Origin of the sequence: Halopseudomonas oceani (genome assembly GCF_002903165.1) — a bacterium.
In the GTDB taxonomy this organism is placed as follows: Bacteria; Pseudomonadota; Gammaproteobacteria; order Pseudomonadales; family Pseudomonadaceae; genus Halopseudomonas; species Halopseudomonas oceani.
The window spans coordinates 1-114,850 of record NZ_PPSK01000008.1 but is presented as its reverse complement, the minus strand read 5'-3'; the positions used below and the strand labels follow the sequence as shown (position 1 = coordinate 114,850).

General features: G+C 59.0%; 105 protein-coding genes and 2 pseudogenes (1 of these 107 cut by a window edge). 51 read left to right on the top strand and 56 right to left on the bottom strand.

Annotated features, from left to right (window positions below):
- Positions 1 to 1,494, top strand: partial view of a circularly permuted type 2 ATP-grasp protein gene (locus C1949_RS10305; protein WP_104738398.1) — the 3' portion only. It extends 1,095 nt beyond the left edge of the window; only the last 1,494 of its 2,589 coding nucleotides appear in the window; the start codon falls outside the window, past its left edge; its stop codon occupies positions 1,492 to 1,494.
- Positions 1,495 to 1,521: 27 nt separating this feature from the next.
- Positions 1,522 to 2,427, top strand: a complete 906-nt coding sequence (locus C1949_RS10300; protein ID WP_211287115.1) for a transglutaminase family protein — start codon at positions 1,522 to 1,524, stop codon at positions 2,425 to 2,427.
- A 115-nt stretch (positions 2,428 to 2,542) separates the two neighbouring features.
- Here C1949_RS10300 and C1949_RS10295 read toward each other — a convergent pair whose 3' ends face one another.
- Entirely contained in the window at positions 2,543 to 4,207 is a 1,665-nt protein-coding gene (locus C1949_RS10295; protein WP_104738396.1) for an electron transfer flavoprotein-ubiquinone oxidoreductase, read from the bottom strand.
- A 293-nt stretch (positions 4,208 to 4,500) separates the two neighbouring features.
- Between C1949_RS10295 and C1949_RS10290 the strand changes: the two genes are divergently transcribed.
- Positions 4,501 to 5,250 carry an electron transfer flavoprotein subunit beta/FixA family protein gene (locus C1949_RS10290; protein ID WP_104738395.1) on the top strand — a complete coding sequence of 250 codons (750 nt, stop codon included), beginning with the start codon at positions 4,501 to 4,503 and terminating at the stop codon, positions 5,248 to 5,250.
- 2 nt (positions 5,251 to 5,252) lie between these two features.
- On the top strand, positions 5,253 to 6,197 hold the full coding sequence (locus C1949_RS10285) for an electron transfer flavoprotein subunit alpha/FixB family protein (protein ID WP_104738394.1): 945 nt from the start codon (positions 5,253 to 5,255) through the stop codon (positions 6,195 to 6,197).
- Positions 6,198 to 6,372: 175 nt separating this feature from the next.
- On the opposite strand, the gene C1949_RS10280 is transcribed toward C1949_RS10285, so the two are convergent.
- Positions 6,373 to 7,098, bottom strand: coding sequence for a UDP-2,3-diacylglucosamine diphosphatase (locus C1949_RS10280; protein ID WP_104738393.1), 726 nt, complete (start codon positions 7,096 to 7,098; stop codon positions 6,373 to 6,375).
- Positions 7,099 to 7,111: 13 nt separating this feature from the next.
- Positions 7,112 to 7,606: a peptidylprolyl isomerase gene (locus C1949_RS10275; RefSeq protein ID WP_104738392.1), complete on the bottom strand. Its 495-nt coding sequence runs from the start codon at positions 7,604 to 7,606 to the stop codon at positions 7,112 to 7,114.
- A 192-nt stretch (positions 7,607 to 7,798) separates the two neighbouring features.
- On the opposite strand from C1949_RS10275, the gene C1949_RS10270 reads away from it, so the two are divergent.
- From C1949_RS10270 to C1949_RS10260, 3 genes are read left to right on the top strand one after another with little or no spacing between them, the layout of a single operon-like run.
- Positions 7,799 to 9,466, top strand: coding sequence for a glutamine--tRNA ligase/YqeY domain fusion protein (locus C1949_RS10270; protein WP_104738391.1), 1,668 nt, complete (start codon positions 7,799 to 7,801; stop codon positions 9,464 to 9,466).
- Entirely contained in the window at positions 9,466 to 10,851 is a 1,386-nt protein-coding gene (cysS, locus tag C1949_RS10265; RefSeq protein WP_104738390.1) for a cysteine--tRNA ligase, read from the top strand. The genes C1949_RS10270 and cysS overlap by 1 nt, the downstream gene beginning before the upstream one ends.
- An 11-nt stretch (positions 10,852 to 10,862) precedes the next feature.
- Positions 10,863 to 11,636, top strand: a complete 774-nt coding sequence (locus tag C1949_RS10260) for an SDR family NAD(P)-dependent oxidoreductase (protein ID WP_104738433.1) — start codon at positions 10,863 to 10,865, stop codon at positions 11,634 to 11,636.
- Positions 11,637 to 11,675: 39 nt separating this feature from the next.
- Here C1949_RS10260 and C1949_RS10255 read toward each other — a convergent pair whose 3' ends face one another.
- Positions 11,676 to 13,088 carry an alanine/glycine:cation symporter family protein gene (locus tag C1949_RS10255; RefSeq protein WP_104738389.1) on the bottom strand — a complete coding sequence of 471 codons (1,413 nt, stop codon included), beginning with the start codon at positions 13,086 to 13,088 and terminating at the stop codon, positions 11,676 to 11,678.
- 198 nt (positions 13,089 to 13,286) lie between these two features.
- On the opposite strand from C1949_RS10255, the gene C1949_RS10250 reads away from it, so the two are divergent.
- The 8 genes from C1949_RS10250 (at position 13,287) to C1949_RS10215 (ending at position 22,277) form a co-directional block, all read left to right on the top strand.
- Positions 13,287 to 14,129, top strand: a complete 843-nt coding sequence (locus tag C1949_RS10250) for a metal-dependent hydrolase (protein WP_104738388.1) — start codon at positions 13,287 to 13,289, stop codon at positions 14,127 to 14,129.
- A gap of 73 nt (positions 14,130 to 14,202) precedes the next feature.
- Positions 14,203 to 15,327, top strand: coding sequence for an NAD(P) transhydrogenase subunit alpha (locus tag C1949_RS10245; protein ID WP_104738387.1), 1,125 nt, complete (start codon positions 14,203 to 14,205; stop codon positions 15,325 to 15,327).
- Positions 15,328 to 15,337: 10 nt separating this feature from the next.
- Positions 15,338 to 15,658: an NAD(P) transhydrogenase subunit alpha part 2 gene (locus C1949_RS10240; protein WP_172409641.1), complete on the top strand. Its 321-nt coding sequence runs from the start codon at positions 15,338 to 15,340 to the stop codon at positions 15,656 to 15,658.
- Between the two features lie 7 nt (positions 15,659 to 15,665).
- Positions 15,666 to 17,093: an NAD(P)(+) transhydrogenase (Re/Si-specific) subunit beta gene (locus C1949_RS10235; protein ID WP_104738386.1), complete on the top strand. Its 1,428-nt coding sequence runs from the start codon at positions 15,666 to 15,668 to the stop codon at positions 17,091 to 17,093.
- A gap of 487 nt (positions 17,094 to 17,580) precedes the next feature.
- Positions 17,581 to 18,360: a dienelactone hydrolase family protein gene (locus C1949_RS10230; protein ID WP_104738385.1), complete on the top strand. Its 780-nt coding sequence runs from the start codon at positions 17,581 to 17,583 to the stop codon at positions 18,358 to 18,360.
- 183 nt (positions 18,361 to 18,543) lie between these two features.
- Positions 18,544 to 19,893 (top strand): hypothetical protein, encoded by a 1,350-nt coding sequence (locus C1949_RS10225; protein WP_104738384.1) that lies wholly within the window; start codon positions 18,544 to 18,546, stop codon positions 19,891 to 19,893.
- A gap of 104 nt (positions 19,894 to 19,997) precedes the next feature.
- Complete coding sequence (locus C1949_RS10220; RefSeq protein WP_104738383.1) at positions 19,998 to 21,794, top strand: ABCB family ABC transporter ATP-binding protein/permease; 1,797 nt, start codon at positions 19,998 to 20,000, stop codon at positions 21,792 to 21,794.
- An 81-nt stretch (positions 21,795 to 21,875) separates the two neighbouring features.
- Positions 21,876 to 22,277, top strand: coding sequence for a nuclear transport factor 2 family protein (locus tag C1949_RS10215; protein WP_104738382.1), 402 nt, complete (start codon positions 21,876 to 21,878; stop codon positions 22,275 to 22,277).
- Positions 22,278 to 22,280: 3 nt separating this feature from the next.
- On the opposite strand, the gene cobA is transcribed toward C1949_RS10215, so the two are convergent.
- The 9 genes and pseudogenes from cobA to pyrC all read right to left on the bottom strand — a co-directional run bounded on the left by cobA (position 22,281) and on the right by pyrC (position 34,865).
- Positions 22,281 to 23,027, bottom strand: coding sequence for a uroporphyrinogen-III C-methyltransferase (gene cobA, locus C1949_RS10210; RefSeq protein WP_104738381.1), 747 nt, complete (start codon positions 23,025 to 23,027; stop codon positions 22,281 to 22,283).
- A gap of 14 nt (positions 23,028 to 23,041) precedes the next feature.
- A complete protein-coding gene (locus tag C1949_RS10205; protein ID WP_104738380.1) occupies positions 23,042 to 25,738 on the bottom strand; it encodes a nitrate reductase in 2,697 nt (898 codons plus the stop codon).
- An 89-nt stretch (positions 25,739 to 25,827) separates the two neighbouring features.
- Positions 25,828 to 27,027, bottom strand: a pseudogene (locus C1949_RS10200) (NAD(P)/FAD-dependent oxidoreductase); the annotation flags it as partial.
- A gap of 294 nt (positions 27,028 to 27,321) precedes the next feature.
- On the bottom strand, positions 27,322 to 28,533 hold the full coding sequence (locus C1949_RS10195) for a nitrate/nitrite transporter (RefSeq protein WP_104738378.1): 1,212 nt from the start codon (positions 28,531 to 28,533) through the stop codon (positions 27,322 to 27,324).
- A 187-nt stretch (positions 28,534 to 28,720) separates the two neighbouring features.
- Positions 28,721 to 29,149, bottom strand: a complete 429-nt coding sequence (locus C1949_RS10190) for a universal stress protein (protein WP_104738377.1) — start codon at positions 29,147 to 29,149, stop codon at positions 28,721 to 28,723.
- Positions 29,150 to 29,159: 10 nt separating this feature from the next.
- On the bottom strand, positions 29,160 to 31,742 hold the full coding sequence (locus tag C1949_RS10185; protein ID WP_104738376.1) for a TRAP transporter permease: 2,583 nt from the start codon (positions 31,740 to 31,742) through the stop codon (positions 29,160 to 29,162).
- Between the two features lie 188 nt (positions 31,743 to 31,930).
- Positions 31,931 to 32,902, bottom strand: a complete 972-nt coding sequence (locus tag C1949_RS10180; protein ID WP_104738375.1) for a TAXI family TRAP transporter solute-binding subunit — start codon at positions 32,900 to 32,902, stop codon at positions 31,931 to 31,933.
- Positions 32,903 to 33,122: 220 nt separating this feature from the next.
- Positions 33,123 to 33,797 carry a ribonuclease T gene (gene rnt, locus C1949_RS10175; RefSeq protein WP_104738374.1) on the bottom strand — a complete coding sequence of 225 codons (675 nt, stop codon included), beginning with the start codon at positions 33,795 to 33,797 and terminating at the stop codon, positions 33,123 to 33,125.
- A 33-nt stretch (positions 33,798 to 33,830) separates the two neighbouring features.
- On the bottom strand, positions 33,831 to 34,865 hold the full coding sequence (gene pyrC, locus C1949_RS10170; protein WP_104738373.1) for a dihydroorotase: 1,035 nt from the start codon (positions 34,863 to 34,865) through the stop codon (positions 33,831 to 33,833).
- 250 nt (positions 34,866 to 35,115) lie between these two features.
- Here pyrC and C1949_RS10165 point away from each other — a divergent pair, with 250 nt between their 5' ends.
- The 4 genes from C1949_RS10165 to C1949_RS10150 all read left to right on the top strand — a co-directional run bounded on the left by C1949_RS10165 (position 35,116) and on the right by C1949_RS10150 (position 38,737).
- A complete protein-coding gene (locus C1949_RS10165) occupies positions 35,116 to 35,964 on the top strand; it encodes a flagellar protein MotY (RefSeq protein WP_146040311.1) in 849 nt (282 codons plus the stop codon).
- A 119-nt stretch (positions 35,965 to 36,083) separates the two neighbouring features.
- Positions 36,084 to 37,334, top strand: a complete 1,251-nt coding sequence (locus C1949_RS10160) for an argininosuccinate synthase (RefSeq protein WP_342352499.1) — start codon at positions 36,084 to 36,086, stop codon at positions 37,332 to 37,334.
- A gap of 127 nt (positions 37,335 to 37,461) precedes the next feature.
- Complete coding sequence (gene gloA / locus C1949_RS10155) at positions 37,462 to 37,848, top strand: lactoylglutathione lyase (protein WP_104738370.1); 387 nt, start codon at positions 37,462 to 37,464, stop codon at positions 37,846 to 37,848.
- A 37-nt stretch (positions 37,849 to 37,885) separates the two neighbouring features.
- Entirely contained in the window at positions 37,886 to 38,737 is an 852-nt protein-coding gene (locus C1949_RS10150; RefSeq protein ID WP_104738369.1) for a nitrate- and nitrite sensing domain-containing protein, read from the top strand.
- Here the strand turns inward: C1949_RS10150 and C1949_RS10145 are convergent.
- Positions 38,724 to 40,052, bottom strand: coding sequence for a deoxyguanosinetriphosphate triphosphohydrolase (locus C1949_RS10145; RefSeq protein ID WP_104738368.1), 1,329 nt, complete (start codon positions 40,050 to 40,052; stop codon positions 38,724 to 38,726). The genes C1949_RS10150 and C1949_RS10145 overlap by 14 nt on opposite strands.
- A gap of 113 nt (positions 40,053 to 40,165) precedes the next feature.
- Between C1949_RS10145 and C1949_RS10140 the strand changes: the two genes are divergently transcribed.
- Both C1949_RS10140 and C1949_RS10135 read left to right on the top strand, forming a co-directional pair.
- Complete coding sequence (locus tag C1949_RS10140; RefSeq protein WP_104738367.1) at positions 40,166 to 40,417, top strand: glutaredoxin family protein; 252 nt, start codon at positions 40,166 to 40,168, stop codon at positions 40,415 to 40,417.
- A gap of 3 nt (positions 40,418 to 40,420) precedes the next feature.
- Complete coding sequence (locus C1949_RS10135; protein ID WP_104738366.1) at positions 40,421 to 40,873, top strand: YcgN family cysteine cluster protein; 453 nt, start codon at positions 40,421 to 40,423, stop codon at positions 40,871 to 40,873.
- On the opposite strand, the gene C1949_RS10130 is transcribed toward C1949_RS10135, so the two are convergent.
- The 12 genes from C1949_RS10130 to metG form a co-directional block, all read right to left on the bottom strand.
- Positions 40,870 to 41,613 carry an MlaA family lipoprotein gene (locus C1949_RS10130; RefSeq protein WP_104738432.1) on the bottom strand — a complete coding sequence of 248 codons (744 nt, stop codon included), beginning with the start codon at positions 41,611 to 41,613 and terminating at the stop codon, positions 40,870 to 40,872. The genes C1949_RS10135 and C1949_RS10130 overlap by 4 nt on opposite strands.
- A 32-nt stretch (positions 41,614 to 41,645) precedes the next feature.
- On the bottom strand, positions 41,646 to 42,896 hold the full coding sequence (locus C1949_RS10125) for a serine/threonine protein kinase (RefSeq protein WP_104738365.1): 1,251 nt from the start codon (positions 42,894 to 42,896) through the stop codon (positions 41,646 to 41,648).
- A 136-nt stretch (positions 42,897 to 43,032) separates the two neighbouring features.
- On the bottom strand, positions 43,033 to 43,248 hold the full coding sequence (locus tag C1949_RS10120; protein ID WP_104738364.1) for a DUF2061 domain-containing protein: 216 nt from the start codon (positions 43,246 to 43,248) through the stop codon (positions 43,033 to 43,035).
- A 160-nt stretch (positions 43,249 to 43,408) separates the two neighbouring features.
- Positions 43,409 to 43,588 carry a PA3496 family putative envelope integrity protein gene (locus C1949_RS10115; protein ID WP_088274291.1) on the bottom strand — a complete coding sequence of 60 codons (180 nt, stop codon included), beginning with the start codon at positions 43,586 to 43,588 and terminating at the stop codon, positions 43,409 to 43,411.
- 144 nt (positions 43,589 to 43,732) lie between these two features.
- Entirely contained in the window at positions 43,733 to 44,368 is a 636-nt protein-coding gene (gene nth / locus C1949_RS10110; protein WP_104738363.1) for an endonuclease III, read from the bottom strand.
- Between the two features lie 17 nt (positions 44,369 to 44,385).
- Positions 44,386 to 45,102, bottom strand: coding sequence for an electron transport complex subunit E (locus C1949_RS10105; RefSeq protein WP_104738362.1), 717 nt, complete (start codon positions 45,100 to 45,102; stop codon positions 44,386 to 44,388).
- A gap of 3 nt (positions 45,103 to 45,105) precedes the next feature.
- Positions 45,106 to 45,744 (bottom strand): electron transport complex subunit RsxG, encoded by a 639-nt coding sequence (gene rsxG, locus C1949_RS10100; protein WP_104738361.1) that lies wholly within the window; start codon positions 45,742 to 45,744, stop codon positions 45,106 to 45,108.
- A 3-nt stretch (positions 45,745 to 45,747) separates the two neighbouring features.
- Positions 45,748 to 46,815 (bottom strand): electron transport complex subunit RsxD, encoded by a 1,068-nt coding sequence (gene rsxD, locus C1949_RS10095; RefSeq protein WP_104738360.1) that lies wholly within the window; start codon positions 46,813 to 46,815, stop codon positions 45,748 to 45,750.
- Complete coding sequence (gene rsxC, locus C1949_RS10090) at positions 46,815 to 49,184, bottom strand: electron transport complex subunit RsxC (protein WP_104738359.1); 2,370 nt, start codon at positions 49,182 to 49,184, stop codon at positions 46,815 to 46,817. Before rsxC ends, rsxD begins: the two co-directional genes overlap by 1 nt.
- Positions 49,184 to 49,765 carry an electron transport complex subunit RsxB gene (gene rsxB, locus C1949_RS10085; RefSeq protein WP_104738358.1) on the bottom strand — a complete coding sequence of 194 codons (582 nt, stop codon included), beginning with the start codon at positions 49,763 to 49,765 and terminating at the stop codon, positions 49,184 to 49,186. Before rsxB ends, rsxC begins: the two co-directional genes overlap by 1 nt.
- Before the next feature lie 2 nt (positions 49,766 to 49,767).
- Entirely contained in the window at positions 49,768 to 50,352 is a 585-nt protein-coding gene (gene rsxA / locus C1949_RS10080; protein ID WP_092288309.1) for an electron transport complex subunit RsxA, read from the bottom strand.
- Between the two features lie 105 nt (positions 50,353 to 50,457).
- Positions 50,458 to 52,506, bottom strand: coding sequence for a methionine--tRNA ligase (gene metG, locus C1949_RS10075; RefSeq protein ID WP_373289804.1), 2,049 nt, complete (start codon positions 52,504 to 52,506; stop codon positions 50,458 to 50,460).
- 178 nt (positions 52,507 to 52,684) lie between these two features.
- Between metG and C1949_RS10070 the strand changes: the two genes are divergently transcribed.
- From C1949_RS10070 to C1949_RS10060, 3 genes are all read left to right on the top strand, one after another.
- On the top strand, positions 52,685 to 54,223 hold the full coding sequence (locus C1949_RS10070) for an MFS transporter (RefSeq protein ID WP_104738357.1): 1,539 nt from the start codon (positions 52,685 to 52,687) through the stop codon (positions 54,221 to 54,223).
- Between the two features lie 204 nt (positions 54,224 to 54,427).
- Complete coding sequence (locus tag C1949_RS10065; protein ID WP_104738356.1) at positions 54,428 to 54,946, top strand: Hcp family type VI secretion system effector; 519 nt, start codon at positions 54,428 to 54,430, stop codon at positions 54,944 to 54,946.
- A gap of 126 nt (positions 54,947 to 55,072) precedes the next feature.
- Positions 55,073 to 56,215 carry a glutathione S-transferase family protein gene (locus C1949_RS10060; protein WP_104738355.1) on the top strand — a complete coding sequence of 381 codons (1,143 nt, stop codon included), beginning with the start codon at positions 55,073 to 55,075 and terminating at the stop codon, positions 56,213 to 56,215.
- Here C1949_RS10060 and C1949_RS10055 read toward each other — a convergent pair.
- A complete protein-coding gene (locus C1949_RS10055; RefSeq protein ID WP_170063051.1) occupies positions 56,209 to 57,003 on the bottom strand; it encodes a transporter substrate-binding domain-containing protein in 795 nt (264 codons plus the stop codon). The two genes, C1949_RS10060 and C1949_RS10055, sit on opposite strands and share 7 nt — an antisense overlap.
- A 161-nt stretch (positions 57,004 to 57,164) precedes the next feature.
- A complete protein-coding gene (locus tag C1949_RS10050; protein ID WP_104738353.1) occupies positions 57,165 to 57,782 on the bottom strand; it encodes a phosphoribosyltransferase in 618 nt (205 codons plus the stop codon).
- Positions 57,783 to 57,844: 62 nt separating this feature from the next.
- On the opposite strand from C1949_RS10050, the gene C1949_RS10045 reads away from it, so the two are divergent.
- On the top strand, positions 57,845 to 58,408 hold the full coding sequence (locus C1949_RS10045; protein ID WP_104738352.1) for a phosphoribosyltransferase: 564 nt from the start codon (positions 57,845 to 57,847) through the stop codon (positions 58,406 to 58,408).
- An 18-nt stretch (positions 58,409 to 58,426) separates the two neighbouring features.
- Here C1949_RS10045 and C1949_RS19765 read toward each other — a convergent pair whose 3' ends face one another.
- From C1949_RS19765 to C1949_RS09975, 14 genes are all read right to left on the bottom strand, one after another.
- Entirely contained in the window at positions 58,427 to 59,776 is a 1,350-nt protein-coding gene (locus tag C1949_RS19765; protein ID WP_280527932.1) for a methyl-accepting chemotaxis protein, read from the bottom strand.
- Positions 59,777 to 60,104: 328 nt separating this feature from the next.
- Positions 60,105 to 61,442: a DUF1329 domain-containing protein gene (locus tag C1949_RS10035; RefSeq protein ID WP_170063050.1), complete on the bottom strand. Its 1,338-nt coding sequence runs from the start codon at positions 61,440 to 61,442 to the stop codon at positions 60,105 to 60,107.
- Positions 61,443 to 61,806: 364 nt separating this feature from the next.
- Positions 61,807 to 63,177 carry an autotransporter outer membrane beta-barrel domain-containing protein gene (locus C1949_RS10030; protein ID WP_104738350.1) on the bottom strand — a complete coding sequence of 457 codons (1,371 nt, stop codon included), beginning with the start codon at positions 63,175 to 63,177 and terminating at the stop codon, positions 61,807 to 61,809.
- 333 nt (positions 63,178 to 63,510) lie between these two features.
- Positions 63,511 to 63,771, bottom strand: coding sequence for a YebG family protein (locus C1949_RS10025; protein WP_104738349.1), 261 nt, complete (start codon positions 63,769 to 63,771; stop codon positions 63,511 to 63,513).
- A gap of 194 nt (positions 63,772 to 63,965) precedes the next feature.
- Positions 63,966 to 64,382: a GFA family protein gene (locus C1949_RS10020; RefSeq protein ID WP_104738348.1), complete on the bottom strand. Its 417-nt coding sequence runs from the start codon at positions 64,380 to 64,382 to the stop codon at positions 63,966 to 63,968.
- A 75-nt stretch (positions 64,383 to 64,457) separates the two neighbouring features.
- Entirely contained in the window at positions 64,458 to 64,766 is a 309-nt protein-coding gene (locus tag C1949_RS10015) for a hypothetical protein (RefSeq protein WP_104738347.1), read from the bottom strand.
- Positions 64,767 to 64,827: 61 nt separating this feature from the next.
- Positions 64,828 to 65,178, bottom strand: a complete 351-nt coding sequence (locus C1949_RS10010; RefSeq protein ID WP_104738346.1) for a DMT family protein — start codon at positions 65,176 to 65,178, stop codon at positions 64,828 to 64,830.
- 100 nt (positions 65,179 to 65,278) lie between these two features.
- Entirely contained in the window at positions 65,279 to 65,950 is a 672-nt protein-coding gene (locus C1949_RS10005) for a LysE family transporter (RefSeq protein ID WP_104738345.1), read from the bottom strand.
- Between the two features lie 105 nt (positions 65,951 to 66,055).
- Complete coding sequence (locus C1949_RS10000; RefSeq protein WP_104738344.1) at positions 66,056 to 66,580, bottom strand: hypothetical protein; 525 nt, start codon at positions 66,578 to 66,580, stop codon at positions 66,056 to 66,058.
- A 183-nt stretch (positions 66,581 to 66,763) separates the two neighbouring features.
- Complete coding sequence (gene panB, locus C1949_RS09995) at positions 66,764 to 67,549, bottom strand: 3-methyl-2-oxobutanoate hydroxymethyltransferase (protein WP_104738343.1); 786 nt, start codon at positions 67,547 to 67,549, stop codon at positions 66,764 to 66,766.
- Between the two features lie 241 nt (positions 67,550 to 67,790).
- Complete coding sequence (locus C1949_RS09990; RefSeq protein ID WP_104738342.1) at positions 67,791 to 68,249, bottom strand: DUF2127 domain-containing protein; 459 nt, start codon at positions 68,247 to 68,249, stop codon at positions 67,791 to 67,793.
- Positions 68,250 to 68,356: 107 nt separating this feature from the next.
- Positions 68,357 to 69,694, bottom strand: coding sequence for a ferredoxin reductase family protein (locus tag C1949_RS09985; RefSeq protein WP_104738341.1), 1,338 nt, complete (start codon positions 69,692 to 69,694; stop codon positions 68,357 to 68,359).
- A 320-nt stretch (positions 69,695 to 70,014) separates the two neighbouring features.
- Complete coding sequence (locus C1949_RS09980) at positions 70,015 to 70,734, bottom strand: DUF4336 domain-containing protein (RefSeq protein WP_104738340.1); 720 nt, start codon at positions 70,732 to 70,734, stop codon at positions 70,015 to 70,017.
- The gene (locus C1949_RS09975) at positions 70,731 to 71,312 is read right to left on the bottom strand and encodes a DUF6151 family protein (RefSeq protein WP_104738339.1); all 582 of its coding nucleotides are present in this window, start codon (positions 71,310 to 71,312) and stop codon (positions 70,731 to 70,733) included. Before C1949_RS09975 ends, C1949_RS09980 begins: the two co-directional genes overlap by 4 nt.
- Before the next feature lie 389 nt (positions 71,313 to 71,701).
- Between C1949_RS09975 and C1949_RS09970 the strand changes: the two genes are divergently transcribed.
- Together C1949_RS09970 and C1949_RS09965 are read left to right on the top strand one after the other, a co-directional pair.
- Complete coding sequence (locus C1949_RS09970) at positions 71,702 to 73,951, top strand: ATPase, T2SS/T4P/T4SS family (protein WP_211287114.1); 2,250 nt, start codon at positions 71,702 to 71,704, stop codon at positions 73,949 to 73,951.
- A gap of 11 nt (positions 73,952 to 73,962) precedes the next feature.
- Entirely contained in the window at positions 73,963 to 75,051 is a 1,089-nt protein-coding gene (locus C1949_RS09965) for an ATP-binding protein (RefSeq protein ID WP_104738338.1), read from the top strand.
- Positions 75,052 to 75,056: 5 nt separating this feature from the next.
- Here the strand turns inward: C1949_RS09965 and C1949_RS09960 are convergent, their stop codons facing one another.
- Positions 75,057 to 76,328, bottom strand: a complete 1,272-nt coding sequence (locus C1949_RS09960; protein WP_104738337.1) for an APC family permease — start codon at positions 76,326 to 76,328, stop codon at positions 75,057 to 75,059.
- A gap of 82 nt (positions 76,329 to 76,410) precedes the next feature.
- Complete coding sequence (gene rimO / locus C1949_RS09955) at positions 76,411 to 77,742, bottom strand: 30S ribosomal protein S12 methylthiotransferase RimO (protein WP_104738336.1); 1,332 nt, start codon at positions 77,740 to 77,742, stop codon at positions 76,411 to 76,413.
- 196 nt (positions 77,743 to 77,938) lie between these two features.
- Between rimO and C1949_RS09950 the strand changes: the two genes are divergently transcribed.
- From C1949_RS09950 to C1949_RS09940, 3 genes are all read left to right on the top strand, one after another.
- Positions 77,939 to 78,448, top strand: a complete 510-nt coding sequence (locus tag C1949_RS09950; RefSeq protein ID WP_229744378.1) for a sigma-70 family RNA polymerase sigma factor — start codon at positions 77,939 to 77,941, stop codon at positions 78,446 to 78,448.
- On the top strand, positions 78,427 to 79,422 hold the full coding sequence (locus C1949_RS09945) for a FecR domain-containing protein (RefSeq protein WP_104738334.1): 996 nt from the start codon (positions 78,427 to 78,429) through the stop codon (positions 79,420 to 79,422). Before C1949_RS09950 ends, C1949_RS09945 begins: the two co-directional genes overlap by 22 nt.
- Before the next feature lie 88 nt (positions 79,423 to 79,510).
- Positions 79,511 to 81,949, top strand: coding sequence for a TonB-dependent siderophore receptor (locus C1949_RS09940; protein WP_104738333.1), 2,439 nt, complete (start codon positions 79,511 to 79,513; stop codon positions 81,947 to 81,949).
- An 81-nt stretch (positions 81,950 to 82,030) separates the two neighbouring features.
- Here the strand turns inward: C1949_RS09940 and C1949_RS09935 are convergent, their stop codons facing one another.
- From C1949_RS09935 to C1949_RS09920, 4 genes are all read right to left on the bottom strand, one after another.
- The gene (locus tag C1949_RS09935; RefSeq protein ID WP_104738332.1) at positions 82,031 to 82,249 is read right to left on the bottom strand and encodes a YgdI/YgdR family lipoprotein; all 219 of its coding nucleotides are present in this window, start codon (positions 82,247 to 82,249) and stop codon (positions 82,031 to 82,033) included.
- Between the two features lie 126 nt (positions 82,250 to 82,375).
- A complete protein-coding gene (locus C1949_RS09930) occupies positions 82,376 to 83,329 on the bottom strand; it encodes an alpha/beta fold hydrolase (protein WP_104738331.1) in 954 nt (317 codons plus the stop codon).
- Between the two features lie 28 nt (positions 83,330 to 83,357).
- On the bottom strand, positions 83,358 to 84,173 hold the full coding sequence (locus C1949_RS09925) for an SDR family NAD(P)-dependent oxidoreductase (protein WP_104738330.1): 816 nt from the start codon (positions 84,171 to 84,173) through the stop codon (positions 83,358 to 83,360).
- 17 nt (positions 84,174 to 84,190) lie between these two features.
- Positions 84,191 to 85,663 (bottom strand): flavin-containing monooxygenase, encoded by a 1,473-nt coding sequence (locus C1949_RS09920; protein WP_104738329.1) that lies wholly within the window; start codon positions 85,661 to 85,663, stop codon positions 84,191 to 84,193.
- Positions 85,664 to 85,746: 83 nt separating this feature from the next.
- On the opposite strand from C1949_RS09920, the gene C1949_RS09915 reads away from it, so the two are divergent.
- Complete coding sequence (locus C1949_RS09915) at positions 85,747 to 86,355, top strand: TetR/AcrR family transcriptional regulator (RefSeq protein WP_104738328.1); 609 nt, start codon at positions 85,747 to 85,749, stop codon at positions 86,353 to 86,355.
- Positions 86,356 to 86,424: 69 nt separating this feature from the next.
- Here C1949_RS09915 and acnB read toward each other — a convergent pair whose 3' ends face one another.
- Complete coding sequence (gene acnB / locus C1949_RS09910) at positions 86,425 to 89,019, bottom strand: bifunctional aconitate hydratase 2/2-methylisocitrate dehydratase (protein ID WP_104738327.1); 2,595 nt, start codon at positions 89,017 to 89,019, stop codon at positions 86,425 to 86,427.
- A gap of 342 nt (positions 89,020 to 89,361) precedes the next feature.
- Between acnB and C1949_RS09905 the strand changes: the two genes are divergently transcribed.
- Positions 89,362 to 89,835, top strand: a complete 474-nt coding sequence (locus C1949_RS09905) for a DUF1289 domain-containing protein (protein WP_104738326.1) — start codon at positions 89,362 to 89,364, stop codon at positions 89,833 to 89,835.
- 11 nt (positions 89,836 to 89,846) lie between these two features.
- Here the strand turns inward: C1949_RS09905 and C1949_RS09900 are convergent, their stop codons facing one another.
- Positions 89,847 to 90,707: a universal stress protein gene (locus C1949_RS09900; RefSeq protein WP_104738325.1), complete on the bottom strand. Its 861-nt coding sequence runs from the start codon at positions 90,705 to 90,707 to the stop codon at positions 89,847 to 89,849.
- A gap of 161 nt (positions 90,708 to 90,868) precedes the next feature.
- Here C1949_RS09900 and C1949_RS09895 point away from each other — a divergent pair, with 161 nt between their 5' ends.
- The 3 genes from C1949_RS09895 to C1949_RS09885 all read left to right on the top strand — a co-directional run bounded on the left by C1949_RS09895 (position 90,869) and on the right by C1949_RS09885 (position 93,999).
- A complete protein-coding gene (locus C1949_RS09895) occupies positions 90,869 to 91,468 on the top strand; it encodes a MiaE family protein (protein WP_104738428.1) in 600 nt (199 codons plus the stop codon).
- A 69-nt stretch (positions 91,469 to 91,537) separates the two neighbouring features.
- Entirely contained in the window at positions 91,538 to 92,401 is an 864-nt protein-coding gene (locus tag C1949_RS09890) for a substrate-binding periplasmic protein (RefSeq protein WP_104738324.1), read from the top strand.
- A 137-nt stretch (positions 92,402 to 92,538) separates the two neighbouring features.
- Positions 92,539 to 93,999: an aminotransferase-like domain-containing protein gene (locus tag C1949_RS09885; protein WP_104738323.1), complete on the top strand. Its 1,461-nt coding sequence runs from the start codon at positions 92,539 to 92,541 to the stop codon at positions 93,997 to 93,999.
- Positions 94,000 to 94,072: 73 nt separating this feature from the next.
- Here C1949_RS09885 and C1949_RS09880 read toward each other — a convergent pair whose 3' ends face one another.
- On the bottom strand, positions 94,073 to 95,020 hold the full coding sequence (locus tag C1949_RS09880) for a LysR family transcriptional regulator (protein WP_104738322.1): 948 nt from the start codon (positions 95,018 to 95,020) through the stop codon (positions 94,073 to 94,075).
- A 169-nt stretch (positions 95,021 to 95,189) separates the two neighbouring features.
- Between C1949_RS09880 and C1949_RS09875 the strand changes: the two genes are divergently transcribed.
- Entirely contained in the window at positions 95,190 to 96,401 is a 1,212-nt protein-coding gene (locus C1949_RS09875) for an acyl-CoA dehydrogenase (RefSeq protein ID WP_104738321.1), read from the top strand.
- Positions 96,402 to 96,567: 166 nt separating this feature from the next.
- Here the strand turns inward: C1949_RS09875 and infA are convergent, their stop codons facing one another.
- From infA to aat, 3 genes are all read right to left on the bottom strand, one after another.
- Positions 96,568 to 96,786: a translation initiation factor IF-1 gene (infA, locus tag C1949_RS09870; protein WP_080050557.1), complete on the bottom strand. Its 219-nt coding sequence runs from the start codon at positions 96,784 to 96,786 to the stop codon at positions 96,568 to 96,570.
- Positions 96,787 to 96,916: 130 nt separating this feature from the next.
- On the bottom strand, positions 96,917 to 97,624 hold the full coding sequence (locus C1949_RS09865; RefSeq protein ID WP_104738320.1) for an arginyltransferase: 708 nt from the start codon (positions 97,622 to 97,624) through the stop codon (positions 96,917 to 96,919).
- Between the two features lie 51 nt (positions 97,625 to 97,675).
- Complete coding sequence (gene aat / locus C1949_RS09860) at positions 97,676 to 98,368, bottom strand: leucyl/phenylalanyl-tRNA--protein transferase (protein WP_104738319.1); 693 nt, start codon at positions 98,366 to 98,368, stop codon at positions 97,676 to 97,678.
- Between the two features lie 204 nt (positions 98,369 to 98,572).
- Here aat and C1949_RS09855 point away from each other — a divergent pair, with 204 nt between their 5' ends.
- From C1949_RS09855 to C1949_RS09825, 7 genes are all read left to right on the top strand, one after another.
- Positions 98,573 to 100,975 (top strand): DNA translocase FtsK, encoded by a 2,403-nt coding sequence (locus tag C1949_RS09855; protein WP_229744377.1) that lies wholly within the window; start codon positions 98,573 to 98,575, stop codon positions 100,973 to 100,975.
- Positions 100,976 to 100,993: 18 nt separating this feature from the next.
- The gene (gene lolA / locus C1949_RS09850; RefSeq protein ID WP_104738317.1) at positions 100,994 to 101,635 is read left to right on the top strand and encodes an outer membrane lipoprotein periplasmic chaperone LolA; all 642 of its coding nucleotides are present in this window, start codon (positions 100,994 to 100,996) and stop codon (positions 101,633 to 101,635) included.
- 49 nt (positions 101,636 to 101,684) lie between these two features.
- Complete coding sequence (locus tag C1949_RS09845) at positions 101,685 to 102,968, top strand: replication-associated recombination protein A (RefSeq protein WP_229744382.1); 1,284 nt, start codon at positions 101,685 to 101,687, stop codon at positions 102,966 to 102,968.
- Entirely contained in the window at positions 102,961 to 103,332 is a 372-nt protein-coding gene (gene crcB / locus C1949_RS09840) for a fluoride efflux transporter CrcB (protein ID WP_104738315.1), read from the top strand. The genes C1949_RS09845 and crcB overlap by 8 nt, the downstream gene beginning before the upstream one ends.
- A gap of 36 nt (positions 103,333 to 103,368) precedes the next feature.
- Positions 103,369 to 104,652: a serine--tRNA ligase gene (gene serS / locus C1949_RS09835; RefSeq protein WP_104738314.1), complete on the top strand. Its 1,284-nt coding sequence runs from the start codon at positions 103,369 to 103,371 to the stop codon at positions 104,650 to 104,652.
- Between the two features lie 81 nt (positions 104,653 to 104,733).
- Positions 104,734 to 106,161: a siroheme synthase CysG gene (gene cysG / locus C1949_RS09830; protein WP_104738313.1), complete on the top strand. Its 1,428-nt coding sequence runs from the start codon at positions 104,734 to 104,736 to the stop codon at positions 106,159 to 106,161.
- A gap of 88 nt (positions 106,162 to 106,249) precedes the next feature.
- A complete protein-coding gene (locus tag C1949_RS09825) occupies positions 106,250 to 106,750 on the top strand; it encodes a thioesterase family protein (RefSeq protein ID WP_104738312.1) in 501 nt (166 codons plus the stop codon).
- A 14-nt stretch (positions 106,751 to 106,764) separates the two neighbouring features.
- On the opposite strand, the gene C1949_RS09820 is transcribed toward C1949_RS09825, so the two are convergent.
- Both C1949_RS09820 and C1949_RS09815 read right to left on the bottom strand, forming a co-directional pair.
- A complete protein-coding gene (locus C1949_RS09820) occupies positions 106,765 to 107,451 on the bottom strand; it encodes a VOC family protein (RefSeq protein WP_104738311.1) in 687 nt (228 codons plus the stop codon).
- Between the two features lie 109 nt (positions 107,452 to 107,560).
- A complete protein-coding gene (locus C1949_RS09815; RefSeq protein ID WP_170063049.1) occupies positions 107,561 to 109,354 on the bottom strand; it encodes an arylsulfatase in 1,794 nt (597 codons plus the stop codon).
- Between the two features lie 457 nt (positions 109,355 to 109,811).
- On the opposite strand from C1949_RS09815, the gene C1949_RS09810 reads away from it, so the two are divergent.
- The 8 genes and pseudogenes from C1949_RS09810 to C1949_RS19530 all read left to right on the top strand — a co-directional run.
- Positions 109,812 to 110,504, top strand: coding sequence for a type 1 glutamine amidotransferase (locus tag C1949_RS09810; RefSeq protein ID WP_104738309.1), 693 nt, complete (start codon positions 109,812 to 109,814; stop codon positions 110,502 to 110,504).
- Entirely contained in the window at positions 110,501 to 111,040 is a 540-nt protein-coding gene (locus tag C1949_RS09805) for a lipocalin family protein (protein ID WP_104738308.1), read from the top strand. The genes C1949_RS09810 and C1949_RS09805 overlap by 4 nt, the downstream gene beginning before the upstream one ends.
- 95 nt (positions 111,041 to 111,135) lie before the next feature.
- Complete coding sequence (locus tag C1949_RS09800; protein WP_104738307.1) at positions 111,136 to 112,308, top strand: GGDEF domain-containing protein; 1,173 nt, start codon at positions 111,136 to 111,138, stop codon at positions 112,306 to 112,308.
- Positions 112,309 to 112,411: 103 nt separating this feature from the next.
- On the top strand, positions 112,412 to 112,960 hold the full coding sequence (locus C1949_RS09795; protein WP_104738306.1) for a hypothetical protein: 549 nt from the start codon (positions 112,412 to 112,414) through the stop codon (positions 112,958 to 112,960).
- Positions 112,960 to 113,265 carry a winged helix-turn-helix domain-containing protein gene (locus C1949_RS09790; RefSeq protein WP_104738305.1) on the top strand — a complete coding sequence of 102 codons (306 nt, stop codon included), beginning with the start codon at positions 112,960 to 112,962 and terminating at the stop codon, positions 113,263 to 113,265. Before C1949_RS09795 ends, C1949_RS09790 begins: the two co-directional genes overlap by 1 nt.
- A gap of 51 nt (positions 113,266 to 113,316) precedes the next feature.
- A complete protein-coding gene (locus C1949_RS09785; RefSeq protein WP_104738304.1) occupies positions 113,317 to 114,228 on the top strand; it encodes a MotA/TolQ/ExbB proton channel family protein in 912 nt (303 codons plus the stop codon).
- A 1-nt stretch (position 114,229) separates the two neighbouring features.
- Positions 114,230 to 114,664 (top strand): TonB system transport protein ExbD, encoded by a 435-nt coding sequence (gene exbD, locus C1949_RS09780; RefSeq protein WP_104738303.1) that lies wholly within the window; start codon positions 114,230 to 114,232, stop codon positions 114,662 to 114,664.
- Positions 114,664 to 114,850: pseudogene (locus tag C1949_RS19530) on the top strand (hypothetical protein); the annotation flags it as partial. The gene exbD and the pseudogene C1949_RS19530, both read left to right, overlap by 1 nt.

Below are 114,850 nucleotides of genomic sequence, written 5' to 3'. Positions count from 1 at the left end.
GGCGAACCTGCTGCGTTGGCGCAGGTGCGTGCCGAGCTGGATGGCTGGGTGCTGCGTGACATCAGCAAACCGGGACGGGTCTATCGTGCCGATCAGATGGGACTGGAAGCGCTGAGGGATCTTCGTGTCAGCATGGATCGCCAGCCGTATCTGTTCACCGCGCAGCGGCATCTCTCACCTGCGGTGGTGCCTGGTTTCAATCCGCAGAGCAAAACGTTTGAGCGTCAGAGCGCAACGCTGCGGTTCTTCAGTCTGGTCGAGCCGGATGATCTTACCAAGCCGGTCAATGAGCGTAATTATCGGGTAATGCCCGGTGGTCTGGCCTGGGTCGGCGAACCCGGCGCACCTCTGATGAAAAGCCGGCTGGTGAAGGATGTCTGGGTGACGGCGCCGGTGCCACAACCGCACATCAGCCTGCTGCGTCAGGCGCTTGGTCCGATTGTCGTCACGCGCGACGGCAAGGACCTGCCGTGCCGCGTGGCGGAAAGCTTGTTCTGGATGGGGCGGTATGGTGAGCGTTTGGATACCCGCGGACGCTTGTTGCGCGAGGCGCTGGCGCGTCTGCTGCAGGATGACCGGCAGGAAACCGGTTCACAGTTGATGCCAGACCTACTGCGGGCGCTGGATGTCGCGTTGGAGCCGGACGCCTTTACCGAGGAGAATGTGCCGAACAATAGCCGATTCCCGCGCGAGTACATCGTGACCCGGGATCGTTTGCTGCAGTTGTTCTCCGACGACCTGCCCGAAGGGTTGCCGGTCATTTTTGGCAACTTCGTGCGTAACAGTCGAGCGGTTCGCGATCATCTGGGTGATGATACCTGGCGCGCGATCAACAGCTTGCGGCAGCACTTTAACAGCATGTCGCGCGCCCGTGGCGTGGTGGTAGGGCAGCGCCACCTCGAAGCCATGGTGCTCGATCTGGCGGCGTTTTTTGGTCTTTGCAACGAAACCATGCCGCATCACTACGGCTGGCGCTTCCTTGATATTGGCCGCTTCATCGAGCGTACGCTGGGCTCGCTGGAACTGCTGAAGCTCGCTCTGCTGGATGCTGATGAGCCTGGTATTCCGCTGTGGGAGGTGGTGCTGGCAACCACGGACAACCTAACGGTATATCGTCGCCGCTACCGCTCGCAGCTGCATCCGCTGGCGATTCTCGATCTGCTGCTGTTCGATGAGACCAACCCGCGTTCGGTGGGCTACATGCTCAAGCGCTTGGGGCGACAAATAGCCAAGCTGCCGTCACCGGGTAGTTCACCCTATCGTAATCTGGAGCAGCGGTTGATCATTCAGGCCACCAGCTGCCTGCATTTGGTCGACATTGAAACCCTGACTGATCTGGAAGGCTCGCCCGCTGCACGGGAGGCCTTGAGTAATCTGCTGGATCAACTGATCGAGCCGATGTCCGAGCTGTCCAACGCACTGTCGCATAGTCACTTCAGTCATGTTGAAGCTCCCCGCCAACTGGTCAGCATGCACTACACTGGCCAGCCCTGAATCGAGGTCTCTACATTGAGATACCTTTTGCGCCATACCACGCATTACCAGTACAGCGGCGCGGTGACCCTGAGTCACAACGAAGCGCGCATCCTGCCGCGGGTGTTGCCTTGGCAGGATTGCAGCAACACCCAACTGGTAATCACCCCGATACCTGATCGCATGCGTGAGCGCACCGATTTTTTCGGTAACCGGGTGGTCTACTTTTCGATCGAGTCGCTGCACGAGAGTCTGGATGTCAGTGTTACCAGCGAGATCGTGACGCGTCCCCGCGCGAGCGCTGATATTTTCTCGAACATCAGCTGGGAACAGGCGGTCGACGAATTGCGCTATGACCCGCGCCAGACCAATCGCGATACGCTTGATGCGCGTTTGTATGCGCTTAGCTCGCCGTTTATTTTCCAGAGTCCGGGGTTGGCCGATTATGCGCGCGGCAGTTTTACGCCAGGGCGCAACCTGGTTGATGCAGTGCTGGATCTCAATCAGCGTATTTTCTCTGAGTTTACCTATGATCCGGAGTTCACCACGCTAGCTACTCCGCTGCATGACGTGCTGGCCAGCAAACGCGGGGTTTGTCAGGACTTTGCGCATCTGGGGATCGGCTGCCTGCGTTCAATGGGGCTGTCTGCGAGGTATGTCAGCGGGTATATGGAGACACTGCCACCGCCGGGCCAGCAAAAGTTGCTGGGTGCCGATGCGACCCACGCCTGGCTCGCAGTATTTGTGCCTGGCTGGGGCTGGCTAGAGTTGGACCCTACCAATGGCTGCGTGCCGGATGAGCGCTACATCATTCTTGGCTGGGGTAGGGACTTCGCCGATGTGACGCCGCTCAAGGGCGTGATGACCGGTGGGGGAGACCACACGCTCAGTGTGGCGGTGGATGTATTGCCGCAACAGGAAGGTACGCAGGGACAGGTGAGAGATCTGGTCTGACGCGCAACCACCGATTTTGATGTCTTGTCTGGCTCTGTCAGATAACAAAAAACCGGCCAACGGCCGGTTTTTTGTTGCTTGCGGCCTTGATGCTTGCCGCTGTAGCGCTTGCGCGTTACATGTTCGGGTAGTTCGGGCCACCCGTGCCTTCCGGCGCGATCCAGTTGATGTTTTGCGCTGGATCCTTGATGTCGCACGTCTTGCAGTGCACGCAGTTCTGCGCGTTGATCTGGAAGCGCTTGCTGCCGTCATCGTTGTTGACGACTTCGTAGACGCCAGCTGGGCAGTAACGCTGCGCGGGCTCGTCGTACAGGGGCAGGTTTTTCTCCAGCGGAATGCTCGGGTCTTTCAGCGTCAGGTGGATCGGCTGGTCTTCTTCATGGTTGGTGTTGGACATGAAGACCGAAGATAGCTTGTCGAAGCTCAGTACGCCATCCGGCTTCGGATAGTCGATCTTGGTCGCTTCGGAGGCTTTCTTCAGGCAGGCGTAATCCGGCTTGGTGTCGTGCAGGGTGACCGGAATCTTGCCACCGAACCAGTTCTGATCGATGTAGTTGAACGCACCACCGAACAGCGGGCCGAACTTGTGGATTGCCGGGCCGAAGTTACGCGCTGCGAACAGCTCTTCGTACAGCCAGCTGGACTTGAAGCTATCAACATAGTTGGTCAGCTCGTCACCGCCTTCGCGGCCAGCCTGCAGGGCCTCGACGATAGCGTCAGCCGCCAGCATGCCCGATTTCATGGCAGTGTGGCTGCCCTTGATCTTGGCGAAGTTCAGGGTCCCGAGGTCACAACCGATCAGAGCACCGCCCGGGAAGACCATCTTCGGCAGCGAGTTGATGCCGCCCTTGCAGATGGCGCGTGCACCGTAGGCAACGCGCTTGCCGCCTTCCAGGTACTGCTTGATGACCGGGTGATGCTTGTAGCGCTGGAATTCGTCGAACGGCGACAGGTGCGGGTTCGAGTAGGACAGATCGATGATCAGGCCAACGACTACCTGGTTGTTTTCCAGGTGATACAGGAAGGAACCACCGGTGTTTTCGGTACCGACGATGTCCAGCGGCCAGCCGGCGGTATGCACAACCAGACCTTGCTGGTGCTTGGCCGGATCGATGTCCCAGATTTCCTTGATGCCGATACCGTAATGCTGGGCGTCGGCTTCGGAATCCAGGTTGAAACGCTTGATCAGTTGCTTGCCGATGTGGCCGCGGCAGCCTTCTGCGAACAGGGTGTACTTGGCGCGCAGTTCCATGCCGGGGGTGTAGAACCCGTCTTTCGGGTTGCCTTCACGGTCAACGCCCAGGTCGCCGGTCAGGATGCCGCGAACAACGCCGTTCTCATCGATCAGGGCTTCCTGGGCAGCAAAGCCCGGATATACCTCTACGCCCAGGCCTTCGGCCTGTTCGGCCAGCCAGCGGCACAGGTTGCCGAGGGAGATAATATAGTTGCCATGGTTGTGCATGGTCTTGGGAACGAGCATGTCAGGCAGCTTGGTTGCCTTCTCTTCGCTGGTGAGCATATAGATGTCATCGCGAACGACGGCGGTGTTCAGCGGAGCGCCAAGCTCTTTCCAATCGGGGAACAGTTCTTCCAGGGCGCGCGGCTCGAATACGGCACCGGAGAGAATGTGGGCGCCGACTTCGGAACCTTTCTCTACGACACAGACGCTGATTTCCTGACCGGCTTCAGCAGCCTGTTTCTTGATTCGACATGCAGCTGCCAGGCCAGAGGGGCCGGCACCTACGATGACAACGTCAAACTCCATGAATTCGCGTTCCACTATCTCTCTCCTAACTCTAGGCCCGTCACATGTATCGATTCTTTGTTGATCTGCCATGATCGATTAAGCCGCGCAGTATAACAGCCCGTTTTTTGTGCTCCAACGCAAAGATGGCGTTTTGGTCGTTTATTAGACCTTTCGTCGAATTGCTCCTATTGACCGCCTGTGCATGGAAAGTCATGATAGAGAGCTTTTGAACGGCGGGCTCTGTTTGGTCTGAACGTGAACGATCTTCATATTATAGTCACGATTATGGCCTGCCCAGTTTTGGCTACACATTGAATGAGGCAATCATGAAGGTACTTGTAGCGGTTAAGCGAGTCGTTGATTACAACGTCAAGGTTCGCGTCAAGGCGGACAACTCCGGTGTTGACCTGGCCAACGTCAAAATGTCGATGAACCCCTTCTGCGAAATCGCCGTGGAAGAAGCAGTACGTCTGAAAGAAAAAGGCGTTGCTACCGAGATCGTCGCTGTCACTGTCGGCCCAACCGCCGCCCAGGAACAACTGCGTACCGCCCTGGCACTGGGTGCTGACCGCGCTGTTCTGGTCGAGTCCGCCGACGAGCTGAACTCGCTGGCCATCGCCAAGGCGCTGAAAGCCGTTGTCGATAAAGAGCAGCCGCAGCTGGTCATCCTCGGCAAGCAGGCCATCGACTCCGACAACAATCAGACTGGCCAGATGCTGGCTGCACTGTCTGGCTACGCTCAGGGTACTTTCGCCTCTGAAGTGGCTGTTGACGGCGACAGCGTCAAGGTCACCCGCGAAATCGACGGCGGTCTGCAGACCGTTGCGCTGAAGCTGCCGGCCATCGTTACCACTGACCTGCGTCTGAACGAGCCGCGCTACGCGTCGCTGCCGAACATCATGAAGGCCAAGAAGAAGCCGCTGGAAGTCGTCAAGCCGGAAGATCTGGGAGTTAGCACCGCATCGACCGTGACCACCCTGAAGGTTGAAGCCCCGGCTGCCCGCAGCGCTGGCATCAAGGTTAAGAGCGTTGACGAGCTGGTCGACAAACTCAAGAACGAAGCCAAGGTGATCTGAACATGAGCATTCTGGTTATTGCTGAACACAACAACGCCGAGCTGAACGCAGCTACCCTGAACACCGTTGCTGCCGCTCAGGCCATCGGTGGCGACATCGATGTTCTGGTTGCCGGCGCAGGCTGTGCTGCCGTTGCTGACGCTGCTGCCAAGGTCGCTGGCGTCAACAAGGTCCTGCTGGCTGACAACGCCGCCTACGCGAACCTGCTGCCGGAAAACGTTTCCCTGCTGATCGCTGAACTGGCACAAGGGACCTCGCCGGCCACTTACAGCCACATCCTGGCTCCGGCCAGCACCAACGGTAAAAACTACCTGCCGCGCGTTGCTGCGCTGCTGGACGTTGATCAGATCTCCGAGATCATTGCCGTTGAGAGCGCTGACACCTTCAAGCGTCCGATCTACGCGGGTAACGCGATTGCCACCGTACAATCCAGCGCTGCGATCAAGGTCATCACCGTTCGTGCCACCGGTTTCGATGCGGTTGCAGCCGAAGGCGGCAGCGCTGCGGTTGAAGCGGTTGCTTCTGCCCATGACGCTGGTATCTCCAGCTTTGTCGGTGAAGAGCTGGCCAAATCCGACCGTCCGGAGCTGGCAGGCGCCAAGATCGTCATTTCCGGTGGTCGCGGCATGCAGAACGGCGACAACTTCGAAATGCTGTACAAGGTTGCCGACAAGCTGGGCGCCGCTGTGGGTGCCTCGCGCGCCGCGGTTGACGCTGGCTTCGTACCGAACGACATGCAGGTTGGTCAGACCGGCAAGATCGTTGCACCGCAGCTGTACGTGGCGGTCGGTATCTCCGGCGCGATCCAGCACCTGGCTGGTATGAAAGACTCCAAGGTGATCGTTGCGATCAACAAGGACGAAGAAGCGCCGATCTTCCAGGTGGCCGACTACGGCCTGGTTGCCGACCTGTTCGAGGCGGTACCGGAGCTGGAAGGTAAGCTCTAAGCCGACGGCCTAGAGGCAGCGGCAAGCTTCAAGCCGCAAGCTGCAAGAAAACCCCGGACTCGCGAGAGCCGGGGTTTTTTATTGTCTGCTCGTTGTGTGTGGGGCATTTTTGCGTAGGGACACAGCATGCTGTGCCCGGTATGGCCCGAGGGGTATTTCGTGGGGGTATCGGTATCTACGACAGTGGAAACGACTCCAGTCGCTTACCGTTCTCGTCCACCTCAAGTGCCCAGCCGGCCTTGTCCCAGTCCCCGAGCACAATGCGCTGCGCGGGCTGGCCGTCGATCATTAGGTCGTGGATTGCTGGGCGGTGTGTGTGGCCGTGGATTAGTGTGTGCACGCCTTTAGCGCGCATTGTGTGGGCAACTGCGCCGAGGTTGACGTCAGTGATCTCGGCGGACTTCATACGGGTTCGCGCCTGGCTTTCGTCGCGTAGCTTACGACCCAGCTTGTGGCGGGTGCTCTGCGGTAGATTTCTCAGTATGAAGCGACTGGCCGGGTTGCGCAGCCAGCGGCGCATGCGCATGTAACCCAGGTCGTCAGTGCACAGACTGTCGCCGTGCATCAGCAGCACACGTTCGCCATTCAGCTCAACAGTGGTGGGATCTCTGAGCAGGGTGCAGCGTGCCGCGCGGCAAAAACGGCGACCGAGCAGGAAGTCCCGGTTGCCGTGCATCAGGTATACCTTGGTGCCATGCTTGGTCAGGCGGGCGAGGGCGGCAGCGACCTCACGACCGAGTTCGTCGATGGTGTCGTCACCCAGCCAGACTTCGAAGAAGTCGCCCAGAATGTACAGTGCATCAAACTGCGGTGCGCGGGTTTCGAGCAGACGCAAAAACGCCCGGGTGATATCCGGGCGTTGCGCTTCCAGATGCAGATCCGAAATAAACAGATAACGCATCGGCGGCTTGATCTCAGTCGACCAGTTCGGCGCGCTCGATGATCACGTCCTCGGCCGGTACATCCTGGTGACCGGCGCGGGAGGTGGTCCGCACGGCCTTGATCTTCTCGACCACGTCCATGCCATCGGTAACCTGACCGAATACCGCGTAACCCCAGCCGTGCATGGTGGGGGCGGAGAAGTTCAGGAAATCGTTGTCGGCAACGTTGATGAAGAACTGCGCGCTGGCGGAGTGCGGGTCCGGAGTACGGGCCATGGCGACGGTGCCGACCTTGTTGGCGACGCTGTTGTCGGCTTCATTCTTGATCGGATCACGGGTGTCTTTTTGCTGCATGCCGGGCTCAAAACCGCCGCCCTGAATCATGAAGTTGCTGATCACGCGGTGGAAAATAGTGCCGTCGTAGTGGCCATCGCGAACATATTGCTTGAAGTTCTCGACAGTCACCGGCGCTTTGTCGGCAAACAGTTCCAGGGTGATAACGCCATAGTTGGTGTGCAGTTTGACCATCGGGCATTCCTCGGGCAGTCGAACAGGTTGGGTGTGATGCTGCCTGCATTGCTGCATTCAGGCACCTGCGAGTTTCGGGTATGATACGGGTTTTGGTCATGATGGCCTAGGGAAGCGCGACTATTGCGATAGTCCGGCTCCCGAGTAATCCCTGATGCCGAGCGCATCACCTGAGCGAGTTTTGCCGACCTTATGAACAAACCCGACGCCACGCCCCCAAGCCACTTTCTGCGCCAGATCGTCCAGGCTGATCTGGACAGCGGCAAGCACAGCAACATCGTTACCCGCTTTCCGCCGGAGCCGAACGGTTACCTGCACATCGGTCACGCCAAGTCGATCTGTCTCAACTTTGGTCTGGCCAGGGAATTTGGCGGCGTTTGCCACCTGCGCTTTGACGACACCAACCCGGCCAAGGAAGAGCAGGAATACATCGATGCGATCAAGACCGACGTTGAATGGCTTGGCTTTCAGTGGGGCGGCGACGTGCGCTATGCCTCCGATTACTTCGATCAACTGCACGCCTGGGCCATCGAACTGATCAAGGCTGGCAAGGCCTATGTCTGTGAGCTGACGCCCGAGCAGGCGCGTGAATACCGCGGTAATCTGACCGAGCCGGGCAAGAACAGCCCGTTCCGTGAGCGCAGCGTTGAAGAAAACCTGGATCAATTCCAGCGCATGACCGCCGGCGAGTTCGCTGACGGCGCCAAGGTACTGCGCGCCAAAATCGACATGGCCGCGCCGAACATGAACCTGCGCGATCCGATTCTGTATCGCATTCGCCACGCCCATCACCACCAGACCGGTGACAAGTGGTGTGTGTATCCAAGTTATGACTTTACCCATGGTCAGTCCGACGCCATCGAGGGCATTACCCACTCGATCTGCACCCTGGAGTTTGAAGATCACCGCCCGCTGTACGAGTGGTTTCTGGACAATCTGCCGGTGCCTGCACATCCGCGCCAGTACGAATTTGCTCGCCTGAACCTGAACTACACTGTCACCAGCAAGCGCAAACTCAAGCAACTGGTAGACGAGAAGCACGTGGATGGTTGGGACGACCCGCGTATGTCTACCCTGAGTGCCTTCCGTCGCCGCGGCTACACGCCGGCAGCCATTCGCGAGTTCTGCGAGCGCATTGGCGTGACCCGCTCTGACGGCGTGGTCGACATGGGCGTTCTGGAGTTCTGTATTCGTGACGACCTGGATGCCAACGCGCCGCGTGCCATGTGCGTGCTCAAGCCGCTGAAAGTGACCATCACCAACTACCCCGAAGGTCAGACCGAAGAGCTGCGTCTGCCGCGTCATCCCAAACAGGATATAGGCGAGCGCGTGCTGCCGTTCGAGCGCGAGATCTATATCGACCGTGAGGACTACATGGTCGATCCGCCCAAGGGCTACAAGCGTCTGGTGCCGGGTGGCGAAGTGCGTCTGCGTGGCAGCTACGTGATTCGCGCTGACGAAGCGGTAACAGATGCTGACGGGAACATCGTCGAGCTGCTGTGCACCTACGATCCGGATACCCTCGGCAAGAACCCGGAAGGTCGCAAGGTCAAAGGCGTTATCCACTGGGTGCCTGCGAGCAGCAGCATTGAGTGCGAAGTGCGCTTGTATGATCGGCTGTTCAACGCGGCAAATCCGGACAAGGGCGAAGAGGGCACCACCTTCCTCGACAATATCAATCCGGATTCCCTGCAGGTCCTGACGGGCTGCCGTGCCGAGCCGTCGTTGGCTGACGCCACGCTGGACGACCGTTTCCAGTTCGAGCGTGAGGGCTACTTCTGCGTCGATTCACGTGATTCCAGACCCGATGCAATGGTCTTCAACCGCACCGTCACCCTGCGTGACTCCTGGGGGGGCTGATGGCGCTCGCACTCTACAACACCCTGACCAAGACCAAGGAGCCATTCAAGCCGCTGGTCGACAATCAGGTGCGCATGTATGTCTGCGGTATGACCGTGTATGACTTCTGCCATATCGGTCATGCGCGCGTGATGGTTGCGTTTGACGTGGTGGCGCGCTGGTTTCGCCACCGCGGCTATGACCTCACCTACGTGCGCAATATCACGGATATCGACGACAAGATCATCAAGCGCGCAAATGAAAACGGTGAGACCTTTCAGCAACTGACCGAGCGCATGATTGCAGCAATGCATGAAGACGAAGCCCGTCTGAACGTGCTGCGCCCGGATCAGGAGCCGCGCGCCAGTCAGCACATCGACGGCATGTTCGCCATGATTCAGACGCTGATCGACAAGGGCTATGCCTACGCACCGGGTAATGGCGACGTTTATTACCGCGTTGGCAAGTTCGAAGGTTACGGCAAGCTGTCGCGCCGCAAGATCGAAGACCTGAAGATCGGCGCGCGCATCGAGGTAGACGAAGCCAAGCAGGACCCGCTCGACTTTGTTCTGTGGAAAGCCGCCAAGCCGGGTGAGCCGAGCTGGAGCTCGCCCTGGGGCGAAGGACGTCCGGGCTGGCACATCGAATGCTCGGTCATGTCGACCTGCTGCCTGGGCAACACCTTTGATATCCACGGCGGTGGCCCGGATCTGGTGTTCCCGCACCACGAGAACGAAATCGCCCAGAGCGAAGCGGCGACCGGCGAGCTGTACGCCGCCGCCTGGATGCACGCGGGCGCGGTGCGTGTCGACGGCGAGAAGATGTCCAAGAGTCTGGGCAACTTTTTCACCATTCGCGAGGTGCTGGAAAAGTATCATCCTGAGGTGGTTCGCTATCTGCTGGTCTCCAGCCACTACCGCAGCGCCATCAACTATTCCGAAGACAACCTCAAGGAAGCCAAGGGCGCACTGGAGCGGTTCTATAACGCACTCAAAGGCCTGCCCGACGCGGTGCCTGCCGGTGGTGACGCCTTCGCTGAGCGTTTTGCTGCGTCGATGGACGACGACTTCAATACCCCGGAAGCCTGCGCAGTACTGTTTGAAATGGTGCGTGAGGTCAACCGCCTGAAAGAATCTGATGCGGAAGCGGCGGCCGCCTTGGCTGCACGTTTGCGTCAGTTGGCCGAAGTGCTGGGCTTGCTGCAGCTGGAGCCTGAAGCCTTCCTGCAGGCTGGCGCTGCCGGTAAGGTTGACGCCGCCGAGGTTGAAGCGCTGATTGCAGCGCGTCTGCAGGCCCGTGCCGACAAGAACTGGGGGGAGTCTGATCGTATCCGCGACCAGTTGACCGCCATGGGCGTCGTACTTGAAGACGGCAAGGGTGGTACCACTTGGCGGCTGGCTGAGTGATGCCGCACGACATGACGGATCTCCGGGGCCGCGTGGCCCTGGTCACCGGCGCTGGCAGTGCCGACGGTATCGGCTTCGCCATCGCAAGAATGTTTCATGCCGCAGGTGCAACGGTTGTATTGACCTCAACGACCAATCGCATTTTTCAGCGGCAGAACGAACTGGACCCGGATCGGTTGCGCAGCTTGGCGGTGGTGGCTGATCTGACCCACCCGGAGCAGGCCGCCGAGCTGGTCGATCAGGTTATCGAGCAATTCGGGCGGATCGATGTGCTGGTCAACAATGCCGGTATGTCCCAATCGGGTATTGAAGCGCCGATTGGCGACCTGTTTCACCGTATGGCGTTTGAGCACTGGCAGCGCGAGATTGACCTCAACCTCAATACCTGCGTGCATGTCAGTCAGCCGGTGCTAACGCACATGCTGGCTGCCGGTTTTGGTCGGGTGATCAATATTGCTTCGGTGACCGGTCCGCTGGTGACCTTCCCGGGCACGGCTGGGTACAGTGCTGCCAAGTCAGCGATGGTCGGGCTGACCCGTTCCATCGCCCACGAAGTGGCTGGGCAGGGGATTACAGTCAATGCCATTGCACCCGGCTGGATTCACACCCCATCGAGTTTGCCTGCAGAACTCGAAGCAGGGCGGCATACGCCGATCGGACGGCCGGGACGGCCAGACGAGGTGGCGCGCGTGGCGCTGTTTCTGGCCAGCGAGGGTTGTAGCTACATGACTGGCCAGATGCTGGTAGTGGACGGCGGTAACTCGCTGCAGGAGATCAAGGGCTGACCTGACCCGGGGGGCATCCCGGGTCAGGTCAGTACGTCGTTACGACCAGATGTCCCGGTCAATCTTGTGTTCCAGTTCCGGATAATCTGTTGCCTTGAAGTGCGGCACTAGGCCTTCCTTGCGCTGGGCAAGGTAATCCTTGGTCAGCTTGGCGACGGTGCCGGACAGCAGCACGATACCAATCAGGTTGATGGTCGCCATCAGCCCCATTGAGGCATCGGCCGCATTGAAGACCGTGCCGACCGCCTGATAGGCACCCCAGACGACCATCGCCAATGCGGCGCAGCGTAGCGACAGCATACCCAGCTTGCCGCCGAGCCCCAGATAGACCATCGCGTTTTCCGCATACGAGTAGTTCGCGACGATAGAGGTGAAGGCGAAGAACAGGATCGCGAACGCGATGAAATAGCGACCGGCATCACCGATATGCGTTTCCAGCGCGAGCTGGGTCAGCTGGGTACCGGTCACGCCGTTGCCCGGCTCAAGTACACCTGAAAGCAGGATCATCACCGCCGTAGCGGTACAGATCACCAGTGTGTCGATAAATACCCCGGTGGCCTGCACAAAGCCCTGGGATGAGGGGTGGTGGGGCGTAGGTGTGGCTGTCGCTGCGACATTAGGCGCGGACCCCATCCCGGCTTCGTTGGAAAACAGGCCGCGCTTGATGCCATTGAGCATGGCGGCGGTTACCGAGCCAGCGACGCCGCCGGCCGCTTCTTCCAGACCAAAGGCGCTTTTGACGATGGTCGCCAGCACCCCCGGCACCTCGGAATAATTCATCGCCAGCACCACCAGTGCCATCAGTACGTAGGCCGCAGCCATAAAAGGAACAACAAACTCGGCAAAGCGAGCAATCGATCGCAAGCCACCGAAGATGACCAGCCCGGCGACTGCGGCAATGGCGACACCGACAACCAGTTTGTTGAACCCAAAGGCACCCTCCATGGCGTCGGCTATGGAGTTGGCCTGAACGGCGTTGAATACCAAACCAAATGAAATGATCAGGCAGATAGAAAAGATACTCCCCGCCCACGGCGCCTTTAGCCCCTTGGCCAGGTAAAAGGCCGGGCCACCGCGGTACTGGCCCTGGCCGTCTCGTACCTTGTAAAGCTGGGCCAGCGTGCTCTCGGCATAGGCGGTTGCCATGCCAACCAAAGCAACCATCCACATCCAGAAGATAGCGCCAGCTCCGCCCAGATACAGCGCGACGGCCACACCGGCGATGTTGCCGGTACCGACACGCGAAGCAAGGCTCGTGCATAGTGCCTGAAAGGGCGAAATACCTGACTTGTCACTTTCCCGCGAGCCCAGCAGCGAGCGAATCATTTCGCCAAAGTGCAGAAATTGCAGCGCGCCCAGGCGGATGGTAAAGAACACGCCCACAGCCAGCAGGCCGTAGATCAGGATGTATCCCCAGAAGACAGTATTTAGAGCGTCTATCACCGCGTTCATAGCGTTCCCCCATGGTTATTGGTATCGGTGTTGAAACAGATTGTTACGGGTAACTGTAGTGGCTCAGCCGCCTGTCGCCAGTCCTGGTCAGTTGAAAATATGCATTGTCAATTCTCCTGAATAGGTCGAAGATGCCTTAATCACATCAATGTCCACGCAAAACAGATAACAACAGCGCAGCGCATTAAGAGGTGAGTCATGACCGCAGCAACCCCAGACGACCTGGCTATCCATCCTCGTCGTATCGACTTCGAGTTGCCGAACCCGTTGCCAAAGCACTGGCACGGCGGTGACCCGTTCAAGAGCCATTTCTTCAATTCAATGTCGATCCTGTTTCCGGACGGTGAGCGCTTTTTCATCGATTCGGTACGTTACTTTCGTGATCGTGTCGAAGACCCGAGGCAGCGTGAGCTGATCAAGGGCTTCATCGGTCAGGAAGGGCATCACAGCCGTGAACACATCGAATACAACCGCCTGCTTGAAGAACAGGGTTACGACGTCAAGGCTTTAACGGAACCCGTTCGTCAACGTATTCGCTTTGCCAACAAACACTTCACGCCAGAGCGCCGTCTGGCAAATACCGTGGCAATGGAACATTTCACCGCGATCATGGCTGATGCGGTGTTGCGCGAAATGCGCTGGTTTGACGGGGCTATCGAACCCATGCGTCAGGTGTGGCGTTGGCACGCACTGGAGGAGACCGAACACAAGGCGGTCGCCTTTGATCTATATATGCAAGTGTGTGGAGACCGTGCGCAGCTACGCAGGGCAATGCGGCTATCGACCTTCTTCTTTCTGCGCGATGTTACCCGCGGCGTCTGGCACATGTTGAAGCGTGACGGTCGGCTCAGTGATGTGGGCACCTGGTACCGAGGCATACGCTGGCTTTGGGGGCGGAATGGCTTCTTTTCGGGGCTTTGGAGCGCCTATCGTGACTTTTATCGTGACGATTTTCATCCCTGGCAGCACGACAATCAAAGGCTGATGCAAGCGGTTCAGCAGGAGTTTGACGCGATCAATATGCTTGGAACAAAGTCCTGAATCGTCTCGGAAGTGATGCGCTTTCTGTTGCAAGTTGTTGTATCCTTCGCGCGTTCTGTTTCCAGGAGTGACCATGGCTATCAGTTTGTATGTTGCAAAAGAGACCCGGCGCCACGAAAAGCGTGTGGCGTTGGTTCCCGCAGTTGTTGCCAAGTTGCAGAAACTCGGCATCGAGCCCTGCGTTGAACCCGGAGCCGGTCTGGCGGCCCGAATTCCCGATAACGATTTCACTCAGGCGGGCGCCGCTGTCGCGCCGGCACCAGCCGAGACCCGACTGTTCTTCCGAGTGCAGGCCCCGTCGTTGGAAGACATTCAGGAAATGCCGGAAGGCTCCATCCTGTGCTGCTTCATTTACGCCCAACGCGAGCCTGAAATCGTAAAAGCGCTGCGTGACAAACGTATCACCTGTTTTGCGATGGAGCTGATTCCCCGTATTACCCGGGCTCAGGCAATGGATGCGCTATCGTCTCAGGCCGCATTGGCTGGCTACTACGCGGCATTGATGGCGGGTACCCACCTGCATCGCATCCTGCCGATGATGACCACCGCTGTGGGTTCCCTGCGTCCGGCCAAGATTCTGGTCATGGGGGCCGGTGTCGCCGGTCTGCAGGCACTGGCGACTGCCAAGCGTCTTGGTGCAATGATCGAAGGCTACGACGTACGTCCTGAAGTACGCGAACAGGTGCAGTCGGTTGGCGGCAAGTTCGTCGATACCGGCGTATCGGCAGTAGGCGAGGGCGGTTATGCCCGCGAGCTGACTGCTGAAGAGCAGAAGCAGGTCAATGATGTGCTGACACGTCATGTGCAGCAAGCTGATGCCATCATCACCACGGCCTCCATCCCGGGCAAGCCGAGCCCCAAGATTCTGACCGAAGAGCAGATCATGGGCATGAAGAGCGGCTCGGTGATCATTGATCTGGCCGCAGAAGGTGGTGGCAATACGCCGCTGACCCAGCCCGGCGATACTGTTGAAGTCGGTCCGGCGACCATCGTTGCGCCGCTGAACATCGCCAGTCACCTGGCTGAGCACGCCTCTGAACTCTATTCCCGCAACCTGTTGGCTCTGGTTGGCCTGATGGTCAAGGAAGGCGAGCTGTCGCTGGATTGGGAAGATGAGGTGCTGGCTCGCTCGGTACTGACCCACGACGGTGAAATTCGCAATGAGGCAGCGCGCACCGCTGTCGAACAGCTGGCCTGAGGACGGTTTGATGGAAATGACAACTACCATTACAGGCTTTGTTGCCCTGTATATCTTTTTGCTGGCCGCATTTACCGGCTATGAAATCATCGGCCGCGTTCCGGCCATTCTGCACACCCCGCTGATGTCGGGCTCTAACTTCATTCACGGTATCGTGGTTGTTGGCGCGATGTGGGCGCTGCTGAATGCCGGTTCCACGCTGGAGCAGGTGATCGGTTTTGTTGGTGTTCTGCTGGGCGCGGGTAACGCTGCCGGTGGTTATGTAGTCACCGAGCGCATGCTTGAAATGTTCAAGCCGACCAACAAAGCATCCGGTGCGGACAAGGAGTAAGTAGACCATGTTCAGTTCTTTTTTGATTGACGCGGCCTACTTTGTCGCAGCATTTCTATTCCTTTATGGCCTCAAGCGCATGGCCAGCCCGGTTACCGCTCGGTCCGGTATTGTTGTTGCCGGTGGTGGTATGGTGCTGGCCGTTGCTGCCGCGTTTCTGTACGGCTTTGATGTCAGCGCACGCGCCGAACCGCACCTGACCACCAACCTGATCCTGCTGGTTATCGCGCTGGCACTGGGTATTGGTTGGGCGTGGATCAGCGGCAAACGCGTCGCCATGACCGACATGCCGCAGATGGTTGCGCTGTATAACGGCATGGGCGGTGGTGCTGCCGCTGCGATCGCTGCCACTGAGTTGCTGTCGGGCAATGCGCTGGCCCATGGCCCCGTGGTAACCATACTGGCGATTCTTGGCGGCCTGATCGGCGCGGTTGCGCTGTCTGGCTCGCTGATCGCATGGGCGAAGCTCGATGGCCGGATGAATAAGGCCTGGCGTTTGTCCAAGCATCAATACGTCAACGCCTCGCTGCTGGGGGCTGCGCTGTTCGTCGGTGCGGTGGTTACCGTGATGGCTATCGTCGGCGCAGAAGAGACTCCGGTTCTGCTGATCCTGGTGTTCTTTGCCGTTGCTCTGGCGTTGGGTGTACTGCTGACTACGCCAATCGGCGGTGCGGATATGCCGGTTGTGATCTCGCTGTACAACGCTTTTACCGGCCTGGCGGTTGCGTTCGAGGGTTTCGTGCTGCAGAACCCGGCGATGATCATCGCGGGTACCGTAGTCGGCTCTGCCGGTACGCTGTTGACGCTGATGATGGCCAAGGCGATGAACCGCCATGTCAGCAACATTATCTTCAGCGACTTCGGTGGTGAGGACGATGGCTCTGATGGCGAAATTCAGGGCACCATGAAGTCGTGTGATGCATCCGATGCGGCGATCTCGATGTTCTACGCCAACAAGGTTGTCATCGTTCCGGGCTATGGTCTGGCGGTCGCTCAGGCGCAGCACAAGCTGTACGAATTCGTCAAACTGCTGCAAAAGCAGGGTGTGGAAGTCAGCTTCGCGATTCACCCGGTTGCCGGTCGTATGCCGGGTCATATGAACGTGCTGTTGGCCGAGGCTGGCGTACCGTACGACATCATTTATGACCTGGAAGACATCAACGAAGAGTTTGCACAGGCCGATGTCGCCATCGTTCTGGGTGCCAACGACGTGGTCAACCCGGCAGCACGTACCCGCAAGTCCAGCCCGATCTACGGTATGCCGATCTTGAATGTCGATCAGGCGCGTCAGGCCTATGTGGTCAAGCGTGGTCAAGGCAAGGGCTACTCCGGTGTCGAGAACGAGCTGTTCTTCCTCGACAACACCTCGATGGTGTACGGCGATGCCCAGAAGGTCATGGTGCAGATGATCGAAGCGGTTAAATCGCTCGGTTAATCGGCCCCTCTGCGGCAAGCAAAGCCCCTGTTCTCATGAACAGGGGCTTTTTTGTGTTTGTTCACGGATTGTGGGGATAACCGCTTCCTTCGGTTCTCTGTCTTATCCATGCGCTGTTGCTAAGTCAGCCTTTCGCCTTCACGGCGAGCCAAGGGGGGCTGCTTGCCCAGCCCCCCTTGGCGATCCCCCCGGGCACCCGGCTACGCGGCCCTTCGGGTTCGCTGCGTTGCTCGATTTATCGGGGAGGCGCAGAACTCGTCGCTTCGCTCCTCAGACATGCTGCGCCTCCTTTTCCCGATAAATCTGTGCTACTCGCCCGCGTAAACGGGACGAACCCCAGTGCACACTCGATCCTCTGTGCATGCGGTTTATTGCGTTGGAAACTCCCTTATCGAATTTACCTTGATAATCCGCAAAGAACCTTTTCTGTGTCTGCGTGCGGAGTATGCTGAGCTACCTTGTTATACCAATGACGCAGGAGGCATGAATGAAACGAACGCTGACAACGCTGGTGTTGAGCGGTCTGGCCGGTATGGTGCAGGCGGATATGACGGTGCAGACAGTGGCCTACGAAATCGACGGCCAGCCCTATGAAGGGCTGCTGGTGTTTGATGATGCCGTGACCACGCCCCGCCCTGGGGTTCTGATGGTGCCGAACTGGATGGGTGTGACCGACGCCGCCGCAGAGAAGGCCGTGGAAGTCGCCGGTTCCGACTATGTGGTTTTTGTTGCCGACATGTATGGTCGTGACATTCGGCCAGCCAATGCAGACGAGGCCGCCGCAGCGGCGACAACCGTGCGTAGCGATCGTCCGATGATGCGAGCGCGGGTCAACGCCGCACTGGATGTGTTGCGCGCGCAGCAGGGGGCAGTTCCGCTGGATGCGGATAATCTTGTGGCCATCGGCTTCTGTTTTGGCGGCGGAACGGTGCTTGAACTTGCACGCTCGGGTACGGATATTCGCGGTGTGGTGTCTTTCCACGGCAACCTGGATACGCCCGATCCGAACGATGCCAAGGCCATCCGCATGCCGGTTCTGGTGTTGCATGGCGCAGATGACCCGTTCGTGCCGGACGATCAGGTAGCAGATTTCACCGCAGAGATGCGTGCGGGCAATGTTGACTGGCAATTGATCAGCTACGGTGGAGCGGTGCATTCGTTTACCGATCCCTACGCGGCGATGCCGGGCAAGGCTGAGTACAACCCGGTGGTAGCCAAGCGTTCGTTCATGGCAATGCGTCAGTTCTTTACCGAGATCATGGATTGAGCGGTGGGCGCTCGCCAACGCCGCAATGAACGATCATCAAATAAGCAGCGGCACTTTCGCGTCATCGACAACAGTGATGGTGACTCCTTAGTCACCCCGCAGCCGCTCTGGCTGGCATAATGCAGACAGGTCACCCGTCGGGTGGGCGTAATAAAAAGAACAATCAACAATATGGAGATGGGTATGTCGCAACCTGAACAACCTGGTTGGCGCTGGGGGCCGTTTACCTTTCGCTTGCCGTTTTATCACTCCAAGCTGTGCTGGCCCGAGTTCTTTCAAGGTCTGCTGATTGCCGCTGCAACCGGCCTTTCACTGGTGCCGCTGATGACCGGCTTCTTCGGTCTGAGCTTCGAAGAGGCCGTCGCTGTCTCCCTGATTCACTCGATTCTGATTACCTCGTCCATCATCGTTTTTGGCGAGCCCTATGCGCCGGGCTGGATTACACCGGCGTTGCCGCTGGTGCTGGCTTTTGTGCTCGGAGGCTACGAGACCCCGGATGAGCGCTTTCAGGCAATGACAGCGCTGTCTCTGGACTTTGCGCTGTTGCTATTCCTGTTGGGGGTGACCGGTCTGGGCAAACGGTTCATGCTTTGGCTGCCAGACACACTGAAAGCCGGGATCATTCTTGGCGCTGCCATTGCCGCGCTAAAGCGCGTGCTGGTCGACGACGCAGACCGTTTCCTGCTACAGCAGCCAGTGGCAACGACCATCGCCTGCGCGGTCTGCCTGATCTTTGCCTTCAGCCTGCCGATGGCCAAGTTGAAAGAGAAATATCGCTTCTTCGCTCTGCTCGGCGCGCTAGGCCTGCTGCCAGGCTTTGTGCTGGCCGGCATCATCGGGCCGATGGTTGGCGAGGTGACCTACGATATTCAGTGGGGCATTCTGATTCCCCCGCTTGGCGACGCCTGGGCCAAGGTCTCGCCCTTTGCTATTGGCTGGCCGAGTATGGATATGTTCATTCAAGGCATGCCTTTGGCGCTTATCACTTACGTGATTCTGTTTGGTGACCTGGTTACCGGTAACGAAGTGATTCGTGAGGGGCTGCAAAGTCGTCAGGACGAGCATATTGATATCAACCCCACGCGCTCACACATCTCGCTGGCGATTCGCAACGCGCTGATGGGCATCAGTGCGCCGTTTTTCCCAACCCAGGGCGCACTCTGGACGGGCGTGCACGTGATCATCATGCAGCGCTGGAAGCAGGGCAAGGAAGCGATGGACAGCCTGCACAGCGGCTTGGCCTCCTATTATCTAATGGGGCTGCCGATTCTGTTCTTTCTGTTGCCGTTGCTGACTGGCCTCAAGCCGCTGCTGGGGATCGCGCTGTCGTTGACCCTCGTGCTGACTGGCTTTGCCTGTGCCTATATCGCCATGGCGATTCCGAAGAACAACACGTCCCGCGGTGCAGTCGTGCTCATCGGTGCGGCGTTGGCCTTTTTCGAACCGTGGATCGGCCTGTTGATCGGTATCGCAACCACGCTGCTGCTGGTCGGCTGGGACCGTAACCCGGACCCGATTCCACACGAGGACTGAGCGCAGCTCAGCCGCCGTACATGCGGTACACTTCGAGGGCCTGAACGCGGTTGCGTTCAGGCCCTTTGTGTTTTCAGCCATTCCTTTTTCTGCCGAGAGTTGCCGTGCGCCCACGCTCCGACAGCCAGTACGCCGGTGGTCCGGTCAACTGGCGTATCATTTTCGATCTGTTGCCGTATCTGCGTGAATACCGCGGACGAGTCGCACTAGCCATGCTCTGCATGCTGGTTGCCAAGCTGGCCGGCGTAGCGGTGCCCTGGTTGCTCAAGTTGATCGTCGATCACTTTGAAAGCGCCGCAGACGCGCTGGTGCTGGTGCCAGCGGCGTTATTGCTGTTCTACGGTGTGCTGCGTTTCTCCTCAGTTTTTTTCGGTGAACTGCGCGATGCGGTCTTTGCCCGGGTCGCCGAGCGGGCGATGCGGCGAATCTCGCTGCAGGTATTTGAGCACCTGCATCGGCTCGACCTTGGCTTTCATCTGTCGCGGCGCACCGGCGGTCTGGCTCGGGACATCGAACGTGGTACTTCCGGCATCAGTTTTTTGCTGCGTTTCATGGTGTTCAACATTCTGCCGACCCTGATCGAGATCGGGCTGATTAGCGTGATTTTGCTCGCCAACTTCAGTGCGGTTTACGCAGCGGCCGTGCTGGTCGCGGTGCTGCTGTACGGTAGTTTTTCCATCTGGTGCACGGAGTGGCGCAACCGCTTCGTGCGTGAAAGCAACCAGATGGATAACCGCTCCAACACCCGCGCCATCGATAGCTTGCTGAATTTCGAGACGGTCAAGTACTTCTGCAACGAGGCGTTTGAGGCCAGCGAGTACGACCGCAACCTGCAGGACTGGGAAGCGGCGCGGATGAAAAATCGGCTGTCGCTGGTGGCGCTCAACTCGGGGCAGGCGTTGATCATCGCCGGGGCCGTGACCCTGATGATGGTGCTGGCGGCGCGTGAGGTAAGTGCCGGCAGCATGACCGTCGGTGAGCTGGTGATGATCAACGCCTATATGATTCAGCTGTTTGTCCCGCTCAACTTTCTTGGCTTCGTCTACCGCGAAATCCGCGAAGCACTGACCAATATCGAGCGCCTGTTCACACTGCTACGCGCGCCGCTGAAAGTGGTTGACGCTGATAATGCCGAGACGCTGCAACTGCAGGGTGCGTCGGTTCGCTTTCACGACATACATTTTCGCTACGATCAGGGGCGAGAAGTGTTACAGGGCATCAGCTTGGAGATTCCCGCTGGGCGGACCCTCGCGATTGTCGGCGCGAGCGGTGCGGGCAAATCAACGCTGGCGCGGCTGCTGTTCCGTTTCTACGACGTAGACAGCGGCAGCATCAGCATCGACGGCCAGGATATTCGCAGCGTCACCCAAGACAGCCTGCGCCGCGCCATTGGCGTGGTGCCGCAGGACACCGTGCTGTTCAACGCCAGCATTGGCTACAACGTCGCCTACGGTGCCCCCGGTGCGAGTGAAGAAGATATCTGGCGGGTACTGGAACTGGCACAGCTGGATACTTTCGTCCGCAGCCTGCCGCAGAAACTGGATACCCCGGTTGGTGAGCGCGGCCTGAAGCTCTCCGGCGGCGAAAAACAGCGCATCGCTATCGCCCGTGTGTTGCTGAAGAACCCACCGATCCTCATTCTTGACGAGGCCACCGCATCGCTCGACACCCACGCCGAACGTCGCATCCTCGACGCCCTCAATCGGGTCGCCGAACGCCGTACTACGCTTGCTATCGCCCACCGCCTCTCGACCATCATCCACGCCGACAACATTGCGGTGATTGATCAGGGCAGGGTGGTAGAGCAGGGCACGCATGCGCAGTTGCTGGCACAGCAGGGTGCGTATGCGCGGCTGTGGGCGGATCAGCAGCGGGAGCGAATTGAGGCGACAGACGACTGATTCATCGGCTGAATCTCCCTTGCCGCCGCGCGCCAAACCGGCGAACAATGGGGTTTACGCGGATAACAACAAGGAGCAGCAATGAGCAGTGTAATCGAGCGGTGGCACAAGGTTGTCAAGGCGCAGGACCCGAGCGGGCTGGCGGATTTGCTGGCTGACGAGGTGGTGTTTCATTCGCCGGTGGTGCATACCCCGCAGGTCGGCAAGCCGATTACTACGCTGTATCTCTCGGCGGCATTCAAGACGCTGAACGAGCCGGGGCACTTCAAGTATCTGCGTGAGCTGGTTGATGGCAACAACGCGGTGCTGGAGTTCCAGACCGTTATTGATGGCATCACCATTAACGGCATCGACATGATCCAGTGGAATGACGAAGGAAAAATCGTCGACTTCAAGGTCATGGTGCGTCCGCTCAAAGCGGTTAACGCGATTCACGCGGCGATGGGCCGCATGCTCGACGCACTCAAGCCCGCCAAGGCCTGAGGCTTAACCTGCACGCTGACTCGGCAGCTCTGCTGCAGCTGCGTTTACTACCTCGCCAATCACCAGTACCGCCGGGCTTTTCAGCTTAAAGGCGGCGGCTGCGCTGCACAGGGCGTCGAGCCGGCAGGCCTGCTGACGCTGCGCGGGGGAGCTGGCGTTCTCGATCATGGCAACCGGCGTGCCCGGTGCCATCCCGCCGGTCAACAGCCCCTGCTGAATCTGCTGCAACCGAGCGACGCCCATATACACCACCAGCGTGGTGCCGCCCTGGGCCAGACCGTGCCAGTTCAGCTCGCTGTCGTCTCGGGTATGGGCGGTGACCAGTGTTACGCCGCGGCTGACGCCGCGCAGGGTCAGCGGGATATCGCATTGGGTGGCACCGGCCAGCCCTGCGGTGATGCCGTTGACGATGCCTGCCTCAACACCACGCTCGCGCAGCCAATGCGCTTCTTCTCCAGCACGTCCAAAGATGCACGGGTCGCCGCCCTTGAGGCGCACCAGACGCTTGCCCTGACGGCCATAGCGCAGCATGAGACGGTTGATGAACGCCTGCGGGGTAGAGCGGCAGCCGCCGCGTTTGCCGACGCTGATGATCCGTGCCTGCGGGCAGTGCTGCAGAATCTCCGGGTTGACCAGATCGTCGACCATCACGATTTCCGCTTGCGCGAGCAGCCGCGCGGCTTTCAGGGTCAGCAGTTCCGGGTCGCCGGGACCTGCACCAACCAGCCAGACAGTAGGTTCGTTGTGCATGGGGTTCTCCTGTTTCAGGCCGGGACGGCCGCGTTGCTGATCATGCGTTTGATTTCCGGTACACAGGACCCGCACTGGGTGCCGCAACCGAATTCCTGTTTCAATTGATCCAGCTGCATACCGCGTTCGATGCCCGCGCAAATGCGGCTTTCACTGACGTTCATGCAGTTGCAGACGGTTTTGTCCGGGCGGCCGACGTCGGCGCCGGGTGGTGCACTGACCGGGGCAAGGAACCAGCGGTGCAGGCTGGCGTCGGTATCGGCGCTTTGCCACAGGCTGCGCAGCCAGTCGCGGGCGAGGGTTTCGCCGCTCAGGCGCAGGGCGGTGATGCGCCCCTCACTGAGTCGGATGCGCTTGGAGACGCCGCTGGCTGGGTCGTCGTAGCGCATGGTGCTGGCGTCATCCAGGCTGCACAGGCTGTCGATCTCGGCCAGCAGTGCTGCGCTGGGTGCCGTGGCTGCGGCGGTGCGCATCACCAGCGCCGGGCGCTCGCGGCCGATCAGCCCCATACCGAGATAGTCGAAGCGTTCACCGAGTCGGCGCAGCGCGGCAAAGTGCCGCTGGACGTCTCCCTCAATCAGCAGAAATGACTCCCACGGCAGTTGTACCGGGGTGACTTGTACGCCGCTCTGCTTCAGTTCGGGCTGCTTGGACAGTGGGTCGTAGCCGTTCTGGGTCAGAACGTTGCAGCCGAGGCCTTTGAGAAAACGGTCGCCCCAATGCATGGGCAAAAACACCTGCCCCGGCCGCTGGGCAGGCTCAGCCAGTACCGGCAGGACCAGCTCGCCGCGGCGGCTGCTGACGCGGATCAGCTGACCGTCCTGCAGGTCACGGGCGGCGAGGTCATCCGGGTGCATCGCGAGCTGTGCCAACTCGACATGGCCGAACAGCTGCGCGGCGGTGCCGGTGCGGCTCATGCCGTGCCACTGGTCACGCAGGCGGCCGGTGTTGAGCAGCAGCGGGTAGTCGCTGTCAGTTGTTTCTTTCAACTCGGTAAGGTGTTCGGCAATGAACTGGGCGCGGCCATTGGCAGTGGCGAAGCGGCCGTCGGTGTAAAGGCGTTCGGTGCCCTGCTCGGTGGAGGCGTTAAAGGGCCATTGCTGGGGGCCGAGGCGGTCAATCAGGGCGTGACTCAAACCGCTGTAGTCCAGATCGCGGCCACGGGTCAGGCCCTTGTACTCATCGAACAGTTCGGCCGGGGAGTAAAAGGCAAACTGGCTGGGGCGGCCCGGCAGCAGCCGGCGTTCCAGGCGGCGGGCGAAGTCGCAGACGATGGACCAGTCAGCCCGCGCCTCGCCGGGCGCACCGATGGCCGGGCGGACATGGCTGATGCGGCGTTCGGAGTTGGTGACCGTGCCTTCCTTCTCGCCCCAGCTGGCAGCAGGCAGCAGCAGGTCGGCGTAGCTGCAGGTTTCGGTCGTGGTGAAGGCTTCCTGCACGATGACAAAGGGGCAGGTGGCCAGCGCCTCGTGGATCAACTGCTGATTGGGCATGGATTGAGCCGGGTTGGTGCAGGCGACCCAGAGCGCCTTGATGCGCCCGGCGCGCACGGCTTCAAACAGATCTACCGCGCTCAGCCCCGGTTGCTCCGGCAGGTTGTCTACGCCCCAGTAGATGGCGACCTCGCGCCGGTGTTCCGGGTTGGCAGCGTCGCGGTGCCCCGGCAGCAGGTTGGAGAGGCTGCCGGTTTCCCGTCCACCCATTGCGTTCGGCTGGCCAGTCAGCGAGAACGGGCCGCTGCCGACCTTGCCGATTTGACCGGTCGCCAGGTGCAGGTTGATCAGCGCGTTGTTCTTGGCGCTGCCGGCACTCGACTGGTTCAGGCCCATGCACCAGAGCGAGAGAAAGCTCTGCGTATCGCCGATCCAGCTGGCGGCCAGATGAAGATCCGCCTCGCTGATGCCGCACTCGGCCGCAACCAGTGCCGGGGTATAGCGCTCGACCAGGCTTTGCAGCGCTTCAAAGCCGTCGGTATGAGCGGCGATAAAGGCATGGTCGATCTGCCGCTGCTCAATCAGCAGATGCAGCAGACCGTGGAACAGGGCAACGTCGGTGCCGGGGCGCAGCGCCAGGTGCAGATCGGCGATCTCGCAGGTGTCGGTGCGGCGCGGGTCGATGACGATAATACGCTTGTCTGGTTGCTCGGCCTTGGCGGCTTCCAGGCGGCGGAACAATACCGGGTGCGCCCAGGCCATATTGCTGCCGGCGATCAGCAGGCACTGGCTTTGCTCGATGTCGGTGTAAGAACAGGGGGGCGCGTCAGCGCCGAGGCTGCGCTTGTAGCCCACGACGGCGCTGGACATGCACAGCCGTGAGTTGCTGTCGATGTTGTTGGTGCCGATCAGGGTGCGGGCGAGCTTGTTGAAGCTGTAGTAATCCTCGGTCAGCAATTGGCCGGAGATATAGAAAGCGACGCTGTCGGGGCCGTGTTCGTCGATGGTACGGGCAAACACCTCGGCGGCGTGGCTCAGAGCACCGTCCCAGTCAACTCGGGCGCGCGCCAGCGATTTGCCGAGGCGCAGTTCGGGATAGTGGGCGCGGGCCGCTAGATCACCGGTCAGGTGCAGGGTAGAGCCCTTGCTACACAGGCGACCGAGATTGGCCGGATGCGCGGGATCGCCGCTGACGGTATGGATCTTCTCACCGTCGTGATCGATCAACACGCCGCAGCCGACGCCACAGTAACAACAGGTAGACGCAGTCTGTTTCATCGGGTCGCTCCTGCTGTGCGTGACAGCGGTGTGGCGTTGTCGTCGTTGGCTGCGTGCTGATGGTCTGGCTGCGTCTGGCTGGCAAAGGCCTCGCCGAACATCAGCAGCTGACGAATAGCGCGGATGTCGTAGCCTTCACGTACCAGCCCGACGTACCAGGCGCTGTCGCTGGTGTCGCCATAGAAGCAGGCGCCGATCAGGCGGTTGTTACGAATAACCAGCTTGCGGTAGCTGCCGGCGACGGGGTTGCTCAGGCTGATGATCTCGCAGTGCGAGTCGCCCATGAAGTCGCCAGCGGAAAACAGGTCGATACCGGTGACTTTCAGCTTGGTTGAGGTTACCGAGCCGAGGTAGCGACCGAAGCCCAGCATCGCCAGGTGGTTGGCGCACACCTTGGCTTGTTCGTATAGCGGTGCGACCAGACCGTAGGCAACGCCACGGTGACTGGCGCATTCGCCAATGGCATACACGCGCGGATCAAAGGTTTGCAGGGTGTCATCGACCAGAATACCGCGCTCGCAGGCCAGTCCGGCCTCTGCTGCCAGACTTATGTTTGGGCGGATGCCTGCGGCCATCACGACCAGTTCAGCCGGCACCTCGCGACCGTCCTCGCAGCGCACGGCGCGGACTCGACCGCTGTTGTCACCCAGTAGTTGGTCGGTATGCGCCTGCAGCTCGAACCGGATGCCGCGGGATTCAAGGGCCTGCTGCAGCAGGGCGCCGGCGGTGGCGTCGAGTTGTCGGTCCAGCAGCCACTTGCCAACGTGCAGCACGGTGACTTGCATCCCGCGCTGGGCAAGGCCGTTGGCGGCTTCAAGCCCGAGCAGGCCGCCACCGATGACCACGGCGTGGTGGCGGGTCTGAGCGGCATCCATCATAGCCTGGGTGTGGGCAATGTCGCGGTAGCCGATCACACCGTCCAGAGTGTTGCCGGGTACCGGGAGGATAAAGGGGCTGGAGCCGGTGGCCAGCAGCAGGCGGTCGTACTCGGCGCTGCTGCCATCGGCGGCGATGACGCGGCGTGCAGCGCGATCGATGCGCACTACCGGGTTGCCCAGATGCAGCGTGATCCCGTGACGGCGGTACCAGTCCAGATCGTTGAGCACGATGTCGTCAAAGTCCTGTTCGCCGGCCAGTACCGGTGACAGCATGATGCGGTTGTAGTTAGGGTGCGGTTCTGCGCCGAATACCGTGATGTCGTAGAGATCGGGTGCCAGCTTGAGCAGCTCTTCCAGCGTGCGGATGCCGGCCATGCCGTTGCCAATCAGTACCAGTTTCAGTTTGTGCATCACCCCTGCGCTCCGTGTTGCGCTGCAAAAACAAAAAAGGCGTCCCAACCGTTTGCACGGTGGGGACGCCTTTGTCCGATCCTGTTCTTGCAGGAGACAGGCTACCTGACGAGGTGGCCTGCTATGTAGTTACTCTCTGATATTCCCAAAGCAGATAGTGTGCCAAAGGATCATATCTATATTTTTCATTGGGTTATGCTTTGAACTTGAACTGATTCTCATGATTTGATGCACCGGCATGCGGCGTACTGCACCGCGACAGGGCGCATGCGATTCAGTAGGCGTTTCAGGGAATCAGATTCGGGCGGCGCTGTTGGCAGGTGCGCCCCAGGTGGTGCGCCAGCGACGCTTTACGATCAACAGTCCTGCCAAGGCAAGCAAAGCAAGGAGCGCGAATAGCCACAGTCCGAACTGGTAATCGCCGGTATGCTGCTTGATAGCGCCAAGACCAGCGGCAAGGATAAAACCACCCACTCCTCCAGCCATACCGATCAGTCCGGTCATTACACCGATTTCGGCGAAGAAGCGCTGCGGTACCAGCTGAAATACCGCGCCGTTCCCGGTACCCAGGCCAAGCATGGCAATCACAAACAACACCAGTGCTACCAGGGAACTCGACAGGTTGAAACCGACAACGGCGATGCACGCCGACGCAATCGCATACATGATCAGCAGCGAGCGGATTCCACCGATACGATCAGCCAGCGCACCGCCGAGCGGACGCATCAAGCTGCCGGCCGTGACGCAGGCAGCGGTATAGTAGCCTGCGGTGACTGGGTTGAGGTCGTATTGATCGCTGAAATAGCCGGGCAGGGCGCTGGCCAGACCGATAAAGCCGCCGAAGGTAATGCTGTAGAAAAACATGAACCACCAGCTGTCTACGTCCTGCAGGGCTTGCGCGTAATCGCTGAGCGCCTTGGGTGTCGGGCGACTGGGAGCATTACGTGCTAGCAGCACAAACAAAAGCAGGGTGATGGTAAGCGGAATGAGGGCCAGCCCGAAGACGTTCTGCCAGCCGAACAGATAGGCTAGTCCGGGCGCAAACAGAGCTGCCAGCACAGTACCGGAATTGCCTGCGCCGGCAATGCCCATGGCCTTGCCCTGATGTTCTGGTGGATACCACTGTGACGCCAGCGGCAGAGCGACCGCAAACGAGGCGCCGGCAAAGCCGAGCCCCAGCCCGAGCAGCAACGTGTGCTGGTAGCTGCTTACGCCGAGTAGCCACGCGAGCAGCAGCGAACTAATGACAATTATCTGTCCAATGATGCCTGCGGTTTTGGGCGATAGCCGATCCGCCAGAAACCCCAGCAGCAAGCGAAGCAGCGCACCCGCCAGAATCGGAGTGGCAACCATGATGCCCCGTTGTTGCGCGCTGAGCTGCAGATCGGTGGCAATTTGCACTGCCAGAGGGCCGAGCAGATACCAGACCATGAAGCTGAGATCGAAGTAAAGAAAGGCGGAAAACAGCGTGGGTGTGTGGCCAGCTTTCCAGAAACTGGTGTTCATTCAGTCTTCCTTTAGGCGCTATCAGACTCAGGTTGCAACAAATTTGGTTAGTTGGGCGCATAAAAAACGTCGCCCCATACGCGAAAGTGATTCGGCTTGGGAGCGACGCCTTTGTCGGATAACGCCATCCCTTTCAACTGCTAACGGGAAGGCAGGCAGAATACATGCCAGCGGCCGGGGGCAATGCTCAGCGAATGATCATTACCGACCGCTTGGATTGCTGAACAACGCGCAAAGCGTTGGTGCCCAGTAGGTAGTCTTCCAGTCGCTTGCGTTTGTGCGAAGCCATGACAATCAGATCGACATCGAGCTTGCGTGCGACCCGCAGGATTGCTTCATAGGCTTTGCCGTCGGCGACGATCCGTTGCACCTTGACGCCCTTGGGGACGTGCTCGGCGACGAAGGCTTTCAAACCATCGCTGATGGTTTTCTTGGCCTGATCGGCGTACTCCCGGGGGAAGAAACCGCCCACCAGTGGCATCCCGAAGTCGGGTACCACGGTAACGATATGTAGCGACGCCTGATAGGTCTGACACAGGTTCAGCGCGGTGGGCAGTGCCTTGTCCCAGGATTGCTTGTGGTTCAGGTCAACAGGCAACAGAATCTTGTTGTACATGGTCACTCCCTTATGCGCTTGCGGCGGCAGGACGCCGACGCCATTGCAGGCCCATTACCAGCAAAAATACCCCTATTGCCGGAATCCACATCCACTCCTTGGCCCAGCGATCAACCGGGGCAAGAATTTCGACAATTTCCTGGTCAAACTCGAAGCCGAGTTCTGCAGCCGGACTGCCATAGGTCACCATGTCAACCAAGGTGCGATCACCGTCCTGCATCAGCATCAGGCCAAGCTTGTCGAGCCGCTCAGCGCCGTCAGCCCCTTCAGGTACCGGAACGAGGACAAAGAAGGTGCGCGGCTGACCGATGTCGTCTTGGCCTGAGACCTGAATGCGCAGGTTGCTGCCCTTGTCCAGGCGCTCGAGGGATTGCTCCAGCTGGGTTGGCGGAATGGAGCGATAAGGATCGTGCACCATGTCCATCCAGAAGCCAGGGCGGAACAGGGTAAAGGCAACGAGCAGCAGCAACAGGCTTTCGTACCAACGGCTTTTCACCACCAGCCAGCCTTGGGTGGCTGCGGCGAAAATAAGCATCGCGACGGTTGCAACGCAGAAGATGATGATCCCATGCAGCCAGTCCACGTCGATCAGCAGTAGGTCGGTGTTGAAGATGAACAGAAAAGGTAGTGCCGCCGTGCGCAGGCTGTAATAGAACGCCTGAAACCCGGTTCGGATGGGATCTCCGCCCGACACTGCGGCAGCGGCAAAGGAAGCAAGGCCGACGGGTGGGGTAACGTCAGCCATAATGCCGAAGTAGAACACGAACAGGTGCACGGCGATCAGCGGGACCAGCAGTCCACTTTCCTGGCCCAGCGTAACGATAACCGGCGCCAACAGGGCGGAAACGACGATGTAGTTGGCGGTGGTTGGCAGCCCCATGCCAAGAATCAGGCTGAGTACTGCGGTCAGCAGCAACATCAGCATCAGGTTGCCCATCGACAGAATTTCGACCAGATCTGCCAGTACCAGCCCAACCCCGGTCTGGGAGACTGCACCGACGATAATGCCAGCGGTTGCCGTGGCAATGCCGATTCCGATCATATTGCGGGCACCGGCTACCAGGCCCTGCCAGAGCTCATCGAACCCCTGACGCACCGCACTGCCGGTATTGCCTTCGCCACGGAATGCTGCCATCAGGGGGCGCTGGGTGAGCATGATGACAATCATTAATATGGTCGCCCAGAAGGCAGACAGCCCTGGCGAAAGATGCTCAACCATGAGACACCAGATCAGCACGATCACCGGGAGGATGAAATGCAGCCCGGACATGACGGTGGGACGGGTCTGCGGCAGGTGAACGACCGGGGAGTTGGGGTCATCCAGCTCCAGCTCGGGATAGCGCGAGCCGATCTTCAGTAGCCCGACGTATACAACGGCCAGCGCGCCGGCGATCACCCAGCTGGCGGCGTCTCCTAATGCTGGCTTGAGCCAGCCAAGGCCGTAATAGACCGCGAACGAGAGGGCCATCAACAGCAGAAGGCCGGTAAGGAAGCCGATGATCTTGCGCAGTAGCGGACGTGGCGGGTTGCTGCTCTGCAGGCCCTGCATGCCAGCCTTGACCGCTTCGAGGTGCACGATGTAGATCAGCGCGATATAGGAAATCAGCGCCGGCAAAAAGGCGTGTTTGATCACCTCGACATAGGAAATACCGACATACTCGACCATCAAGAACGCCGCGGCGCCCATGACCGGTGGCATGATCTGGCCGTTGACCGAGGAGGCCACTTCGACGGCGCCGGCCTTTTCGGCAGAGAAGCCCACACGTTTCATCATCGGAATGGTAAACGTGCCGGTAGTGACGGTGTTGGCAATCGACGACCCGGAGATCAGGCCGGTCATGCCGGAAGCGACGACAGCCGCTTTTGCCGGGCCGCCGCGGTAATGACCCAGCAGGGAGAACGCAACCTTGATGAAATAGTTGCCGGCTCCGGCCTTATCCAGTAGCGAACCGAATAGAACGAATAGAAAGACGAAACTGGTGGAAACGCCAAGGGCAATGCCAAATACACCCTGAGCGGTAAGCCACTGATGGTTGGTCAGTGCTTCCAGACTGACCCCGCGGTGGGCAAGGATGCCCGGCATATAGGGACCGGCTACCGAGTAGATGATAAAGACCAGCGCGACGATCATCAGCGGTGGACCGAGCGCCCGGCGGGTGGCTTCCAAAAGCAGAACCAGGCCGGTCACCGCGACTATCACGTCCTGGGTTGTCGGTCTGCCGGGCCGTTCTGCCAGCTCGGCGTAAAAAAGAAAAAGATACGCGGCACAAAAGGCGGCAATCAGCGCCAGAATCCAGTCGACGACCGGGATGTATTCTCGGGGGGAGCGTTTGAACGCGGGATATGCCATGAAGCCGAGAAACACGGCAAAGGCCAAATGAATGGAGCGCGCCTCGGTACTGTTGAAAACCCCAAAGCCGACCAGAAAGGGCAGTGGCGAGGCAATCCAAAGCTGAAACAGCGACCAGATGGCGGCAATACTCATCAGCAAATTACGGGCCGCACCAGTGGGTTTTCGGGCACCGGTGTCACTGGTTGCTACCAGATCCTCAAGTTCGCTGTTGAGTTCGTTGGCGTCGCTTGGTTGGCTCATGGCTGCGCGCTGCTCCTTTGCGTTTTGATTGTGTTGTGGCAAGCAGGTTGCCTGCGCGGCGTGTCTGTGGGCGCCGCGATAAGCACGAGGTCTTGTGGACGCTCGTCCAAGGCTGCCGAAATGGCGGCAGCAAAGTAATCGAGTTGCTGAAAGCAGACGGGCCACCCCTGAGGGTGGCCCGTTTTGCGTTACATCCAGCCGCGTTCTTTGTAGTAGCGGATTGCGCCTTCATGCAGCGGAGCAGAGAGGCCATCCTTGATCATCTCTTCTTCCTTGAGGGTCGCAAACGCGGGGTGCAGGCGCTTGAACCGGTCGAAGTTCTCGAATACCGCCTTGACTGTCTGATAGACGGTTTCGGCGTCAGTGGCGGTCGAAGCCACTAGGGTGGCACGCACCCCGAAGGTTTCGGTGTCCGCATCATTGCCACGGTACAGGCCGCCGGGAATGATCGCCTTGGCGTAGTAAGGACGTTCGCTGATCAGCTGATCAATTTCGGGACCGGACACGGAAACCAGATTGGCATCAACAGTGGTGGTTGCTTCCTGGATCGAGCCATTCGGGTGGCCAACGACGTAGACCATTGCATCGATGTTGTTGTCGCCCAGGGCCGCGGCCTGCTCTGCCGCATCCAGCGCGGAGGCCAGCGCGAAGTCATCCACCGTCCAGCCCAGGGCTTCCATCACCACGTCCATGGTGTCACGCTGACCGGAACCCGGGTTGCCGATATTGACGCGCTTGCCCTTGAGGTCCTTGACGCCAGCAATGTTGGCATCGTTGCGGGCAACGATGGTCAGTGGCTCGCCGTGCAGGGCGAACAGCGCACGCATGTCGGTGAAAGCGCCGTCGGCCTCGAAGCTCTGGATGCCTTCATAGGCCTTGTATTGGATGTCTGACTGCACTACGCCCATGTTCATCTCACCGCCACGAATGGCGTTGACGTTGGCGACCGAGCCGCCGCTGGACGGGGCGTTGCAGCGAATGCCATGTTCGGCAGAATTGCGATTGAGCAGGCGGCAAACTGACTGGCCTACCACGTAGTAGACGCCTGTCTGGCCACCGGTACCGATGGTGACAAAGGTCTCTGCGACAGCGGGCGTGGCGCTGAGAGAGGCATACCCAATAGTGGCCGAAAACAGCAGGGCAAGGGATTTGCGCATCATGTGAAATAGCTCCTTTTTCTGATTGTCAGTGGCTGCTGCCATCGTACAGCTAGCCAGTGTGGGAGGCCCGATCCCGCTTCAGGGCCGAACACGTTTACCTTTTGCAGTGTAGTGGATGAATTCAGTTTCATCAGGACGATAACCGCAGTGTCGCGGTCGGGCAAGCCTGCAACAGAAGCAACAACCCGGCCATTGGGCCGGGTTGTCAGGTGGGAAGGAGTTACTCGACGGGAGGCCAGCCGCCCATCTCTCGCCAGCGATTGACGATGGTACAGAACAGGTCTGCGGTCTTTTCGGTGTCGTAGCGTGCGGAATGGGCCTCGCGGCCGTCAAAGTCGATACCGGCAGCGCTGCAGGCCTTTGCCAGCACTGTTTGACCGTAGGCCAGCCCGCCCAGGGTGGCAGTATCAAAACAGGAAAACGGATGAAACGGGTTACGCTTGATCTGGGTACGCTCAACTGCTGCGTTGAGAAAGCCGAGGTCGAAGAACGCGTTGTGCCCGACCAGCACGGCCCGTTTGCAGCCAGCTGACTTCACAGCCTTGCGGATCTGCTTGAAGATCTCGGTCAGCGCATGTTCTTCAGTGACAGCCTGGCGCAGCGGGTGATCGAGCTTGATGCCGGTGAACTCCAGCGCAGCTTGCTCGATGTTGGCACCCTCAAAGGGTTCAATTCGGAAGAAACTGGTGTGATCCGGGTAAACCAGACCGTCTTCATCCATATTGATGGTCGTCGCCGCTATTTCCAGCAGCGCATCAGTGGCGGCGTTGAAACCACCGGTTTCAACGTCAATGACCACCGGTAGAAAGCCGCGAAAGCGGTAGGCCAGCGGTGACTTGGTCTTGCCGCTGGGCGTGGCGTCCTGTTCTTCGCCATCAAAGTCAAACTCGCTCACGAAATATCCCTTGCTGTCGATGGGTAGATAGGATCAGACCAGGCGCCAGCGAATCTGTTCGCCGGCACGCAGTGGAACGATGCATTGATCGCCGAAGGGCAGTTGCTCGGGGACGGTCCAGCTGTCTCGCTCAAGTGTGATGCGATCGGTGTTGCGTGGCAAACCGTAGAAGTCCGGGCCGTGGAGGCTGGCAAAACCTTCCAGCTTGTCCAGTGCGCCAAGTTCATCGAAGGTTTCGGCGTACAACTCAATTGCGGCGTGGGCGGTATAGCAGCCGGCGCAGCCGCAGGCGGCTTCCTTCGCGTGGCGGGCGTGCGGCGCCGAATCGGTGCCAAGGAAGAACTTGCTGGAGCCTGAAACTACGGCATCACGCAGGGCTTGCTGGTGAGTCTGACGCTTGAGTACCGGTAGACAGAACAGGTGCGGGCGAATGCCGCCAACCAACATGTGATTGCGGTTGAACATCAGGTGATGAGCGGTGATCGTAGCGCCCACGTTGTCGGAGGCGTCCTGAACGAAGGCAACGGCATCCCCGGTGGTAATGTGCTCGAACACGACCTTGAGGGCGGGGAAACGCTCTACTACCTTAACCAGTTGCTGATCAATAAATGCCTTTTCACGGTCGAAGATGTCGACTTCGGCGTGGGTCACCTCACCGTGTACCAGCAGCAGCATGCCAACGTCAGCCATTGCCTCCAGCGCAGGGTAGATGTTCTCGAGTGCAGTAACGCCAGACTGGGAGTTGGTGGTCGCACCAGCCGGATACAGCTTGGCGGCGACAACCTGACCACTGGCGTGCGCCTGACGGACAATCTCGGGAGAGGTGTGGTCGGTTAGATACAGCACCATCAGCGGCTCGAAGTGTGACCCGGCAGGGCGTGCGGCAAGGATACGCTCGCGGTAGCCGGCGGCCTCGGCGGCATCACGAACCGGTGGCACCAGGTTGGGCATGATGATGGCGCGACCAAAGGAGCGCGCTGCATCTGGCACGGTGTGCTGCAGTACGGCACCGTCGCGCAGGTGAATGTGCCAGTCGTCCGGGCGGATGAGCGTCAGGCGGTCGGTCATGCGGGGGATTCCAGTCCAGATTTGATGCCGCAATGCTACCCCAATCGCCCCAGCTTTGACACTCCGCAGGTACTGCCGACTATTCGTGGCTGGCGGACGTCCATCGCCGCCAGCAGGTTGCAGTGCTGCGGATCGCCATCAGATGCATCTTTTTTCTGTCAGGGAATAAAGTTTTCCGATTGGCCGCCGATGAAGCAGGCAAGAGAAGTCAGCGTTCGCCCACCTGGTGGCGGCACATCTGGAGAGACGAGTGACACGAGCCCCTCTGGTCATGTTTGTCGGACTGTCAATGTCCGCTCAGGCAATGACCTTTCAGACCCGCATGGAAGACGTGCAGTGGCAGGTTGAAGGGGATCAGTTTGCCTGCCGTTTGAGTCAGTCCGTGGCGGGCTACGGGGAGGCGAGCTTCGTGCGTCGGGCGGGCGAACACCCCGAATTCGAACTCAAGGCTTGGGACAGTCCGATGCGTCCCGGTGCGGCACAGGTCTTTAACGATCCGCCGCCGTGGCGTCCCGGTACAGCCGCCCAACCGATTGGGCAGATTCAGGTCGGCGCCGGGACCTACACGATGATGGCTCCTTATGAACAGGCCGGCCGCATGCTGGCAGGGCTGGCTTCTGGTTTGCAGCCGACTATCATGCGCAGCAGCCAGGTAGGGGGCGATCAGGTTCGGGTGGTGGTTTCCAGTGTCGGATATCAGCAGGCAAGACGGGACTTTCAGTCCTGCATAAGCAAGTTGCTGCCAATCAGCGCGGCGCAGGCGGCGCAAAGTATCATCAGCTTTGGCTCGGGCGGGAGTAACCTGAGTGCCGACGCTAAAGCCAGACTCGATGCCATCCTGCAGTACATTAAGGCCGATGAGAGCCTCAGCGGCATCATCCTAGATGGGCACTCAGACAATCAGGGCAACCGCCTGGACAATCGCGAGCTATCTCGTCAGCGGGCGCTTGCCGTGCGTGACTATCTGACGGCCCAGGGGGTCGATGAAAACCTGTTCAGCATGCGTTTTCATGGCGACAGCTATCCGTTGGCGAGCAACCGCACTGAGGAAGGGCGCGCGACTAATCGCCGGGTCATGTTGCGGCTGCAGCACAACTGACGCACAGCCTACCATTCAACCGTATCGAAACCGCATCAGACCCTAAAGTTGCGGGTCTCTCCCCTGTGAATCCTGCCACTCTGGCGCTAGAATAGCGGCTTTCGCCGATTCCCCACGGGGTGGCGTTTCAGTCTTGCTTAAGGGAGCACGTAATGGCAGAAGTCAACAAAGTCGTCCTGGCCTATTCCGGCGGTCTGGATACCTCGGTCATTCTCAAGTGGCTGCAGGAAACCTACAACTGCGAAGTGGTCACCTTCACTGCCGACCTAGGTCAGGGTGAGGAAGTAGAACCTGCACGCGCCAAGGCTCAGGCCATGGGCGTCAAGGAAATCTACATCGACGACCTGCGCGAAGAGTTTGTTCGTGACTTCGTGTTCCCGATGTTCCGCGCCAACACTGTTTACGAAGGTGAGTACCTGCTGGGTACCTCCATCGCTCGCCCGCTGATTGCCAAACGCCTGATTGAGATCGCCAACGAAACCGGCGGTGATGCCATTTCCCACGGCGCGACTGGCAAGGGTAATGACCAGGTGCGTTTCGAACTGGGTGCTTACGCGCTCAAACCGGGTGTGAAGGTGATTGCTCCCTGGCGCGAGTGGGATCTGCTGTCGCGCGAGAAACTGATGGATTACGCCGAGAAGCACGGCATTCCGATTGAGCGTCACGGCAAGAAGAAGTCTCCCTACTCGATGGATGCCAACCTGCTGCACATCTCCTATGAAGGTGGCGTGCTGGAAGACACCTGGACCGAGCACGAAGAAGACATGTGGCGCTGGACCGTCTCTCCGGAGAACGCACCTGACCAAGCCACGTATATTGAGCTGAGCTACCGCAACGGCGACATCGTCGCCATCGATGGCAAGGATATGACCCCGGCTGAAGTCCTGACCTACCTGAACAAGGTTGGCGGCGCCAATGGTATTGGTCGTCTGGATATCGTCGAAAACCGCTTCGTCGGCATGAAGTCCCGTGGCTGCTACGAAACCCCCGGCGGCACCATCATGCTGAAAGGTCACCGCGCCATCGAGTCCATCACCCTGGACCGTGAAGTTGCCCACCTGAAAGACAGCCTGATGCCGAAGTACGCTGAGCTGATCTACAACGGTTTCTGGTGGAGCCCGGAGCGCGTCATGCTGCAACAGATGATCGATGCGTCCCAGCTGAACGTGAACGGCGTAGTTCGCCTCAAGCTGTACAAGGGCAACGTCATCGTGGTCGGTCGCAAGTCTGACGACTCGCTGTTTGACGCCAATATCGCCACCTTTGAAGACGATGCCGGTGCCTACGACCAGGCCGATGCGGCAGGCTTTATCAAGCTGAACGCACTGCGCATGCGCATTGCTGCTGGCAAGGGCCGCAAGCTGCTCTGATCGGCGCTACGAGGTGTCTGAATGACGCCCGGCGAAAGCGATTTCGCCGGGCGTTTTCGTTTATCTATTGCTAGCGATAGTGCTTAACCGGTAGCTTTGACTGCATCGACACGCAAGGGTAGCGATCATGCGAATTCTGCACACCATGCTCCGGGTCGGAGATCTCGAAAAGTCCATCGCCTTTTACACCGAGGTGCTTGGCATGACCCTGCTGCGCCGCAAGGACTACCCTGAGGGGCGCTTCACCAACGTATTCGTCGGGTACGGCAATGAGGCCGAGCATACGGCGCTTGAGCTGACCTGGAACTGGGACACCGCCGCCTACGACCTGGGCACCGGTTACGGGCATATTGCGATCGAAGTACATGACGTCTACCTTGCTTGTGAACAGATCAAACAGGCAGGCGGGAAGGTAGTGCGCGAGGCCGGGCCAATGAAACACGGAACCCGGGTACTGGCGTTTGTTGAAGATCCCGACGGATATCGAATCGAACTATTGTCTGCGGGGGCATGATTTAGCGCAGTTGCTATGCCGTCATGGAGGGCAGGGGATGGCAGCGGTATTTGGAGCAATCGTTGTGCTGGTGCTCGCCGTCTGGTTCGGTATGCGACGGCTGCAGCAACGCAGGAGGTGTGCGGCACTGCATCTTGCTGTCTCACAGATACGTCTGTTGCGCCAGTTGATCGAGCAGGTCCAGCGTCACCGAGGGCTCCTGTATGGCGTATTGTCTGGCGAAGGCAGTCTGGAGGCACGTCGTTGGTCGGTAAATCAGCAAGTGAACCAGCTGCTGGAGACCTGTCGCTTGCACCAGCCAACGCTGCATTGGTACGGCACCTGGCATGCGGTACTGGCGTGCTGGGCCCAGCTGGAGGAGGGTGACGACCAGGCCGACCCCGAGCAAATGCTGCTCGCGCATAACGAAATGGTTCGCAACCTGTTGGCGACCGTGGCGGCGCTCGCTGACCGCTACGATCTGGTTTGCCTTGGCCGGCTCGCGCCGCAGTCGGAAGGGTTGTGGCTGGAGCTGTTGCGCAACACCGAGCTGGTCGGGCAGTCCCGGGCTATTGGTACCGGCATAGTCGCCAATCGACAAAATCTGCAGGTATGGCGAGCACAGCTTGCAGCTTTGAGTTCGCAAATCCGTGAGATGTGTTACGCGGCGCTGGCGCGTCTGGCGTCTGATCCAGAATTGCGGGGGCTGGTCAGTCAGCCAGTGCGAGCCGCGGAGGATTCGCTCGACGTCCTGCTGGAGCGAATCCGTGAGCTACTGGAACAGCAGCCTGATCCGGGCTTCAGTTCCATCGACTACTTCCAAACGGCCACCCAGGCCTTGAGCGCCCAGCTGCTGCTGGTAGACATTCTGCTAGCGCGGCTGGAGACGCGCGCACTCAGTTGCGACTGATACCTCGAATTTGCGCCGCCATTTCGGCTGCGTAGAGGTCGGTCATACCGGCAATAAAGTCCAGTACGCGCAGATAGCTGCGGTAGGGAGGCCAGTCCGCTTGCGGGATGGTATGGCCCAACAGGTCCAGGATGCGCTGGTGTTTGAAGCTCAGATTCTGACCGGCGTGCAGCTCGTTGACCGCACCACAGAATGCATCGAGCAAGGTTTCCAGTGTGCTGTAGGCGCCGATTTCGTGCAGCGTCTTGCGCTTGTCCTGAAAAATCCGCTTGCGGGCCATTTGCTTGGCATCAAGCACGCAGCGTCGGGCGGCGCCATGCATGTGCTCGACCAGGTCTCCTTCAAGTTCACCGGCGAGCAGGGCAGGCTGTTGATCAATGAAGGCCTGGGCTGCGGCATTGACCAGATGCTCGATGGCTTTGCCGCGCAGAATCGCCAGGCGACGGCGCTGAGAGTCCTGTGGCCCCAGCTGTCGATAGGTTTCAGGCAGGTCGTCGCCCACCAGGTCAAGTAGCACGCGCTCAACTTCAGCGTAGGCGAGCAGGTCCATTTCCAGTCCGTCTTCCAGGTCGATCAGCCCGTAACAGATATCGTCCGCCGCCTCGACCAGATAGACCAGTGGGTGGCGACTAAAGCGCTGGTCATCCTGGGCGGGCAGCCCCAGCTTCTCGGCTATCTGCTTCAGCAGGGGGTATTCGGCCTGGTAGCAACCAAACTTGTTCTTCTTATAACCCAGTGTGTCGGCATGTCGAGCCGTCCAGGGATATTTGAGATAGGCCCCGAGGGTCGCGTAGGTCAGGCGCATCCCCCCTTCAGCCTGGTGGTACTCAATTTGGGTAAGGACCCGAAAGCCCTGCGCATTGCCTTCGAAGTGGAGAAAATCGTTGCGTTCGGCGTCGCTTAGCGGGTCAAGCAGGCCACGCCCGGCTGCCTGTCTGAACCAGTGGCGAATGGCGTCTTCACCGGAGTGCCCGTACGGTGGATTGCCTATATCGTGGGCGAGGCACGCAGCCTGAACAATGACACCCAGATCGGCTGGCTGGCACCATTCTGGCAACTGCCCGCGCAGCATTTCGCCGACTCGCATGCCCAGCGATCGGCCAACGCAGCCAACCTCCAGGCTATGGGTCAGACGGGTGTGGATGTGGTCGTTACTGGATACCGGATGGACCTGGGTTTTCTTACCCAGCCGGCGGAAGGCGCCGGAAAAAATGACGCGGTCATGATCCTTGTGAAAGGGCGTGCGGCCCAGTTCCTCATCGCTGGTAAAGGTCTTACCCAGCCGCTCGCGGCACAACAGTGTTTCCCAATCCATAGAGCTCTCCCGGGACGATGTAGTGAGTATGTTGGATGCGCAGGAGGCTGCCAAGTCGGCAGACCGGGGCAAACAAGGTAGAATGCGCGTTTTCCCAGTCTTGACGCGTACCTATGATCCAGCTCAGTCTTTATGGCACCCTCGGATGCCACCTCTGTGATGCAGCCCTTGCCGAGCTGGCGCCGTTGGCCTCCAGCGTGCAGGTCAGCCAGGTTGATATTGCGGACAGCGATGAACTCATGGCGCGCTACCAACTGCGCATACCCGTGCTGCAACGCGCTGATACCGACGCCGAACTGGATTGGCCGTTTGATCTGGCGACTCTGATGGACTGGCTGGCTGACTGCTTGCGAGAGGAGGCCTGAGTCATGGCGATGCGAGTTGAACCCTTCTGGAAACGCAAAACGCTGGATGAGCTGGATCAGGACGAGTGGGAGTCGCTGTGTGACGGCTGTGGTCTGTGTTGTTTGCAGAAACTGGAAGATGAAGACGAGCCCCAGGCGATTTACTACACCCGCATTGCCTGCAAGCTTCTGGATCTGAAGACCTGTCGCTGCAGTGATTATCCCGATCGCCGGCAGTTTGTGCCTGACTGCATTCAGCTGACCCCAGGCAAGGCACAGGATTTCGCCTGGTTGCCACCCAGCTGTGGTTATCGCCTGGTCGCCGAGAGGGAGGATTTGCCACCGTGGCACCATCTGGTGTGCGGTGATCGTAACGCTGTTCACGCCGCCGGCATCTCCCAGTCGGGTCAGATGCTGGCCGAAGGCAGCGTGCCTGACGAAGACTGGGAAGATCACATTATCTTTCGCGTTGGCTAGTTGTCGATCTCGAATTCCCGCAGTTTGGTATACAGGTAGCGCACTTGGTCATACTCGAACGGGCTGTCCAATGCGCCGTAGCGGAAGGGTGTCTGGTAGCGTAGATCGATTGCCCACACCCCCCAGGTGGCCTGGTAGTTATTCATCAGGTCCCGGTTGTGCATGTAGTTAACGTAGTCTTCTAAGACCCAGTCAACCGCGCGGCCAGTCCCGTCGCGCAGGCTGGACGGGCCAAGGAACGGGATAACCAGGTACGGTCCGGGCGGCACCCCCCACACCCCGAGTGTTTGCCCGAAATCCTCATCCTGCTGCGGCAAGCCCATTTTCTGCGCTACATCAAAGATGCCAGCCAGACCGAAAATGCTGTTGAACAGCAGCCGAGCTGTCGTTTGTCCGCTACGCTTGAACTTGCCCTGCAGCAAGCTGTTTCCAAGATTAGGTATGTCCTGCAGGTTATTGAAAACGTTAGATACGCCTGTCCGCACAGGGGAAGGCGTGGCCCACACATAGGTGCGCACTACCGGCAGATATACATACTGATCGAACTGGGCGTTGAAGCGATAGATGCGACGGTTCAGACCCTCAATCGGATCCTGTACGTTAAGGGCGCGCAGGCTGGAACGTTCAAACTGATAACGGTTCTCGCGCGCGTCGATATCCAGCTCCAGCAGTGGGTCCTGATACGCTGGTACGCCCAATTCAAATTCCTGTGCGAAGGTCTCACCCGCCAGCAGGGTCATGCTCAGCGTTGCGGTACTGATAAGCTGTCTGATCACTGGTCATCCCCCGCCAAAAATTGCAGATAACGCTCGGCAACCGGCTCGTAGTCCAGATTGCCGCCGTGCCCTCCAGTGGGGTACAGATAGGCACGATCGCCGAAGGTGTCAGCGAGAAAGTAGTAGTCGTCACGAGTCAGAATCAGTTCGCTTGCGTTGCTTACCGCAGCGATGTTGGGGTTGTCCCTGAGAAAGCTCTGGATATGGTGGAGACTGGTTTGTTCCGCCATCTGCTCAAGCGTGCCGCCAGCGTTGCGGCGCTGCCAACTGGGCAACAACTCGGTGTCAACGTAGCAGCTGAAGTCACAGAACAGGGCGCGTCGCAGGTAAGGCGTCAGCGAGGTGCTTACCTTGAGGTCTTCGTCAGCTGGCGCGTAACGCCCGCCGCCATTGATCAGGTCACTCATGAAGTTCATGTCGGCAGCAGAGAAGCGAAACACCGCACCGATCAGCATTGCCAGTTCGGCGTCGTTCAGCACCTCTGGCGAGTTCTGGATTTCTTCGAACAAGCTGGTCTGAATATCGGCGTTGCCACGATTGGCAAAGTGGCGAGACAGTTTCTGGAAGATGTGCTCGTAGAAACTGTCGTTATCGCTCACCCCGGCTACCCGGGTGTAGGACAATTCATCCATCCGTCCGACCGAGGCATAGAGGTCAACGGGTGGGTTCAGCAGCAGGACCCGTTCAAAGTGGAATTGCCCCAGATGGCTATCGAGCTCAGCGACGAAGGCTGCATGCAATGCCCCCAGACTGAATCCGGCTAGGCGATAGCCGGTGACCTTGAAGCCCAATTCAGACTGCGCCTTTTGCAACGCCATGCTCATTGCCGTATGCAGGTCTCGTGCATCGTCTTCTGCGATGCCGGGCCGGCCGCTGCGCGAGGCAGCCGCAATAAAGTCGTGGTTGGACGGGGAGGAAAGCACGATGACATGCATGCCTGCCTGCCAGAACAGACGCTTTAGATAGTCCATACGGGTGCTGTCGTAGCCTGAACCGGTTCCGGCGATAAGGAAAATCAGTGGTGCTGGACCATCGTGCCAGGCAACCCGGTAATGGAGGTCACGGTACTGAGACAGGGCAGGCGGCAGGTGCCGCTCAGGGAGCACTCGCACCTGCAGGTCGGTTTGTTGTACGTCAACTTCATCGGGTACCGGTGCGCGCAATCGCTCGGGAGTGCCGGTAACCGTTGCCATGAACGGGTTGGCAACCGGATAGTCGTAAGGCGCGGCATGCGCGGAAAGGGTCATGCATGTGAGCAGACCGGAGAGCAGTGATAGCGTTCTGGTAAACCGGCGCAAGCTGATTCTCTTCCTGAGGGACACTGGAGATTTAACCTCAATTTGTCTGCAAAGTTCCTTTTATTTATCGGCTGGTGTGCCCGAATCAAGCAGAAAAAGGAGACAGCATAGGGTTCTGGTCGGCGTGTCGGCGGCGCTCCAGCCGGTTCCAGAGTTTCTCATGGAAATAGAATGCCACGGTATTGATGGCCGGCTCGATCAGCGCGACTGCGCCACCAACCATGACGCTGCCGGTCAGCAGGTACACCACGCCGAAGGCGATGGAAAAGTGCATGCAAGCGAAGGTGATGGTCTTGGTCATGGCAGTACCCCGAAACACACGTCATGAAAGTCATTAGTCAGTGTGGTCAGGATAGTCAGACCTGATCAATTAATAAATCGAATTTGTTTAATTGCGCTGATAGAAAAGGATGATTTTGGCGGAGAAAAAGCGCAGGACGGCGCCTGCGCCTCCATGGACGTCAGTCGAAATCAAAGTCGCTGAGTTCCCGTTGCAGACGGCGCTCTTCCAGATAGTTGTCGATCAAGCGACGCTTGGTCAGGCTACTTTTGGAAATGGGCGCACTGTCGGTATCGGGGGTGTCATCGTCTTCGATGAATTCGTCGTCGTCCAGTTCGATATCTGATTTGGCTTGGCTCATGACTCAACTCCACGCTGAACATGTCATTTGCGCACCTTATAAACGCAGATACGGATTTGCGGAAATAGATTTTTTCAATTGAATTTGACGAAAAAACGCAGTGTGTTTTCACTGCGTTAGCGGAGGCCGGATCGCGCGCCGCGTTCAGTCAGATGTCTTGTGCTTGTAGTCGCACAGATCTTCGATTCGACAGCTGCCGCATTGTGGCGTTCTGGCCTTGCAGACGTAGCGTCCGTGCAGAATCAGCCAGTGGTGGGCATCGACCAGAAACTCCTTGGGGACGTGTTTGAGCAGCTTCTTTTCGACCTCAAGGACGTTTTTGCCGGGCGCAATGCCGGTGCGGTTGCTGACCCGGAAAATATGCGTGTCCACCGCCATGGTTGGTTGACCAAAGGCCGTGTTGAGCACTACGTTGGCGGTCTTGCGGCCGACGCCGGGCAGGGCTTCGAGTGCCTCGCGGGTTTCCGGCACCTGGCTGTCGTGTTCTTCGATCAGAATCTTGCAGGCGGCAATGACGTTGCGAGCCTTGCTGTTGAACAGGCCGATGGTCTTGATGTACTCGCTGAGGCCGTCTACGCCAAGGGCGTAAATGGCTTCGGGCGTATTGGCAACCGGGAACAGCTTTGCGGTGGCCTTGTTGACGCCGACATCAGTCGCCTGGGCTGACAGGGTTACCGCGACCAGCAACTCGAACGGCGAAGTGAAGTTCAGCTCGGTGGTAGGGTGCGGATTGTCTTCGCGCAGGCGGCGAAAGATTTCGTAGCGTTTTTCCTTGTTCATCGTTGCCTTGGCTGACCTTAGCTGATGGTGCCGGTAACACGGACCCGCTTGCTGCCAGCGGCTGCCGGTTTGACTTCGCGTGCTGCCGCGCGCTCCTTGATCTTGGCGTCGATCAGGTTCTTGAGGGCGATCAGCAGCCCCATGAACAGGAAGGCGCCCGGCGGAAGAATGACGAACAGCACGTCCTTGTAGTTGGGGAATACGACCAGCTTCCAGTCTGCGGCAATTGGGCCGAGCAGCAGGTCCATGCCGGCAAACAGCGTGCCGTGGCCGATCAGTTCGCGCAGGCCACCTAGCACGATCAGCACCAAGGTAAAGCCCAAGCCCATCATGAAACCGTCGACCGCCGACGGCAGTAGCGGGTTCTTCGACGCAAAAGCATCGGCCCGACCGAGAATCACACAGTTGGTGACGATCAGCGGAATAAAAATGCCCAGGATCTGGTACAGCTCATAGGTGAAGGCCTGCATCAGCAGTTCGATACAGGTGGTGAGCGCGGCGATAATCATGACGAAGGCGGGCAGGCGCACGGCGTCGGTCACTGCGCTGCGAATCAGCGATACCGCAAGGTTCGAACCGGTCAACACCAGTATGGTGGCGAGACCGAGGCCAAGTGCGTTGACCACGGAGCTACTGACACCCAGCAACGGGCAAAGCCCGAGCAGCTGAACCAGGCCTGGGTTATTGTGCCAGAGGCCGTCAGCGGTGATCTCGGAGAGCGTCTTGGTCGCCATGGATTACTCCTCGCCGAGCTGCAGCAAGCTGGCTCGATGTTCGTCGAAATAGTTAAGTGCCTGATAGACCGCCTTGACCACCGCGCGTGGGGTAATAGTCGCGCCGGCGAACTGATCAAACTGCCCGCCGTCCTTTTTTACCGCCCATTGCTCAGGTATCGGCATGCTTAGACTCTTGCCGTTGAAGTCCAAAACCCACTGGCTCTTAGTGGTGTCGATGCGGTCGCCCAGGCCCGGCGTTTCCCGGTGGTTGACGCTGCGCACGCCAGCGATGCTGCCATCCGCGTTGATTCCCACCAGCAGCTCGATGCGGCCACTGTAGCCGTCAGGCGCGACCACCGGCAGGATCACGGCGCTGACAGCACCGTCATTGCGCGCTCGGTAGGCGTCTTGCGTACTAGTCAGGCTCAGATACTGGCGGTCGTCTATGGTAAAACTGTCGGCCAGCAGATCGTTGTCGTGCTGATCGTGGGGAATGATCTCGTTCAGTGCGCTGAGCTGAACCCGGCGCTGGGCTTCACTGATACGCTCTGCGGTACCTTGCTGGGTGATGGCGATCATACCTACGGTAGCCATGGCGAACAGACCGAGAATCAGGCTGTTACGCAGTATCGAGCTGCGGGTGGTAGTCGGGTTTTCCATGGCTCAGTCCACCTTGCCCATGCCGCGTTTGGCCTTGCGGTGACCATAGGTGCGCGGCGTGCTGTAGTAGTCGATGGTCGGTGCCGCCAGATTCATCAGCAGCACAGCGAAGGCCACGGCGTCGGGGTAGCCACCCCAGGCGCGGATCACATAGACCATGATCCCTACGCCAGCACCGAAAATCAGCCGACCTTGTTTGCTGGTGGCACCAGACACGGGGTCGGTAATGATGAAGAAGGCACCGAGCATGGCCGCGCCGCTGAACAGGTGGAACAGCGGCGAGCCGTTGGAATCGGAACCGCTGCCATTCCAGAACAGCAGGCTCATTACTACCAGCGCTGCCAGCATGCCAACTGGGGCATGCCAGCTGTAAATGCGCTTGTACAGCAGTACCAGGCCACCGAGCAGGTAGGCGACGTTGACCCATTCCCAGCCGTAACCGGCAAATTGGCCAAAGGCCGGGTTGGCTGCCTGCAACTCGGTCATGGTCAAACTGTTGTTGGTCTTGACCGCATCGAGTGCGGTGGCCAGTGTCCAGCCGTCGATCTCACTGCTGACCGGCAGGAAAATACGGCTCAGGCCGTCGAGCAAGCCCAGGGTCGCATGCACGTCAGGCATCACCGCTTCAATGCCACGCCAGGCTGGCCAGCTAGTCATCTCCACCGGAAAGGAGATCAGCACCACCACGTAGCCCAGCATCGCCGGATTGAACGGGTTCTGCCCGAGGCCGCCATACAGCTGTTTGCCAAATACGATGGCAAAGCTGACCGCAATCAGCGTCAGCCACCAGGGCGCATAGGGAGGTAGTGCCAACGCCAGCAGCCAGGCGGTGACAAGGGCGCTGCCGTCACGCAGGTAGAAGCCGATAGGGCGCTTGCGGATAGCCAGGATGAGTGATTCGACCAGCAGGGCGACCACGCTGGCGTAGACGATGTTGATCAGCGTGCCGAAACCGTAGAACCAGGTCAGCACCGCGATGCCGGGCAGCGTCGCACCGAGTACCCAGAGCATGATGGTCTGGGTATGGTTGTTACCCTTGGCGTGCGGTGAAGTCATGCGTACCAGCGCCATCAGTTGGTCTCCTTGCTGGCCATGTAGTCGGCGAACGCCTTGGCGGCGACATCCAGCGCGGCGCGGCGAGTAGCCAACGCCTGTTCGGCGGCTGCGGTATCGGTACCCGCTTCGGTAGCTTCTTTGAGCTCACGCTCGGCGCGCTTGAAGTCCGCCTTAGTGGTAGCCAGGTTGGTTTTCAGCTCGCGCAACTGCTCGTCAATCGGCTTTTTGTCGACCCGTTGGCGGTCCGGCGGTGGAATCGGGCTGTTGTTTTCTGCGTCGTGCAAAGCTTTTTCTGCTGCGCTGAGCGCCTGTTGCTGAGTTGCCAGCTGAGCCTGCAGAGCGGAATCCTCCGGGTTCTCGGCCAGAGCGCGTTCGGTTTTCCTGGCAGCTGCGCGGGCCATCGCCAGATCCAGCTTGGCCTGTTTCAGCTTTTCATCGACCGGTTTTTTTGCGGTTGCAGCTGCCGGAACGCGCGCCTCTGCAGCTTCCGCCTGCTCGCGCAATTTGGCAATTTCGGCTTGCTGCTCGTCGCTGGGGCTATCGCCAGCCGCACGTTCGGCCTTTTTGAGCGCTGCGCGCAGCATGGCGGCTTCAATCTTAAGTTTCTTGGCGTCGTCTTCACCGGCTGCCTGTGGCGCGGCAGCGGCCGGTTGGCTGCTGACGTCACCCTGGGCCTTATCGAAGGCCTCCTGCGCGTCACGTGCGGCCTGTTCCAGTTGCGGAATCTGCGCCTGCAGGTCTGCGTTATCCGGGTTGGCGGTGAGCTGCTTCTGAGCTTTTTTCAGCGCCATCTGCGCGGTGGCCGCGGCGATCTTCAGCTGCTTCTGCTCCGGTGTCAGACCACCTGCCTTTGGCACAGGCGCGTCTGGGGAGGGTGACGCAGCGCCGCCTTCTGCCTGCTTGGCAGCCTCTGCTTCCTTCGCCGCTTTCAGGTGCGCGGCTTTTTCGGCGCGGGCTATACGGTCGCGTTCCTTCTGCTCGGCTTCGCGCTGCAGACGTTCCTGGCGGTGCTCGAAACGTTGACGGGAATGGTCTGCCTTGTGCTGCTGGAGGTCGAGTGCGCGAATCTCTGACTTGGCCGCGCGGTAGTATTGCACCAGAGGAATGCTGCTTGGGCAGACGTAGGAGCACGCGCCGCACTCGATGCAGTCAAACAGGTGCTGGCGTTTGAGTTGATCGTAGTCCTTGCCCAGGGCAAAGAAGTGCAGCTGCTGCGGCAGCAGGCTGGCTGGGCAGGCCTCGGCGCATAGACCACAACGGATGCACGGTTGGGCGGGGGGCGGTGGCGGCAGTTCTGCCTTGCTACCGGCCAGCAGGCAGTTGGTGGTCTTGACGATGGGCGCGTCCAAGCTTTGCAGGGTAAACCCCATCATCGGCCCACCCATGACCAGTCGATAGAGCTTTTCGGGCTGCAAGCCGGCAAAGGTCAGAAGGTCCCGTATCGGCGTGCCGATCAGCGCTTCGACGTTGGTTGGATGACTAAGCGCCTCGCCGGTCACAGTTGTAATGCGTTTGATCAAGGGCTGCCCCAGCAGCACGGCGTCGTGGATCGCCAGCAGGGTGCCGACGTTCTGACAAACCATGCCAAGATCGGCTGGCAGACCGCCACTGGGTACTTCCTTGCCGGTCAGAATCTGAATCAGCTGTTTCTCGCCACCGGACGGGTATTTGGTCGGAAACACCATGACCTGCATGGCCCGCGCGCCAACGGCGGCACGCATGGCCTCGATCGCTTCGGGCTTGTTGTCCTCAATGCCGATCAACACCTGCTCCGGCCGCAGGATGTGCATCAGCACCTCGATGCCAATGACAATCTGTTCCGCGTGGTAGCGCATGGCGCTGTCGTCAGCGGTAATGTACGGCTCGCACTCGGTCCCGTTGATGATCAGCGTGTGGATCTTCTGCTCGGGGCGTGCAGTGAGCTTGACGGCGGTGGGAAAACCGGCGCCGCCAAGGCCGCTGATACCGGCGGCGCGAATGATGTCGAGTAGAGCAGCCGGCTCCAGTGCACTGAAGTCACTGATCGGGTCAAGTTCGCACCAGCGGTCCTCACCGTCTGCCTCAATACGGATGGCCCATTCTTCCAGGCCGGAGGCGTGCGGGTAAGGCGCAGGCCCAATGGCGGTAACCGTACCCGACGTTGGCGCATGCAGCGGACAGCTGACGAACCCGCTGGCCTCGGCAATCAACTGCCCCTTGAGCACCTTATCGCCGACGGCGACGCACGGCTCGGCGCGGGCGCCGAGGTGCTGCTGCAATGGCACGATCAGCTGTTTTGGCAGCGGCAGGGTTTCGATGCCGTGGCTGAGTGACTGGAGCTTGTTCTCTTCCGGATGGATGCCGCCGGGGATGTCCCAGATACGGATAGGGCTGGCTGCGGTCATCAGGCGGCCCCTCGGCTGGCGTCGGTGGCAATCAGGGCTGAGCTGGGTAGCGGAAAATCCCACTTCCAGTTCTGCGGTGTGGTCGGCAGGGGCAGCATGTCGATACAGTCAACCGGGCAGGGTTCTACACAAAGGTCGCAGCCGGTGCACTCATCAACAATGACGGTGTGCATCTGTTTGGCAGCGCCAAGAATGGCATCGACCGGGCAAGCCTGGATGCACTTGGTGCAGCCGATGCATTCGGCTTCGCGGATATAGGCAACCATGCGTGGCTTTTCTTCGCCGTGCTCGGAGTCCAGCGGCAGCGCCTCGACATCCAACAGGTCGGCCAGCGCCTGAATGGTGGATTCGCCACCGGGCGGGCACTTGTTGATCGGTTCACCGTTGGCGATGCCTTCGGCGTAGGGGCGGCAACCCGGATGGCCGCATTGGCCGCACTGGGTTTGCGGCAGCAGGTTGTTGATCTGATCAACGATGGGGTCGCCGTCGACCTTGAAGCGGACGGCGGCAAAGCCGAGCACCGCACCGAAAATCAGCGCCAGCCCCAGCAGGACGACAATGGCAGTAATGATCATCGACATGCTTACAACCTTATCAAGCCGGTGAAGCCCATGAACGCCAGCGACATCAGACCCGCCGTGATCATGCCGATGGCGGCGCCGCGGAATGGCGTAGGTACGTCGGCAATGGCGATGCGTTCACGCAGACCGGCGAACAGGATCAGAATCAGCGAGAAACCGATAGCCGCGCCGAGGCCATAGGTGGCAGATTTCATGAAGGTCTGTTCGGCGCGATTGGTGTTCAGCAGGGCGACGCCCAGTACCGCGCAGTTGGTGGTGATCAGCGGCAGGAAGATACCCAGCACCCGGTACAGTAGCGGGCTGGTCTTGTGGACGACCATTTCCGTGAACTGCACCACGACCGCGATGACCAGGATGAAGGAAATGGTGCGCAGAAACTCCAGGTCCAGCGGCACCAGAATGTACTGGAAGGTCAGATAGCTGAGGATGGAAGCCAACGTCAGCACGAAGGTAGTCGCAGCGGACATGCCGATCGCGGTTTCCAGCTTGCCGGAAACACCCATGAACGGACACAGTCCGAGGAACTGCACCAGGACGAAGTTGTTGACCAGTATGGTACTGACCAAAATGAGGGCAAATTCAGCCATGTAACCCAACCCCATGTACGGACCGGTCGCGCGCAGCTCTGCAGGCTGCTTCGTCGGTCCAGGCTAATCGGGCGGCAGGCCGCCCGCTGATTGCTCCGCTTTTGCTTACTTGACCCGCTGGCCCGGCTTGGCGCCTTGATCCGGGCTGAGCAGGAAAATCTCTTCACCGCCCGGTCCTGCCGCCAGCACCATGCCCTCAGAAACACCGAACTTCATCTTGCGCGGTGCCAGGTTGGCAACGTACAGGGTCAGACGGCCTTCGAGCTTGCTCGGGTCCGGGTAGGCGCTCTTGATACCGGAGAACACATTGCGCTTGGCATCACCGATATCGAGGCTCAGACGAAGCAGTTTGTCGGCACCTTCAACGAACTCGCACTTCTCGATCAACGCCACGCGCAGGTCAACGGCGGCAAAGGCGTCGAAGTTGATTTCCTCGGCCAGCGGTTCCTTGACCAGCTCACCGTTACCCGCCGGGGCGGTGCTCTCGGCTGCGGCCAGATCTTCCTTGGACGCATCGATCATGGCGTCGATTTTCGCCGGTTCAATACGGGCCAGCAGCGGCTTGAAGGCATTGAGCTGGTGGTTTGTCAGCAGCGTCTGGTGATCTTCCCAGCGCAGCGGTGCAACGTTCAGGAAGGCCTCTGCGTCGGCCGCCAGATTTGGCAGTACCGGCTTGAGGAAAACCACCAGCTGGCGGAACAGGTTGATACCCAGTGCACAGATGGCCTGGACTTCATCCTGCTTGCCTTCCTGCTTGTTCAATGCCCATGGTGCCTTGTCAGCAATCCAGGCGTTAGCCTTGTCGGCCAGCGCCATGATTTCGCGCATGGCGCGGGAGAAATCACGCTTCTCGTACGCGTCAGCGATGCTTGGTGCTGCGTCGATAAAGGCGCTGCTCAGTTCCGGAGCCGGGTTGCCCTCGACCATCACGCCGCCGTTGCCCTTGTGGATGAAGCCGGCGCAGCGGCTGGCGATGTTGACTACCTTGCCGACCAGATCAGAGTTGACCTTCTGTACAAAGTCTTCCAGGTTCAGGTCCAGGTCTTCCACGCCACGACCGAGCTTGGCGGCGTAGTAGTAGCGCAGGTATTCGGGGTTCAGGTGATCCAAATAGGTGCGCGCCTTGATAAAGGTGCCGCGCGACTTGGACATTTTCTGACCGTTGACAGTCAGGTAGCCGTGTACGTTGACCGCAGTCGGCTTGCGGAAGCCTGCGCCTTCCAGCATCGCTGGCCAGAACAGCGTGTGGAAGTTGACGATGTCTTTGCCGATAAAGTGGTATAGCTCGGCGTTGGAGTCTGCATTCCAGAAAGCGTCAAAACTCAGCTCGGGACGACGGCTGCAGAGGTTCTTGAAACTGGCCATGTAACCGATCGGTGCATCCAGCCAGACGTAGAAGTACTTGCCGGGCTCGCCTGGAATCTCGAAGCCAAAGTAGGGCGCGTCACGGCTGATGTCCCATTCCTGCAGGCCGCTATCCAGCCATTCGGCAATCTTGTTCGCGACGGCGTCCTGCAGGGCACCGCTACGGGTCCACTGTTTGAGCATGTCGGCGAAATCTTGCAGGCGGAAGAAGAAGTGCTTGGAGTCTTTCAGGACCGGGGTTGCGCCGGAGATCGCCGAGCGTGGGTCTTTCAGTTCGGTTGGCTCGTAGGTTGCGCCGCACTTCTCGCAGTTGTCACCGTACTGGTCCTCTGCCGCGCACTTGGGGCAGGTGCCCTTGATGAAGCGGTCGGCCAGGAACATGCCCTTTTCCGGATCGTAGTACTGGGTCACCGAGCGGGTGCTGATGTGGCCAGCCGCGTTCAGACGGCTATAGATCAGCTCTGCCAGCTCGCGGTTTTCCTCCGAATGGGTGGAGTAAAAATTGTCAAAGTTGACCAGAAAGTCCGCGAAGTCTGCTGAATGCTCGGCATGTACGTTGGCGATCAATTGCTCGGAGGTGATGCCTTCCTTCTCGGCGCGCAGCATGATGGCAGAGCCGTGGGCGTCGTCCGCGCAGACGTAGACGGCCTGATGGCCACGCAGCTTCTGGAAACGAACCCAGATGTCGGTCTGAATGTACTCCAGCATGTGCCCAAGGTGGATGGAACCGTTGGCATAGGGCAGGGCGCTGGTAACGAGGATCTGACGAGTCGCGGCGATATCGGACATGGGCGTTTGGGATACTTTGCGGTTGAACGTGAAAGGGCTGGGATGATAGCAGAAGGGGCGCTGCGAAGGGAGTCTTGGCAGCGCCTGCGAGAAGGGCTGTATTGTAATTTGCAGTTGCAACTGTACCTTGCTGAGACGATTGGCGCCGGCGTATAAGGTCCTGCTGCAAGGAGGCTCCATGCCATTCACCCCCGCTTCAACTTCCCCTGCCCATCCGCGTGCTGGCCGTCGCGAGTGGTTGGGCCTCGCCGTGCTGGTGCTGCCCACCCTGTTACTAGCCCTGGATATGACGGTATTACACCTTGCAGCGCCGCACCTGAGCGCTGATCTCGAGCCTTCAAGTGCCGAGCTGCTGTGGATTCTGGATATCTACGGTTTCATGGTGGCGGGGTTTCTCATCACCATGGGCACCCTGGGTGACCGGATCGGCCGTCGTCGCTTGCTGCTGATTGGCGCAACTGCGTTCGGACTCGCGTCCCTTGCCGCGGCCTTTGCCCATAGCTCGGTGATGCTGATCGCCACTCGGGCGTTGCTCGGCATCGCCGGTGCAACCTTGATGCCGTCGACCTTGGCGCTGATCCGCAATATGTTCCACCTCGAACATGAGCGCACCTTGGCAATTACCATCTGGATGACTGGCTTCATTGTTGGTAGCGCTATTGGTCCACTGGTCGGCGGCATCATGCTCGCGTTCTTCTGGTGGGGCTCGGTGTTTCTGTTGGCGGTACCGGTGATGGTCTTGCTGCTGCTGGTCGGTCCCTGGCTGTTGCCCGAGTTTCGTGACGAGCAGGCCGGCCGCCTGGATCTTGCCAGCGCGCTGCTGTGCATCAGTGCCGTGTTGTTATTGATCTTTGGCATCAAAGACAGCGCGCGCGACGGGATCAACCTATTGGCCAGCGGTTCCCTGCTGGCCGGTTTGGTGGTTGGCACCCTGTTTGTTCGCCGTCAGCGCCGACTGGTTGAGCCGATGTTTGATCTTGCGCTGTTTCGCCAGCCTGCGTTCAGCGTGTCGGTCAGCGCTATGATGCTTTGTATTCTGGCGCTGTCGGGCGCCTGGTTGTTGATCTTCCAGTACCTGCAGGGAGCGCTTGGTATGACGCCACTCCAGGCAGGGCTGGTCATGCTGCCGTCGGCGCTGTTGCAGACGGCGGCCTCGCTTTTGGTGCCGCGCATGGCGCGCTGGCTAGCGCCGCGCGTGCTGATCAGCGGAGGGCTGCTGATTGCCGTAATGGGTTTCCTGGTGCTGTTGGTGATCGGGCAGTTCCCGGGGCCATGGCTGATGGTGCTGGCCACCGTGCTGCTGGGCGTCGGTATCATGCCGATGATGATTCTGGGCACTGATCTGGTGATCGGGTCGGCGCCGCCAGAGAAAACCGGCGCTGCGGCTGCAACGTCCGAAACCGCAACCGAGATGGGGATGGCACTGGGCATAGCGGTGATCGGCAGCGTGGGCGCCGCCGTTTACCGAGAGCATATGATGGAGCAATTGCCTGCCGGGTTGAGTGCACATCAGATCGAAGTTGCCAGCGATACGGTTGGCGGTGCGCTTGGCCTGGCCGCACACTTGCCAGAGGTGATGGCGACTCAGGTGCTGTCGGCGCTGCAACTGAGTTTTACCCTGGCGCTGCAGACCAATGCCTTGATTGGCGCAATCATCATGGGCGGCGCAGCTTGGCTGACGGGGCGCTATCTGGCTGGCGCCAAACCGCATCGATGATCAAACGGCTGCGCAGAGACCTGCGCAGTCGGTCGGAAGAAGTTGCCCAACCAGACTGTTGATATCTCGGAATAATGTCATGTTCTGAGTGAGGATGTGCTGGTAACCTTCTGATATTTAGCCCTTATTTTTACTTGGCTTGGCTCTTGTAAGAAGAGTTTCTCCGGGATTTTCCGGGGCAACTGACTGACGCAAGGAGCACACATGCCAACACCTGCCTATCTCACCATCGAAGGCACCAAACAGGGGCTGATTACCGCCGGTACTTTTACCGAGGACTCGGTCGGCAATATCTTTCAGGAAGGTCACGAAGACCAGGTACTGGTGCAGGGCTTCAATCACCAGGTCATCATTCCGCGTGATCCCCAGTCGGGTCAGCCGACAGGTCAGCGGGTACACAAGCCGCTGATGATCACCAAGGTGTTCGACAAGTCCTCGCCACTTATCTTCAACGCGCTGACCTCCGGCGAGCGGCTGTCACGCTGCCGACTGGAGTGGTATCGCACATCCGCAACCGGCACGCAGGAACATTACTTCACCATCGAACTGCAGGACGCCATCATCGTCGACGTCCAGTCACAGATGCCCAACTGCCAGGACCCGGCCAAAGCGCATTTTACGCATCTGGAAGACGTGTATTTCACCTACCGCAAGATCATCTGGACACATGAAGTGTCCGGTACCTCCGGCTCTGACGACTGGCGCAGCCCGATCGCAGCCTGATCGCGGTTACCACCTCTACTCACACGGGGGAGGTGGTATTCACGAGACATTCCCTCGGGTTGTCTACTTTCTGCGTCGCTGGCAGTATTTGTGCGGGGAAAACAGACAACAACCAAGGGAGCCCTGATGAAATCTACCTCAGCCTATCGCCTGTATGGCGCGTCGCATTCGCTGTATACCGGTAAGGCACGTTGCTATCTACGCAATCAAGGGCTGCCCTACGTTGAACTATCGACCTGGCATCCAGATTTTGCCGAGCGCATTCTTCCGCAAATCGGGCGAGGCATCATCCCGGTGCTGGAAACGCCAGACGGTCAGGTAATCCAGGATACCGTCGACATCATCGATCACCTGGAGGCGCAGGGCGTCCCTTGGCCAGCCTACCCACAGACTCCGTTACAGCGCGTTGTTGCCGTTATCATTGAGTATTACGGTGGGCAGGCCATGTTGAAACACGCCATGCACTACCGCTGGTCATACCGGGCGGAGCAGGAAGCGTTCCTGCGTTGCGCCTTTACTCTCGGCTCGGGGGCTCAGTTGGCCGAGCAGATCATGGGCCGGATGAACTCCTATTTACCGCGCCTGGGAGTCAACGCAGACAGTATTCCGCAGATCGAGTCATCCTTCCTGCAGTTGCTCGATCGCCTGGAACAACACTTTGCAGAATGGCCATATTTGCTCGGCACTCAGCCTTCGATTGCCGACTATGGCCTGATCGGCCCGATGTTTGCTCACTTGGGCCGCGACCCGGTACCGCTGGCCATCATGCAGCGCCGGGCACCACGTGTTCACCGCTGGGTCGAGCGGATGACAGCGCCAGGACTCGATGTTGTCGAGTACGCCGAGTCGGAGCCAGCGTTCGTCGCCAATGATGACTTACCTTCAACGCTGATCCCGGTGTTGCAGCATATCGCCGAGGAAATCTTTCCGGAGTTGACGGACAAGCTGGCGTTTCTTGATGCCTGGGTTGCCGAGTTGCAGCCGGCCGACGGTACCCCGGTCACAGAAAAGCCGCAGGTGCGCCAAGTGGGGATGATTCAAACCCGGTTTCGTGGTGCCACCATTGAGGTCGGGGTCGAGCCTTACCTGCTTTACATTCTGCAGCGTGCAACCGATACCCTGCTGGGGCTGCAAGAGCCGGAGCGTGCGAGGGTTCAGGGTCGCCTAGCTGAACTCGGACTAGCCGATGCCATCCGGCTCGGGCGTCAATGGAGAGTAGGGCGCAGGCAAAACATCGAAGTCTGGGAGGGTGTGGCAGCCACTCAATGAGTTGTCGCTAGGCGACGCCGGACTCCACGCAACATCGGCGGCTGGGGATTGGCCTCACGCCACTGAAAAAAAGCCGAGTCGAGTGTTTCCGCAAGTTGTAGGGCGTCCGGGTTACGCCGTGAAATGACATAGACCAGTGGCCATTCGTCCAGTTGGTCGCAGCGAGTGCCTTGCAGCGGGTAATGGCGCATTGCGCGCTGCATTGGGTGGCCGTAACTGATCAGATATTGCGCCCGTCCGCGCAGCAGCAATTCCATCGCAGCGATGTGGTCCGGTGCCACAATCGGATGGGAGTGGTTCTCGGCAATAACCCGGTTGAGTTGCTCTCGATAGGTGTACCCCCGAATAAGCACCAAGTCGTGCCTGGAGAGGTCTTGGAGGCTGCTGACTTTCGGAGTGCCTTCAAGGGCAAAGGCGCACAGCTTGACGTTGATGTCGAGGGCACTGGATTCCACGGTAAATCTGCTCAAGGCCGGCACCCCTGGTGAGCCGGGCCACAGGTCTATATCTCCGGTCTCCAGGTAATGATAGATGCGGTTGATCGGGTAACGCTTCCACTCAACCCGGAATCCGCTGGCTGCCGCCAGTTCGTTGGTCAGCTCGATGATGCGTCCCTGAGCTTGGCCTTGCTCGTCGGTATAGGCCAGCGGGGGGAACTGAATGTAGCCAGCCGTCAGCACAGGCAGATCCGACTGGTTGGCGAGGCTAGCGACAGGCGTACCGAGAGCCAGCACCAGGCCGACAAGTGCACGAATAACCCTTTGGCCAAGGGCAACAGGCGTTTTCATTGTTGTTGTCATTGTGGTGTAACAAACGCATGGGTGTGTACCGAAGATAGCGAGCGGGAGTCAGGGCGTCCAGCGAATCACCTGAATGGGGTAGGGGGGGGCGGCCGCGTCAGAGACGCGGCGGTTGGTCTTGCGGCACTACCGTGAAGTTGCTGGAGAACTCAGTCCAGTGCATTGACGGAATCGAGGATCGGGCTCAGATAGGGCTTGTGCTGATCTATCTCCGAGCGAGTCAAACCGTTCATTTCGTAAGGAAACACCAGCCAGTCTTCGGTTGAGTACAGGCAAAAGTCAGGCTGCAGGCTGGTCTTCGCCGCGCCGGTACGCTTATAGAGCGTTGCGATGCGGGTGTCGGTCGGCATGTTGCGTTTGAGCTGCCCGTTCAGCTTGTCGATGACCGCCTGCACGCTGTGCCCGGTGCCGAATGCGTCGTCGACGATCAACAGCCGGTCACTTTGGTTCAGGTTGTCCAGCAGGTAGTGGGTGCCGTGCACGCGAATCTCGGCTTCAGGTGCTGCGACCATGGCTTCGTAATGCTCCATGCCGCGATAGGAGGTGCGCAACGCGATGTGGTCGGTTTTAACACCCAGGGTCTGCAGGCACTCCTGCACGTAAATACCCACAGTGCTGCCGCCACGCCACAGCCCAACGATGAAATTGGGACGGAAACCGCTCTCGAAAATCTGTACACCAAGACGAAAGGCATCTTCGATGAGCTGGTTTTCATCGAGGAACCGGCGATTGCGAGTGCTTTGCTGCGGGGAATTGGATTGGTTCATAGCTTGCCAGGCGGCTCCCTCTGGTGTGATCATGGCACGATTCTGGAGAAGCTTACGGTCTTATGGCTGAGAAACAATACCTTAGTGCACAAAGTCTGCTCGAAGACGCTTTCAGTCTGGCCGCGCAGGTGCTCAATTCGGGCTTTCGCCCGACGTTCATGATTGCGGTCTGGCGCGGTGGTGTGCCGATGGGTATCGCGGTTCAGGAGTTTCTGGACTACCACGGGGTACACACCGACAACATTGCGATTCGTACGTCCTCGTATCACGGCATTGACCAGCAGAGTAAGGAAGTGCGTGTGCACGGCCTGAATTATCTGGTCAAGCATGTGACCCACGAAGATTCGTTGTTGATCGTTGACGACGTTTTTGACACCGGCCGCTCGCTGGAGGCCATCATCAACGAGCTGCGGCAGAAAGCGCGCCTGAATACACCCCACGATATCCGTGTCGCCGTGCCGTACTACAAGCCAAGCCGCAACGAGCTGGACTGGGAGCCGCAGTACTATCTGCACAGCACCGACGCCTGGCTGAAGTATCCGCATTCGCTTGAGGGCTTGAGTGCGGAAGAGATCAAGGCGAACCGTCCGGCGCTGTATGAGATTCTGCAGGCGCATATCAGTTGATATGGCCTGCAGCTTGGTTCAGTTGACGTCCAGCAAACCTGCGGTAGAGCGACAGACGTTGTCTGCACCCTGATAGATTTCCTGCATGATGCCCGATACCTGGCTCGTTCGGTTGCTTCCTTCCTCGGCCGTGAGGCTAACAGCATCAACGTTGTAGGTGACGCGTTGCAGCATCTCGCGGTTCTTTTGTACGACAGAAGCAATCTGCGAGGTGGAATTGCTGGTGCGACCGGCCAGTTGGCGCACTTCATCGGCTACCACGGCAAATCCCCTACCTTGCTCTCCCGCCCGGGCGGCTTCAATTGCGGCATTCAAGGCCAAAAGGTTGGTCTGATCCGCGATGGCCGTGATGGTCGCAACAATGTCTTCAATGCTGCGCGACTGGGTATTCAGTTCGGCGATCAAGGCCGTAGTCTCTGTTACCTGGCTGGCAATTCGAACGGCAGTATCCACTGCGTCCTGTAGCGCCTTTAGTCCTTGCTGGGCGATAGCTGCGGTTTCTTCCGATGTGCTGCTGGCGACCTCGGCGGCCTGCCGAATGGCCAGGTTTTGTTCAACGCGGCGGGTAATGTCGCTAGCAAATTTCACCACTTTGATAACCTTGCCAGCGTCATCAAAAACCGGGTTGTAGGTTGCCTCGAGCCACAGGGTATTGCCGCGCTTGTCCACGCGATCAAACTGCCCTGACTTGAATTCTCCGCGGGCGAGTTCGGCCCAGAATCTGGGATGTTGCTGATAGAAGTTGTCGCGGCAGAAAATACGGTGGTGCTTTCCACGCAGCTCCTCCAGCCGGTAGCCGAGCAGGTTTAAAAAGTTGCTGTTGGCTGTAGCGATGGTGCCATCCGGCGTGAACTCGATGACCGCGAGAGACTTGTCGAGCGCTGCAAACACCGCATCTCTTTCCTGCAGCTGTGTTTTGGCGTCGGTCACATCAGCAGCAATCTTGAGCACACTTACGACCTTGCCGCTCTCATCCTTTACTGGAAAGTAAGTGGCTTCCAGCCAGACGTTCTGCCCCTGGGCTGTGCGCCGCCGAAAGGTGCCCGAATGGGCTTTGCCGTCCGATAGGTCGCGCCAGAAACGTTGGTACTCGGGGCTGCGCAGATAGGCTTCATCGCAGAACATCCGGTGATGCTGCCCCAGTACTTGCTCAAGCGGATAGCCCATGAGCTGCAGAAACAGTGGGTTGGCGTCCGTTACCGTGCCGTCCGGGGCGAACTCGATGGAGGCCATGTGACCTTTAAGAGCCATGAGCTGGGTTTTATATACCTGCATTTCCGTGTGCTGGCGGTTGCTATCGTTATTACGCTTAAACTTGAACATGGTGTTGCTCCGGACAGCTAATAGGAAACTGCGCTCCACCTGCACAGAAACTATTGTTGTTATTGATGCGAAACGAATCCGTTAGTCGTCTACGAAGGGCGTCGCCGATGGGGATATGGCCACTTGCAACCACGCCAGATTACTCTTTGGTTGTGACTCTGATCAAATACTCTGTAACTAGATATTTCCATTCGGGCTAATGGGCATTCTGGTCGGACTTTAGTCCTTGACTTGAGGTGTGGCAGGCCCTCGAGGGAGGGGGAGGGAGACAGGAGAGGGTAGCCAAAGTCTGAGGGAGGGCGTTGGTTGAGCGCGGAGAAATACGAGCTACCCACAGTTTGACGAAATACCGGCTACTGTGGGTAGCGTCAGCTCAGTTACCTGCGCGACGAAGCGCTTGCGGCGAGAAGTCTCGAGGCGTCAGCGGTGCATTGAAGTCGTACATCGGCTCGTTGTTATCCAGGCCGTCGACGAAATAGTTGCCGTCCTGCAGGTGGTACAAGGTCTCCAGAGTACTACTGAACATCGGAACGTCGTAGTAGTTGATTGGGTGGCTTTCCTGCAGACCAATCAATTCACCAGCACTGTTGCGCAGATCGACAGCCAGGATCTGCCAGCTGTCCTCGTCGATGTAAAAACGCCGCGCCGCGTATGGGTGGTGATAGCCGGTACGCAGGGTGGCGTCGAGTACCCACACACGGTGCAACTCGTAACGCAGCAGCGCCGGATTAAGGGTGTTCGGTAGCACAATCTGATCGTAGGGAATGCCCTGCTGATGCACCGCATAGCTGTTGTAGGGCACCAGCAATTGCTGCTTGCCTACCAGGTTCCACTCGTAGCGGTCCGGCGCACCATTGAACGAATCCACCACGTCTGCGGTGGCCAGATCGCTGGTGTCAGGTTGAATTGAGTCATAGGCGAGCACGGGCAGGCGACGGACTCGGCGGCTATCCGGGCTGTAGCGCCAGGCGCGGCGAGTGGTCAACACCTGATCCAGCGGATCCTGTACGACCAGCGCCGTACCCGCGAGCTTGGCAGGCGCGGTGACCACATACTTGTAATACAGCAGCGTGTTGTCCAATTGCTCGGTGGTCATGCCATCCCGGTTGTAAACGTAATAGATCGACCGGTCACGCGTGATCAGGTTGGCCTTGCCATTAATTACGACGGCCTGACTGTTAATGAAGCGGTTCTGCTCGCCTTTGTAGTGAAGGATGTGGTTCCAGATAACCTCCATGCCTTCCTGCGGGATCGGGAACGGAATGCCCGTCGCTGCTCCGCGTATGCCGTTGCCGTTGGCGATCAGTTCGGCGCGCGTGGCGTTGGCTCGGGTTGCGCGATAGATACGCTCAGGCGCTGAAGCACTGCGGCGACTGGGAAAGACGCGCAGATAGTATCCAGGCTGACGCTTGAGCAACTCTACGAGCCCTGCAGGCAACTGATCCTGATACTGGCTGAGGTTGGTGATATCCACGCGGAGTCGCTCGGCGTCGGCAGCGAACGGGTCAAGGTGGTGCATGCCAGGATGATAGCCCGCCGGAGCGCTGGTGCCACCGGTCCAGGCTGGAATCGTGCCTTCAGCGTTGCCGGCTTGCTCGGCACCGAGAGGGGTAAGGTCGCGGCCCAGTCGGAGGGCTTCGTCGGGCTCCACCTTGGCGTATGCCGCGCTGGCGAAGGCCGTTACGGCAATAAATGCAATCATCCTGCGCATGGTTTAACTCCTTGTAACGCTGGCCGGAACACAGATGCTGGCCGTGGTTGCGGCTATTCAGTAAGGGAGGAGGGTTGACCGCATGGCCAAATTTCGCGCGAATTGTAGCGTTAAATGTCCGGCGTCATGGTGTTGACTACAAATTGCTACAAGACCGTTCTGCAAGCTGTGAGCTGGTTCTCTTTTGCTGCCGTTAGGTCAGCTGGTGAAACCCTGATTGCATCCTTACTAAGAGCAGCCCATTGCCAGCGGGCGACCAGGCTAGGTCGCCACTGCGGGTATGCTGGCTCAGGGGCTGGGCAATCCGATCAGGCTGGCGGCGAGTCCGAGCCCCGACAACAAGCAGGGCGCCAACTGACAGCCGTCAGAAGCGCAACTGAACGCCGGCAACGGCAGAGCCGTAGCTGTCGACAGAGTCGATGCTGGTACTGTAGTTAGCGTATGCCGTCAGCTCTTCACTGAACGCCGCTTCAATGCCGATGCTTGCAGTGAAGTAATCACGATCAGGGTTGCTCGTCTGCAGGCGATTATTGGCGACATACAGGTGACGGGCTTCGTCCTTGTACTCGTGCTCCCATGCTAGGCTGGCACGTGGAGTGAGCACGGCAGCTCCGGTCTTGATTTGCATTGACGTATCAAGCCCGAACATCGAACGAAGTGATCTGGCACGCTGCTGGCTAACTTCACTGCCGTTATTGTAGCGGTATCCGTCAATGTCACTGTATACGTACTGCGCGCGGGCAAATGGGTCGAGAGACACCGCGCCTAGCTGGTTGTGGTAACCGAGGCCCAGCAGCAGTGACAGCTCATCGGCGCTGGTATCCGCATCGGCGTTGGTATCCAGATCGTAATCTGCGCGGGTATAACTCAAAATGCCTTGCCCATGGAGCCGCTCGGTCAGCTGGTAGCTGCCGAACGCGGACAGACTGGTTGCGGTGCGCGTGATTTGATCGCTGGAAGCGTCCACATTGCTGTCGCCATCTTCATAGCTGAGTGCCGCACCGAGTACCAGAGACGGGGTCAACTTGTGATCCAGGCCAGCAGTGATGCGGTTGCTGCGAGAATGGTAGCCCGCCTGGTAGGCGTCCGAATCAACGTCATGTTCATCATGACTGGTCTGCAGGAAGAAACCGTGCTGCGGTATCCAGGAGGCCTCGCGGAGACTGCTCAGGCGTTGAGTCAGCACGCGCGCAAGCGCCTTATTCGAGCTGATCGAAAGATCGCCCAGCAGCACATCTGCAGATACCAGCGGCAGGGTTGCCAGATAGATGACGCCGGGCCCCGTGATGGTTGTAGTGTAGGTGCCGGCGTCACCAGCGGCAAAGCCGGTATCGACGATAATGTACCGGGTCCCGGCTGTCAGGTTGATGTTATCGATATTGGACGTGGTTACGCCGCCGTTACCGTCATCGTCGCCGGCGACAAAGTTGGCCACTTGATCGGCAGGGTCAAAGCTGCCCTGATAAACAAACAGGTAACCATCGTAGGTTTGGCTGGATTCAAGCGAATAACTGCCATCTGTACCGACATAGAAAGGCTGCGCATTGTAGGTAACAGGACCAAGGCCGGAACAGCAGCTGCCGTCTGCGAAAGGACGATTCCAGGAGCCATCGGGCGCATTCAGGTTTCCGCTGTAGCTGGCCGTGGCGGCTGAAGCATTGAGGGCAAAACCGCCTGTGCACAGTAGCGCAGCACTGATGGCGCTACGCAATCTCAAAGCACGCGTGTTCAACATGGTTTTCTCATTGTAGGAATGGCAGAAAGCCTAGCCTACGGGCAGCCACCGTTGATGAGAAGTGGGGAGGAGAGATTTATTTGACGCTTTCCCTCGAATGCCTTTTTTAGTGGCGGTAATGTGTTGCTGCATTAAGGGCGGCTCAATTAACGCCATTAAGTTAATTGATTTCACCGACAAACTGCGCTGCAGCACTATCTCCCTGTGACCAACATTACCACCGGGAGATTCACCATGAAGATGATCAAACGTATTGTCCGCCTGCGCCAACCTGTGACTAGCGAGCAGCCTGCAGAGGCCCATCCGAACTTCTGGATGTACCTGTAACCTGATTCAAGCCGCCCCGGAACTATCCAGTTCGGTCAGGACCTCGGGGTTGTTTTTGAAGGCTTTGGCGAAGATGTCGCGGTGACGGGCCATGTAGATGCTGACCTCTTCGGCAAGCTGTTCGCCCAGTTGTGGTACCGCTTTCTGCAACACCTCACCCAGTGTTTCAGCCAGTTCCAGCATCTTGTCATGACGGTCTGCTTGGGCTTTATCCATGAACAGTTGCTCCGGGTCTCTGCTACTGCGGTAAACAATTTCAACGGCCATGCGCACCTCTGGCTTGTTGGCAAAGAAGGGTGAGCGCACGCTGCGCCCAGACGCCACTATCATACTGTATGAAAATACAGTGTAAAGCGCGAATTACATCGGCCAGAGAGTGCGTACTTACACGCGGCAGGCTCACCGAGAAGGAGGTGCAAGTTTCTGAGCGTAGGTATCGTGGTTGATCGATCAGCCCGTTTTCAGGGTTGGTAATCGAATACCTCGACGCCCGGAGGAATCTGGTACCAGTCCTGCTTCTCGCTAACCCATACGTGACGGGTAGGTTTGATAACGCGTGTATCGTCGAGATTCGACGGCTTCAGCTTGATGATGCCAGGCTGCGCCGGGCTATAGTGGTAGATGCGATTGCCACAGGTCGGGCAAAAGGCGGCGCCATTGATGTTGCCGCTGTCGGCCACGCGGCTCCAGTGTGTGAGCGGCCCGCTGAAGCGAATGTCCTGCTCGTGAACGATCGCGGTGATGCTGAAGGCGCTCGTGGAGAGCTTCTGACACTCGCGGCAGTGGCACGCCATGACTGCTTGCGGTTGTGCCAGCAACTGGTAGCTGACGCTGCCGCATTGGCAGGAGCCAGAGATAGGGTACTGAATTGCGTTCATAGCGGGGCTCACATGGCAAGGACAGCGTATTGTGCCAGTTGAGGCTGAGCGCTGTCTTGTCGCCGTGCGACAGATTCAGTCGGCGCGGAGATACCGATTCTTGCGGGCGTTGATCATCATCAGGGTGATCCAGTAGGCAATGCTGACGACAGCGGGAAGGTACAGCCAGCGCGGATTCTGGATCTGCAGCAATGACAGCGCCTCCAGCCCAATCACGAGCAGCGTAACCAGATGCAGTGGCCCCGGCACAAACAGACTGCTGTCTAGTATTTTGTTTTCCAGTGGGCTCAGGTTGTCGCAATTGTTGGCGATGCCGCAGGCGGCAAAGAACAGCACCAGAGCGCCGAACAGCATGACCAGATTAACCAGAAGAGGGATCAGCACGCGCGTTCCTTACAGGCTGAGTGACGAGATATGTGCACCTTAGATCAGATCATTGCCGAGGTTAAGCCAGCTTGTCTCGAAACATGAAGTAGACCGCAGCGAGCAGGCAGAGTCCGGCCCACAGATAGTCCAGTTTCAGTGGCTCCTTGAGATACATCACCGAAAAGGGAACAAATACCGACAAAGTAATGACCTCCTGAATAATCTTCAGTTGGCCAACTGACAACACACTGAAACCAATCCGATTGGCAGGCACCTGTAGCAGGTATTCAAAAAGGGCAATCCCCCAGCTGATTAAGGCCGCAATGATCCAGGGTTTGTTGTTCAGCTCCTTGAGGTGGGCGTACCAGGCGAAGGTCATGAAGATGTTGCTGCAGACCAGCAACGAAATGGAGATAAGCACTGGGTGCATGGCAGCTACTCGAGAGGCAGTACACAAGACTGGTGGAAAGTCGGGCTCGCCTCGGGCATGGGCCGATATACGCGCCTGACGATGCGCTTTGGCAAGGAAGTCAGGCCCGTAGGTGCGTATCCGTCATGATGACGGTTGTACCGGTGGTCTCTGAACCGGGTTGCAGCAGGTTCTTGATTGATGCCAGCGCCAGGGCAAGAAAAGCGATGGCACATATCCGATAGGTCAGCCGCGCCCAGCGGCGGCCGGCGTTACGGAATACCCGATCAACGATGGCGGCGCAGACGAATGCCCAGGCGACCGATGCAGTCATGAAACCAGCGAAGAACATGCCATAGTCCGATAGCGTCGGGTTGTTAACGCCCACCGCCCCCATGGCGCTACCCAATGCTACCCAGTAGGCAATGTTCTGCGGGTTGGTCAGAGACAGCACGGCGCGCAGCGCACGCTTACGGCAGGGAGCGCCGGTCTGAGTGTCCACTGCAAACTCCTGATCGGCACTTGACCAGGATTCCCAGGATAGCCATAGCAGATAGGCTGCCCCTGCTATTGCAACCGGTATCTGCAAGACCTCCATCTGCAACAGCAAACCGACTCCACCGAGCCCGAGAATGGCCCAGGTCGCGTCGCCGACCAGTGAGCCAATCTGCACCGCAAACGCGGAGCGAAAACCGCCCCGAATGCCTTCGCGCACGGTTTCAGCGAAGACTGCGCAAGGGGCGGCGTTAAAGATTAGGCCAAGGGCAGCAGCAGCGAAAAACAGAGTCAGCATGGCGATATCCGGAAAAATTGAGCACCGCATAATGGCATTGGCTTGTGCCGTATCCAAGCGGGATATTGCAAGCGTGTGTAAAGCGTGGAGACGTCGTTGCTGTTATTAGATACCGGTCTCTTCATCTGGCGCGGGAATGCGAAATCCCTCCGGTACTCGGCGTGCTTCGTAGCGCGTTTTCGTCTTCAGGCTTTCGTAAATGACCAGGTCAGACTGCAGCTTGAGCATGCGATAGGCGTCGTAGTTGAACGCATCGCTCGGATCGGACGGCTCGAACTCGTCGCCGTGTAACCAGCCGCGAAAAATGGTGAAATAGATGCCTCCAGCCGCGCCCCATTGACCCGTTTCGCGAGAGAAACTGACCCTCCCGTTGGTGCTGACAGTCTGAAAATCGACTTCGTAGGTTCCGTCAGCATAATGCCGATTGAGCCATTGGTGGCGAGAACCATCCTCACGTACCAGTGAGCCGTACCAGTTGCCGACTAGCCCGTCCCATATCACCTGTTCATCGCTGCGCTGGTCCTGCGTCCAGCCCTGAATAAACTCCGGCAGCGAGATGGATTCGACGTCTTGCTTGCACCCACCCAGTAGCAGGAAAGCGGACAGCAGTAGGATTGCTCGAGTGGTCATGCGCGCCTCCTGCGCAGCGGGGTAAGGCGTCAGTCAAGCATAGTTGGCCGGTGACGGGAAGTGACACGTATACGTGTTTGCAGCTCAAGAATGCGGTTTCTGCGTTCGCTCTTTTCCCTGGGTAGCTGCAAGAAACACGATAACGGTTTCCTGCGGCGCGCAGGCGCGCCGCAGGAGCATACCTCAGTGTCGACCGGTGCCGGTCAGTTGAATGATGTTGTTGGGAAACTCAAGCGATTCCACCTCGGCGGTGAAGTCCCGAGCAACCTTGAGGATGGTGTCGCTGACGTGCGCGTACTGCTTGGAGAAGGGCGGCCAGTAGTCGCCCAAGCCGAGCGCGTCGTTGATCACCAGTACCTGACCGTCGCAGTCGGGGCCCGCACCGATACCGATAGTCGGGATACGCAGCGTGCGGGTAATAACGCCTGCGAGGCTGTAAGGGATATGTTCCAGAACAACCATGAACGCGCCTGCGTCTTCGATCAGCCTGGCTTCCTCGAGAATACGCCGGGCGTCAGTATCATCGGTCCCGACCCGTTTAAAGGATGTAGCGGTCTGCGGCGTCAGCCCAGTATGGCCAACCACAGCGACGCCGTTGTCGACCAGGTGCCGAATCACTTCCTCCTTTGGGCCCTCAAGCTTGATGCTGCTAGCGCCGGCGGCAATCAGCCGTTGGGCGCTCGCCAGGGCCGTCTGCGGATCGGTATCGGTCAAGTAGGGCAGGTCGCCGATGATATGGGTGTTGGGCGCGCCGCGCCGTACCGCTCCAATGTGATACTCCATATGCTCCAGGGTCACATCACGGGTACTTTCAAACCCCATTTCGACCATACCCACGGTATCGCCGACCAGAATCACCGGTACGCCAGCTGCTTCAATGCCACGGGCAACCGGGCAGGTATAGGCGGTCAACATGGTGATTGGCTTTTTGCCCTTGCGGGCAAGAAAATCAGCTTCGTGCAGAGTCATGGTGATGTCTCCCAGTTCGGTGGTATCCGGCGCAGGCTCACAACGCTGCAGCTTTCGCAGGTGGTCGCAAGCCAGTGCCGAGTGCTGGGATACCAGTAAAGCGAAAGACGCTCAAGCACTATTGGCGATGGTTATTTTGTTCGGCCGGTACCATCGGCAAAGCCAAGCCTGCTCGCTGACATGCCTTGTGGCGCCGCTTGCCAATGGTGTGGGCATAGCGCCCGAAAGCGGGTCTATGGAATCACTGCTGGTGGGTTTTACGCTGGACCCGCAGCGTCAGATACAGATAAAGCACGATAGCCAGATTGAGTACGAGCAGCCCGGTACTGAGCAGGTTCGGGCTCGTAGCGAACTCATAGAGTTCGGCAGGCAGGTATATGGCACCGCTGACCAGAGCAAACCACTCGGTCCAGCGAACCTGATGCCATAAGCCCCAGGACTCGATGAACCGCACCAGTGAGTAGACCATGGCGCCGGTGGCAATCAACCCAAGCCGCGCGTCACTGAGGCTGCGGCTGGCGTCAATAATGATGCCAGGCAAGTGGCTTGCGGGGTTCAGGTGCAGGTGAGTGACTAGTGATTCGGCGACGCTTTGCAGGTTATCGCCGGCCAGTTCGTGAATGCCGAGCGCGACGAGCAGCGCCAACAGTCCCTTGCTGGCCTCGAACAGCGCAATAGGTTTCAAACCAGACAGTTTCATGCCGATACCTTGCCTTCTATCTATCCCGGCCGTTGTCGTTGGCGTTGATCGTACATTCATTCGGCCTCGCCGACATGCTTTGTGTTGCGGAGCAGGAGGGTGAAAAGCTAACGCATTTCGAACAGCTCCTGGTGTATCCGTTTAGCGGACAACCCCAGGCTGATGAAGTCGCGCCGCAGGGCCTGCCCAAACGCGGTCGGGCCGCAAAACCACACGCTGGCCTGCTGCCAATGCGGAGCCAGAATTCTTATCTGCTCGGCTGTCAGGCGACCGTCGCGCGGCGAGACGCGCAAGTGCAGACGTATGCCGGCAGCGGCCGCATCGGCAGACAGCTTATCGATGGCTGCCTGGTCGACATCGCTGGTGACGTGGAAAAAATCAATATCGTGCTCGCCGCCTTGCTGCGCCAGATATTTCATCCGCGCGATGAAAGGCGTAACCCCGATGCCTGCGCCTACCCATATTTGTCGGGGAGCCGGGTCAGAGAAGTCGAAGCAGCCGTATGGACCTTCAACGGTGACCTGCATGCCGACCCGCAGCCAGTGCTTGAGCTGTCGGGTCCAGTCACCCAACGCCTTGACCACGAAGGTGACCTTTGGCATGGCCGGGTCCCACGCTGAGGCTATCGTGTAGGGGTGAGCGCCTTCATCAGCCTTGGATGTCACGAACGCAAACTGACCCGGGGTATGGCCGGGCCAGTAATCAGTCAGCGCTATTCGCGCTTCAATTACGTCAACACCGGGGTAATGGGTTATTTCTTCAATCTGCCCTTGAGCCCTGCGACTGCGGCCAACCCGTCCGGTCAACACCAACACTGCCGCGACGCACCCAGCGATCAGCAGCAGTAGAGTCAGCCAGCCAACAGGCTGACTCCAGTAGCTGAACTTGATCAACACCAGACTGTGCCACGCGAGGACCAAATAGGCGATTGCGAGCCAGTTATGCGTCTTCTTGAACCAGCGGTAAGGGACCGCTTTGAGCAGCGCAAGAATAATCAGCGCAGCAGCACCATAGAAGGCCCATTCGCCCAACGATTCGGCCAGCCCACGCTGGCTCCGCAGCCATTGTTCTGCTGCCGAGATATCTAGCCCGGCGCCCCCCTCGCGGCGGGCGGGACGGCTGAGCCATCCCCACCCCACCATCCACTTGGTGCCTTTGGCAAACCACCAGTGTGCCGTGCAGACAAATAACGCACCGATCCCAAGCCATTTGTGCAGGCGGTACATCTTGTCGAGGCCGCCCAGGTGCCGTTCAAGCCAGCAAGGACGGCTGGCCAGAATCATCGCGACACTCATCATCGCCATGGCAAGGACTCCGGAGTACTGCACAAATACCCCGCGAAATGCGAAGTACGTAAAGGGGGTAGGCAGTAGGGTATCGGCCGCCAGCCAGGCAGCGGAGGTGGCTAGCAACAGAAGGCAAAGCGCCAGCTTGATTCGGCTCATGGTTAGCACTCGTGTTAAGTCGAATGATTTTGCGACCGACTAAATGCCCGGAACAGAGCGGTCGCTTGACGACTTATGGTACTGCAACACAGGGGCATCGGGAGGGAAAAGAACGGATTATTGTGGCTCGAATTCCTGGCTGGCCGCTCGAACCTGGTTACCTAGTGACCCCCTTTCACGCTTTCCAACGCTGCCAATTGCACAGCCGGCCAGCAGCCCGGTAACCGATATCTGTAAATACCGGCCTGTCAGCCGTGAATGAACTTCCGGGGCGACGAAGAGCGGCGGGGAAGGCCCCACCGCTGGCATACTACCGCCGCTCAGCTCTTCTCCTGCGCGGATTTACTGGCCGGTCCGGGGCGCAACCAGCGAAAGGACCGGCGCAAAAACGCGTCAGCGTTGCTTTCGATCAGGACCCCGTGAGCCATGACAATGCGCTCTGGCTGCCACGCCAGTATATGCTCAATATGGGCTCTGGCCTGGTCATGGTGGCCGCGAAAGCTGAAGCGCCAGTCAATTGGCATGCCGCCATTGGGTGAAACGACTCCGGCGGCTTTGGCCAGTGGTCTTTGCAGCCAGCCCAACTGGTCAGGGTGAAAGTTCTCAATCAGGTCTGAGACGATCAAGGTGCGCGAGGCCTTGTGCAGGAAAACGCACTCGGTCATGGCGGGTGACCCGGTGAACAGCAGTTGGTCTATTTCTGCCAACCAAGGCGGCTCACCTTCACCGAGCGTGCCGTCAAATCGCAAGTCGGGCCGTTTCTCCTGGACCTCACGGGTCCCCCACAATGCAGCGTTTGGCCAGGCCTGCTGCCAGTCTGCAACAAACAGGTGGTGCAAATGGTTGGGGGCGATTAGCCAGCGTACGGGCCCGAGTGCGTCAATCGCATCCCGCAGTGGATCAGTTAGGCGCACCGGGCTGTGCACCCACAGGTCGCCGTTGGCCAGACGAATTACCGTCATTCGAGTGCTGAAGGGCAGGGTGAAGAAGCGAACGGATTCGCCGTCAACCAGCCAAACAGAAGAACAGAGTTGATTCATACCGTGCTACCAGGCGAGACAATTTGTGGTTCGGTAATCGGTTTTTTGCCGGCAAAAAACGGGTTTGGGTGAGTTTTCCCTCCCAGCTTCCAGAGCGCAATCTTGAACAGGATCTTGCGCATGTAGCCCTTGGCCGGCGCTGCCCGCACCTTTTCTCTTGGAACAGTGCCCGTGGCGCTGCTCAGGTTGACCAGTGCGCGGACTGGCCCGGTCTTGAACTCGGCATCCGGGTCACTGATGAAGGCGTGGATGAGCCCCACCAACGGCATGCCGGGGCCAAGGGTGTTGCCAATCGGGGTATTGCAGCAGCCAGCGTACCAGCGGTACAGACCTTTTTCGCTCAGGCGCAGACAGCGAATCTGGTCATGGCCATGGTGTATCTGCAGTCTGGCTGGCGGGAGCTGGTAGATATCGGTCCCCCCTTCGGCATCGAGTATCCGATCCGCCGCGTTCAAGGCGTGAGCAAACGCCTGGCAGTCGCGGCAGTAGCAAACGACACGCGTGCCGTCGACAGGGTAGACCTTGATTGCTCGGCCCCTGACGGTGCCGCATTGGCACTGCAGTGCGAGGTTGTCCATATGCACATCTCCTTATCGGGTAGGCTTTGCTCATTAAAGACCAGCACCGACGTATTGTAGCGCGGTCATCGCGACTGTTCGTGACAGGTCAGGCTTGCCGTGATCCGGTAGTGTCTGATTTTTGCGCCGCTGTCGCCAGTACCGGGGACAGTCAACAACAAGTGTCCCGGTGTGTCTGACATTAGCAAAACCCCGGGGTTACGGTGATGACCACTATTGCCCCCCAAAGCTAAGAGTGGCTGGCCTAATTGCAGGAATGCTGGCATAAAGGCGTTGAAGCTGGCCGGTGGTGCTGGCTGAAGTGAGGCGCCTGCTGCTATGGCACCGACACGTCTGCTTCAGCCCCCACCTTGAACCAGGCCCGTATGCAGTCGTGACAGGGGACGGATTTGCAAAGCAACGATCGGATTGAGCGATACGCGCATGCCATAGCGAGCGTTGACCGCAAGGCATTTATTCTCAGCGATGGCCAGCGCAGGGTTGCTGGTCGCGGTATTCCTCCACAAAAGGCAGTCGAGCAGATACTCGATATTTGCCGCATCGACCGACAGTCTCGGGTACTGCACCTGGGCTCGGGATCAGGCTACCTGACCGCCATATTGGCGATGTTGGCGAAGGAAGTAGTGGCTGTAGAGCGACTGCAGCCACTTGCCGACCTGTCACGTGAACGCTTGGCAGCCCAGGGGTTGCAGAACGTCACAGTGCGCTGCGGCGATGCCAACCTGGGAGCGTCTGATCTGGCGCCCTTTGATCTGATCCTGGTCTCCACACCCAAGATTGCGACCAGAGAACCGCTGTGGGACCAGTTGGCGTTGCGTGGTGAGTTTGTCTGTATCGAGATTGGCGACGCCTCTCGTCAGCTACTGGTGAAATACATCAACCGCGGCAACAAGCGCATTGCCCGCAGTGAGCATGGTTTTATCGAGTTCGTCACCAGTGGCGACGACATCTACGTCGAGCTGGGTTTCGTCTCGCCGGATGTGCTGCGCGAGGCGCGTGCGAAGGCTGCCCGCAACCGGACCCTGGTCGTCGACGAAATCAGCCGCCTGCAGAATCTTGACGCGCAGAAGCTGTATCGCGCGTTATCGGACCAGTACGGACTGCCGCTGCTCAGTGCCAACGAGGTGATGGCACGAATTGACCCGCAGCTACACGCTAACCTGTCGCGTGCCTACCTCAGCCACGAACACATCATTCCGATTCGCTCTGATGGCAAAACGGTTGTTGTTGCCTGTCGCGATCCGAACGCACCGATGGATGAGGTGCAGCAGCTGTTTCCCGGTCTGAAGATTGACCGGGTATTGGTAACCCCAGTCGATTATCGCCGCATCTGGGGGGCGCTTGAGCGCGGTGGGCAGACCCTTGATCGGATCGATCCAACCGCGACTAGTGACGCCGACAGCGACCTGCTGGCGGCGCAGAGCGAAAACAGCGAGGCCAAGCTGGTCAACCTCTACGAGGCCTTGCTGCTGGATGCTGTGGCTGATCGTGCCAGTGATATTCACCTTGAGCGCTATGGTGCAGATATTCGCGTGCGGCTGCGGGTGGATGGCGAACTGCGCGACCTTAACCACTACTACATCACGCCTGCCGAGTATGCTGGCCTGATCAACGTGATCAAGCTGCGCTCTGAACTCAACATCGCTGAGCGCCGGCTTCCCCAGGGCGGCCGCTCGCAGGCGCGGGTGGGCGACTCACGATTTGATCTGCGTGTGCAAGTGCAGCCGTCGCTACATGGCGAGCATGTTGTCATTCGTTTGCTGCCGCAAAATTCGTCACTGATCAGCATAGAAAAGCTGGGTATGCAGGAGCATATTGCCAACGCCTACCGGCGGTTGCTGCGCAACCCGGCCGGACTGGTGCTGGTAGTTGGCCCGACCGGGTCGGGCAAGACCACCACGCTTAATGCCGGTCTCCAGCTGTTGGCGGAAGACACCACCCGCAAGGTCATCACCATCGAAGACCCGATTGAATACTCTATCGACAATATCCAGCAGACCCGGGTGCGCCCGGATATCGGCTTCAACTTTGCCGATGCCATGCGTTCGTTTGTACGGCAGGACCCGGATGTGATTCTGATCGGCGAAATTCGTGATCATGAGACCGCTCTGGAGGCCATCCGTGCCTCGCAGACCGGTCACGTTGTACTGTCAACCCTGCACTGTAACGATGCGGTAGACGCCGTGCAGCGCCTGTTCGACCTGAATGTTCACCCCAACTCGCTGGCCAGCGAGCTGCTGGCGGTCATTGCTCAGCGTCTGGCCAAGCGTGTGTGTGTGCACTGCAAGGTTGAGGACGAACCCGACCCGGAAATTCTCAAGGAAGTATTCCCCAAGGCGATTCCCAAGGGGTTCCGTTGCTTCCGTGGCAAGGGGTGCGCGCAGTGCAACGGCACTGGCACCAAAGGGCGTGTGGGCGTTATTGAGTATCTGCAGTTCAATGGCGAGCTGCGTAATGCGGTATCACGGCATACGCCGGTTGGCGAGTTGCGAGCCCTGGCACTGGATTCCGGGCTGTACACTATGCGTGACAGCGCTTTGGATCACGTCATTCAGGGCAACATTCCGCTTAGCGAGCTACCGCGGATTCTGCCGCAGGAGCGCATGGCGCCGGAAAAACGCGGTCAATGGAAGGCCTGAGGAGATAGGACATGAAAGACAAGGCCATCCAGCGGCCCGCCGCAGAAGATCGTTTCCATGATCAACTGGTCAAGTTGCAGCAATGGGACCAGGGGCCAGTGCCGCCGGGCTGGTTGCTGTCGCCAACCGCAATTGAGCACTTTGTGCTGGGTAATGACGCGTTGGGGATTGAGCGCAAGTTCGTTGCGCCGCGAGAAATGGTCAGCCGGGTAATCGTATCGCTGGCAACCAACCGTGGGGCAATGCTGATCGGGGAACCGGGGACGGCCAAATCATGGCTGTCCGAATTGATTGCCTGCGGTGTCTCGGGGCAATCGCGTCTGACCATTCAGGGCGGCACCATTTCGCATTACCGGCAATTGATCTACGACTGGAACACCAGTTTGCTGGATAAGCTCGGACCCTGTCGTGAAGCATTGATCCCGGGGGCTTTGTTCCTCGGTATGGAGCAGGGCAAGCTGGTGCGCTTTGAAGAGCTGGCCCGCTGTCCGCAGCTGGTGCAGGATGCCTTGCTGTCGATTCTGTCGGAGCGGCAGTTGCAGATACCAGAGTTGCAGGGAGAAGACGGCGTGCTCTACGCCCGTGAGGGGTTCAACGTCATTGCCACCTCCAACTCGCTCGACCGTGGCCTGTTCGATATGAGCGCAGCGCTGAAGCGACGTCTTAACTTCGAAACCATTGAGCCTATCGACGACCTGGATGCCGAACTGGATATCGTCCAGCGCGAAGCCGGTCTGCTGGCGCGTCAGTCAGGGGTAGAGATGACCGCAGATCCAGCCATACTGGAGATGCTGGTGACGGTGTTTCATGAACTACGCAACGGTCAGACGCTGAGTGGCCGAAGTACCGACCGCCTGGCCGCAGCGGTCATGTCTACCGCTGAAGCGGTAGCCGTCGCTCACGCACTGATGGTGTACGCCTGGTACTACCGCGATGGCAAGATGGCACCCGAGGATCTGCTGCACTTCATCATTGGCGCAGCATTGAAGGATAACCCGCAGGACCGCCGCCGCGTGCGTCACTACTTTGATACCGAAGTCAGCAGCAAGCCGGGCGAGCACTGGCAGCAGCTGTATGAACAGCGCCAACTGCTAGATTGAAACGGCTACGGCTGACGGGTGCCCAGCTTGCGCAGCAGCAGCGGGCGACCGAACAGCGCGATGACCACCAGCACGCCGAGAAAGACCAGAGCCAGCGGGTCGCTTTGCAGCAGTTGAACCACCAGCGCGATACAGGCTAGTGCGCCGGCCAGGGCGCCAAAGCCGGTGATCAGGCGGTGGCCCGCGCCGAGGCGAAAGGCCAGTGTACAGACCACGGCAAAGGTAAACAGGAAGGTCAGGCTGGCCGCTTCGACCAGCGCGATCAGCGATCCTGTAGCGACCAGTACCGCGGCAATGACGCCCAGGCCGACGACTGCTCGGTCCGGCACGCCCAGGCGGTTGTGGTGGTCTACTGCAGCAGGCAACTCACCATCGGTCGCTACCCGGTGGGCGAGCCGAGCTGTTGCAAACAGCGTGGCATTGATGGCCGAGCCGGTCGAGAACGCCGCTGCGATGGTAACCAGTACCAGCCCAACCGTGCCAAAAGCCTTTTCTCCAGCGATGGCCAGTGCAACCTCTTTATGCGCAATCACCTGATCGGCACCGATCAACATGGTGGTGCCAAGGGCCACTGTCACATAGATCAATATGACGACGACAATAGCCGACAACACCGCTAGCGGCAGTGTGCGCTTGGGGTTATCGATGTCCTCGTAATCGTACGTGAGTAGCTGAAAGCCCTCGTATGCCATGAACACCGAGGCTGCACCGAACAGCGCAGCAAGCAGGTTTGCCTCCGGTACGCCGCGCGATAACGCCGGCGGGTCCCAGTGAATCAGGCCCCAACTGGCAAGGCCGAGCAGGGCGATGACCTTGAACCAGACCAGCAGTATTTCCACGCCGCCAGCAACCCCAACGCCACGCAGGTTCAGCAAAATGAACAGGGCAATGATGGCGATGCCGGTAACCCTCGGCACCCAAGGCCCAAGTCCGATCACATGACCGAGATACTCACCGAAGGTAACGGCGTACACCGCGTTGGTCAGCACGTAGCCGACGATCAGAACCCATGCCAGGGTACCGGCAAAGTTGCGCTGGTTGATCGCGAGCAGGAAGGTAAAGGCGCCTCCACCACGGTTGTAATGCGCCGCCAACTTGACGTAGCTGTAACCGGCTGCAAGAGCGATTACTCCCGCAGCCACGAAGCTAAGCCAGGCGAGCGCGCCGGCGATGCCGACTACAACGCCCAGTGTGGAGAAGATACCGCCGCCAATCATGCCGCCAACGGCCATTGCCCAGGTCGCGTTAAAACCTAGCTTGCTGGGTGTCGCGCTCATGACGGGCTCCGTGTCGGTATCGCAAGGGAAAGCAGGGGGGAAGCGGTCGCCGGCTGAGGCGCGATGACCGTTTAGCGTGGGGTCAGGCCAGCTGCGCCCAGAGGTCGTACTCGTCGGCGTCGGTCACAACAACGGTGACGATGTCTCCCGGCTTCAGATCTTCGTCGGTATCGAGATAGACGTTGCCGTCGATTTCCGGCGCGTCCGCCATCGAGCGACCAATCGGGCCTTCGTCGTCTACTTCGTCGATGATCACCTGAATGGTCTTGCCAATCTTTTGTTGCAAACGTGCAGTGGAGATCGCCTGCTGGTGCGCCATGAAGCGCTCCCAACGATCCTGCTGCACGTCTTCCGGTACGGGCTCCAGGCCCAGGTCGTTGGCGGGTGCACCGTCGACGGGCGAGTACTTGAAGCAGCCAACGCGGTCGAGCTGGGCTTCGGTCAGCCAATCGAGCAGGTACTGGAAATCCTCTTCGGTTTCGCCCGGGAAACCGACAATAAAGGTCGAGCGGATGGTCAGCTCGGGGCAAATTTCGCGCCACTGCTTGATGCGCGCAAGGGTCTTGTCTTCAAATGCAGGGCGCTTCATCGCTTTGAGCACTTTGGGACTGGCGTGCTGGAAGGGGATATCCAGATACGGCAGGATCTTGCCCTCGGCCATTAGCGGGATCAGCTCATCCACATGCGGATACGGGTAGACGTAGTGCAGGCGTACCCATACGCCCAGTTCACTGAGCGCTTCGCACATCTCGGTCATGCGTGATTTAACCGGGCGGCCGTTCCAGAAACCGGTGCGGTACTTGATGTCGACGCCGTAGGCGCTGGTGTCCTGGGAGATAACCAGCACTTCCTTAACACCGGCCTTGGCCAGACGCTCGGCTTCGCTGAGTACTTCACCAACCGGCCGGCTGACCAGTTTGCCGCGCATCGACGGAATGATGCAGAAGCTGCAGCTGTGATTGCAGCCTTCGGAAATTTTCAGGTAAGCGTAGTGGCGGGGCGTCAGCTTGACGCCTTGCGGGGGTACCAGGTCGATCAGCGGGTTGTGATCCTGTTTCGGCGGAACCACCTCATGCACCGCGCTGACTACCTGTTCATACTGTTGCGGACCTGTTACCGCAAGCACGCTTGGGTGTACGTCGCGGATTGCGGTTTCTTCAACGCCCATGCAACCGGTGACGATCACCCGGCCGTTCTCGGCGATGGCCTCGCCAATAGCGTCCAGCGACTCGGCTTTGGCGGTATCGATAAAACCACAGGTATTAACGACCACCACGTCGGCATCTTCGTAGGTGGGAACCACCTGATAACCTTCGGTGCGCAGCTGGGTCAGAATGCGTTCGGAGTCAACCAGTGCCTTAGGACAGCCGAGGGAGACGAAGCCAACTTTGGGCGCGTTGGACGGGGTGGACATCAGGGACCTCACGGAGCGGTGGCATGGACTGCCATTCGTTGGAAACCGCGCATTTTATCCCCGCCTCAGCTGCACTGCCAGCATTGCGAAGCGACGAGTTGCACTGCGCCGACGGACTGCATGGAAGGCGTTGCATCTAGCGACTCGCCACTCTACAATGAGAATTATTCTCATTAATGCCGTCGGGAGCGTTATTGTGGCAGGAGAGCAGGCAAGGAGCGAGTGCGGAGCACTTTACGCAGAGCACAATCGCTGGCTGGTGGGTTGGCTGCGTCAGCGTATTGGCTGTTTGCACGATGCGTCCGACCTCGCTCAGGACACCTTCCTGAGAGTGTTGACGGCACGGGAGCGTGCGCCCCGGGATTCAATTCAGGAACCACGGGCGTTTTTGCGCACAGTCGCCGGGCGGCTGCTGTCCAATCATCTACGTCGTCGCGCTCTTGAGCAAGCCTGGTTGCAGACGCTTGCAAGCCTGCCGGAGCCGCAGGTTCCGTCACCGGAAGTTCAGGCGGTGATGCTGCAGACTCTGCACGAAATTGACGCCTTGCTGGACGGCCTGTCTGCGCGGGCGCGCCGTGTATTTCTCTTGGCCCAGCTGGAAGGGCTGACTTACGCTCAGATCGCCACAAAGCTCGGCGTGAGCGTGCGTACCATCAAACGTGACATGGCGGAGGCCTACGAGCAATGCATACTGCTGACCCCCTGATTTCTGGCCAACCACACGAATCGCAGGACCGTGCCGTAATCCGTGAAGCGGCGCAATGGCTTGTTCGCTGGCACGACACGCCGCATGACCAGCAACTGGTTGCCGAGCTCGCGCAATGGCGCGCCCGCAGCGAGCAGCACGAGCAGGCCTGGCGTCGTGCGCAGCAGGTTAACGACAAGTTTGGCTTGCTCCCCCCGCAGCTGGGGATGGCCGTGCTGGGAGAGCGCACTGAGTTGTCGCGTCGCCGCGCTATCAAGTCGCTGGTGCTGCTGATGACTGTCTTGCCGGCAGGCGTGGCAGGCTATCAGGCTCTGCCGTGGCGTGAATGGCGGGCAGATTACAGCACCCGCACTGGTGAGCAGCGCTTGATCACACTAAACGATGGAAGTGAACTGACGCTGAACACCGATACCGCGCTGGATGTTCGCTTTAACCGGCTGCAGCGGCTTATTCGCCTGCACCGTGGTGAAGTGCTGGTCGACAGTGGTGCGGATCCACTGCAGGCGGCTGGCCAGTCTCGTCCGCTGCGGGTCACAACACGTCATGGCAGTGTCCGCGCGCTGGGTACGCGCTTCGTTGTGCGGCAGCAGCGCGAAAGCACGCTGGTTCAGGTATTTGACGGCGCGGTCGAAATTGAGCCGCGCGGCAGCGAGCGCCGCGCGCTGATCCAGGCTGGTCAGCAATTGCGCTTCAACAGCGCGGATGCTGCCATGCCTCAACCCGTCGATCCGCATGGTGCTGACTGGTCAGAAGGGCTGCTGATTGCCGATAGCCTGCCGCTTGGGCGCTTCCTCGCCGAGTTGGGGCGATACCGTCCAGGGCTTCTGCGCTGCGAGGAAAGCATCGCCGGCTTGCCGGTCAGCGGAGCATTTCAGTTGGATAACACCGATCAGGTATTGGCCAGCTTGCCGCATAGCCTTCCGGTCAGAGTGATTTACCGTACCCGTTACTGGGTATCGGTAGCCTCTGCCTAGGCTGCCTCACCCGCGAGTTGTCCCCTTTTTTTAACTCGCGTGTCTTTAACAGGGACTACAGCACAGATCGCTTTCAAGGAGTCCCTGAATGAATACACGCTTTAACGCCAGCGCAGTAGTAGCGGCACCCGTGCGCATCGCGCCGCTGGCACTGGCCATCACCCTCGGTGCGTTGGTTCCGGGAACGGCACTGGCCGATCCATCGGTCGCACCGACCCGGCACTATGAGCTTGTTGCTGGCAGTCTCGGCGCAGCGCTGACTGACTTCGCCAGGCAGGCAGGCGTAAGCGTTCAGTTTAACGCCACACAGATTGGCGCATTGCGCGCTCCAGCGCTGGTTGGTGACTTCAGCGTCGGTGCCGGATTTGCTCGGTTGCTGGAAGGTAGCGGACTTTACGCAAAGGATCTGGGTGGTGGTGTGTACCTGATCCAGTCCGTCAGCGCTGGCAGCACAATGCTGAGGGTACTGGAGGTGACCGCCGAGCGCTCGGGGCAGAACCCGCTGTTGCCCGCCGCTAGCATTGTGGCCGAAAACAGCGCTACGGCCTCGAAGACAGGCACAAGCATTCTGCAGAATGCCCAGGCCGTAAACGTCGTTACTCGAGAGGAAATCGAGGCACGCGGGGCAGGGGATGTCACCCAGGCTTTGCAATACACGCCGGGGGTCGTCAGCCAGTACGGTAATACCGATATGCGCCACGACTGGCTGTCGGTCCGTGGTTTCAATCCGGGCCGGTTCATGGACGGACTGCGCCTGCCCTACGGCGTGCTGGGATATGCGCAGCCGCGTATTGATCCTTACCTGCTGGAACGCGTTGAAGTGCTGAAAGGGCCGGCTTCGGTGCTGTACGGCCAAAGCCTGCCGGGCGGCCTGCTCAATATGATCAGCAAGCGTCCAGGAACCGGAGCCGACAACGAACTGCGGCTGCAGTATGGTAGCCATAATCATCGCGAGCTGGCGTTTGACCTGGGGGGTGACGTGAACGAGCAGGGCTCTGTTGCCTATCGCGTTGTTGGCCTCGGCCGGGAAGCCGACTCCCAAGTGGACCATGTCGGTGAGGAGCGGACGTTGCTCGCTCCGTCGCTCATGTGGCAGGTCAGCGACAGTACGCGCCTGACGCTGCTTGCACATTATCAAAAGATTGATGCTGACGGTGGTGGCGCGCCACCGGCGCTGCCTGCTCTGGGTACGCTGTATGGCGGCGCCGGCTGGGGCAAGCTTGGGCCGGATACCTTTATCGGCGAGCCCGGCTATGATCACTTCGTGAACGAACAGTTCTTGCTCGGTTATGAGTTGGAGCATCAGCTCAACGACACCTGGACCCTGCGCCAGAATCTGCGACTGAGCGATGTGGATACCGACACCCGACGCGTTCAGGGCTACATGCTGTCAGGCAACAGTCTGGTTCGTTACGCCTGGGCGTTTCCGGAGCAGAGCCGCGCTCTGACGATTGACAACCAGGCAATGGCGGCGGTGCAGCTCGGCGACGTTGAACACCGCCTGCTGCTCGGTCTCGACTACCAGCGTGAGGAGGGCCGCTATGATGAACATTTCAGCGGTCTGAGCGTCAGCCCTATCGACCTGACGACACTGCAATATACAGGGGACGCGATAGAACCACCCTTGACCACCAGGCGGGACCAGGACCGTTATCAGGTTGGGCTCTATCTGCAGGACGAAATCCAATGGCACGCCTGGAGCGTTCAGCTCGCCGGACGATACGATGTCGCCAAGGCTGATAACGACGTGACTGACTACCTGGGTGGAACCCGAACCAGCGTCAAGCAGGATGATGAAGCGTTCAGTGGTCGAGCCGGACTGGTTTACAGCTTTGATAATGGCCTGGCACCTTACGTTGGCTACACCCGGTCATTTGCTCCGACAGCCGGTACCGGCGACGACGGAGAGGCGCTAAAGCCGACTGAGGGCGAGCAGTATGAGCTGGGCCTGCGCTACCAGCCCGTCGGTAGCCGGAGTCTGTTTACCCTGTCTGCCTATCGTTTGACGCAACAGGATGTGCTTACCCGTGACCTGGTGACCAACCAGCGCTCACAAACAGGAGAGGTGGAGATCCAGGGCATCGAGCTGGAAGGCAAGATGGAAGTCACCCAAAGGATGCAGGCAATCGCTTCCTGGGCCTGGACAGACAGCGAGATCACCCGCGACGGGAACGCAGCCATCGAGGGCAATCAGCAGCCGTTCGTGCCGAAACAGCAGGGCAGTCTGTGGCTGGATTACCGCCTGCAGGACGGGCTGCTTAAAGGATTGGGCATGGGGGCGGGGGCGCGCTACCTCGGGGCCTCCTACGGCGAGACTGCAAACAACTACAAAAGTGATGCGGCGACCCTGTTCGATGCGGCCGTCAGCTATGATTTGCGCGCGCTGACAGGTGAGCCGGGGGTATCGTTGCAGCTCAGCGCCAACAACCTGACCGACCGGGAGTACATATCGACCTGTATCTCAGCGATGAGCTGCTATTGGGGCGAAGGGCGTAACGTAACCGCATCGCTCAGCTATCGGTGGTAATGCCAGCCGCGGTCAATTGCCTGCTGTGCGGGCACAAAAAAGGGCTGCTATGCAGCCCTTTTTGCTGGCCGAAGTATGTGCTCAGCGCTCGATGATCTCTTCGACGTCTTCCTGCTTCATCTGCCGGTCACGATCGGTCGCATCCTCAAACTCGATCATGCCGGTTTCTTCGTCAATCTGGGGTTTGTCTTCCGCTTCCATAACCTGGCCATCGCTGGTGCGTACCAGGTAGTCATTGCCACAGCCGGCAAGAATGAACAGGCCGAGAATACCTAGCGTGGCGACTTTCCAGTGTTTCATTGGGGCTTTCCTCCTTCAGTAAACACAGTAGATGTGACTGGGGAGGGCGGGAGGGGTTCAGACTGACCCGGGAACCTGTGACCTGGGTCACGACACGAGAAGGGGCGCCTGAACGCCCCTTTTTGATCAAGCCGCCTGTTGACGCTGAAGTTGGCGCAAGATGAAGTCGATCGTGATTTCCGGTTGGGTAACCGGCAGCATGTGACCACCGTCCACAAGTTCCAACTCAACAACCGACAAACGATCAGCCAATGCCTGGCCCTGCTCGGCCGGGTCGAGAATACGATCCTGACGCCCATACAGCACGCCAATCGGCAGTTGTAGATCGTCATAGCGCAGCTGCATCAACGGCAACACAGCCTCCAATGCGTTCATGTCTGTCGAGGCTGCGATAAAGTGGCTTGGACGCAGGCCCAGGAAGCCGCCGCCGCGCATCGGGAAGTCCGCCGGCACCGTTTCCGGCCCAAACACGATATCCATGATCTGCTCGCGCTTACGAATCGACATGGGAACGGCGAGCGTCCAGCCCACCAGTGTGCGCAACCACGGTTGGCGAATGGCAAAGCCGTTGAAGGCGTCGGAAATCTTGCTCGGCATGTGGGTTAACGGCGCGACCAGCGCCAGTCCGCGGACCTTGTCTGGATGACGCAGTGCGGTAGCCAGAGAGACTGCACCTCCCAGTGAGTGGCCAACCAGCAGCGGCTTGCCGAGTTGCAGCGCATCAATGACACCTGCAACCACATCCGCCTGCACTGCAAGAGAGGCAGAGGAGCGGGCAGGGCGCTCTGAATAGCCGCTGCCAGGGCGATCAATGGCGACCACTCGATGCGTTTTAGCCAGCGCATCAATCACACCATAACCGAAGTTCTGGGCGACCCCGCTCAGGCCGTGAATCAGCAGAATGGTATCCGGCCCACTGCCCTGCTCGATATAGTGAATACGATTACCCATCACGGTAACGAAGCTGCCTTCAGGCGGCAGGCCCAACTCGACCCGCTTGGCGATGAACAGGGTATACAGGTACAGCCCGGCAATACCCAGCAGCAGTGCAATCAGCAGAAAACTGAACAGATAGTTCACGTTGAGATCCTTTGCGTCAGGTGAGTGCTTATGCGTCTTTGGTGGCCAGCCCCGCCAGCAAACGCCAGTAGTTGACGGGCATCAGCCGTTCCAGCCAGGACAGGATACGGGCGTCGTTGCCGACCAGCACACGTGCCTTGTCACGCTCAATACCCTTGAGGATGATCTGGGCAGCCTTGGGCGGCGGCATGCGCAGCAGGCGGTTGGCTCTGTCCAGCTTCTGCTGCTTTTCGGCCTCGCTGACAGTTTCGGGTGAACGTGCGCTGGTGGCAATGGAGGTCGCAACGCCGCCAGGGTGAACCACGGTCACGCCTACGTTGCTGTCGAGCAGTTCAAGGCGCAGCGCGTTGGAGAAACCACGGACCGCAAACTTGCTCGCGCAGTAAGCGGTCTGGCCCGCTGGGGTGATCAGCCCAAACAGGCTCGAAACATTGACGATACGGGCCTCTGGTCGCTGTTTCAGTAGCGGCAAGAATGCCCGGCACATGGTAACAACCGCGTCGAAGTTGATTGACATCAGCCAGTCGAAGTTCTCGACGCTGACCTGGTCGAAGTTGCCCCCCAGAGCAACCCCCGCGTTGTTGATCAGCAGGTCCACACTGCCGTGCTCGGCAATGACTGCGGCTGGCAAGGCCGCAACAGCTGCACGGTCCGAGACGTCGAGCGGATGCTCGCTTACGCGAACGCCCATCGCCCGCGCTTGCGTTGCCGTTTCGGCCAATGAGTCCTGATTAAGGTCCGCCAGCGCCAGGTTACAACCACTGCGTGCCAGAGCATTGGCCAGCGCACGGCCGATGCCGCTGCCGGCTCCGGTGAGCACCGCTACACGATCTTTGGTCTGCATTTCGTTCGTTTTCCTTATTATTGAAACTGCATTACGCCGTCATCGATACGGCCGTACTGGATGGTGAACTTGTCCTTCAGGTAGTTCTGGTGCAATTGCCACGGCGCACGATCTCCCTGTTTCGGCAACACGTTGGCAGCGCGCTGAACATAGCCGGAGGTGAAGTCAAGGAAAGGCTGCTCCTGCACCGACGCATCGCGGCGTACCACGGCCTCGCGGTAGTTATGTTTGTCCATGTAGCGCAGCAGACGGCAAGCATAGTTGGCCGTCAATTCGGCTTTCAGGGTCCAGGACGCATTGGTATAGCCGAAGGTGACGATCATATTCGGCACATCACTGAGCATCATGCCCTTATAGGACATGCGCTCGTTGAACAGCATGGGGGCGCCATCAACCGAGACGGTCACATCACCCAGGGCATTCACCTTGAGGCCGGTTGCCGTCACGATGATGTCGGCCTCAAGCTCCTCGCCGGAGCTCAGACGAATGCCGGTTTCGGTAAAGCTATCGATGGTATCGGTCACAACACTGGCACGGCCGGCCCGCACATCGCGGAACAGGTCGCCATCCGGCACCGCGCAGACGCGCTGATCCCATGGCTTGTAGTCAGGGGTGAAGTGCTTCATATCGACATCGCCAATCTGGGTCTTGACCATGTGTAGCACGCGTTCTTTGAACTGCTCGGGACGGTTGCGAGCGACGCGATAAAAGAATTGGGTCAAAAACACGTTCTTCCAGCGGGTCAGCGAGTGAGCAGCCTGCAATGGCATCCATTTTTGCAACGTCTGGGCGATACCGTCGCGCTGCGGGCGCGTTACCACATAACTGGGGGTGCGCTGAAGCATGGTGACGTGAGCGGCCGTTTTGGCCATTGCCGGAACCAGCGTAACCGCTGTCGCGCCGCTACCAATAACGATCACCCGCTTACCGCTGTAGTCGAGGTTTTCCGGCCAGAACTGCGGGTGAATAATCTGCCCCTTGAATGCATTTTCGTTGGGGAATTGCGGCCGGTAACCTTCATCGTAGCTGTAGTAGCCTGAACAGGAGAACAGGAAGCGGGCCTGGTAATGTTCTTCCTGCTCCTGACCGGACGCGTCGGTAGTAACGGCAACAACCTCCCACCGTGCTCGCTCGCTGGACCAGTTTGCAGAGACCACGCGGCGCTGGAATCGTATGTTGTGAATTGCACCTGAGTCTTCGGCGATCTCTTCGATGTAGCGCTTGATGTCAGGTCCGTCAGCGATAGACTTGCGGTTGGTCCAGGGCTTGTAGCTGTAGCTTAGGGTGTACATGTCCGAATCGGAGCGGATGCCAGGATAGCGAAACAGGTCCCAAGTTCCCCCGATGGCCTGGCGGCGCTCAAGAATCAGATAACGCTTGTCTGGGCACTGAGCGCTGAGCGCATGGGCCGCGCCTATGCCGGATAGCCCCGCGCCGATGATTAGTACATCCAGTGGTACAGGTTCAAATGCTTGTTGTTCTTGTGTCATTGTGGTGTCCCGTCACGTGGGTAGTGGTGACAATCTAGATTGTCATATATGCTTTGGCAATCCCTATTGTCAGAATTCATTGCATGAATACAGCTACTACCGTCAAACGTCGTTATCGTGGTTCCTCTACCGAGGAGCGCAGGGCGTTGCGACGTCAGCAACTTATCGACGCTGCGACCCAGGTCTATGGTGAGTTTGGGTACCGTCACTCCGGCGTCAAGCAGGTATGTGATGCTGCAGGCCTGACCCAGCGTTACTTCTACGAATCATTCGGGCACAGTGATGAGTTGCTGATTGCCTGTTACGAGCAGGCAGCTCGTCAGGTACGAGAGCTCAATATGGCCGCAGCGCAAGCCGCCGGTGAAGATCGAATGGCCCGAAGCCGGGCGATGCTGCACGCCTATTTCAGCTTTCTGCGTGACAACCCCAAGCTCGCGCGTCTGTTGTTCATTGATATTCGCGGCATCAGCCCTGCGGTAGACGAGGCGATCGATCAGGCGCTGAAAGCCAGTAGTGAAGACATGACTCGGGCACTGGCACATCCTGGTGAGCATTTTGACGAAATGCTGCAGGCTGGAATCCTGGGTGGGGTAATTCACATTGCGCTGTACTGGATGGCCTCCGGGTATGCCCAACCGGTTGAGGCAGTGACCGAAACAGCGCTGAAATTGGGACTGTCGTTGCTCGCCTAAGCCTGGCGCTGACAGGGATTTCAAGCAAAAAAAAGCCCCGCTAATGCGGGGCTTTTTTCGGGTCAGCTATCAGACCTGTGCGACCGGGATGGACGCAGCGGCTTTCTGGTAGGACTCGATTTCGTTGAAGTTCATGTAGCGATAGACATCAGCTGCCATGCTGTTCAGATCAGCAGCGTAGCCCATGTACTCTTCAACAGTCGGCAGGCGGCCCAGGATGGACGCAACCGATGCCAGCTCGGCAGAGGCAAGGTACACGTCAGCGCCATCACCCAAACGGTTCGGGAAGTTCCGTGTGGAGGTGGAGACAACGGTGGACTTCGCCGCAACGCGCGCCTGGTTACCCATGCACAGCGAGCAACCCGGCATTTCCATACGCGCGCCCGCTTTACCGTAGATGCCGTAGTAGCCTTCTTCGGTCAGCTGGTACTGATCCATCTTGGTCGGCGGAGCCAGCCACAGACGAGTCGGCAGAGCGCCCTTATTCTTCTCGAGCAGCTTGCCCGCAGCGCGGAAGTGACCGATGTTGGTCATGCACGAGCCGATGAAGACTTCGTCGATCTTCTCGCCCTGTACGGAGGACAGCAGGCGGGCATCGTCCGGGTCGTTCGGCGCACAGAGTACCGGCTCCTTGACGTCAGCCAGATCGATTTCGATCACGGCAGCGTACTCGGCGTCAGCATCGGCAGCCATCAGGTTCGGATTGGCCAGCCATTCTTCCATCGCCTGAGCACGACGCTCCAGCGTACGCGGATCCTGGTAGCCGTTGGCGATCATCCAGCGCAGCAAGACGATGTTGGACTTCAGGTACTCGGCAACCGACTCTTCGCTCAGCTTGATGGTACAGCCGGCAGCGGAACGCTCGGCGGACGCATCGGACAGCTCGAATGCCTGTTCGGCAGTCAGGTGATCCAGGCCTTCGATCTCGAGAATGCGGCCGGAGAAGATGTTCTTCTTGCCTTTCTTCTCGACGGTCAGCAGACCTTGCTGAATAGCGTAGTAGGGGATGGCATGAACCAGGTCACGCAGGGTGATGCCAGGTTGCATCTCGCCCTTGAAGCGAACCAGAACGGATTCCGGCATGTCCAGCGGCATGACGCCGGTGGCGGCTGCGAAGGCGACCAGGCCGGAACCGGCCGGGAAGGAGATGCCCATCGGGAAGCGGGTGTGCGAGTCACCACCGGTACCAACGGTATCGGGCAGCAGCATGCGGTTCAACCAGCTGTGGATGATGCCGTCACCCGGACGCAGCGCAACACCACCACGGTTGTGGATGAAGTCGGGCAGGGTGTGGTGAGTGGTCACGTCGATCGGTTTCGGATACGCCGCTGTGTGGCAGAAAGACTGCATGACCAGATCAGCCGAGAAGCCCAGGCACGCCAGGTCTTTCAGCTCGTCACGGGTCATCGGGCCGGTGGTGTCCTGAGAACCAACGGTAGTCATTTTCGGTTCGCAATAGGTACCGGGGCGAATACCTTCCACGCCGCAGGCCTTGCCCACCATTTTCTGAGCCAGGGTATAACCCTTGCCAGTGTCTGCCGGTTGTTCCGGTTTGCGGAACAGGTCGGAAGTACCCAGACCCAGCTCAGTGCGAGCCTTCTCGGTCAGACCGCGACCGATGATCAGCGGGATACGACCGCCAGCGCGTACTTCGTCCAGCAGCACCTGAGTCTTCAGCTCAAAGGTGGTGATGACGTCGTCAGTGCCGTGCTTGCAGACCTTGCCTTCGTAGGGGTAAACGTCGATAACGTCGCCCATGTTCAGGTCGGTGCAATCAAACTCGATCGGCAGGGCGCCAGCGTCTTCCATGGTGTTGTAGAAGATCGGGGCAATCTTGGAGCCGAAGCAGAAACCGCCTGCACGCTTGTTCGGAACGTTCGGGATGTCATCACCGAAGAACCACAGAACGGAGTTGGTGGCGGACTTGCGGGAAGAACCGGTACCCACTACATCACCAACGTAAGCAACCGGGAAGCCCTTGGCTTTAACTTCTTCGATCTGCTTGAGCGGGCCAACAGCACCTGGCTCGACCGGCTCGATGCCGTCACGTGCCATTTTCAGCATTGCCAGAGCGTGCAGCGGGATATCCGGGCGAGACCAGGCGTCAGGTGCCGGAGACAGGTCGTCGGTGTTGGTTTCGCCAGGAACCTTGAAAACGGTCAGGGAAATCTTCTCAGCAACAGCTGGCTTGTTGACGAACCATTCGCCGTCAGCCCAGGACTGCAGGACTGCCTTAGCGTGGGCGTTGCCGGCCTTGGCCTTCTCGGCAACATCGTGGAATGCGTCAAACATCAGTAGGGTGTGCTTGAGTTGTTCCGCGGCAGTAGCGGCCAGTGCGGCGTCATCCAGCAGCTCAACCAGAGTGGCGATGTTGTAGCCGCCCTGCATGGTGCCCAGCAGCTCAACTGCGCGCTCTTTGGTCAGCAGCGGAGAGGTGGCTTCGCCCTTGGCGATAGCGGAGAGGAAACCGGCCTTGACGTAGGCGGCTTCGTCAACGCCCGGCGGGACGCGGTTGGTCAGCAGGTCAAGCAGAAACGCTTCTTCACCTGCCGGCGGGTTTTTCAGCAGGTCTACCAGACCAGCAGTTTGTTCGGCGTTTAGCGGCTGGGGCACGATGCCCTGAGCGGCGCGCTCTTCAACGTGTTTGCGATAGGCTTCAAGCACAGTTATTACCCTCATCAGTCTGTTCCACCGAAGTGGAACGGTCATCCTCTCGGACCCCGGGAAGCACTGAATAAGCATCTTGGCCAAGGGAGTTATTCAGTGCTTCCCTAAAGTGTGCCGACAAATAAGACTGTTACAGACGTCTGCCCGTATTGGTGGGGGGCAACCTGGGTAACTGGTGGCAGATACGTAACGGGTTGCGGGCGAACGCCTGAAACACAGCCCTAACGGCGGGCTGATTCTACAGGATGCAACGCACAAAGTTAAGTTGCCACGCAGTTGTATCCCGGTTGAGTCACATGGCTGTGCCTGTCACGGCGTGTCGTTTATCATGCGCGTTTCATGCGCAGGCGGGTTGTCAGTATGGTGGATCGTCCAACCTATTCCAGTAAAACGCCCTGTGTGGGCTTGTGCTCCACGGTTTACGGGGATCAGGTCTGTCGTGGCTGCAAGCGTTTCAGTCACGAGATTGTTGACTGGAACCGCTACGATACCCATGCCCGGGCGGCCGTCTGGCAGCGACTGGAGCAATTGATTGAGCAGGTGATTATGGCTCGGGTGGAACTGGTTTCAGCGGTGGAGCTGAACCGGGCGCTTGAGTATTACAAGGTAGCTGTCGATGCCGCTATGCCGCTGGGCATGAAGGTGTTGCGGCTGCTTGCCCGACTTGGGGACGAACCGTTGGGTGCTGCGGGTCTCAGGCTGAGAGGGGAGTGGGTTAGCATGCCAACCCGTCAGTTGCGGGATGACGTGGATCAAGCCTTCTTTGCGCTTTCCCAAGCCTATTACGACCGGCGAATGCCGCCGGTCGCGTAGACAGACTCTACTTACTTCTCCAGCAGTGCCTCAAGGTGAGCCAGCGTGTCCTCCGGCTTCAGTACCAGAATGTCACTGTTGAGTTGATCCAGCACAACCTCAGCAGTGTTGCCGATCAGAGCGCCGGCGATGCCCTTGCGAGCGATGGTGCCGATGACGGTGACACTGGCACCTAGCTGGCCAGCAACCTGCGGAATCAGGAAGTCAGCCGGGCCTTCGGCGATATGCAAGTGCGCCGAATCGATGCCGTACTGCGCAGTGTACTGTCCGGCCTTTTCCAGGTAGTCAGCGGCGATGCGTTCTTTCAACTGGTAATCGGGATCAGCGGACGAGAGCATGGGTGCCGGGTGCGCACTGACCAGATGCAGCTGACCGCCAACCATTTCGGCGATGTCTGCAGCATGACTGACAATGGTGTCGTGCAGTACGTGGTGCTGATCGTCGTGATTGCCCACGTCAACGGCCGCCAGTATGTTGCCTTTCATCCAACTGTCGCCATTCTTAACCATCAGCACTGGGGCAGGGCAGTAACGCAGCAGCTTCCAGTCATCGGGGGTAAGCAACGCCTTACGCAACGGGTTGTCCGGACGATGCTGCTTGACTACCAGATCGCAGCCCTCACGGGTAACCGCTCGGCAGATGGTGTCAGTCAGGTTGTTGTGCCAGTCCTGGGTGACACTGCAGCGAACGCCCTTGGCATCCTGCTCCACCCGCAGGCGCGCCAGCAGATCGCTGTAATCCTGGCGGTCCTCACACACCAGAAGGTGCAGTTCGCATTCAATAAAGCCCGCAATAAGGCTGGCACGGGTCAGTGCAACCTGTTCCTGTTGGGTTGGGTCGATAACTACTAGAATGCGCTTGACGGCTTGCATGCGGTTCTCCCTGTCTTGATTTTTTTAACGTATGTGACCGTTATACTGAATGTAGCTGTTTTTTACCCGGCTTGTGTTGATCCAGATCTATTCGGGCTGCTGATGGCGACCCAGAGCGGGTATACTGCGTCGCGTTAAAGAGTCGACCTGTGACGGACGCCATGCTGCCCGATGAACTACTTGCATTTCTGCCCTGCCGAACGCCTGATGCCTGGATTGAACAGGCGCTGGCTCACCCAGACATACTGCTGATAGATCACGCCAATTGCGAGAAAAAGGCCGCATCTACCGCCTTGATGCTGATGTTCCGCTATGTCGACAAGCCCGATCTGCTGCAGAAGATGTCGCGCCTAGCCCGCGAGGAGCTGCGCCACTTCGAACAGGTTACAGCGATCATGGCCAAGCGGGGAATTAGCTATCGTGGCCTGTCGGCCAGTCACTACGCCCAGCGGCTGCGCCAGCACGTCCGTACCACCGAGCCTGGTCGCCTGATCGACACCCTGATTGTCGGGGCGTTCATCGAAGCGCGCTCATGCGAGCGTTTTGCCAAGCTCGCTCCGCACCTGGATGAAGAGCTGGGTGACTTCTATCGTTCGCTGCTAAAGTCAGAAGCGCGCCACTATCAGGACTATCTGCGGCTGGCCAAGGGCTACGCAGACGGTCCCATTGATGAGCATGTCGCACGCTTTGCCGACGTTGAGCGCGAGGCTATTCTCGCTGATGATGCTGACTTCCGATTCCACAGCGGGGTTGCAGCCTGAGGACTGAACTCTGGTGCTCCAAGGCGAGTCTCTAATCAGGTCTTTCTGATTTCACAGCAAGGGATTGATATGTTCAAGTCAGCGGCACCTCGCATTACCTGCCTTTCCTCAGTGATACACGCTTGCGCTCTGGCCGCCTTGCTGGCAAGCGGGCTTGCCCAGGCAGCGGTAGAAAACAGTTGCGAACGCATCGTGGTCACCGGTAACCCGGACTACCCACCTCTGATCTGGGCTCCAGAAGGGGATGAAAAACTGACGGGTGTTGCTGTCGAGATGTTGCAGTTGGCGCTGGAGGACTCGGGTATCGCAGTCGAACTGCTCGACCTTGGCTCCCGTGAAAAGGCGCTTGAGGCGGTAGAGGCGGGGCAGGTCGACGTAATGGCCGGCGTCTTTCTGTCGCGAGAGCGGTTGCGCTCACTCGATTTCGTGTACCCGCCAATCATGGATGTGCCGAGCGTGTTCTTTGTCCGACGCGGGGCAGCTTTTCCCTACAGCGGTTGGCAGGACTTGCAGGGCAAACGCGGCGCAGCGCAGCAGGGCAGTCGGTTCGGGTTGTCATTTGACACCTACGCCGCTGATCACCTGCAACTGCAGCGACTGAGCAGCGGCGAGTCCGCACTGCGCAAGCTACTCAAAGGCCAACTGGACTATGTCGTGCTCGAGCGCTACCAGGGGCTGGCTCTGGCGCAGCAACTGGGCGTTGATGCGCAACTGGATACGTTGGAAGGCTCGTTCATCAATGCGCCGCTGTACCTGGCAATTTCCCATAACTCCGTCTGCAATTCGCCGGCACTGCGTTCCGCACTGGCGCTGGGTATGCAGGAACTGGCACAGCGGAATCAGGCCAGTCGTCTGCTCGATAAGTATCGCCAGCTCTGGGCCGCACCGTTCCAGCCGACAGTCGAGGCTGCCGAGATCCCGGTCACCGAGTAGCGAAGACGCTGCCTGGGTCTAACAGATCCCTGGCAGCGAATCTGTACTGGTCAACTGTGCTATATCTGTAGCTGTTACGGATTTAGTCACACAGGTTACTCTTAGGCTCCCGTTAAAGCCCGCCGGAGGACGCCAGCATGACCAGTCTGCTCTATCAGAAAATTGCACGACAGCTGGCGGAAGACATTCAGAAAGGGGTCTATCGCCCCGGCGAGCGCGTTCCCTCTGTTCGCAAGCTGAGCACTCAGAAAGGCGTCAGCCACGCCACGGTGCTGCAAGCCTATGCGACCCTGGAGGATCAGGGCCTGATCCACGCGCGTCCGCAATCCGGCTATTACGTCCACCAAACGCCGGCACTGACTGCGCCAACCCCGCAGATAGCCAAAGTTGAGGCGCCGTACGCGGTTACCCGCAGCAGCATCATTACCGAGATCCTGTCCCAGGCCCGGCGCGAAGGCGTAATACCGCTGGGTGCGGCGGTGCCCTCCAGCGATTATCTACCGTTGCGTGCTCTGCATCAGCAGATGAGCAAGGTCACTCGCTTTCATAGCCAACAGGCTTTCAGCTACACCTTCAGCCCCGGCTACGAGCCACTCAGGCGGCAGGTTGCGATACGTATGCGTGACGCCGGAGCGATGGTCGATCCGGCCAACGTAGTGATCACCAACGGCTGCGTTGAAGCACTGCAGCTGTCGCTACGGGCGGTAACCCGGCCAGGTGATCTGATTGCGACCGAGTCCCCTAGCTATTACGGGCTGGTGCAGCTTTGCCAACTGCTGGACCTGAAAGTCGTCGAGATTCCGACCGACCCTGACAGCGGTCTCAGTTTGGAAGCCTTGCAACGTGCACTGGATAAATGGCCGATCAAGGCGCTGGTGCTGACGGCGCGCGCCGGTAATCCGATGGGAGCCACGATGCCCGAAGCGCGCCAACGCAAGCTGGTGGCGATGATGGCCCAGCGTCAGTTGACGATCATTGAAGACGATATCTACGGCGAGCTGATGTTCGACCACGGCCAGTCCAAGGCGCTTAAGGCGTTCGACTGCTCAGATACGGTGATCTATTGCTCCAGCTTTTCCAAGACCATTTCACCCGGCGTGCGTACCGGGTGGCTGGTTACGCGCCGCTACCAGCAAGCGATAGAGCAGTTGCAGACCTTTACCACGCTGTCTGCCTGCAGTGTTAGCCAGATGGCTGTTGCCGCCTATCTGGAGAACGGCGGATACGACCGGCATCTGCGGCATATTCGCCAGGAATACTGCACCAATCTAAGTCAGTTCCAACTGGCGATTCAGCAGTATTTTCCCGAAGGAACCCAGATCACGCGTCCTAAAGGGGGCTTTATTCTCTGGCTGAGCTTGCCGGGCGGGGTGGATACGCTGACGCTGTTCAACCGGGCGATGGAGCACGACATCAGTATTGCACCGGGCGTGGTGTTCAGTAACTCGGACCAGTTCAATCACTGCTTGCGTTTGAACTGCGGTATTCCCTGGAACAGGGCAACTGAACAGGCAGTGATGACCTTAGGGGTTCTGGCTAGGCAACTGATAATGGAGACAGCGCGCGCCGCGGTCGTGGCAGAGGAAATATCTATTTGATTTATAGTGTTACGAGCGTTTTTTAATGTAAAAAGGCCTGCATAAGCAGGCCTTTTTACTGTTTGTCAGACCGTTACTGCGCAGCAGCCTTGGCGCTTTCACGCAGCTTCTGGTGTTCGCGCGTCAGCTTCTGCGACAGCTCAATGATCTGCTCGCGCATCCAGCGGTTCGCCGGGTCCTGGTCGGTGCTCTCGTGCCAAAACAGGTGAGTCTCGATGGCCGGTACGTCGTCGATCGGCAGTGTCGTCCAGTGTAGATTATGACGTTGCGCGAAACGCTCATGTACCGTCATGACCAGGTCGGTCGACTCCAGTACCAGCGGTGCCATCTGGTAATGCTGCGAACGCATGACCACACGGCGCTGAATGCCCATTTTGCCCAGTGCCAGATCCACATGCCCCAGGCCGTTGCGGCGGCTGGAAATATGAATATGTGACTGTGCAAGGTAGTCGTCCAGGGTGATCTTGTCTTTCTTGGCCAGAGGATGACCCTTACGCATGACGCAAACGTGGCGATCCTCGAACAGCTTGACGTGGCGGACCTGAGTGTCTGTGTTCAGCGGCGCGTCGATCGCGAAGTCAAGACGGCCGGCCGCGAGTTCCTTGGTGGTTTCGCGGCGCTTGATCAGGAAGCTGTCGATATTGATGTTCGGCGCCGAGCGCCGAATACGCGAAGCAAGGTGCGGCAGGATGACCGCCTCGGTCAGGTCAGTCATGCTGATGCGATACGTCTTGGTAGCCTGTTCAGGCACGAAACTGCGACTTTCCTGCACTGAAACACGCAGCAGCTGCAGTGCGTTACGAACAGGGGTGATGATGTTCTGTGCCATTGGTGTCGGCACCATGCCCTGGGCAGTACGCACAAACAGCGGGTCATTGAAGGTTTCGCGCAGGCGCGCCAAAGCGTTACTGACCGCAGGTTGAGTGATGCCGACGATCTGGCCAGCCCTTGTCAGATTGGCTTCTGTATAGATCGCGTCAAAGACAATGAACAGATTCAGGTCGACCTTACTGAGGTTCATCGCAACTTCCTTTAGTTAATTGACTCACGTCGAGACAAGGCAGTTCAGCAGAAGGGTCAAGTATATATCGCTTATGAATGTTAATACACGGCAAAAATAGGTTAGATAAATCCATTTGCCTCATCTAGCATTTTCTTTGTCGATACCCAACCAAATGAAGGCAATCACTATGGATTTCGGATACTCCCCCAAGGTCAAGGAACTGCGCGAGCGCGTGGACAGCTTCATGCAGGAGCATGTGTTCCCGGCCGAGCATATCTTTAACCAGCAGGTAGCAGAAGGCGACCGCTGGCAGCCGACCGCCATTGTCGAAGAGCTGAAGGTAAAAGCACGCGCTGCCGGTCTGTGGAACCTGTTCCTGCCTGAGTCCGAGCTGGGTGCTGGCCTGACAAACCTGGAATACGCGCCGCTGGCTGAGTTGATGGGCCGCTCCGGCCTGGCTTCCGAAGCCTTTAACTGCAGTGCGCCGGACACCGGCAACATGGAAACCATCGTTCGCTACGGCTCCGAAGAGCACAAGGAAAAGTGGCTCAAACCGCTGCTGGCAGGCGAAATCCGTTCCTGCTTCGGCATGACCGAGCCGGGTGTTGCTTCCTCTGATGCCACCAACATGGAGGCCAACGCGCACCGCGAAGGTGACGAGTGGGTCATCAACGGTCGCAAGTGGTGGACTTCCGGTGCTTGTGATCCGCGCTGCAAAGTCATGATCTTCATGGGCCTGACCAACCCGGATGCACCTCGCCACCAGCAGCACTCCATGATTCTGGTGCCGATGGACGCTCCCGGCCTGAAGGTTATCCGCCCGCTGCCGGTATTCGGCTATGACGACGCACCGCACGGCCACGCTGAGGTCGTACTGGAAAACGTCCGCGTACCTTACTCTAACGTTCTGCTGGGTGAGGGCCGCGGCTTCGAAATCGCTCAAGGTCGCCTTGGCCCGGGTCGTATCCACCACTGCATGCGCTCCATCGGTGCTGCCGAGCGCGCTCTGGATCTGATGTGCAAGCGCTCGGTCGAGCGTGAAGCCTTCGGCAAGCGCCTGGCTCAACTGGGTGGCAACATCGATCTGATCGCTCAGTCGCGCATTGAGATCAACCAGGCTCGCCTGCTGACTCTGAACGCTGCCTATATGATGGACACCGTGGGCAACAAGGTCGCCAAGAGCGAAATCGCGCAGATCAAGGTCGTCGCGCCCAACGTTGCGCTGAACGTCATTGATCGCGCCATTCAGATGCACGGTGGTGCCGGTGTGTCCGAGGACTTCCCGCTGGCTAACATGTACGCAATGCAGCGCACACTGCGCCTGGCCGATGGTCCGGATGAAGTACACCGCGCAGCGATCGGCAAGCTGGAGCTCGGCAAGTACATGCCGCGCAAGTAAAGCCGCGCAATAGAAAAGACCCGCTCTCATGAGCGGGTTTTTTTATGTCCGGTAGGGTGCAAATGTCGGGCGCAAAAACGCCCACCCGAGCTCTCGGGTGAGATGTAATCTGGGTGGCGTTGTGATCAGCCGGGCGAGGAGGGATGCCCGGCGGGGTGCGGCGGTATCAGCGGGCGCGGTAGGTGATACGACCTTTGGTCAGGTCATACGGTGTCAGCTCAACACGTACCTTGTCACCAGTCAGGATGCGGATGTAGTTTTTACGCATCTTGCCTGAAATGTGGGCAGTCACGACATGGCCATTTTCCAGTTCAACGCGGAACATGGTGTTCGGCAGTGTGTCGATGATAGTGCCTTCCATTTCAATGCTGTCTTCTTTTGCCATTAAGCAACGACCTCTCGGGGTGGATTCTGGGTGGGCGATTGGATGATTACCCACAAAAAAGGTGGCCAATTGTGCCTGAAAACAGCACTTGAGCCAAGTTTACGCTGGAATTTTTACTGTTTATGTATGCTCAGGTCAGGCGAATCCAGCGCTGATTGACCAGCATCTCCAGTGGACGGTACTCCGTCTTGTAGCTCATCTTCCGGCAATTTTTGATCCAGTAGCCGAGATAGACCGCTTCCAACCCCTGTCTACGGGTCTCCTCAATTTGCCAAAGGATGGCGTAGCGGCCGAGGCTGCGTCGCGTCTCGTCAGGGTCAAAAAAGGTATAAACCGCAGACAGGCCGTTGCTCAACTGATCGGTGACCGCGACTGCCAGCAGCCGTGACTGGTCCCGAAAGGCGTAGAATCGGCAGAAGTTCCAGTCCTTGGCGAGAAACGAAGCAAACTGCTCCTTGCTTGGCGGAAACATGTCGCCGTCGGCATGGCGAGCCCGAATGTAACGCTCGTAAAGCGCGTAGATCTCGTCGGTCAGCTCGGGCATCAGTTGTTCTATCTGCAGGTCCCGGTTGCGCTTGAGGATGCGCTTCTGCGCGCTGCTCGGGGTAAACGCCTCAACCGGAATGCGCGCGGGGATACAAGCACTGCACTGCTTGCAGTGCGGGCGATACAGGTGGTCACCGCTACGTCGAAAACCAAGCTCCGAGAGCTGGCTATAGGTTTCGATATCAATAGGCTGCTGTGGGTCGAGAAATAGCGTCGTCGCCCGTTCTTCCGGCAGATAACTGCAGGCGTGCGGGTGAGTGGCATAAAATTTGAGTTGCGACAGGTCAGTCATGGCGTCTTCCCGGGCAGCAATTGCCCGAGTATACGGCGGCTGGTTGGCGGTTCAAAGTGCTGCCGGCCAAGCATTCGCGGCGCCCTGAGGACAGAGTTGCGTCAGCGCCTGCAAGAAGGCGTCGCGAGGCATACTCTGAGCGCCAAGACTGAACAGGTGGTCTGTCGGCATCTGGCAATCAATCAGCTCGACGCCCCAGTGCTGCAATTGCTCGACCAGAGTGATAAAACCGAGTTTCGATGCGTTGCTGACTCTGCTGAACATCGACTCACCAAAGAACACCTTGCCCAGCGCAACGCCGTACAGCCCGCCAACCAGCTGCTCTTGCTCCCAGACTTCGACCGAGTGAGCGATGCCGGCCTGATGCAGCGCGATGTAGGCATCCTGCATTTCGGTCGTTATCCAGGTCCCATCCGCGTCACGCCTGGGTGCTGCGCAGGCCTTAATTACCGCAGAAAAATCCTGGTCGAATGTGACGGTTTTTCGCCCCTGCCTGATCAGCTTGCGCATGCTGCGCGAGATGTGCAGGTTTTCCGGGTAAACCACGGTGCGCGGGGCAGGGCACCACCAGAGAATCGGCTGTCCAGGAGCGTACCAGGGAAATATGCCGTGACGGTAGGCGTTGACCAGTCGATCGACGGAGAGGTCGCCACCCGCTGCGAGCAAGCCGTTGGGCTCGTTCATCGCCAGCTCCACCGGCGGAAACGCCGTGTCGCCTGCCGTTAGCCATGTCAGTTGCGCCATACGTGCTCCGAGTCCGCTTCAGCAATTCAAATGGTTTATCAGGAACGGGTTATAAGCTATTGTCCCCAATGAATAAAGCGGGACAATTGGGCGGAACATCCGGAACTTGGGATGGTCTGCTGTCCGACTATTGTGCTCCGCGGTTGTAAAAACGGTCGACTCAGGCCGTACAATAACCGCCTGACCCCAGATGGAAGCGTCGTTTTGAAGGATACTGCAGCCCAGAAAATCTCCCTGCCCTGGCGTGAGCAGCTGTCTTTGCGCCTGCGCGAAGGCGCTCTGCTGGCAATGATCGCACTGTGCCTTTACCTGTGCATGGCATTGTTCACGTTTGATCCGAGTGACCCGGGCTGGACTCGCAGCGGCGGCAGCTCACTCGTGCAGAATGCCGGCGGTGCGATGGGGGCCTGGATTGCCGACGTATTGTTGCTCTCACTGGGTTACCTGGCATTTCTGTTCCCGCTTATTGTCGCCGTCAAGGTCTACCAGATGTTTCGCCGCCGACACGAGCCACTGATCTGGAACGGCTGGCTGTTTTCCTGGCGGTTGATCGGCTTCGTCCTCACCCTGCTGGCGGGCACCGCGCTGGCGGCCTTGCATGGCACTGCCGGTGCTCATTTCCCGGAAGGCGCCGGTGCCGGCGGGGTGCTGGGCCAGCTACTACGTGATCTGACGTATCCTGCACTGAATATGCAGGGCAGCACGCTGTTGTACCTGACCCTGTTCCTGTTCGGCTTGACGGTGTTTACCAATCTGTCGTGGTTGAAGGTGATGGACATCACCGGGCGCCTGACCCTGGACCTGCTCGATCTGCTCAAGCGTGGCTGGGCGAGCTGGCGTGCCCGGCGAGCGAGTGCACCGGTTGCTGCTGCTCCGGCGCGTGACCCACGTCCAGCCGCCGCACCACGCAAAGAACCATCGTTCAGTGCGGAAGAGCAGAAGCGGGCCGACGCCTCACGCGCTCAGCGACAGGAAGCGCTGGCCAAGCACGTGGCGTCTCGGGAGAACCGCACACCGCCCGAAATCGTTCCGCTGGACACCAAGCCGGTCGAGTCCAGCGTGCGCACGCAGAAAGAGAAGCAGACGCGACTGTTCACCGATACTGCGGACCCGGATTCGCTGCCACCCATCTCGCTATTGGACCCAGCCAGCAAGAAAACCAAAGGGTTTTCTGCCGAGTCGCTGGAGGGTATGTCGCGACTGCTGGAGATCAAGCTGAAGGACTTTGGCGTCGAAGCGCAGGTTGAAAAGGTTCAGCCCGGCCCGGTTATTACCCGATTCGAGATCCAGCCGGCACCCGGCGTCAAGGTCAGCAAGATTTCCAACCTGGCAAAAGACCTGGCGCGCTCGCTCGCGGTCATCAGTGTGCGTGTGGTTGAGGTCATCCCGGGCAAGACCACTGTCGGTATCGAAATTCCCAACGAAGATCGTGAAATCGTCCGCCTGTCCGAAGTGCTGGAAACCCGCGAGTTCGACGAAGCCCAGTCCCCGGTCACGCTGGCCCTGGGGCACGATATCGGTGGCCATCCGGTCATGGCTGACCTGGCCAAGATGCCGCACCTGCTGGTAGCAGGCACCACCGGCTCCGGTAAATCCGTGGGTGTGAACGCGATGCTGTTGAGCATCCTGTTCAAGGCAACGCCGTCGGAAGTACGCCTGATCATGGTTGACCCGAAGATGCTGGAACTCTCTATCTACGAGGGCATTCCCCACCTGCTGGCTCCGGTCGTAACGGACATGAAGGAGGCCTCCAACGCACTGCGCTGGTGTGTCGCCGAAATGGAACGGCGCTACAAGCTGATGGCCGCGATGGGGGTACGTAACCTCGCGGGCTTCAACCGCAAGGTAAAAGATGCAGCCAAGGCCGGCACACCGCTGACCGACCCACTGTATCGCCGTGAAAGCATGGATGACCTGGCCCCGGAACTTGAGGCATTGCCGGTGATCGTAGTGGTAATCGACGAGTTCGCCGACATGATGATGATTGTCGGCAAGAAGGTCGAGGAACTGATTGCGCGTATCGCCCAGAAGGCACGTGCTGCCGGCATTCACCTGATTCTGGCGACACAGCGCCCCTCGGTCGACGTCATCACCGGTCTGATCAAGGCAAACATCCCGACCCGCATGGCTTTCCAGGTATCCAGCAAGATCGATTCACGCACCATCCTTGATCAGGGTGGGGCAGAACAATTGCTTGGCCACGGTGACATGCTGTACATGCCGCCGGGCACCAGCTTGCCGGTCCGGGTGCACGGCGCCTTTGTTTCGGACGATGAGGTCCATCGCCTGGTCGATGCCTGGAAACAGCGCGGCGAGCCGGACTACATTCAGGATATTCTGGATGGTGCCGACGATTCGGCTGCCGGCGGCAGCTATGAAGGCGGCAGCGGCGGCGAAGACAGCGAGGAGGATGCGCTTTATGACGAAGCGGTTCGCTTCGTGACCGAAAGCCGCAGAGCGTCCATCTCGGCAGTACAGCGCAAACTCAAGATTGGCTATAACCGCGCCGCACGTATGATTGAGGCCATGGAAATGGCCGGCGTGGTTACCTCAATGAATACCAATGGCTCGCGTGAGGTAATCGCACCTCCGCCGGTCCGCGATTAAGTGGAGACATTCCCCATCATGTTAAAAATCTTGTCTGGCTGGCGTTGGCTGTGCCTATGCGCCGCACTGGTCAGTATGTCAGCAGTGGCGCAGGACGATGCCGATGCGGCGGCTGAGCGCCTGAATCAGCTGTTGTCGGCGGCTGACACGCTGACTGCCAATTTTTCGCAGATGACCCTCAGCTCTAATGGCTCGAACCTGCAGGAGACCACCGGGCAGGTGACACTGCAGCGACCGGGCAAGTTTCGCTGGCACACAGACCCGCCATTGGAACAGTTGCTGATTTCGGATGGCCAAAAGGTCTGGCTGTATGACCCGGACCTGATGCAGGTTACCATCCAGAAGCTGGATCAGCGTCTGACCCATACTCCGGCCTTGTTGCTGTCCGGCGATGTCAGCACACTCACGGACAACTTCAGCATTAGCTGGACCCAGGGCGGCAGCGTGGACGACTTCGTACTGACGCCCAAGGCTAACGACACCATGTTCGAGACCCTGCGGCTGTCCTTCCGCGACGGCCTGATCAACGACATGCAGCTGAATGACCCTATCGGGCAACGCACCAACATCCTGTTCCAGAACGTCGTTCTCAATGAGCCGGTTGCTGCTTCGCAGTTCGGCTTTGATGTGCCTGACGGAGTCGACGTCATCAGTGAATAACGGCGGACTGTTCGCTGCGCCGGCACCTCGCGAGCCGCTGGCCGCGCGCATGCGGCCACGTAATCTCGATGAATACGCCGGGCAGGATCATCTGCTGGGCGCAGGACGGCCGCTGCGAACGGCGCTGGAGCAGGGTGCGCTCCACTCGATGATTTTCTGGGGGCCACCCGGTGTCGGGAAAACCACTCTGGCGCGACTGATCGCTACGGTCAGCGATGCCCACTTTGAAACGCTGTCAGCGGTACTTGCCGGGGTAAAGGACATTCGCCAAGCGGTCGAGCTTGCCCGGCAGAACTACGCTGCCAATGGCCGCCGTACCATCCTGTTTGTCGATGAGGTGCATCGCTTCAACAAGGCCCAGCAGGACGCCTTTCTTCCCTACGTGGAAGATGGCACCTTGCTGTTCATTGGCGCGACCACCGAGAACCCGTCGTTTGAGCTGAACAACGCATTGCTTTCACGCGCCCGCGTCTATGTGCTGAAAGGGCTGGACGAGGAAGCGCTGAGCGGCCTGCTGGATCGCGCGCTTGCCGATACGGAGCGGGGGCTGGGGCAACTGCAGTTGCAACTTGCCCCCCAAGCCCGTCAGTTACTGCTTGATGCATCCGACGGTGATGCCCGCCGCCTGCTGAATCTGCTGGAGATTGCCGCAGACCTGGTAGAGCAGGGCGGTGTGATCGAATCGGACCTGCTGGGTGAGCTGCTGAGTGATTCGCGGCGCCGCTTCGACAAGGGCGGTGAAGCCTTTTATGATCAGATTTCTGCGTTGCACAAATCGGTTCGCGGTTCCAACCCGGATGCCGCCCTCTACTGGTTTGCACGTATGCTCGATGGCGGCTGTGATCCGCTGTATATCGCGCGTCGCGTTGTCCGTATGGCCAGTGAGGACATCGGTAACGCAGACCCGCGTGCACTGACCCTGTGCCTTAACGCCTGGGATGTGCAGGAACGTCTCGGCAGTCCCGAAGGCGAGCTGGCGGTGGCTCAGGCGATTACCTATCTGGCCTGCGCCCCGAAAAGTAATGCGGTGTACAAGGCATTCAATACCGCCATGCGTGATGTCGCTGAACAGGGATCGCTCGAGGTCCCGCTGCACCTGCGCAATGCGCCAACCAAGCTGATGAAGGAACTGGGCTACAGCGACGGCTATCGCTATGCCCATGATGAGCCGGAGGCCTACGCCGCAGGTGAGGATTACTTCCCCGACGCCATAGAACCCCGTCAATACTATCAGCCGGTTCCGCGCGGGCTTGAATTGAAAATTGCGCAAAAGCTGCAGCACCTGCGCGCACTGGATGCCACGAGCAGCAGGCAACGGAGGAAGGATGATTAAGCTGTATCTGGCCGTTATGCTGGGCGGCTCACTCGGTGCAGTCGCGCGCTACGCCGTAGCACAGTGGTCGGTCGCCCACTGGCCCAAGCTGTTTCCACTACCGACCTTGATCGTCAATCTGCTCGGATGCCTGCTTATCGGTGTACTATACGGCCTTTGGCTGGAGCGCCCGGAATTCTCCCCCTTGCTGCGGCAAACGCTTGTGGTGGGATTCCTTGGTGCCTTTACCACGTTTTCGACCTTCTCGCTGGATACCTTGCGGCTCCTGGAGAACGGCGAAGGTCTGTTGGCTCTGGCTTACATTCTGCTCAGCGTGTGCGTTGGACTGCTCGCCACCTGGGCCGGCCTGTCGCTCGCGCGCTGATCGGCCGCCACCTGAAACTGTTGAAGATGATGACCCATGCTTGACGCAAAACTCGTTCGTACCCAACCGCAACTACTCGCCGAGCGCCTTGCCGCCCGTGGTTTTGAGCTGGATCTCGCACAGCTCGAAGCACTGGAATCACGACGCAAGGACGTTCAGACCCGCACCGAGAATCTGCAGGCGGAACGTAACAGTCGCTCCAAGTCGATCGGGCAGGCCAAAGCGCGCGGCGAAGACATTCAACCGCTGCTGGCCGACGTTGACCGTATGGGCAACGAGCTGGCAGAAGCCAAGCAGCAGCTGGAGGCAATTCAGCTCGAACTGGATGCCATGTTGCTGAGCATGCCAAACCTGCCCGCAGAGGGTGTGCCGGTTGGCAAGGATGAAGACGAAAACGTCGAAGTCCGCCGCTGGGGGACACCGCGTGAATTTGATTTCGAGGTAAAGGACCACGTCGCACTGGGTGAGCAACACGGTTATCTGGACTTTGAAACCGCCGCCAAGCTTTCTGGTGCACGCTTTGCCCTGATGCGCGGGCCGATTGCACGGCTGCATCGTGCTCTGGCCCAGTTCATGCTGGACCTGCACGTGAATGAGCACGGTTATGAAGAGGCATACACGCCTTATCTGGTTCAGGCCGAAGCCCTGCAGGGTACCGGTCAGCTACCGAAATTCGAAGAAGATCTGTTCAAGATCAAGCGTGGCGAAGACCAGCGCGATCTCTACCTGATCCCGACTGCCGAAGTATCGCTGACCAACATCGTCAGCCAGAGCATCGTTGCCGCTGAGGAATTGCCGATCAAACTGACCGCCCACACCCCCTGTTTCCGCAGTGAGGCGGGTTCCGCCGGTCGCGATACTCGCGGCATGATTCGGCAGCATCAGTTCGACAAGGTCGAGATGGTCCAGATTGTCCGTCCGCAAGACTCCACCGAGGCACTGGAGGAACTGACAGGTCACGCCGAGGACGTGCTCAAGCGTCTGGAGCTGCCGTACCGCACGATGGCCCTGTGCACCGGTGACATGGGCTTCAGTGCCCAGCAGACCTACGACCTGGAAGTCTGGGTGCCGAGCCAGGGCAAGTACCGGGAGATTTCCTCCTGCTCCAACTGCGGCGATTTCCAGGCTCGTCGGATGCAGGCGCGCTGGCGCAACCCGGAAACCGGCAAGCCGGAGCTGGTACATACCCTCAACGGCTCCGGGCTGGCGGTGGGTCGTACCTTGGTGGCCGTACTGGAAAACTACCAGCAGGCCGATGGCAGCATCGAAGTGCCGCAGGCCCTGCGCAGCTATATGGGTGGCGTTGAACGCATCGGCTGAGCCCGAGCTCGATAGCCCACCTACAGCGGGAGCCAATGGCTCCCGCTTTGCCTTTTGATGATGTATGCCGAGGAACCAAGCATGGAATTCCTGCCCCTGTTTCATAATCTGACCGGCCGTCGTGTGCTGGTTGTCGGCGGTGGCGAAATTGCCCTGCGCAAAGCCCGCTTGCTTGGCGAGGCCGGCGCCCAGCTGTATGTAGTGGCACCCGAGATTGAGCCGGCGCTACGCGAACTGGTTGACGCTAGCCATGGTGCGGTCCGCGAAGGGGGGTATCAGCCGTCGGATCTGGACGACGCCGTGCTTGCGATTGCCGCGACGGATGACGAAACACTCAACGCCCGGGTGTCGGTTGATGCCCAGGCGCTGCGGATTCCGGTCAACGCGGTAGACGCGCCGCACCTGTGTACGGTCATCTTCCCAGCAATCGTCGATCGTTCGCCGCTGCTGATCGCCATTTCCAGCGGCAGCCATGCGCCGGTTCTGGCGCGGCTGTCTCGGGCGCGGATTGAAACCCTGTTTCCGGCGGCGTATGGACGTCTGGCCCAGTTGGCCAAGCGCTTCCGGCAGCAGGTCAAGCAGGCATTGCCAACCATCAACCAGCGCCGGGCATTTTGGGAGAACATTTTCCAGGGTGAGGTTGCCGAGCGCGTGTTTGCTGGACGTGACGCTGAAGCGGCAAAACTGCTTGAAGCTGAGCTTGCCAGTCAGCACGAGCAAGTTTATCGCGGCGAGGTCTATCTGGTTGGCGCAGGTCCAGGCGACCCGGACCTGCTGACTTTTCGCGCCCTGCGTTTGATGCAACAGGCTGATGTGGTGCTGCATGACCGTCTGGTTGCGCCCGCCATCATCGATCTATGCCGCCGCGATGCCGACCGCATCTACGTCGGCAAGGCACGCAGCGATCATGCCGTGCCGCAGGAAGAGATCAACCAGTTACTCGTGCGGCTGGCGAAAGAGGGCAAGCGGGTACTGCGGCTAAAGGGCGGTGACCCGTTCATATTTGGCCGTGGTGGCGAGGAAATCGAACAGCTGGCAGCGCACGGTATACCTTTCCAGGTGGTACCGGGCATCACGGCTGCCAATGGCTGCTCGGCCTATGCCGGCATTCCGCTGACCCATCGTGATCACGCGCAGTCGGTACGCTTTGTCACCGGGCACCTGAAAGATGGCACCACCAACTTGCCCTGGAGCGACCTGGTGGCGCCAGGGCAGACGCTGGTGTTTTACATGGGACTGGTTGGGCTGCCGGAGATCTGCAGTCAGTTGATTGCCCACGGTCGCAGTGGCGATACACCGATCGCGCTGGTTCAGCAGGGCACGACCAGCAACCAGAAGGTGTTGATCGGCACTCTGGCGGATATGCCTGAGCGGGTCAGTGGTGAGCAGATCAAGCCCCCGACGCTGCTGATTGTGGGCGAAGTGGTTTTGCTGCATGACAAACTCAAATGGTTCAACGCAGAAGCCTTGCCGACAGTGCAAGGTGTGCTTGGAACAGAACAGGGCTAAACCGCCAAATGCCGGACGTCAACAGCGCCGGCTCTGGCGTGGTTCAGGTAAATCAGGCAGGGTTTAGCTTCTGTTTCAGGAGTAAGTCATGACTGGATCTGCCATTGTCACGCCATCTGATGAGATTGAAAGCGATCTGCTGCCAGAGGAGCTGTCACAGGCCGTTTACGGCTTTTTCAATCGCATTCCGTTCAACCGCCTGCTCGGTATCGAGATCGATGAGCTGCGTCGCGACTGCGTCGCCATGAGTCTGGCAATGCGGCCTGATCTGATTGGTAATTTCACCCAGGGTATTCTGCACGGCGGCGCGATTTCGTCATTGATCGACGTATGCGGTGGCGCAATGGCGTTGATCGGCGCGTTTGATCGCCACGCCCACCTTACTGTGCAGGAACGGATGGTGCGCCTGTCCAAACTGGGCACCATTGACCTGCGAGTTGATTATCTGCGCCCCGGTCGGGGCGATCAGTTTGTCTGCACGTCTGTTCCGCTGCGCTCGGGCAACAAGGTCGGCGTGGTGCGCTCCGAGCTGCATTCCAATGACGGCACCCTGATCGCTGTCGGGACTGGAACCTACCTCTGCGGATAGGCCGGACGAACGAATCAGGCGACGGGTTTGCCGGTCACCGATGCGCGCTCCGACAATTCGATCCAGACACCGTCCGGGTCGCGGATGAAGGCGATACGGGCAGTTGTACCCAACGTTACCGGTTCACGCTCACCTTTGGCGCCGTTGCCCAGCGCCTCCGCATAAGCGGCATCACAGTCAAACACCTGCAGCGTCAGGTAACGCAAGCCGGTTGCTGCCAGCCCCTGCTGATCGTCCTGCGGTGGCGTGTCACCTTGCTCCAGCAATAGCTGAGCCTTTCCGCAACGCAGTACGCCTGGGGCGATAAGCTCACAACCCAGTACTTGAGTGTAAAACTGCTGACTGGCGTCGAGATCGGCGACCTGCAGACGCACTGCAAGCCCTTCGACTCCGTCAGTACCGATTGGCAGCAGCGTGATCCGATTACCGTCAGGATCCTGCAGCGTGCTCCGCTCGTTCACCCCGTTAAGGGCAACCAGCAGTTCCTTGATCGGAGCCTGGACAGGCGAGGGTAACGGATCACGGGCGTCGTTCAGCTTGAGCACAGCCTCGCCGGCGTTGTAGCGATGTTGCAGGACGCCGCCGCCAAGCTTCAGGGTGTGATCAAACGACAGGCCAACCAGCTCGCGCCAGAACCGCTGCTGGGCATCACGTTGATTGGTAAACAGGCCAACATCAAAAAAGGCTTTGGCAAGACTCACAGGGCGTTCCTCAGCGGGCTAGAGGCGTAAACCCTAGCCCGCGCAGACGCCGCTAGCGAGATTGAATCATGCAGGGAATCTGCTGCTATCTCTGCACGTGATGGCGGTATTACCGCTGACGGCGCTTGAGCAGCCAGCGCCCACCCAGGGCTACCAACAACAGTATTACCAGGCCTGCAATCGCAAGGCTCGGGCGGTTTTTGGCAATGAACTGCTCACGCCCGTTTTTCTTGACCTGCTCCCAGGCACGATAGTCGCTGGGCACTTCGATCACATGGTAGCGCTCCACATAGTCACGATAAGCCTGATAAAGCTCGTTCACGAGCTCCGGATGCTGTTCAGCCAGGTTGTGACGCTCCAGCGGATCGGTTGCGGTGTTGAACAGCTGCGGACCAAGGCGGGCGGGAATTGCGTTAGTGCTGGACGCGACTAGTTTATAATCACCGCGCCAGACGGCAATGCCACCAGCCAGTTCATATACGGTCGTGCGTTCGGCATCATGTACCCGGTCAGAGCGGCCTTCAAGCAACCCGCGCATGCTTTCCCCCATGATCGGGTTAATCTGGCGTCCGCGGTACTCCGAACCGGGCTGCGCGACGCCTGCCACATCAAGCAATGTAGGCGTAATGTCGGTGACGTAACCGAAGCTGTTGGTGCGCGTACCCGCAGCAACACGTCCTGGCTGACTGACGATCAAAGGGACGCGCATGCCGCCACTGAAAGGCGAGCCCTTGTAGGAGTAGAAGGGCGTGTTGGACGCGTAGGCCCAACCAGGGCCATATTCGCTATAGCTGCCGGGAGCCCCGAGCGCGTCATAGTCGGTGTTGTAGCGCAGCCGGTAGAACAGTGGCGCGACTTCGCGCAATACCGTTGATTCACCGCCGTTATCGCTCATGAACAGGATCAGGGTATTGTCATACTGCCCGGTCTCCTTGAGGTAACGGATGACCTTGCCCACGCTCTGGTCCATTGCCTCGGCCATGCCGGCGAACACCGCCATCTGTCTCGCGCGATACGCCTTTTCCTCATCGCTCAGACTATTCCAGTCAATGTGGCGACGGGCATAAAAGGTACCCCAGTCATCAGTAACCGCATTTTCGCCGGTGTCCGGCAACAGGCCGCTGGCCAATTGACGCTGGTAGCGGGCCTCGCGAATGGCATCCCAGCCATCGTCATACATTTTCGCGTAGCGGTCGATGTACTCCTCCGGTACCTGATGCGGTGCGTGTACAGCCTGGAAGGCAAGATAGCCAAAGAACGGCTTGCCTTCGCTGCGTCCGCCGTCGATATAGCTGATCAGCTTGTCGGCATAGGTAAAGGAGGAATAAAAGTTGGCCGGCAATTCGACCGGCTTTCCATCCTCGATCCAGGTCGCGCTGCCGCCCGGCAGGTAGTGCTTGGCCTCCCAATTGTCCGCACCGCTTTCCATCAGGGCGAAGGAGTGCTTGAAGCCGCGCGCAACAGGCTGGCTTTGGGGGCGATCACCCAGATGCCATTTGCCGGCCATGTAGGTGTTGTAACCGGCATCCTGCAGCAGGGTCGGCAACGTGACGACACTGTCATTCAACCAGGTTTCGTAGCCAGGTTGTCCCTTTTGGTTGTCAGCCATGATCTCCTTCATGTTGCCCATACCGACCAGGTGGTTGGTCACGCCGGTCATCAGCATCGAGCGCGTTGGCGAGCAGGTCGCAGCAACATGAAAGTTGGTGAACTGCAGGCCGCTCTCGGCAAGCTGATCGATGTTGGGCGTGTGAATTTCACCCCCGTAGGCACCAAGATCACTGAAGCCGAGGTCGTCAGCCACGATCAGTAGAATGTTCGGCCGAGGGGTTGTTGCAGCGGCTGACAGTGGCAGGGCGCAACTAAGGCCCAGTAGCAGCAAGTTGCGAGTGAGGCGTTGCATTGTATTGTCCTTGTTATAGCGATGGGCTGTATCTGGTCGAGTATAGGGAGTGATATTTCTGGCGCTGCGACCGAGCGTAGCCACTCGACTGTCTCTGCTAGCCATAAACACACGACGCTTCAGTGATCCGGCTGGGCTGGAGGCTATTGAAGGCTGCTTGGGTGCTTTACGGGAGTTCGCCCCGGTAACCGAAGAGCAGACAATGCGATCAGAGGTGAGGGCGGGTAAGCCGTCATCGGCGGTTGGGTTTACGTAGCCTCGCCACTGTCTTGGAGCTGGCTGCAGCCGAAGTCAGATCTGGCAACGTAGGCTATTGTTGTATGCGGGTAACGCGACCGACTAACGTCAAAAGTCCGCGATCGAGTATTCGGTTTCAACCCGGCGTGATGGAACCACGGCGTGGTGCTGACGCTCACAAGGTGCACCAACCCGCGAATTAACGACAGGAGCAGGGGGCATGCGCGCGCATTATCTACAACACGCCGAGTTTGAAGGGCTCGGCATGATTGAGCATTGGCTACACTCAAAAGGCTACGAGATCAGTTGCAGTCGAATGTACGCTGGCGATCCTCTGCCGGCGCTCGACGAGTTCGACGTGCTAATTATCATGGGCGGCCCAATGAGCGCTAACGACGAAGCGCAATTGCCATGGCTGCATAGTGAGAAGGCCTTTATTCGCGCGGCGCTGACAGCGGACAAAGTCATTTTAGGCATCTGCCTTGGCGCCCAGTTGATTGCGGCCAGCCTGGGGCAGGCGGTATATCCCAACCGCGAACGAGAGATCGGCTGGTTCCCGGTTCGCGGCAGCACCCATCAGAACGGCGCAGCATTTCACTTTCCGCCCCGGCTGCCGGTGCTGCATTGGCACGGAGAGACCTTCGATCTTCCGCACGGTGCCGTACTATTGGCCTCCAGTGAGGTCTGCCGAAATCAGGCCTTTCAGCTTGGCCGTTCGGTTATTGGCCTGCAGTTTCACCTGGAGGCTAACCGCCAGTTGCTAGATCAATTTGTTACCGCCGAAGCGGCTTCACTCGTGCCGTCCGAGTGGGTGCAGAGCGCCGAGCACATTCTGCAGGTTGATGATTCAACTCTGGCGTCTACCACCGACTTGCTTGATCGCCTGCTCCACTATCTGACGGAGGGTAAATGAAACGTGTATTTGCAGTTCTGGGCTTTTGTGCCGCCGCAAGCGTGCTGAGCGGTTGTGTTCGTTTGCCCGCCGGAGTCGAACCGGTAAGCCCTTTCACGGCCGACCGCTACCTCGGTCAATGGTACGAAATAGCCCGCCTAGACCACCGGTTCGAGCGCGGCCTGACTCAGGTCAGCGCACACTACAGCTATGGTGACGATGGTGAGATTCGAGTAATCAACCGCGGCTGCGACGGGCCCAGCGGCGAGTGGCAACAGGCAGAGGGGCGGGCGAAGTTCGTCGGCAGCGATGACAAGGGCTTTCTCAAGGTTTCGTTCTTCGGTCCGTTTTATGGCAGCTATGCCATTTTCGAGCTGGACCCGGAATACCGGTATGCCTTTGTATCCGGTCCGAACCATGACTACCTGTGGTTACTGGCCCGGGAGCCAGAGCCAGACGCCTCGCTGCGTCATCAATTCGTCAAGCAGGCAGGTGAGTTGGGGTTCCCGGTTGATCATCTGATTTGGGTAAAACACGGTGACAGCCGCTGCGACTGACACTGTTTGAAAAAATGCACGGGGTCGTAGCCATCCACCGCCGCAACAAGCTACTCTCTCGCTCTAACAAACAATAATAAAGCCGGAGTCGTTGCTTGCTTGATTTGACTACGCTGATGCTGGTTTTGGCGCTGACAACTGCAACGGCGGTGATTTGTCTGCTGGTGGCAGCTGCGCTGAACCCTCGCGTTCCCGCCATTCGCTTTTGGGCAATCGGCCTGACCGTTGTTGTTCTGGGCGCCTTGCTGCAATCCGCCCGTGCGGTTATACCACTCTGGATCAGTGCGGCGGTCATCACCCAGGGCTATTTCCTGCTCTGGTGGGGCGCACGCTGCCATCGCCTGGGCCATGGTGCAGGCGGATTCTGGCAGGTCACCGGTGCTCTATTGGTGTGCCAGAGCACCGTATTCTACTTTCTGCAGGATTCGCTCCGGTTCAGCATCATCACCCATAGCGCCATCGTCATAGCCGTTGCTGCACTTATGATCGGCGAAGTCGTGCGCGTCCGACGCAGTCAGCGGACCCTTACCTACGCCTGGTGCGGCATCTGGTTGATGCACGGAGCGCTCTATTTCCGCCGTCTGCTGCTGTACAGCTTTGACCCGCTCTATGCCAGCGTCACCACCTTCGAACAAGGGGAGGCGGTGGAAGCGCTCAACTACCTTGAAGGCATCGTCTTCATCTATGCCTTTACCATGATCTGCATAATGTTCCTGCTACGCAGCCTGCAGGATGAGCTCAAAACGCAGGCCATGCACGATCCGCTGACGTTGCTGTACAACCGCCGCGCCTTTGAGCAGGCAGCACGGCAGCGGCTGGAAGACAACCGGCACTCAGGCGAGCATGGGGTTCTGCTCCTGCTTGATCTGGATGAGTTCAAAGCGGTGAACGACAACCATGGGCACGCTGCGGGCGATACTGTGCTGGCTCGATTTGCCGAAGTGCTGCGTAACGCAGCGCGAGAGCAAGACCTCACGTGCCGTTTTGGCGGCGAAGAATTTCTCCTGATGCTTTCCAACTGCGACATGGCCCAGGCTAGGCAACTGGCCGAACGTATTCGCGAGGTATGGGAGCAACAGACCATTCAGGCGGGAGAACCCGTCATAACCAGCACTGTATCCATCGGTTTTGCGCCGGTTCCGGCAGATACAATGCTATCGCTGCACGAACTGGTCGAACGGGCAGATCAGGCGCTTTACCAAGCCAAACAGCAAGGACGAAATCGCTGCTGCAGCTGGCCGCTCCTGGAAGCCGACATGCAACACTGAGCGACACCATCGACAGGCGATTATTTCACGCAGACATCTTGCCTTTATCTACTCTGTTCAATAGAGTGCTTTGCACAAGAACAAAACGAGCTGGATACCAGTCATGCCGCCTTCAAGAGAGGAAGCGGCGCAGGCGCTGCGCGAAATCAGTAACGTGCAGGCGCGTGTCGCCGGATTTCAAGATTATCGATTCGAAGCAAGCCAACTGATTGTCTGGGGGTTGCTGAACATCATCGGTTGTATCGGCAGCGCGCTGTTTGCTGATCACCTCCTATTGATCTGGTTTGCTGTCGTGGTTGTTGGCCTGGTGCTGGGTGTTGCCATGGCTATCCGCGGTGCCCCGACCGTGCCCGGCGTTGTCTGGCGTTACCTGCTGGTTATCCTGTCTATTTTGCTGTTCGATATTCTGCTGCACTGCATTTTCTGGCCACTGTCGCCACGCCAGGGCAGCATGATTGTGCCGCTGTTCGTGGCCACCATCTACATCGTTCGCGGTGCCCAATCCCGTCCCCGATATATCGCCATCGGTGCCAACCTTGCGCTGCTCTGTACCCTGAGCTTCCTGTTTGCCGGTGACGGCTACTGGTATTGGTTGGCAGTCGCCTGGGGCGGCACCTTTGTGATTTCAGGCCTCTGGCTGCGGAGGTGCTGATGCAGTCACCAAACGACCTCATCCATCAGCCAGTGCGCCTCAAGATCATGGCCGCGCTGAATACGCTGTCGTCGGATCAATGGCTGGAATTTGTCTCGCTCAGATCGATTGTTGACACCACTGACGGCAACCTTGGCGCGCACCTCAATACGCTCGAGGCCGCTGAGTACGTTCGAATCAAAAAGGACTTCGCAGGAAAGAAGCCGCGTACGCGGGTCTGCCTCAGCACCAAGGGACGTGCCGCGTTCGGCCAGTACGTTGCCGAATTGCACGCCATTCTGGCGCCTCAGAACCTGGATACCTGATACGGCATCGCACCAGACTCACCTTACAACATCAAAAAAACTGGAGTTGGTATGGATATTCGTTCGTTCTCTCACACCACAGGGCGCTGGCAACAACGTCTGCGCACCCTGTCCTTGCTGGTCCTGCTGATCGCTGGCGGCGGAGCCACCAGTTTCGTTCTTGCGCAGGCAGAAGACCAGTCAGCGAGTGCTCAGCCATCAGCCGATGTTGCGACGGCAAGTGCCCCAGCGGCGCCTGCTACGCAGGAGGTAACGCAGGCATCGGGTGCAGAGACTCCGGCACAGCCGACTGCTTCGTTTGGAGTGCGCGAAATGTACGAACAGGCTGACCCTCTAGTGAAGTCGGTGATGTTGCTGCTGGTTCTGTGCTCGGTACTCACCTGGGGCGTCCTGTTCGAAAAGATATTTGTGTTCGGCTCCGCCCGACGTCGCAACAAGCGCTTCCTGGCGGCTTACCGTGCCGGGCAGGTTGAGCAGCTTGGCGAGCAACTTGAGTACAGCGCGATGGGGCGCATGTGGAAAGCCGCCCAGGCGGAGCTGAGTCACTATCGTAAGCTGCAGGGGGACGGTGCTGACGCCGACCGGGTCAACCGGTTGCTGCAACGCATCGCTCTGACCGCAGGTATCGTCCAGGAGCGCGACCTGGCCCGCATGGGGACGATGATGGGGGTACTTGCGACTATCGGCGCCACCGCACCCTTCATCGGCCTGTTCGGCACCGTCTGGGGAATCCTCAACAGTTTTGCCAGCATCGCGACCCTCAAGTCTGCGAGCCTGGCGGTTGTCGCGCCCGGTATTGCCGAAGCGCTTCTGGCCACTGCGCTGGGGCTGTTTTCCGCCATTCCAGCGGTGATGATCTTCAACAAGTTCGCACGTGACATCAACGGCTTCGTTGGCGCGCTGGACAACTTCTCCGCCGAGATGATTGCCGGCGTGTCGCGTCAACTGGACGAAGGACGCTGATATGGGCATTCAGCTAAATTCCGGGCCGCTGGTAAAGCGGCACAACTACCAGGAAAACGCCGAAATGAACATTACGCCCTTCGTGGACGTAATGTTGGTGCTGCTGATCATCTTTATGGTTGCCGCACCGCTGGCGACCGTGGACGTGCCGGTTGACCTGCCAAGCAACGCTGCTGCGCCAAACCCGCCGCCGGAGGAGCCAGTGTACGTCAGCGTGCAGGCTGATGGCCGGCTGTATGTGCAGGAACAGTCGGTTGCGCTCGGTGAGCTAGCTGCGGGTGTCAACCTGGTCACCAACGGGGATGTGCGTACCCGATTATTCCTGCGCGGCGACAAGTCGGTTGAGTACGGCACCCTGATGCAGGTCATGAATACCTTGCAAAAAGCCGGATACGGGCAAATCAGCCTGGTCGCTTCGGAAGAACTGGAGCCCTGATGAGCGCCTATCGAGAACGCAGTAGCTGGCCGTTCAGGCTGCTCGTGGTCCTGATTGCCATCGGTTTGCATATTGGACTGCTGGCATGGCTGCAAGGCGCGCAGTTTCGTCATCAGGCCCCTCCAACCGCGCCGGAGACGATCGCTGTGGATCTGTATGTCCCGCCACCGCCCCCTCCGGAACCCG

Excerpts from the sequence above, each read along its gene's own strand:
- C1949_RS10185 (WP_104738376.1), bottom strand. The coding sequence starts at position 31,742 with ATGAGCCAACCAAGCGACGCCAACGAACTCAACAGCGAACTTGAGGAT.
- C1949_RS10125 (WP_104738365.1), bottom strand. The coding sequence starts at position 42,896 with ATGACCCTTTCCGCGCATGCCGCGCCTTACGACTATCCGGTTGCCAAC.
- C1949_RS10120 (WP_104738364.1), bottom strand. The coding sequence starts at position 43,248 with ATGACCAAGACCATCACCTTCGCTTGCATGCACTTTTCCATCGCCTTC.
- C1949_RS09895 (WP_104738428.1), top strand. The coding sequence starts at position 90,869 with ATGCTGCCCGATGAACTACTTGCATTTCTGCCCTGCCGAACGCCTGAT.
- C1949_RS10150 (WP_104738369.1), top strand. The coding sequence starts at position 37,886 with ATGGCAGCGGTATTTGGAGCAATCGTTGTGCTGGTGCTCGCCGTCTGG.
- cysS (WP_104738390.1), top strand. The coding sequence starts at position 9,466 with ATGGCGCTCGCACTCTACAACACCCTGACCAAGACCAAGGAGCCATTC.
- C1949_RS09990 (WP_104738342.1), bottom strand. The coding sequence starts at position 68,249 with ATGAAACTGTCTGGTTTGAAACCTATTGCGCTGTTCGAGGCCAGCAAG.
- C1949_RS09935 (WP_104738332.1), bottom strand. The coding sequence starts at position 82,249 with ATGAAACACTGGAAAGTCGCCACGCTAGGTATTCTCGGCCTGTTCATT.
- C1949_RS10070 (WP_104738357.1), top strand. The coding sequence starts at position 52,685 with ATGCCATTCACCCCCGCTTCAACTTCCCCTGCCCATCCGCGTGCTGGC.
- C1949_RS09940 (WP_104738333.1), top strand. The coding sequence starts at position 79,511 with ATGAATACACGCTTTAACGCCAGCGCAGTAGTAGCGGCACCCGTGCGC.
- exbD (WP_104738303.1), top strand. The coding sequence starts at position 114,230 with ATGGGCATTCAGCTAAATTCCGGGCCGCTGGTAAAGCGGCACAACTAC.
- C1949_RS10055 (WP_170063051.1), bottom strand. The coding sequence starts at position 57,003 with ATGAAAACGCCTGTTGCCCTTGGCCAAAGGGTTATTCGTGCACTTGTC.
- C1949_RS09805 (WP_104738308.1), top strand. The coding sequence starts at position 110,501 with ATGAAACGTGTATTTGCAGTTCTGGGCTTTTGTGCCGCCGCAAGCGTG.
- C1949_RS09875 (WP_104738321.1), top strand. The coding sequence starts at position 95,190 with ATGGATTTCGGATACTCCCCCAAGGTCAAGGAACTGCGCGAGCGCGTG.
- C1949_RS10140 (WP_104738367.1), top strand. The coding sequence starts at position 40,166 with ATGATCCAGCTCAGTCTTTATGGCACCCTCGGATGCCACCTCTGTGAT.
- metG (WP_373289804.1), bottom strand. The coding sequence starts at position 52,506 with ATGTCCGATATCGCCGCGACTCGTCAGATCCTCGTTACCAGCGCCCTG.
- C1949_RS09980 (WP_104738340.1), bottom strand. The coding sequence starts at position 70,734 with ATGAATCAACTCTGTTCTTCTGTTTGGCTGGTTGACGGCGAATCCGTT.
- cobA (WP_104738381.1), bottom strand. The coding sequence starts at position 23,027 with ATGCACAACGAACCTACTGTCTGGCTGGTTGGTGCAGGTCCCGGCGAC.
- C1949_RS10205 (WP_104738380.1), bottom strand. The coding sequence starts at position 25,738 with ATGAAACAGACTGCGTCTACCTGTTGTTACTGTGGCGTCGGCTGCGGC.
- C1949_RS10065 (WP_104738356.1), top strand. The coding sequence starts at position 54,428 with ATGCCAACACCTGCCTATCTCACCATCGAAGGCACCAAACAGGGGCTG.
- C1949_RS10030 (WP_104738350.1), bottom strand. The coding sequence starts at position 63,177 with ATGTTGAACACGCGTGCTTTGAGATTGCGTAGCGCCATCAGTGCTGCG.
- C1949_RS10270 (WP_104738391.1), top strand. The coding sequence starts at position 7,799 with ATGAACAAACCCGACGCCACGCCCCCAAGCCACTTTCTGCGCCAGATC.
- C1949_RS10190 (WP_104738377.1), bottom strand. The coding sequence starts at position 29,149 with ATGTACAACAAGATTCTGTTGCCTGTTGACCTGAACCACAAGCAATCC.
- lolA (WP_104738317.1), top strand. The coding sequence starts at position 100,994 with ATGTTAAAAATCTTGTCTGGCTGGCGTTGGCTGTGCCTATGCGCCGCA.
- C1949_RS10105 (WP_104738362.1), bottom strand. The coding sequence starts at position 45,102 with ATGGCGACCAAGACGCTCTCCGAGATCACCGCTGACGGCCTCTGGCAC.
- C1949_RS10255 (WP_104738389.1), bottom strand. The coding sequence starts at position 13,088 with ATGAACGCGGTGATAGACGCTCTAAATACTGTCTTCTGGGGATACATC.
- C1949_RS10285 (WP_104738394.1), top strand. The coding sequence starts at position 5,253 with ATGAGCATTCTGGTTATTGCTGAACACAACAACGCCGAGCTGAACGCA.
- C1949_RS10010 (WP_104738346.1), bottom strand. The coding sequence starts at position 65,178 with ATGCACCCAGTGCTTATCTCCATTTCGTTGCTGGTCTGCAGCAACATC.
- rsxB (WP_104738358.1), bottom strand. The coding sequence starts at position 49,765 with ATGTCGATGATCATTACTGCCATTGTCGTCCTGCTGGGGCTGGCGCTG.
- C1949_RS09965 (WP_104738338.1), top strand. The coding sequence starts at position 73,963 with ATGAAAGACAAGGCCATCCAGCGGCCCGCCGCAGAAGATCGTTTCCAT.
- C1949_RS10280 (WP_104738393.1), bottom strand. The coding sequence starts at position 7,098 with ATGCGTTATCTGTTTATTTCGGATCTGCATCTGGAAGCGCAACGCCCG.
- C1949_RS10215 (WP_104738382.1), top strand. The coding sequence starts at position 21,876 with ATGAGCAGTGTAATCGAGCGGTGGCACAAGGTTGTCAAGGCGCAGGAC.
- C1949_RS10240 (WP_172409641.1), top strand. The coding sequence starts at position 15,338 with ATGGAAATGACAACTACCATTACAGGCTTTGTTGCCCTGTATATCTTT.
- C1949_RS10020 (WP_104738348.1), bottom strand. The coding sequence starts at position 64,382 with ATGAACGCAATTCAGTACCCTATCTCTGGCTCCTGCCAATGCGGCAGC.
- C1949_RS09890 (WP_104738324.1), top strand. The coding sequence starts at position 91,538 with ATGTTCAAGTCAGCGGCACCTCGCATTACCTGCCTTTCCTCAGTGATA.
- C1949_RS09975 (WP_104738339.1), bottom strand. The coding sequence starts at position 71,312 with ATGGACAACCTCGCACTGCAGTGCCAATGCGGCACCGTCAGGGGCCGA.
- gloA (WP_104738370.1), top strand. The coding sequence starts at position 37,462 with ATGCGAATTCTGCACACCATGCTCCGGGTCGGAGATCTCGAAAAGTCC.
- C1949_RS09945 (WP_104738334.1), top strand. The coding sequence starts at position 78,427 with ATGCATACTGCTGACCCCCTGATTTCTGGCCAACCACACGAATCGCAG.
- C1949_RS10115 (WP_088274291.1), bottom strand. The coding sequence starts at position 43,588 with ATGAGCCAAGCCAAATCAGATATCGAACTGGACGACGACGAATTCATC.
- C1949_RS10135 (WP_104738366.1), top strand. The coding sequence starts at position 40,421 with ATGGCGATGCGAGTTGAACCCTTCTGGAAACGCAAAACGCTGGATGAG.
- C1949_RS09960 (WP_104738337.1), bottom strand. The coding sequence starts at position 76,328 with ATGAGCGCGACACCCAGCAAGCTAGGTTTTAACGCGACCTGGGCAATG.
- C1949_RS09885 (WP_104738323.1), top strand. The coding sequence starts at position 92,539 with ATGACCAGTCTGCTCTATCAGAAAATTGCACGACAGCTGGCGGAAGAC.
- C1949_RS10130 (WP_104738432.1), bottom strand. The coding sequence starts at position 41,613 with ATGACCCTGCTGGCGGGTGAGACCTTCGCACAGGAATTTGAATTGGGC.
- C1949_RS10035 (WP_170063050.1), bottom strand. The coding sequence starts at position 61,442 with ATGCGCAGGATGATTGCATTTATTGCCGTAACGGCCTTCGCCAGCGCG.
- C1949_RS09795 (WP_104738306.1), top strand. The coding sequence starts at position 112,412 with ATGCCGCCTTCAAGAGAGGAAGCGGCGCAGGCGCTGCGCGAAATCAGT.
- C1949_RS09845 (WP_229744382.1), top strand. The coding sequence starts at position 101,685 with ATGCGGCCACGTAATCTCGATGAATACGCCGGGCAGGATCATCTGCTG.
- C1949_RS10045 (WP_104738352.1), top strand. The coding sequence starts at position 57,845 with ATGGCTGAGAAACAATACCTTAGTGCACAAAGTCTGCTCGAAGACGCT.
- C1949_RS10250 (WP_104738388.1), top strand. The coding sequence starts at position 13,287 with ATGACCGCAGCAACCCCAGACGACCTGGCTATCCATCCTCGTCGTATC.
- panB (WP_104738343.1), bottom strand. The coding sequence starts at position 67,549 with ATGACTCTGCACGAAGCTGATTTTCTTGCCCGCAAGGGCAAAAAGCCA.
- C1949_RS10225 (WP_104738384.1), top strand. The coding sequence starts at position 18,544 with ATGTCGCAACCTGAACAACCTGGTTGGCGCTGGGGGCCGTTTACCTTT.
- C1949_RS09865 (WP_104738320.1), bottom strand. The coding sequence starts at position 97,624 with ATGACTGACCTGTCGCAACTCAAATTTTATGCCACTCACCCGCACGCC.
- C1949_RS10000 (WP_104738344.1), bottom strand. The coding sequence starts at position 66,580 with ATGACCACTCGAGCAATCCTACTGCTGTCCGCTTTCCTGCTACTGGGT.
- C1949_RS10195 (WP_104738378.1), bottom strand. The coding sequence starts at position 28,533 with ATGAACACCAGTTTCTGGAAAGCTGGCCACACACCCACGCTGTTTTCC.
- rsxA (WP_092288309.1), bottom strand. The coding sequence starts at position 50,352 with ATGGCTGAATTTGCCCTCATTTTGGTCAGTACCATACTGGTCAACAAC.
- C1949_RS10245 (WP_104738387.1), top strand. The coding sequence starts at position 14,203 with ATGGCTATCAGTTTGTATGTTGCAAAAGAGACCCGGCGCCACGAAAAG.
- C1949_RS10050 (WP_104738353.1), bottom strand. The coding sequence starts at position 57,782 with ATGAACCAATCCAATTCCCCGCAGCAAAGCACTCGCAATCGCCGGTTC.
- C1949_RS09905 (WP_104738326.1), top strand. The coding sequence starts at position 89,362 with ATGCGCAGGCGGGTTGTCAGTATGGTGGATCGTCCAACCTATTCCAGT.
- aat (WP_104738319.1), bottom strand. The coding sequence starts at position 98,368 with ATGGCGCAACTGACATGGCTAACGGCAGGCGACACGGCGTTTCCGCCG.
- serS (WP_104738314.1), top strand. The coding sequence starts at position 103,369 with ATGCTTGACGCAAAACTCGTTCGTACCCAACCGCAACTACTCGCCGAG.
- C1949_RS10275 (WP_104738392.1), bottom strand. The coding sequence starts at position 7,606 with ATGGTCAAACTGCACACCAACTATGGCGTTATCACCCTGGAACTGTTT.
- C1949_RS09985 (WP_104738341.1), bottom strand. The coding sequence starts at position 69,694 with ATGAGCCGAATCAAGCTGGCGCTTTGCCTTCTGTTGCTAGCCACCTCC.
- C1949_RS09825 (WP_104738312.1), top strand. The coding sequence starts at position 106,250 with ATGACTGGATCTGCCATTGTCACGCCATCTGATGAGATTGAAAGCGAT.
- C1949_RS10230 (WP_104738385.1), top strand. The coding sequence starts at position 17,581 with ATGAAACGAACGCTGACAACGCTGGTGTTGAGCGGTCTGGCCGGTATG.
- nth (WP_104738363.1), bottom strand. The coding sequence starts at position 44,368 with ATGAACAAGGAAAAACGCTACGAAATCTTTCGCCGCCTGCGCGAAGAC.
- rimO (WP_104738336.1), bottom strand. The coding sequence starts at position 77,742 with ATGTCCACCCCGTCCAACGCGCCCAAAGTTGGCTTCGTCTCCCTCGGC.
- C1949_RS10235 (WP_104738386.1), top strand. The coding sequence starts at position 15,666 with ATGTTCAGTTCTTTTTTGATTGACGCGGCCTACTTTGTCGCAGCATTT.
- C1949_RS09790 (WP_104738305.1), top strand. The coding sequence starts at position 112,960 with ATGCAGTCACCAAACGACCTCATCCATCAGCCAGTGCGCCTCAAGATC.
- C1949_RS10260 (WP_104738433.1), top strand. The coding sequence starts at position 10,863 with ATGACGGATCTCCGGGGCCGCGTGGCCCTGGTCACCGGCGCTGGCAGT.
- crcB (WP_104738315.1), top strand. The coding sequence starts at position 102,961 with ATGATTAAGCTGTATCTGGCCGTTATGCTGGGCGGCTCACTCGGTGCA.
- C1949_RS09920 (WP_104738329.1), bottom strand. The coding sequence starts at position 85,663 with ATGACACAAGAACAACAAGCATTTGAACCTGTACCACTGGATGTACTA.
- C1949_RS10060 (WP_104738355.1), top strand. The coding sequence starts at position 55,073 with ATGAAATCTACCTCAGCCTATCGCCTGTATGGCGCGTCGCATTCGCTG.
- rsxC (WP_104738359.1), bottom strand. The coding sequence starts at position 49,184 with ATGACCGCAGCCAGCCCTATCCGTATCTGGGACATCCCCGGCGGCATC.
- C1949_RS10180 (WP_104738375.1), bottom strand. The coding sequence starts at position 32,902 with ATGATGCGCAAATCCCTTGCCCTGCTGTTTTCGGCCACTATTGGGTAT.
- C1949_RS10290 (WP_104738395.1), top strand. The coding sequence starts at position 4,501 with ATGAAGGTACTTGTAGCGGTTAAGCGAGTCGTTGATTACAACGTCAAG.
- cysG (WP_104738313.1), top strand. The coding sequence starts at position 104,734 with ATGGAATTCCTGCCCCTGTTTCATAATCTGACCGGCCGTCGTGTGCTG.
- C1949_RS09880 (WP_104738322.1), bottom strand. The coding sequence starts at position 95,020 with ATGAACCTCAGTAAGGTCGACCTGAATCTGTTCATTGTCTTTGACGCG.
- C1949_RS09810 (WP_104738309.1), top strand. The coding sequence starts at position 109,812 with ATGCGCGCGCATTATCTACAACACGCCGAGTTTGAAGGGCTCGGCATG.
- C1949_RS09815 (WP_170063049.1), bottom strand. The coding sequence starts at position 109,354 with ATGCAACGCCTCACTCGCAACTTGCTGCTACTGGGCCTTAGTTGCGCC.
- rsxD (WP_104738360.1), bottom strand. The coding sequence starts at position 46,815 with ATGGCGCTGGTACGCATGACTTCACCGCACGCCAAGGGTAACAACCAT.
- pyrC (WP_104738373.1), bottom strand. The coding sequence starts at position 34,865 with ATGACCGACCGCCTGACGCTCATCCGCCCGGACGACTGGCACATTCAC.
- C1949_RS09785 (WP_104738304.1), top strand. The coding sequence starts at position 113,317 with ATGGATATTCGTTCGTTCTCTCACACCACAGGGCGCTGGCAACAACGT.
- C1949_RS10025 (WP_104738349.1), bottom strand. The coding sequence starts at position 63,771 with ATGGCCGTTGAAATTGTTTACCGCAGTAGCAGAGACCCGGAGCAACTG.
- C1949_RS09900 (WP_104738325.1), bottom strand. The coding sequence starts at position 90,707 with ATGCAAGCCGTCAAGCGCATTCTAGTAGTTATCGACCCAACCCAACAG.
- rsxG (WP_104738361.1), bottom strand. The coding sequence starts at position 45,744 with ATGGAAAACCCGACTACCACCCGCAGCTCGATACTGCGTAACAGCCTG.
- C1949_RS09925 (WP_104738330.1), bottom strand. The coding sequence starts at position 84,173 with ATGCAGACCAAAGATCGTGTAGCGGTGCTCACCGGAGCCGGCAGCGGC.
- C1949_RS10145 (WP_104738368.1), bottom strand. The coding sequence starts at position 40,052 with ATGGATTGGGAAACACTGTTGTGCCGCGAGCGGCTGGGTAAGACCTTT.
- infA (WP_080050557.1), bottom strand. The coding sequence starts at position 96,786 with ATGGCAAAAGAAGACAGCATTGAAATGGAAGGCACTATCATCGACACA.
- C1949_RS10005 (WP_104738345.1), bottom strand. The coding sequence starts at position 65,950 with ATGCTGACTCTGTTTTTCGCTGCTGCTGCCCTTGGCCTAATCTTTAAC.
- C1949_RS09915 (WP_104738328.1), top strand. The coding sequence starts at position 85,747 with ATGAATACAGCTACTACCGTCAAACGTCGTTATCGTGGTTCCTCTACC.